This window comes from Flavobacterium tegetincola DSM 22377, from assembly GCF_000425485.1.
Classification (GTDB): Bacteria; Bacteroidota; Bacteroidia; order Flavobacteriales; family Flavobacteriaceae; genus Flavobacterium; species Flavobacterium tegetincola.
This window is the reverse complement of record NZ_KE384385.1, coordinates 1-115,343: the sequence shown is the minus strand read 5'-3', so window position 1 is coordinate 115,343 and position 115,343 is coordinate 1. Positions and strand designations below refer to the sequence as shown.

At 35.1% G+C, this 115,343-nt stretch carries 98 protein-coding genes and 2 tRNA genes; 55 read left to right on the top strand and 45 right to left on the bottom strand.

The features are described from left to right. The first annotated feature begins 63 nt into the window (after positions 1-63). Positions 64-579, top strand: coding sequence for a PAS domain-containing protein (locus H602_RS0113750; protein ID WP_026978521.1), 516 nt, complete (start codon positions 64-66; stop codon positions 577-579). A gap of 32 nt (positions 580-611) precedes the next feature. Further along, entirely contained in the window at positions 612-1,649 is a 1,038-nt protein-coding gene (locus H602_RS0113745; RefSeq protein WP_026978520.1) for an NADP(H)-dependent aldo-keto reductase, read from the top strand. Positions 1,650-1,703: 54 nt separating this feature from the next. On the opposite strand, the gene H602_RS0113740 is transcribed toward H602_RS0113745, so the two are convergent. The 7 genes from H602_RS0113740 to panC all read right to left on the bottom strand — a co-directional run bounded on the left by H602_RS0113740 (position 1,704) and on the right by panC (position 10,138). After that, on the bottom strand, positions 1,704-3,314 hold the full coding sequence (locus H602_RS0113740) for a DUF4139 domain-containing protein (RefSeq protein ID WP_026978519.1): 1,611 nt from the start codon (positions 3,312-3,314) through the stop codon (positions 1,704-1,706). Positions 3,315-3,410: 96 nt separating this feature from the next. Next, the gene (locus H602_RS0113730; RefSeq protein ID WP_026978518.1) at positions 3,411-5,378 is read right to left on the bottom strand and encodes a transglycosylase domain-containing protein; all 1,968 of its coding nucleotides are present in this window, start codon (positions 5,376-5,378) and stop codon (positions 3,411-3,413) included. An 11-nt stretch (positions 5,379-5,389) separates the two neighbouring features. After that, a complete protein-coding gene (gene radA, locus H602_RS0113725) occupies positions 5,390-6,751 on the bottom strand; it encodes a DNA repair protein RadA (protein WP_026978517.1) in 1,362 nt (453 codons plus the stop codon). 10 nt (positions 6,752-6,761) lie between these two features. Further along, on the bottom strand, positions 6,762-7,901 hold the full coding sequence (locus H602_RS0113720; protein WP_026978516.1) for an alpha/beta hydrolase: 1,140 nt from the start codon (positions 7,899-7,901) through the stop codon (positions 6,762-6,764). Positions 7,902-7,959: 58 nt separating this feature from the next. Then, positions 7,960-8,922 (bottom strand): lysylphosphatidylglycerol synthase transmembrane domain-containing protein, encoded by a 963-nt coding sequence (locus H602_RS0113715; RefSeq protein ID WP_026978515.1) that lies wholly within the window; start codon positions 8,920-8,922, stop codon positions 7,960-7,962. A 3-nt stretch (positions 8,923-8,925) separates the two neighbouring features. Next, positions 8,926-9,276 (bottom strand): aspartate 1-decarboxylase, encoded by a 351-nt coding sequence (gene panD / locus H602_RS0113710; RefSeq protein WP_026978514.1) that lies wholly within the window; start codon positions 9,274-9,276, stop codon positions 8,926-8,928. Positions 9,277-9,289: 13 nt separating this feature from the next. Continuing rightward, entirely contained in the window at positions 9,290-10,138 is an 849-nt protein-coding gene (gene panC, locus H602_RS0113705) for a pantoate--beta-alanine ligase (RefSeq protein WP_026978513.1), read from the bottom strand. A gap of 107 nt (positions 10,139-10,245) precedes the next feature. Between panC and H602_RS0113700 the strand changes: the two genes are divergently transcribed. The 8 genes from H602_RS0113700 (at position 10,246) to H602_RS0113665 (ending at position 21,998) form a co-directional block, all read left to right on the top strand. After that, positions 10,246-11,052: a glycogen/starch synthase gene (locus H602_RS0113700; RefSeq protein ID WP_026978512.1), complete on the top strand. Its 807-nt coding sequence runs from the start codon at positions 10,246-10,248 to the stop codon at positions 11,050-11,052. A 20-nt stretch (positions 11,053-11,072) separates the two neighbouring features. Then, positions 11,073-12,776 (top strand): BamH family beta-barrel-assembly machinery protein, encoded by a 1,704-nt coding sequence (bamH, locus tag H602_RS0113695; protein ID WP_026978511.1) that lies wholly within the window; start codon positions 11,073-11,075, stop codon positions 12,774-12,776. Positions 12,777-12,782: 6 nt separating this feature from the next. Beyond that, positions 12,783-14,630, top strand: coding sequence for a glutamine--fructose-6-phosphate transaminase (isomerizing) (glmS, locus tag H602_RS0113690; protein ID WP_026978510.1), 1,848 nt, complete (start codon positions 12,783-12,785; stop codon positions 14,628-14,630). A gap of 296 nt (positions 14,631-14,926) precedes the next feature. Then, positions 14,927-17,737: a TonB-dependent receptor gene (locus H602_RS0113685; protein ID WP_026978509.1), complete on the top strand. Its 2,811-nt coding sequence runs from the start codon at positions 14,927-14,929 to the stop codon at positions 17,735-17,737. A 34-nt stretch (positions 17,738-17,771) separates the two neighbouring features. Next, positions 17,772-19,295: an SGNH/GDSL hydrolase family protein gene (locus H602_RS0113680; RefSeq protein ID WP_026978508.1), complete on the top strand. Its 1,524-nt coding sequence runs from the start codon at positions 17,772-17,774 to the stop codon at positions 19,293-19,295. A 219-nt stretch (positions 19,296-19,514) separates the two neighbouring features. After that, positions 19,515-21,026, top strand: coding sequence for a F0F1 ATP synthase subunit beta (atpD, locus tag H602_RS0113675; RefSeq protein WP_026978507.1), 1,512 nt, complete (start codon positions 19,515-19,517; stop codon positions 21,024-21,026). An 87-nt stretch (positions 21,027-21,113) separates the two neighbouring features. Then, positions 21,114-21,395, top strand: coding sequence for a FoF1 ATP synthase subunit delta/epsilon (locus H602_RS0113670; RefSeq protein ID WP_026978506.1), 282 nt, complete (start codon positions 21,114-21,116; stop codon positions 21,393-21,395). Positions 21,396-21,461: 66 nt separating this feature from the next. Continuing rightward, the gene (locus H602_RS0113665; RefSeq protein WP_026978505.1) at positions 21,462-21,998 is read left to right on the top strand and encodes a hypothetical protein; all 537 of its coding nucleotides are present in this window, start codon (positions 21,462-21,464) and stop codon (positions 21,996-21,998) included. Between the two features lie 90 nt (positions 21,999-22,088). Here the strand turns inward: H602_RS0113665 and H602_RS0113660 are convergent, their stop codons facing one another. The 3 genes from H602_RS0113660 to tyrS form a co-directional block, all read right to left on the bottom strand. Next, the gene (locus H602_RS0113660; RefSeq protein ID WP_026978504.1) at positions 22,089-22,295 is read right to left on the bottom strand and encodes a helix-turn-helix domain-containing protein; all 207 of its coding nucleotides are present in this window, start codon (positions 22,293-22,295) and stop codon (positions 22,089-22,091) included. A gap of 2 nt (positions 22,296-22,297) precedes the next feature. Then, on the bottom strand, positions 22,298-22,807 hold the full coding sequence (locus H602_RS0113655) for a DUF2975 domain-containing protein (RefSeq protein WP_026978503.1): 510 nt from the start codon (positions 22,805-22,807) through the stop codon (positions 22,298-22,300). A 195-nt stretch (positions 22,808-23,002) separates the two neighbouring features. Beyond that, a complete protein-coding gene (gene tyrS / locus H602_RS0113650) occupies positions 23,003-24,307 on the bottom strand; it encodes a tyrosine--tRNA ligase (RefSeq protein ID WP_026978502.1) in 1,305 nt (434 codons plus the stop codon). 409 nt (positions 24,308-24,716) lie between these two features. Between tyrS and H602_RS0113645 the strand changes: the two genes are divergently transcribed. The 6 genes from H602_RS0113645 (at position 24,717) to H602_RS0113620 (ending at position 30,462) form a co-directional block, all read left to right on the top strand. Continuing rightward, positions 24,717-25,859, top strand: a complete 1,143-nt coding sequence (locus H602_RS0113645; protein ID WP_157505072.1) for a hypothetical protein — start codon at positions 24,717-24,719, stop codon at positions 25,857-25,859. A gap of 1 nt (position 25,860) precedes the next feature. After that, positions 25,861-27,648 carry a hypothetical protein gene (locus H602_RS0113640; protein WP_026978500.1) on the top strand — a complete coding sequence of 596 codons (1,788 nt, stop codon included), beginning with the start codon at positions 25,861-25,863 and terminating at the stop codon, positions 27,646-27,648. A gap of 436 nt (positions 27,649-28,084) precedes the next feature. Further along, positions 28,085-28,384, top strand: a complete 300-nt coding sequence (locus H602_RS0113635; RefSeq protein WP_026978499.1) for a nucleotidyltransferase family protein — start codon at positions 28,085-28,087, stop codon at positions 28,382-28,384. Beyond that, positions 28,377-28,724 carry a HepT-like ribonuclease domain-containing protein gene (locus H602_RS0113630; RefSeq protein WP_026978498.1) on the top strand — a complete coding sequence of 116 codons (348 nt, stop codon included), beginning with the start codon at positions 28,377-28,379 and terminating at the stop codon, positions 28,722-28,724. The genes H602_RS0113635 and H602_RS0113630 overlap by 8 nt, the downstream gene beginning before the upstream one ends. A gap of 318 nt (positions 28,725-29,042) precedes the next feature. Further along, positions 29,043-29,693 (top strand): hypothetical protein, encoded by a 651-nt coding sequence (locus tag H602_RS0113625; RefSeq protein WP_026978497.1) that lies wholly within the window; start codon positions 29,043-29,045, stop codon positions 29,691-29,693. A 145-nt stretch (positions 29,694-29,838) separates the two neighbouring features. Next, the gene (locus H602_RS0113620; RefSeq protein WP_026978496.1) at positions 29,839-30,462 is read left to right on the top strand and encodes a murein L,D-transpeptidase catalytic domain-containing protein; all 624 of its coding nucleotides are present in this window, start codon (positions 29,839-29,841) and stop codon (positions 30,460-30,462) included. Positions 30,463-30,474: 12 nt separating this feature from the next. Here H602_RS0113620 and H602_RS0113615 read toward each other — a convergent pair whose 3' ends face one another. After that, complete coding sequence (locus tag H602_RS0113615) at positions 30,475-32,895, bottom strand: efflux RND transporter permease subunit (RefSeq protein WP_026978495.1); 2,421 nt, start codon at positions 32,893-32,895, stop codon at positions 30,475-30,477. 308 nt (positions 32,896-33,203) lie between these two features. Here H602_RS0113615 and H602_RS0113610 point away from each other — a divergent pair, with 308 nt between their 5' ends. Then, positions 33,204-33,530, top strand: a complete 327-nt coding sequence (locus H602_RS0113610) for a DMT family transporter (RefSeq protein WP_026978494.1) — start codon at positions 33,204-33,206, stop codon at positions 33,528-33,530. On the opposite strand, the gene H602_RS0113605 is transcribed toward H602_RS0113610, so the two are convergent. The 3 genes from H602_RS0113605 to pyrH all read right to left on the bottom strand — a co-directional run bounded on the left by H602_RS0113605 (position 33,527) and on the right by pyrH (position 37,486). Then, on the bottom strand, positions 33,527-36,019 hold the full coding sequence (locus H602_RS0113605) for a DUF5686 family protein (protein WP_026978493.1): 2,493 nt from the start codon (positions 36,017-36,019) through the stop codon (positions 33,527-33,529). The genes H602_RS0113610 and H602_RS0113605 overlap by 4 nt on opposite strands. A 114-nt stretch (positions 36,020-36,133) precedes the next feature. Next, entirely contained in the window at positions 36,134-36,697 is a 564-nt protein-coding gene (frr, locus tag H602_RS0113600) for a ribosome recycling factor (protein WP_026978492.1), read from the bottom strand. A gap of 81 nt (positions 36,698-36,778) precedes the next feature. Further along, positions 36,779-37,486 (bottom strand): UMP kinase, encoded by a 708-nt coding sequence (gene pyrH, locus H602_RS0113595; RefSeq protein WP_026978491.1) that lies wholly within the window; start codon positions 37,484-37,486, stop codon positions 36,779-36,781. A 209-nt stretch (positions 37,487-37,695) separates the two neighbouring features. Between pyrH and H602_RS0113590 the strand changes: the two genes are divergently transcribed. Beyond that, complete coding sequence (locus tag H602_RS0113590; RefSeq protein ID WP_026978490.1) at positions 37,696-38,289, top strand: thioredoxin family protein; 594 nt, start codon at positions 37,696-37,698, stop codon at positions 38,287-38,289. Here the strand turns inward: H602_RS0113590 and H602_RS0113585 are convergent. From H602_RS0113585 to H602_RS0113560, 6 genes are all read right to left on the bottom strand, one after another. Continuing rightward, complete coding sequence (locus tag H602_RS0113585) at positions 38,282-38,617, bottom strand: type II toxin-antitoxin system RelE/ParE family toxin (protein ID WP_026978489.1); 336 nt, start codon at positions 38,615-38,617, stop codon at positions 38,282-38,284. The genes H602_RS0113590 and H602_RS0113585 overlap by 8 nt on opposite strands. Then, positions 38,593-38,757 carry a hypothetical protein gene (locus H602_RS19955; protein ID WP_157505070.1) on the bottom strand — a complete coding sequence of 55 codons (165 nt, stop codon included), beginning with the start codon at positions 38,755-38,757 and terminating at the stop codon, positions 38,593-38,595. Before H602_RS19955 ends, H602_RS0113585 begins: the two co-directional genes overlap by 25 nt. 76 nt (positions 38,758-38,833) lie before the next feature. Further along, positions 38,834-39,526 carry a tRNA pseudouridine(55) synthase TruB gene (gene truB / locus H602_RS0113575; RefSeq protein ID WP_035759660.1) on the bottom strand — a complete coding sequence of 231 codons (693 nt, stop codon included), beginning with the start codon at positions 39,524-39,526 and terminating at the stop codon, positions 38,834-38,836. Beyond that, positions 39,526-40,341 (bottom strand): undecaprenyl-diphosphate phosphatase, encoded by an 816-nt coding sequence (locus tag H602_RS0113570; RefSeq protein ID WP_026978487.1) that lies wholly within the window; start codon positions 40,339-40,341, stop codon positions 39,526-39,528. The genes truB and H602_RS0113570 overlap by 1 nt, the downstream gene beginning before the upstream one ends. Positions 40,342-40,469: 128 nt before the next feature. Continuing rightward, positions 40,470-40,703 carry a DUF3098 domain-containing protein gene (locus H602_RS0113565; RefSeq protein WP_026978486.1) on the bottom strand — a complete coding sequence of 78 codons (234 nt, stop codon included), beginning with the start codon at positions 40,701-40,703 and terminating at the stop codon, positions 40,470-40,472. A gap of 71 nt (positions 40,704-40,774) precedes the next feature. Further along, entirely contained in the window at positions 40,775-41,650 is an 876-nt protein-coding gene (locus tag H602_RS0113560; protein ID WP_026978485.1) for a cell division protein FtsX, read from the bottom strand. Positions 41,651-41,958: 308 nt separating this feature from the next. On the opposite strand from H602_RS0113560, the gene leuS reads away from it, so the two are divergent. Next, positions 41,959-44,835, top strand: a complete 2,877-nt coding sequence (gene leuS / locus H602_RS0113550) for a leucine--tRNA ligase (RefSeq protein WP_026978484.1) — start codon at positions 41,959-41,961, stop codon at positions 44,833-44,835. Positions 44,836-45,103: 268 nt separating this feature from the next. Then, complete coding sequence (locus H602_RS0113545) at positions 45,104-45,802, top strand: zinc metallopeptidase (protein WP_026978483.1); 699 nt, start codon at positions 45,104-45,106, stop codon at positions 45,800-45,802. Positions 45,803-46,117: 315 nt separating this feature from the next. Here the strand turns inward: H602_RS0113545 and H602_RS0113535 are convergent, their stop codons facing one another. Then, positions 46,118-47,488 (bottom strand): saccharopine dehydrogenase family protein, encoded by a 1,371-nt coding sequence (locus tag H602_RS0113535; RefSeq protein WP_026978481.1) that lies wholly within the window; start codon positions 47,486-47,488, stop codon positions 46,118-46,120. Positions 47,489-47,597: 109 nt separating this feature from the next. On the opposite strand from H602_RS0113535, the gene H602_RS0113530 reads away from it, so the two are divergent. Together H602_RS0113530 and pckA are read left to right on the top strand one after the other, a co-directional pair. Further along, the gene (locus H602_RS0113530; protein ID WP_342663503.1) at positions 47,598-47,996 is read left to right on the top strand and encodes a DUF423 domain-containing protein; all 399 of its coding nucleotides are present in this window, start codon (positions 47,598-47,600) and stop codon (positions 47,994-47,996) included. Positions 47,997-48,066: 70 nt separating this feature from the next. After that, positions 48,067-49,671, top strand: a complete 1,605-nt coding sequence (pckA, locus tag H602_RS0113525; protein ID WP_026978479.1) for a phosphoenolpyruvate carboxykinase (ATP) — start codon at positions 48,067-48,069, stop codon at positions 49,669-49,671. Positions 49,672-49,819: 148 nt separating this feature from the next. On the opposite strand, the gene H602_RS0113520 is transcribed toward pckA, so the two are convergent. From H602_RS0113520 to H602_RS0113505, 4 genes are all read right to left on the bottom strand, one after another. Further along, positions 49,820-50,998 carry an acyl-CoA dehydrogenase family protein gene (locus tag H602_RS0113520; protein ID WP_026978478.1) on the bottom strand — a complete coding sequence of 393 codons (1,179 nt, stop codon included), beginning with the start codon at positions 50,996-50,998 and terminating at the stop codon, positions 49,820-49,822. Between the two features lie 229 nt (positions 50,999-51,227). Further along, complete coding sequence (locus tag H602_RS0113515) at positions 51,228-51,941, bottom strand: tRNA1(Val) (adenine(37)-N6)-methyltransferase (protein ID WP_026978477.1); 714 nt, start codon at positions 51,939-51,941, stop codon at positions 51,228-51,230. Between the two features lie 90 nt (positions 51,942-52,031). Next, positions 52,032-52,556 (bottom strand): ribosome maturation factor RimM, encoded by a 525-nt coding sequence (gene rimM / locus H602_RS0113510; protein ID WP_026978476.1) that lies wholly within the window; start codon positions 52,554-52,556, stop codon positions 52,032-52,034. 14 nt (positions 52,557-52,570) lie between these two features. Beyond that, the gene (locus tag H602_RS0113505) at positions 52,571-53,113 is read right to left on the bottom strand and encodes a 30S ribosomal protein S16 (RefSeq protein ID WP_026978475.1); all 543 of its coding nucleotides are present in this window, start codon (positions 53,111-53,113) and stop codon (positions 52,571-52,573) included. Positions 53,114-53,364: 251 nt separating this feature from the next. Between H602_RS0113505 and H602_RS19430 the strand changes: the two genes are divergently transcribed. The 7 genes from H602_RS19430 (at position 53,365) to H602_RS0113465 (ending at position 62,199) form a co-directional block, all read left to right on the top strand. Beyond that, positions 53,365-53,889, top strand: coding sequence for a DUF6252 domain-containing protein (locus tag H602_RS19430; protein WP_051224530.1), 525 nt, complete (start codon positions 53,365-53,367; stop codon positions 53,887-53,889). 59 nt (positions 53,890-53,948) lie between these two features. Further along, positions 53,949-55,175: a sensor histidine kinase gene (locus tag H602_RS0113495; protein ID WP_035759656.1), complete on the top strand. Its 1,227-nt coding sequence runs from the start codon at positions 53,949-53,951 to the stop codon at positions 55,173-55,175. Positions 55,176-55,254: 79 nt separating this feature from the next. Continuing rightward, positions 55,255-55,650, top strand: a complete 396-nt coding sequence (locus H602_RS0113490) for an RNA recognition motif domain-containing protein (RefSeq protein WP_026978473.1) — start codon at positions 55,255-55,257, stop codon at positions 55,648-55,650. Between the two features lie 222 nt (positions 55,651-55,872). Continuing rightward, positions 55,873-60,420, top strand: coding sequence for a DNA polymerase III subunit alpha (gene dnaE / locus H602_RS0113480; protein WP_026978472.1), 4,548 nt, complete (start codon positions 55,873-55,875; stop codon positions 60,418-60,420). A gap of 106 nt (positions 60,421-60,526) precedes the next feature. Then, a complete protein-coding gene (gene trxA / locus H602_RS0113475; RefSeq protein ID WP_026978471.1) occupies positions 60,527-60,844 on the top strand; it encodes a thioredoxin in 318 nt (105 codons plus the stop codon). A 269-nt stretch (positions 60,845-61,113) separates the two neighbouring features. Next, positions 61,114-62,040 (top strand): DUF58 domain-containing protein, encoded by a 927-nt coding sequence (locus H602_RS0113470; RefSeq protein WP_026978470.1) that lies wholly within the window; start codon positions 61,114-61,116, stop codon positions 62,038-62,040. Positions 62,041-62,125: 85 nt separating this feature from the next. After that, positions 62,126-62,199, top strand: a tRNA-Asp gene (locus tag H602_RS0113465). A gap of 284 nt (positions 62,200-62,483) precedes the next feature. On the opposite strand, the gene H602_RS19705 is transcribed toward H602_RS0113465, so the two are convergent. Further along, complete coding sequence (locus tag H602_RS19705) at positions 62,484-62,729, bottom strand: transposase (protein WP_084404263.1); 246 nt, start codon at positions 62,727-62,729, stop codon at positions 62,484-62,486. Positions 62,730-63,293: 564 nt separating this feature from the next. Here H602_RS19705 and H602_RS0113460 point away from each other — a divergent pair. From H602_RS0113460 to H602_RS0113445, 3 genes are all read left to right on the top strand, one after another. Further along, positions 63,294-63,530 (top strand): hypothetical protein, encoded by a 237-nt coding sequence (locus H602_RS0113460; protein ID WP_026978469.1) that lies wholly within the window; start codon positions 63,294-63,296, stop codon positions 63,528-63,530. Between the two features lie 71 nt (positions 63,531-63,601). Next, positions 63,602-70,597 (top strand): T9SS sorting signal type C domain-containing protein, encoded by a 6,996-nt coding sequence (locus H602_RS0113455; protein WP_026978468.1) that lies wholly within the window; start codon positions 63,602-63,604, stop codon positions 70,595-70,597. A 188-nt stretch (positions 70,598-70,785) separates the two neighbouring features. After that, positions 70,786-71,346: a DUF4494 domain-containing protein gene (locus tag H602_RS0113445; protein WP_026978467.1), complete on the top strand. Its 561-nt coding sequence runs from the start codon at positions 70,786-70,788 to the stop codon at positions 71,344-71,346. Between the two features lie 81 nt (positions 71,347-71,427). Here the strand turns inward: H602_RS0113445 and H602_RS0113440 are convergent, their stop codons facing one another. Beyond that, positions 71,428-71,925, bottom strand: coding sequence for a DUF456 domain-containing protein (locus H602_RS0113440; RefSeq protein ID WP_026978466.1), 498 nt, complete (start codon positions 71,923-71,925; stop codon positions 71,428-71,430). A gap of 48 nt (positions 71,926-71,973) precedes the next feature. On the opposite strand from H602_RS0113440, the gene H602_RS0113435 reads away from it, so the two are divergent. The 3 genes from H602_RS0113435 to H602_RS0113425 all read left to right on the top strand — a co-directional run bounded on the left by H602_RS0113435 (position 71,974) and on the right by H602_RS0113425 (position 80,553). After that, a complete protein-coding gene (locus tag H602_RS0113435; protein ID WP_035759652.1) occupies positions 71,974-72,459 on the top strand; it encodes a hypothetical protein in 486 nt (161 codons plus the stop codon). 423 nt (positions 72,460-72,882) lie between these two features. Beyond that, positions 72,883-73,083, top strand: coding sequence for a hypothetical protein (locus H602_RS0113430; RefSeq protein ID WP_157505068.1), 201 nt, complete (start codon positions 72,883-72,885; stop codon positions 73,081-73,083). A gap of 219 nt (positions 73,084-73,302) precedes the next feature. Beyond that, positions 73,303-80,553, top strand: coding sequence for a T9SS sorting signal type C domain-containing protein (locus tag H602_RS0113425; RefSeq protein WP_026978463.1), 7,251 nt, complete (start codon positions 73,303-73,305; stop codon positions 80,551-80,553). Between the two features lie 109 nt (positions 80,554-80,662). Here H602_RS0113425 and H602_RS0113420 read toward each other — a convergent pair whose 3' ends face one another. Next, complete coding sequence (locus H602_RS0113420; protein ID WP_035759650.1) at positions 80,663-81,775, bottom strand: glycosyltransferase family 2 protein; 1,113 nt, start codon at positions 81,773-81,775, stop codon at positions 80,663-80,665. 11 nt (positions 81,776-81,786) lie between these two features. After that, positions 81,787-82,725 carry a lysylphosphatidylglycerol synthase transmembrane domain-containing protein gene (locus H602_RS0113415; protein ID WP_026978461.1) on the bottom strand — a complete coding sequence of 313 codons (939 nt, stop codon included), beginning with the start codon at positions 82,723-82,725 and terminating at the stop codon, positions 81,787-81,789. Positions 82,726-82,840: 115 nt separating this feature from the next. Here H602_RS0113415 and ruvC point away from each other — a divergent pair, with 115 nt between their 5' ends. From ruvC to H602_RS0113380, 7 genes are all read left to right on the top strand, one after another. Next, positions 82,841-83,395: a crossover junction endodeoxyribonuclease RuvC gene (gene ruvC / locus H602_RS0113410; protein WP_026978460.1), complete on the top strand. Its 555-nt coding sequence runs from the start codon at positions 82,841-82,843 to the stop codon at positions 83,393-83,395. A 63-nt stretch (positions 83,396-83,458) separates the two neighbouring features. Continuing rightward, positions 83,459-84,589, top strand: a complete 1,131-nt coding sequence (hemW, locus tag H602_RS0113405) for a radical SAM family heme chaperone HemW (RefSeq protein ID WP_026978459.1) — start codon at positions 83,459-83,461, stop codon at positions 84,587-84,589. Between the two features lie 499 nt (positions 84,590-85,088). Beyond that, positions 85,089-85,466, top strand: coding sequence for a GxxExxY protein (locus H602_RS0113400; protein WP_026978458.1), 378 nt, complete (start codon positions 85,089-85,091; stop codon positions 85,464-85,466). Positions 85,467-85,697: 231 nt separating this feature from the next. Next, on the top strand, positions 85,698-86,468 hold the full coding sequence (locus H602_RS0113395; protein WP_026978457.1) for a cyclase family protein: 771 nt from the start codon (positions 85,698-85,700) through the stop codon (positions 86,466-86,468). Positions 86,469-86,470: 2 nt separating this feature from the next. Next, the gene (locus H602_RS0113390; RefSeq protein ID WP_026978456.1) at positions 86,471-86,977 is read left to right on the top strand and encodes a GNAT family N-acetyltransferase; all 507 of its coding nucleotides are present in this window, start codon (positions 86,471-86,473) and stop codon (positions 86,975-86,977) included. A gap of 1 nt (position 86,978) precedes the next feature. Then, on the top strand, positions 86,979-87,350 hold the full coding sequence (locus H602_RS0113385) for an MmcQ/YjbR family DNA-binding protein (RefSeq protein ID WP_026978455.1): 372 nt from the start codon (positions 86,979-86,981) through the stop codon (positions 87,348-87,350). A gap of 62 nt (positions 87,351-87,412) precedes the next feature. Then, a complete protein-coding gene (locus tag H602_RS0113380) occupies positions 87,413-88,138 on the top strand; it encodes a PH domain-containing protein (protein WP_026978454.1) in 726 nt (241 codons plus the stop codon). Between the two features lie 47 nt (positions 88,139-88,185). On the opposite strand, the gene H602_RS0113375 is transcribed toward H602_RS0113380, so the two are convergent. From H602_RS0113375 to H602_RS0113340, 8 genes are all read right to left on the bottom strand, one after another. After that, positions 88,186-89,286 (bottom strand): DUF4407 domain-containing protein, encoded by a 1,101-nt coding sequence (locus tag H602_RS0113375; protein ID WP_026978453.1) that lies wholly within the window; start codon positions 89,284-89,286, stop codon positions 88,186-88,188. 213 nt (positions 89,287-89,499) lie between these two features. Beyond that, positions 89,500-89,949 (bottom strand): energy transducer TonB, encoded by a 450-nt coding sequence (locus H602_RS18900; protein WP_026978452.1) that lies wholly within the window; start codon positions 89,947-89,949, stop codon positions 89,500-89,502. 34 nt (positions 89,950-89,983) lie between these two features. Further along, the gene (locus H602_RS19700; protein ID WP_026978451.1) at positions 89,984-91,180 is read right to left on the bottom strand and encodes a M56 family metallopeptidase; all 1,197 of its coding nucleotides are present in this window, start codon (positions 91,178-91,180) and stop codon (positions 89,984-89,986) included. Further along, on the bottom strand, positions 91,177-91,548 hold the full coding sequence (locus tag H602_RS0113360; protein ID WP_026978450.1) for a BlaI/MecI/CopY family transcriptional regulator: 372 nt from the start codon (positions 91,546-91,548) through the stop codon (positions 91,177-91,179). The genes H602_RS19700 and H602_RS0113360 overlap by 4 nt, the downstream gene beginning before the upstream one ends. 13 nt (positions 91,549-91,561) lie before the next feature. After that, a complete protein-coding gene (locus H602_RS0113355; RefSeq protein WP_026978449.1) occupies positions 91,562-91,990 on the bottom strand; it encodes a toxin-antitoxin system YwqK family antitoxin in 429 nt (142 codons plus the stop codon). A gap of 145 nt (positions 91,991-92,135) precedes the next feature. Then, positions 92,136-92,585, bottom strand: a complete 450-nt coding sequence (locus H602_RS18895; protein WP_026978448.1) for an energy transducer TonB — start codon at positions 92,583-92,585, stop codon at positions 92,136-92,138. A gap of 343 nt (positions 92,586-92,928) precedes the next feature. After that, positions 92,929-93,450: an energy transducer TonB gene (locus tag H602_RS18890; protein WP_084404258.1), complete on the bottom strand. Its 522-nt coding sequence runs from the start codon at positions 93,448-93,450 to the stop codon at positions 92,929-92,931. A gap of 328 nt (positions 93,451-93,778) precedes the next feature. Continuing rightward, on the bottom strand, positions 93,779-95,167 hold the full coding sequence (locus tag H602_RS0113340) for a dipeptidase (protein ID WP_026978447.1): 1,389 nt from the start codon (positions 95,165-95,167) through the stop codon (positions 93,779-93,781). Positions 95,168-95,380: 213 nt separating this feature from the next. On the opposite strand from H602_RS0113340, the gene H602_RS0113335 reads away from it, so the two are divergent. Further along, positions 95,381-95,462 (top strand) — tRNA-Leu (locus H602_RS0113335). A gap of 376 nt (positions 95,463-95,838) precedes the next feature. Here H602_RS0113335 and H602_RS0113330 read toward each other — a convergent pair. Continuing rightward, positions 95,839-96,060 carry a helix-turn-helix domain-containing protein gene (locus H602_RS0113330; protein WP_026978446.1) on the bottom strand — a complete coding sequence of 74 codons (222 nt, stop codon included), beginning with the start codon at positions 96,058-96,060 and terminating at the stop codon, positions 95,839-95,841. A 154-nt stretch (positions 96,061-96,214) separates the two neighbouring features. Here H602_RS0113330 and H602_RS0113325 point away from each other — a divergent pair, with 154 nt between their 5' ends. The 4 genes from H602_RS0113325 to H602_RS0113310 are packed head-to-tail and all read left to right on the top strand — an operon-like array spanning position 96,215 to position 98,595. Continuing rightward, positions 96,215-96,619 (top strand): tetratricopeptide repeat protein, encoded by a 405-nt coding sequence (locus tag H602_RS0113325; RefSeq protein WP_026978445.1) that lies wholly within the window; start codon positions 96,215-96,217, stop codon positions 96,617-96,619. A gap of 59 nt (positions 96,620-96,678) precedes the next feature. After that, on the top strand, positions 96,679-97,104 hold the full coding sequence (locus H602_RS0113320; protein ID WP_026978444.1) for a hypothetical protein: 426 nt from the start codon (positions 96,679-96,681) through the stop codon (positions 97,102-97,104). A gap of 47 nt (positions 97,105-97,151) precedes the next feature. Next, complete coding sequence (locus H602_RS0113315) at positions 97,152-98,063, top strand: hypothetical protein (RefSeq protein WP_026978443.1); 912 nt, start codon at positions 97,152-97,154, stop codon at positions 98,061-98,063. A 58-nt stretch (positions 98,064-98,121) separates the two neighbouring features. Further along, positions 98,122-98,595: a hypothetical protein gene (locus H602_RS0113310; RefSeq protein ID WP_157505066.1), complete on the top strand. Its 474-nt coding sequence runs from the start codon at positions 98,122-98,124 to the stop codon at positions 98,593-98,595. Positions 98,596-98,660: 65 nt separating this feature from the next. On the opposite strand, the gene H602_RS0113305 is transcribed toward H602_RS0113310, so the two are convergent. The 4 genes from H602_RS0113305 to H602_RS0113290 form a co-directional block, all read right to left on the bottom strand. Further along, positions 98,661-99,596 (bottom strand): hypothetical protein, encoded by a 936-nt coding sequence (locus H602_RS0113305; RefSeq protein ID WP_026978441.1) that lies wholly within the window; start codon positions 99,594-99,596, stop codon positions 98,661-98,663. A 102-nt stretch (positions 99,597-99,698) separates the two neighbouring features. Then, positions 99,699-99,998: a helix-turn-helix domain-containing protein gene (locus H602_RS18885; protein WP_051224523.1), complete on the bottom strand. Its 300-nt coding sequence runs from the start codon at positions 99,996-99,998 to the stop codon at positions 99,699-99,701. Positions 99,999-100,108: 110 nt separating this feature from the next. Continuing rightward, the gene (locus tag H602_RS0113295) at positions 100,109-101,080 is read right to left on the bottom strand and encodes a hypothetical protein (protein ID WP_157505063.1); all 972 of its coding nucleotides are present in this window, start codon (positions 101,078-101,080) and stop codon (positions 100,109-100,111) included. Positions 101,081-101,084: 4 nt separating this feature from the next. Continuing rightward, positions 101,085-102,401: a tyrosine-type recombinase/integrase gene (locus H602_RS0113290; RefSeq protein ID WP_026978439.1), complete on the bottom strand. Its 1,317-nt coding sequence runs from the start codon at positions 102,399-102,401 to the stop codon at positions 101,085-101,087. Between the two features lie 373 nt (positions 102,402-102,774). On the opposite strand from H602_RS0113290, the gene H602_RS0113285 reads away from it, so the two are divergent. Continuing rightward, positions 102,775-104,916: a M3 family metallopeptidase gene (locus tag H602_RS0113285; RefSeq protein ID WP_035759647.1), complete on the top strand. Its 2,142-nt coding sequence runs from the start codon at positions 102,775-102,777 to the stop codon at positions 104,914-104,916. Between the two features lie 160 nt (positions 104,917-105,076). Here H602_RS0113285 and H602_RS18880 read toward each other — a convergent pair whose 3' ends face one another. Continuing rightward, the gene (locus H602_RS18880) at positions 105,077-105,934 is read right to left on the bottom strand and encodes a mechanosensitive ion channel family protein (RefSeq protein WP_051224520.1); all 858 of its coding nucleotides are present in this window, start codon (positions 105,932-105,934) and stop codon (positions 105,077-105,079) included. Positions 105,935-106,015: 81 nt separating this feature from the next. Next, entirely contained in the window at positions 106,016-108,025 is a 2,010-nt protein-coding gene (locus H602_RS0113275; RefSeq protein WP_026978437.1) for a thioredoxin domain-containing protein, read from the bottom strand. 248 nt (positions 108,026-108,273) lie between these two features. Between H602_RS0113275 and H602_RS0113265 the strand changes: the two genes are divergently transcribed. From H602_RS0113265 to H602_RS0113245, 5 genes are all read left to right on the top strand, one after another. Continuing rightward, on the top strand, positions 108,274-108,492 hold the full coding sequence (locus H602_RS0113265) for a DUF2683 family protein (RefSeq protein ID WP_026978435.1): 219 nt from the start codon (positions 108,274-108,276) through the stop codon (positions 108,490-108,492). Next, the gene (locus H602_RS0113260; protein ID WP_026978434.1) at positions 108,468-108,743 is read left to right on the top strand and encodes a Txe/YoeB family addiction module toxin; all 276 of its coding nucleotides are present in this window, start codon (positions 108,468-108,470) and stop codon (positions 108,741-108,743) included. The genes H602_RS0113265 and H602_RS0113260 overlap by 25 nt, the downstream gene beginning before the upstream one ends. A 404-nt stretch (positions 108,744-109,147) precedes the next feature. Beyond that, complete coding sequence (gene asnS, locus H602_RS0113255; protein ID WP_026978433.1) at positions 109,148-110,584, top strand: asparagine--tRNA ligase; 1,437 nt, start codon at positions 109,148-109,150, stop codon at positions 110,582-110,584. A 237-nt stretch (positions 110,585-110,821) separates the two neighbouring features. Continuing rightward, on the top strand, positions 110,822-112,282 hold the full coding sequence (rpoN, locus tag H602_RS0113250) for an RNA polymerase factor sigma-54 (RefSeq protein WP_026978432.1): 1,461 nt from the start codon (positions 110,822-110,824) through the stop codon (positions 112,280-112,282). A gap of 10 nt (positions 112,283-112,292) precedes the next feature. Next, the gene (locus H602_RS0113245; protein ID WP_051224517.1) at positions 112,293-112,901 is read left to right on the top strand and encodes a hypothetical protein; all 609 of its coding nucleotides are present in this window, start codon (positions 112,293-112,295) and stop codon (positions 112,899-112,901) included. On the opposite strand, the gene H602_RS0113240 is transcribed toward H602_RS0113245, so the two are convergent. Then, positions 112,896-113,603, bottom strand: a complete 708-nt coding sequence (locus H602_RS0113240) for a porin family protein (RefSeq protein WP_026978430.1) — start codon at positions 113,601-113,603, stop codon at positions 112,896-112,898. The genes H602_RS0113245 and H602_RS0113240 overlap by 6 nt on opposite strands. 197 nt (positions 113,604-113,800) lie before the next feature. Here H602_RS0113240 and H602_RS0113235 point away from each other — a divergent pair, with 197 nt between their 5' ends. Further along, positions 113,801-114,115 (top strand): HPF/RaiA family ribosome-associated protein, encoded by a 315-nt coding sequence (locus tag H602_RS0113235; protein ID WP_026978429.1) that lies wholly within the window; start codon positions 113,801-113,803, stop codon positions 114,113-114,115. A 124-nt stretch (positions 114,116-114,239) separates the two neighbouring features. Then, positions 114,240-114,962, top strand: coding sequence for an AAA family ATPase (locus H602_RS0113230; RefSeq protein WP_026978428.1), 723 nt, complete (start codon positions 114,240-114,242; stop codon positions 114,960-114,962). Positions 114,963-115,343 lie beyond the last annotated feature (381 nt).

The following is a 115,343-nucleotide window of genomic DNA, read 5'->3' as shown; positions in this document are numbered from 1 at the left end:
CTTAATTGATTTTGTGTTTAAGACAAAAATAAATTTTAATTTTGACCTCTAAATGTAGAAGTCATGATGGATTTAAAAACATACGAAAAAAGCGTTGCCGCAAGTAATGAAGGCAAGCCAATGGCGAAGATGCCTTTACTTTCTTGGGATTTATACAGCGTTTTCTTACGAACACTTATGGGTGCTCAGAAAGATTTGTCGTTACTAAACCAACTTTCCAAAGTGTATAAGTGGAATGTTGCCTTTGATTTTGACGATGAATTAAAAGAAAATGATGCTATCTTAGTGACGGACACTAATCTTCAAATTGTTTTTGCTTCACATGGAATTGCTGAAATGAGTGGGTATAAGCCGGATGAGGTAATAGGGAATTCTCCTAAAATGTTTCAAGGCGTTGCTACTTCGTCAGAGAAACGTGCCGAAATCAATAAAGCCATTTCAGATAAAACGTCTTTTGAAACTACACTTACTAATTATAGAAAAAATGGTGAACCGTACGAATGTCACATTCGTAGTTTTCCAATTTTTAATAAAAAAGGAGAATTGACACACTTTATAGCACTTGAAAGAGCAGCCTAAAGTTTACCTTTGTCGTTCTTCAAATTAGTGATATGAAATACAATTTTTTACCGCATACAGAAACCCAAGTGAGTGAAATTGCTTTGGGAACGATGACTTTTGGGCAACAAAATACTGAATCTGAAGGTCACGACCAGTTGGACTTTGCTTTAGATTCTGGAATAAATTTTATCGATACTGCCGAAATGTATTCGGTTCCTTCAATGAAAGAAACTTCTGGAAGTACCGAAAAGATTATTGGTTCTTGGTTGAAAAAATCAGGAAAAAGAGATCAAATTGTTTTGGCTACAAAAATTGCAGGACCTAATCGTGGCTTAGAATTTATTAGAGACGACTTAAGATTTAACGCTGAAACAATACGACTTTCAATTGAAAAAAGTTTACAACGACTTCAAACAGATTATATTGATTTGTACCAATTGCATTGGCCTGAACGTAAAACAAATTATTTCGGACAACGAAGTTTTGTACAAGAAGAAGATGTTTGGGAAGACAATATTCAACATGTTTTAGAGGTCTTGCAGCAATTAATCAAAGAAGGCAAAATCAAACATATTGGTTTGTCTAACGAGACGCCTTGGGGAATCATGCGCTTTTTAGAGGAAAGTAAAAAGCATAATTTGCCCCGCGTTTCTACCATTCAAAATCCGTATTCACTTTTAAATCGTTCTTTTGAACAAAGTTTAGCAGAAATATCGCATTATGAAAACGTGGGACTTTTGGCTTATTCTCCATTGGCTTTTGGTGTTTTGACAGGGAAATTTTTAACCGGGGAAAGTCTGCCAAATGCTCGAATTAATTTGTTTCCTAGATTTTCACGTTATAATTCTGAAAATGCAACTAAAGCAACCATTTTATATGCTCAAATTGCAAAAGATAACGGATTGACTTTGACACAAATGGCTTTGGCTTTTATCCGTCAGCAGTTTTTTACCACAAGTACAATCATTGGTGCAACAAATTTAAAACAATTACAGGAAAATATTCAGACGAGCCAAATGGTACTTACTCAAAGTGCAATTGACGCAATCAATCAAGTGCAAGATGTGTTTCCAAATCCATCGCCTTAATTAAATTTTTTTCAAAGAAAAACCCCATCGTTGAAAATGGGGTTTTGAATTTTTCTATAAATTATCGATGATTTTATCTTTCGGATATCTCACTTTATAACTGATTCTGATTTTCTTGGTTTCGTTGGGTTTCAAATTCAAATCCCAAGTTAGAATTCCTATTTCAGTATTGATTTTTGCTCCATCATTTTCTTTCAATTCGATTTCAACTTCTTTGTCAGTGCTCAATGGATATTGGTCTTTCAGCATTAAAGTAACGGCTTCTTTTTTATTATTTCGAATGGTAATATCAAAAGTAAACGTCTGTTCTTTTTTGGAAGACAAAAACTTTGTTCCTGATTTATCTACTACTTTTTCCCGTTTGATGGAGATTTTTTTATCTCTTCCCATACTTAAATTCAACGTATCTGAAGTTTGATTTGGATTGATAAACGTTTTACCAACATACATTCCTTCAAAAATAATATTTGCTTCTCCTGGTAATAAATTGTACTTCGAATAATCGCTGATTTCAGCCAGCAAAAACGCTTCTTTTTCCACTCGTGGAGCTGCATAATATTTGTATGTTGCAGGTAGATTGATTTCTTTCAATGCTACAGAATGTGCTTTTCCATTCGATAAAATATCATAAGGAATGTCAATGTCAAAGGAAATATTGAGTTGGTTTTCCTGAATTGTTGTGTTTTTTGATATGGATTTATCTTTCTTCACCATTTCTGATTCTTCTACCTGAATTCCTGCAACTCTACCTTGCAGTACATTGCTTCTAGCATCACCATCCCTGTACATATAATTTTGTTGATATCCATATCTTAAAAACCAAGCATTCAAAAGTGGAGCCTGATTATTCTGATTTGGATTTCCACTTGAAAGAGTCAATTTTACTTGTTTCCAATCAATTCCTGTGTTTTGAACGACTTGTGCTTTATACATCATTTCAATTGGTTCTGACACGTTATGAGCTCGTAAATCGTAAAAAGGCTTCCAGTTGGCGTTGTTGGTCAAATAATTGATTTCAATGTCTACGTTTCCAGCTTTTTCATTCATTACCTGAATCACTAATTTTCCTTTAGAAGTCTTTTCTTCTTTTTGTGTGTTAATTACAAGTTTGTTATTCAAATCAGATAATAGGTCTCTAAATTTTTTAGATTTTTCTTCCAAAGTATCTACATTGTTGCTAATTTCGTTTCTTTTGGATTTATAATAATCAACCATTTTAGCTAATTCAGCAACGCTTAAACCCGAATTTAAACCTGAAACTTGCTGGTTTTTATCTAACAATTCAATGGTTTTTGTCTCTGCTAATTTTGCATTATTGATTTTCTTAATTTCTTTTTCTATCAAATTAATACTGTCTCGCACTTTTTTAATTGCAGGAGAATTTTCATCAATTTCATATTCAGAAATATAATTGTTTGTAAACTGAACCGAAAGTACCGTCACATTTGAAGGTGCTCCAATTTGAACCGTGTTTTCGTTCAAATAATCGGCGACGTTTTTAATCACAATTTCGCTAGTTCCTTTTGGCAAAGTAGCCGAAGTGATTTGCGAAATTTCAGCTGAATTAAAATAAACCGTTACGTTTTTTACTTTTGCAGTTGTGAAAACTGGTTTCTGTGCAAAAATAATTGCTGGAAATAATAAGAAAAGAATGAAATTTTTCATAGTGTTTTGTTTAATGCAAATTGCCTTTTATTATATAGAGTATAAAAAAGGCAATAAGGTTGGGAAGGAAGTTATTTATTTTAGAAATTTCTTCTCTTAAAAAGTAAATTCTTCTAAATCCAGTGAATCTACAGCCGTGGAATCAATTTCTGTAATTCTCAAAAATGAACGTGCTCTTCCTGAAACATGAACGGGAAATGATTTAAAAATGGTATCAACGGATGTTAAAACACCGCGACGTAACATTAAATTAGTCAAGTACTTTTGTTGAACAACGCCTTGGTTTCGTAAATTTCCTGTGTTGTCAAATTTCCACATAAATCTTTTTGGACTAGGAACAATACTAGCTAAAAACAAACATTCATTCAAACTCAATTGTGATGGATGTTTCTGGAAATAAAATTGCGAAGCTTCACCAATTCCGTAAATATTTGGTCCCCATTCGATGACATTAAAATAGACTTCAAGCATTCGTTCTTTGCTTACGATTCTATTATTTTCGAGAATATAAACCAATAAAATTTCTTCTAATTTTCTAGAAAGTGTTTTTTCACGAGTTAGAAAAACGTTTTTTACCAATTGCATACTAATCGTACTTCCGCCACGACTGAATTGCTTGGTTTTAATATTTTTTATAATCGATTGCTTGAATGCTTCATTTATAAAACCTCTGTGGGAAAAGAACGACGGGTCTTCGGTAGTTAAAACAGATTTTCTTAAATAAGGTGAAATCTCACTTAATGGTGTGTAATTTGGGTTGCTTTCGCCTACAAAAACAGCGCGTTGGGGTGTATCGTTTTCAATAGCACGATAGGTAAAAGGTCCATTTATTTTGTTCAAATCGGCATCACCATATGTCGTTATTTTGAAATCTTTTTTGTTTATTTTACTTTCAAAAACTAAAGCATTTGGGTTGTTTTTATTGAATTCAAAATCCAGATGATAATCAAATTCACCTTCTGTTTGCATTCCTTCAAAATGTGTAAACAAACCCGTTGGTAAAGATTCAATGAAATCTTGCGTTTTCATTTTTGGAATTGCCACTTTTAGCGAATAAATTGTATCTGTTTCAGTATCCAAATTAACATAAGGATGAAATTTAATTTTATTTAATTCTGCCGTCGAACTACTGTCAATTCCAATATTATTTTCATCAATTACGAAATGAAAATCAAAACCTGCTTTTTTGAAAAGTACATCTTTTGAGGCAATTTTTGGATGGTTGACAATTAAATTTGCAATAGAAGAAGTCCCGTCAATATTCAAGGTTCCTCCACTTTTTGAAATATTGTCAATTTTAACTCTAATAGAATCGAAACTTGATTTTAAGTTAAAACGTTCATCAAAATATGGCACTTTTATGGCTCCAGTATCCCGATTTGTAAAGGCAATATCCGCTTTTTGATTTCTTGGGTCTGCAAAACCAGCAATTTTCCAGCGTTGTGAAAAGGTATTGGTTTGTACAGTAATGGAAGTTGCAAGTTGTTTATCTGCCAAACGAAGTTGTTGTAAATTTATACTAGCTTTTTTGCCGTTATCGTCCAATTTGAAAACCAAATTTTTAATATCCATGTCGGTTGGAACCAAATTTAGCGCTGTTGAAATGATTTTATAAGCTAAATCAGCATAATTCCGTTTTGACTTTTCTTCAGATGTTCCAGCCGAAATCGTGTCTTTCTTAAGAAATGCACCAAAGTTCTTCTGTTCCCCTCTTTTAATCAATTGGACTAAACCATTTTCCACAAATAATGTTCCCAATTGCATTTCTCCCGTAAATAAGGGTAGAAACCGAACCGAAGCACTTAATTTTTGAATCGAAAAAAGGGTATCTGCGTTTTTTGGAACCAAAGCTATTTCGGTAAGTAGCACTCCAGTTAATCCATCAAATTCGGCCGTTTTAATGGTGAGTTTCGCATCGTATTCCCGTTCTAATTTTGACGTCACCTTTGCAATAGCTTCTTGCAATAACGATTCTCGAAAACTAAAAAACAAAATCATTCCAAGTCCTAATAAAATTAGAAAACCTAAAAAGATGCGAACTATGATTTTTTTTCTTTTACTCATAAAGATGTATTCTAACCAAAAAGTTCTTCTACAATATCTTCAATTTTTGAAACCAAACGCACTTTAATCACTGTTTTTTTAAGTGAGACTTTATTGTACTTTGATACAAATATAGCTGAAAAACCTAACTTTTCAGCTTCTTGAATCCGTTGGTCGACACGATTTACAGGACGAATTTCGCCAGAAAGCCCGACTTCTCCAGCAAAACAAAAATCTTTATCAACAGGAATATCTTCATTAGAAGAAAGAATTGCAGCAACAACGGCTAAATCAATTGCCGGATCATCTACGGATATTCCGCCGGTTACGTTTAGGAAAACATCTTTGGCACCAAGTCTGAAACCTGCTCTTTTTTCTAAAACGGCAAGAATCATGTTGAGTCTTTTGGCGTTGTAACCAGTCGTACTTCGTTGAGGCGTTCCATAAACCGCTGTACTCACTAGTGCTTGAATTTCAATCATCAGCGGTCGCATTCCTTCGAGTGTTGACGCAATTGCCGTACCTGAAAGTTGTTCTTCTTTATGTGAAATTAATATCTCTGATGGATTAGAAACTTCTCTTAATCCGGAACCTAACATTTCATAAATTCCCAATTCAGCAGTTGAACCGAAGCGATTTTTAAGGGAACGTAAAATTCTGTAAATGTGATTTCTATCGCCTTCAAATTGCAAAACGGTATCGACCATGTGTTCAAGAATTTTTGGTCCAGCAATTGTTCCGTCTTTTGTAATATGACCAATTAATATTACAGGAATATTAGTTTCTTTGGCAAATTTTATCAGTTCAGCAGTCGTTTCTCGAATTTGAGAAATACTTCCCGGAGAAGATTCTATATAGTCTGTATGTAAAGTTTGAATGGAGTCAATAATGACAATTTCCGGTTCAATTGCTTCAATTTGTTTGAAGATATTTTGCGTTTTTGTTTCCGTCAAAATGTAACAATTATCGCTCAACGGATTGATTCTGTCGGCACGCATTTTTATTTGTTTCTGACTTTCTTCGCCGGAAACATATAAAGTTCGGTACGGTAATTTGAGGGAAATTTGCAACAGCAACGTACTTTTTCCAATACCGGGTTCGCCACCAAGAAGAATTAAGGAACCGGGAACAATTCCGCCACCCAAAACACGATTTAGTTCGCCATCACGAGTATCCATCCGAACTTCCTCAGTGCTGTCAATTTCGTGAATTTTCAGTGGTTTTACAGTCCGTTTTGATTCTGTTTGTGTGGGATTCCAACTCTTTTTCTCTTCTTTCTGAATGATTTCTTCGGCAATGGTGTTCCATTCTTTACAAGCATTGCATTGCCCTTGCCATTTGGCATAAGACGTGCCACAATTCTGACAGAAAAAAGAGGTTTTTATTTTTGACATATGTATTTTTCTACTTCATTTGTTCTGCTTTTTCAAGCATAAAATCTCTGGTTAAACTTCCAATTTCTTCCATGTTATATGCATTTAAATATGCTTTCAAGGCTTTTTTAGTTTCACCTGTCTTTTCATAAAACATGCCCATGTGGTATTGACTCAACATACTTTTGGGATAGCTTTTTTTAGAAAGTGCCGCTAATTGTTCAAATTCAGAAAACGCATTGTTTTTTAAGATTGCTGCTTCGATGGCCCTAAAATCATTAATTCTAATGGGGATTTTGATGCCAAAGGAAGTTTGGATAAGATCATACTTTTTGGTAAGGTAGCCCACGTAGTCGCTAGGAAGTTTCACTATTTTTTCTTGAAATTCGGTACTTGATATGGGTTGATACGCACCAAACAAATGATACAATGCGCTTGGAATGGAATGCAAAACCAACGAATAATGAGAGGCATTTTTAAAATCGTCAAATTGATAATACAAGTTTGGATTTTGAATGGTTTTAATATTTCCATCTAATTTTTTAATCAATTCTTGCATTTTTTTTACATCACCATCGGCTGTAGATTGGTAGTAAAACAAAGGCTTTTTGGTCAAACCCAAGCGAGAAGGTAGTCTCGTCTCCATATTCATGGGAAGTTCTGGGCTCATTGATATGTAAGCGTCAAAAAGCGGATTTTCCTTGTAAAGAAATAAATTTAAAAACCCAGCAGTTACATCATGACCTGCAATAATTTTAAAAGGAGCTATTGCGTATTTTTTTTGTAATGCTGGAAGTAATTCCATTGAAAGGAAGTCAAAAAATTGAGCGCCTTTTTCAAAAGGAAGTCCATTATCAGCATCCACGTCGGTTTCTGCATTTCGGTCAAAAGGAGCGCTTTGGTTGATTCCTACTACAATCAGTTCAGGCAGATCGTCCCAATAGTTGCCGTACTGAAGTGCACCCGTAAAGGGTTCAAATAAGTAATCGCCATCAAGTACTAAAAGTAGGGGATACGTTTTATTTTTTTCCTTTCCATAAGACGCGGGGAGTGATATAGAGATGACGCGGTCTTGCTTTAATTTCTCGGAGTGAATGGTATCTGTTGATTTCTGAGCAAATAATGGAATGGTCAGCAAGCTTAACGCAATAATGCAAAAATAATTTTTCATCGAAAATAGTGGTTTGGTTGGACGCCTTGTTTTCACAAAACGCAAGCAAGGTACTAAATTATTTGTTTTTATTTAAAATGGGAAGAAGTAAAAAAGAAAGCCCTCCTAAAACTACGGTTAGAAAGGTCTGCGAGGTCCAAACCAACCAACCAAAAGCGGTTCCGACAGTTTCAGGAATTGCATAAAGTAGAAAAATTTGAGCAATCATTAACGGAAAAGCACCAAAACCACTGTTGGTGAATCCAATAGCAAGACTTCCGATGACAAATGCGGTAATTACGGCACCTAAACTGATGGTACTGGTTTCTTCTAAAGCAAATATGGCAACGTAAAACATTAAAATGTAAGTAAACCAAATAAATAACGAATGGAATAAAAACGGCCACTTGTTTTTCATCTTTACAATACTCAAAATACCCTCCATCAATCCGGCTAATTTTTCTTTGAAAAATAAGATAAATTTCCACTTAGAATAAAGCCAAAGTAGTACAAATACAATAAATCCTACTAGTCCAATAAGCATTAACATCACTAGCTTTTCAAGTGGAATTGTATCAAGAATAAAGTTTTTCAAGATTTTGAATTGCAGAATAAAGGCGGTGAGAACAAATAGGAAAAATAGTAATAAGTCCACAATTCGTTCTGCAACAATGGTACCGAATGCTTTATCAAAAGGAATGTCTTCGTACTTTTTTACAATAACGGCACGGGTAATTTCTCCAGATCTTGGAATGGTCAAGTTCATAAAATAACCAATACAAACTGCCATGAAATTATTTCTAAATCTAGAAGTATACCCCATGTGTTCGATAGAAAATTTCCAACGATAGGCACGCGAGGCAAAACCAAAACAAGCGATAATTAGTGAAAGGAAAATGTAAAAATAATTGGCATTCTTGAAATAGCCCTTCATTTCCAACAGTTGTTCAGGAGTAAATTGATTGTATTGGTATACAATCAAGAAGGCGCCCAAAATAAGCGGAAGTAGAATGGAAAGCCATTTGCTGATTTTCTTTTTCACAAATTACGTCAAAGAATTGTCCTTCTCATTGGGGAAAACCAAACAAGGTTTAAATGATTTTGCTTCTTCAAAATCTAAAATTCCGTAAGAAATGATGATAACAATATCACCTTTTTGAACTTTTCGGGCGGCAGGTCCGTTGAGCGTAATTTCACCGCTATTTCGGTTTCCTTTAATCGCATACGTTTCCAAACGTTCGCCATTGTTGATGTTAACTATGGCTACTTTTTCACCTTCAATAATATTAGACGCTTCCATTAAAGCTTCGTCAATTGTGATGCTTCCAATATAATTTAAATCTGCTCCAGTAACCGTCACGCGGTGAATCTTGGATTTTACTACTTCAATTTGCATGCGGCAAAGATAATTAATTTAATGAAATGGTATCTATCAATCGTATTTCGTTCATAAATACGGCAATAAATGCCCGGTATTTTTTGTTAGGCTCTTTCTCTGTAATTGATTTTAATGTGCTTTCATCTGCTATTTCAAAATATTCAAGCTTAAAATGGACATTGTTATGAAATTCATTTTCCACCCATTTTGTTACTTCTGTAGCATTTTTTGTGCCAAATTGTATTCTTGCTTCTTGCAAAGTTTGATATATAAAAGCAGCTATAACTCTATCTTCGGCAGAAAGTCGTTCATTGCGCGAGCTCATTGCTAAGCCGCTTGGTTCTCTGAAAATGGGTTGGCCAATAACGGTAACATTCATTTGACTTTTTTCGACCATTTTTTTAACGATCTGTAATTGCTGAAAATCTTTTTCACCAAAATAAGCGTTATTAGGTTGGACAATTTCAAACAATCTTTTTACAATTGTACCTACGCCGTTAAAATGACCCGGACGGTGTTTGCCTTCCATTTCAAATTCCAAACCATCATAATCAAAGGATTGTGAAATGGTATTTCCTTGATAAATGTTTTCAACGGAAGGAGCAAATACAATAATGTCCTCGCTAATTCGTTTCATTTTATCCACATCAGATTCAAGTGTTCGGGGATAGTTATTTAAATCGGCACTGTTATTGAATTGTGTTGGATTGATAAAAATACTCATCACTGTAGCATCGTTTTCACTCATTGATTTCTGAATTAATGAGAGATGACCATCATGTAAAGCGCCCATTGTAGGCACAAAGCCGATCGTTTTATGATTTGAAATTAGAGTTTGTAAATGTGATTTTAAATCCTCTTGTGTTTTGAAAATGAGCATGGTTATTTTGTTAGAGAGGTGCAAAATTAATATAATAGTTAATAACTCCGTTATTTTTTGTAATTTTGCGTGTTATTTATTGCCAATAAAAAAATTAAAAGATTAATATGGAGGATAAGAGGATCTTATATGTGTCATCTGAAGTGGTGCCTTATTTAGCAGAAAACGAAGTTTCGTCAATGTCGTATGATGTACCAAAAATGATTAACGATCAAGGAGGACAGATCAGAATATTTATGCCACGTTATGGTAATATCAATGAAAGAAGACATCAACTTCATGAGGTTATTCGATTATCGGGAATGAATTTGGTTGTAAATGATTTGGATATGCCGCTGATTATCAAAGTAGCATCAATTCCAAAAGAGCGCATTCAAGTTTATTTTATTGATAATGATGAATACTTTAAACGTAAAGCAACCTTTACTGATGAGGAAGGTGTCATGTATGCAGACAATGATGAGCGGGCTATTTTCTTTGCGAAAGGTGTTGTAGAAACAGTAAAGAAATTGAACTGGGTTCCAGATATTATTCACGTTCATGGATGGATGGCAGGAATGCTACCGATATATATGAAGCATTACTATAAGGATGAAGCTTTATTTGAAAACACCAAAATTGTAACCTCAGTATATGGAACTTCCTTTGAAGGAGAACTAAATCCAGAAATGATTAATAAGGTGAAATTTGACGGAATTCCGCATGATGCGATTGCTGATCTGGAAAGTCCTACTTATGAAAATCTATTGAAAGCGAGTATCTTACACTCGGATGCAATAATAGTGGGTTCAGAAAGTATTTCGCCAAGTTTAACAAAATTTATTGAATCGTCAGGTAAACCTTTTTTACCTTTCGTCCAAAAAGATAAGTTTGCAGAAGTGTATACAGACTTTTACAAAACAAAGGTACTTTAAGTTAATAATTAAATTTTTATATGAATAAATTATCGTTCTACGGGATTGTTACCACATTAGTGTTGTCGGCACTTGTTCTAACATCTTGTGACCAAGATTTTGATGAGATTGGCTCTGGAATTGTAGATGACGACCATTTTGCGTTTCTACCTGATTATTCTTCAACTGTTAAAGCATATACGCTTGGTGCAGGAGTAGTTCAATCCAACAACTTACCTATAAATTCACTTGGGTATTATGAGAATGCTATTTTTGGCAAAGTAACAGCTAATTTTGTTACACAAGTTGAATTGGCAAGTGTAAATCCTACTATAGAAGCAGAACGTAATCCTGTGCTTGATAGCGTAGTACTTACAATTCCTTATTTTAGTACTAAAACATCGGGAACTTCAACTGATGTGGTGTATAGAATTGATTCCTTAAAGGGTGCTGGCGCTATTAATTTAAAAGTTTATGAGTCTGGATATGTGTTGAATAGCTTAGATCCTGATTCAAATTTTTCTTCACAGCAACGTTATTTTACAGATAATACTAGTATAGAGCTGAGTAAGAAAGGTACGCCGTTAAACAATGCGTTAGATCCAAAACAAAATACAGCATTTGATCCTAGTTCAGCCGAAAGCGCAAAAGAGTTCATAACATTTAAAGTGGATAGAGGCCTTAAAACGATTGTTCCCAAAGAGGTAGAGTCGCGAGTGGCGCCAAGAATTCGTTTAACATTAGACAAGGCTTTCTTTCAAGATAAAATCATGAATGCGCCATCTGGTAAATTGCTTAATAATAGCGTTTTTAAAGAGTACTTTAGAGGTATCTTCTTTCAGGCAGACAAGATTACGCAAGGTACTCTAATGCAGTTGGATTTTTCGAAAGGAGATATTACATTACACTACCACGAATATGCAACTTTGGTGGACGGAGTTCCAGAAAAGTATGATGCGTCGGAAAATGATACTTATGGAGGTCAACCTAAATTGACAGCTAAAAAATTGGTATTAAATTTTACAGGAAATTCGGTTAGTTTATTAAAAACTGAGAATTCTACATTATATGGTGCAGGAATTTTAAATCCTAATAAGGCAGAAGGTGATACTAATTTGTACTTAAAAGGTGGAGAAGGTTCTATAGCTGTAATTGATTTATTTGGCCCTGATAATTTTGGCGATGATGGATTGACCGGCGAGCCAGACGGCGTTGCTGATGAACTTAATATTATTAGAAATAAAGGTTGGTTAATCAATGAAGCCAATTTGACTTTCTACGTTGATCGCAATAAAATGGGTGATGATGTTCCTGAGCCAAAGCGTCTTTATTTATTTGACTTAAATAATAAAAGAGCTTTGGTAGATTATAGTCTAGATGGATCAGGGTCTTCCGCAAATCCTAAGGAAGCAAAATCCATTCACGATGGGATTCTTCAGGAAGAAGGAGGATTAGGTGTGAAATACAGAATTAGGATAACGAATCACGTTCGGAATTTAATTCGAAAAGATTCTACCAATGTTCGATTGGGATTAAGTATTACAGAAGCAATTTCAATTACGGCAAACGTAAGGTTGAAAACGCCAGTGGTTGAGACTTCTCCTGAATTTAAGATTGATCGAATTCCTGCAACATCACTTTTTAATCCGTTAGGAACTATTTTGTATGGAAGTAATATTGCACCCGATAATGCAAATTACGCGAAGCGATTAAAATTAGAGATTTATTATACTAAAGCAAATTAAGAGAGTATGTGTGGAATAGTTGGATACATCGGTTATAGAGAAGCCTTTCCTATTGTAATAAAAGGTTTAAGAAGATTGGAATATCGTGGTTACGATAGTGCTGGAGTAATGCTTTACGACGGTAATGAATTGGTGGTTTGTAAAACCAAAGGAAAAGTTGCTGATTTAGAAGAACGTTGTAAAGACACAACTACAGCTGGTGCTACTATTGGAATGGGTCATACAAGATGGGCTACGCATGGTGTGCCAAATGATGTAAATTCACACCCTCACTTATCAAATTCAGGCGAATTAGCAATTATTCACAATGGAATTATTGAAAATTACGAGCCTTTAAAAAAAGAATTAATCAACAGAGGTTATACTTTTAAATCCGACACTGACACGGAAGTTTTAGTAAATCTGATTGAAGATGTTCAAAAAACGCAAAATTTAAAGTTAGGAAAAGCGGTTCAAGTTGCGTTAAGGCAAGTGATTGGTGCTTATGCAATTTGTGTTTTTGACATCAAGAAACCCAATGAAATAATTGTTGCACGTTTGGGAAGTCCATTAGCAATTGGAGTAGGCGAAAATGAATACTTCATTGCTTCAGATGCATCACCTTTTATTGAGTACACTACAAATGCAATTTATTTGGAGGACGAAGAAATTGCGGTGATTCGTTTGGGTAAAAAATTAAAAGTGCGCAAAATTAAAGATGATTCGTTAGTAGATCCTTACGTTCAAAAACTTCAAATGAATTTGGAGCAAATTGAAAAAGGTGGTTACGATCACTTCATGTTGAAAGAAATTTACGAGCAACCAAGCGTTATTAAAGATACTTATAGAGGTCGTCTACTTGCAGATCAAGGTATTATAAGAATGGCCGGGATTGAAGACAATTTAGAGCGTTTTGTAAATGCAGAACGAATTTTAATTGTGGCTTGTGGGACTTCTTGGCATGCCGGTTTAGTTGCCGAATATGTTATTGAAGAGTTTACAAGAATACCGGTTGAAGTAGAGTATGCTTCAGAATTTAGATACAGAAATCCAATTATCAACAAAGGAGATGTAGTTATTGCTATCTCTCAATCGGGTGAAACAGCGGATACTTTAGCGGCAATTAAGTTGGCTAAAGAAAACGGTGCATTTGTATTTGGTGTTTGTAATGTAGTAGGTTCGTCAATATCTAGAGAAACGCATGCAGGAGCTTACACTCATGCAGGCCCTGAAATTGGAGTAGCATCAACCAAAGCATTTACTACGCAAATAACTGTGTTGACGATGATTGCACTTCGAATTGCTCAAGCTAAAGGAACGTTGAATCATACTGATTACCGTCGCTATTTGCAAGAGCTGGAGCGAATTCCAGAGCAAGTAAAGGAAGCATTAGAAAGCAATGATGTTGCAAAAGAAATTGCAGCGGTTTTTAAAGATGCTCCAAATTGCCTTTACTTAGGTAGAGGATACAACTTTCCGGTAGCATTAGAAGGTGCATTGAAATTAAAGGAAATTTCATACATCCACGCTGAAGGATATCCTGCAGCAGAAATGAAGCACGGTCCAATAGCATTAATTGACGAAATGATGCCTGTTGTAGTAATTGCCCCAAAACAAGGACATTATGATAAGGTGGTAAGTAATATTCAAGAGATAAAATCTCGAAGTGGTAAGATCATCGCAGTGGTTACTAAAGGGGATACGCAAGTGCGTGATCTGGCAGATTACGTGATTGAAATTCCTGAAACTTCAGATGCACTTTCTCCGTTAATTACAACCATACCTTTGCAATTACTTTCATACCACATTGCGGTATTTAGAGGTTGTAATGTAGATCAGCCACGAAACTTAGCAAAATCGGTGACGGTGGAATAATTGACAATAAATACAAATTTTTTAGAAAAGCGGGATTCATTCCCGCTTTTTTTATGCAATTTATTATTTATTTTCATTTTTATGTAATCTTTAATAAATCGTCAATTTTGTATGTATGCATAGTATATTTTTTGGCTTTTAAGCAAAATTGTTAATTAAATCACAATAATATTTCATTATCATATCTTAATTAATTCTTGTTTTAGTTGCGTTTTATTGAAAAAAAGTGGGGCTTTTTTAATAATGTCAAAATTAATTGTACTTTGGCTATAACTAACCAACAAAATTTAAAACAAATGAAGGTGTATCTTTTTATTTTGTCCCTATTTTTCTGCGGAATTTCATTTGCCCAGATAACCACCACCGGAACTATTAAAGATAAAGACGGAATGTCATTACCTGCAACGAGCATTACAGTAGTAGGCGAGAATATTGGTGCTGTTTCAGATGCAAGTGGTAAATTTACGTTGATTGCCAATAAGCAGTTGCCATTTGATATCGAAATTTCGAGCATAGGTTTTCTTGCGCAGAAAGTTAAAATCACAAAAAACAATCAAGTAGTAAACATCACATTAATAGAGGAAGAGAACCTATTGGATGAAATTGTAGTATCTGCTTCAAGAACGCCTGAGCGTTTACGAGAGTCTGCAGTTACGATTGAACGTTTTACCGCTGCCGATGTTAAAAGAACTGCTTCTCCAACATTTTATGACGGATTAGAAAACATGAAGGAAGTGCAAATGAATACCAGTAGTTTGTCCTTCAAGTCCATTAATACGCGTGGTTTTGCTACGGTTGCAAATACTCGATTTATGCAATTAGTGGACGGAATGGATAATTCCTCTCCTTTATTGAATTTTGTCTTGGGAAATCTAATTGGAATTTCTGATATTGATGTAGCTAGTGTAGAGTTGCTTCCAGGAGCTTCTTCCGCTTTGTATGGTGCAAACGCATTTAATGGAATTCTGTTTATGAAAAGTAAAAGTCCTTTTACGGATGAGGGAATTTCAGCTTACGCAAAATATGGTGTAACCAATCAAGAAGCGGCGGGTTCAAATGAGTTCTATGACTATGGAGTGCGAGTAGCGAAAAAATTTAGCGAAAGCTTTGCTGCAAAGGCAAATTTCACTTTCATGAATGGTACGGATTGGTATGCAACTGACTACAGTGATTTAGAAGTAGCTGGTAGAGATCGCACGGATCCAAGTTATAATGGAATAAATGTATATGGTGATGAAGCTGTGGCAAATTTAAAGTCACGTCAACCTTTTGGAAGCACGGGATACAATTTATTGCCAAATATTGATATTACTAGAACAGGTTACAATGAAACTGATTTGACTGAGAGTAAAGTTCAAAATGCAAAGGCAGACATTTCTCTTCACTTCAAGCCATTTAAGAGTGACTTTGAAGTTATTCTACAAAGTAAGTATGGATTTGGAAATTCAATTTATCAAGGTGCAAGTCGCTATAATTTGAATGGATTTAAAATGCAACAGCATAAAGTGGAATTGGTTGGTAAGAATTTCTTTGTTCGTGCCTACATGACCAGTGAAGAAGGAGGCGAATCATATGATATGACATTTACTGCATTAAATATAAACAGAAAATGGAAGTCGGATACAGATTGGTTTACTCAATATGGAGGCGCTTATAGTGTTGCAACTCTAGGATTAGTGCCTAACGTAGGTTCTACACCAAAAGAAGCACATGCTTACGCAAGATCGGTGGCTGATACAGGAAGATTTTTACCAGGTTCGCCAGAATTTATTAAAGCATTTAATGAAGTAATTGCTGATCCAGATATTTTAACGGGTTCTCGATTAGTAGATAATTCTAAAATTTACCATTCAGATGTAAATTATAACTTCAAAGATTTAATTGATTTTGCCGAAATTCAAGCAGGAGGTTCATACAGAAGATACGATTTAAATTCTTTCGGAAGAATTTATACCGATACACCAGATTTAGGAGGTATTAAGTACGACGAATATGGCGTTTACACTCAAGTGCAGAAGAAATTAATGGAAGATAAATTAAAGTTAGCTGCATCCGTTCGTTATGACAAAGCAGATAATTTTGATGGTAACGTATCACCTAGAATTTCAGCTGTGTATTCTGCAGGCGAGTATAAAAACCACACTTTTAGAGGTTCATTTCAAACAGGATTTCGTAATCCAACAACACAAGATCAGTATATTGGTTTTAATATAGGAAACAGAGTGCTTATAGGTTCTGCACCAGACAACTTAACGCGATTTTCTGAAACTTTGCCAATTTCAAGTGCAGGTGGAAATGGATCGGTTACTTTAAACGGAGAAAGTGCTTACTATAATTCTTTCACAAAAGACTCTTTCTTGGAATTTGATAGTGCCTACAGATCAGGACCGCCAAGTGGACTTGCAGATGCAGCACTTTTACTTGAAAGAGCAAATACACGTTTAGTGAAATCAGAAACAGTTAAGTCTTTTGATTTGGGATATAGAGGTAATGTTGAAGGGTTTTTAGTAGATATCAATGGATATTACAATCTTTACAATGACTTTATTGGTAACGTAAATGTAATTACACCTTACTACGGAACAGCAACAACGAGTCCAGATATTAATATAAATACGTCTGCAAACGCTTTGGCAAATAGAGATTACAGAGAATATCAACTTTACACGAATACAGATCTAGAAATTAGCTCTTTTGGAGTTGGAGTTGGTGTGACTAGAAAAGTTTTCAAGAATTATGAAGTAACTGCGAGTTACAATTATGCTCAATTTAATTTTGATCAAGCCGAAGACCCTAATTTTGAAGCAGGTTTCAATACACCAAAACATAGAGTGAAAGGTTCTATTGGAAACGATAACTTGTTTAAGAATTTTGGAGTCAATGTAAGCGCAAGATGGAGTGATGAGTATTTATGGGAATCTACATTCGCAAACGGTATGATTGCAGCGGCAACTGTTGTTGATGCTCAAATCAGTTACGGTATTAAAGCTATTAAATCAATTTTAAAAGTAGGTGCAACAAACATCGGCGGAAAAGAATACAGACAAGTTGTGGGACCTGGATTAATTGGACAGCAGTATTTTGTTTCATTAACGGTGAATCCTTAAAAGTTTAATTAGTCAAAATATAAAAATTTAAGTTATGATAAAAAATTTCAAATGGCTACTGCTGGTTTCACTGACCTTTGTAGCTTGTACGTCAGATATTGAGGACGAAGTAGCACAAGAAGTACCTGTAGTTGCTGGTTCCGCAGATTTTTCAACATATGTTGCTTTAGGAAATTCGTTAACAGCGGGATACAGTGACGGAGCGCTTTTTAAAGCAGGTCAAGAGAATGCCTTTTCAAATCTACTTTCTAAACAATTTGCTTTAGCGGGTGGCGGAACATTTACGACTCCGTTTACCAATGATAATTTTGGAGGATTACTTTTGGGTGGTAACTTAATCGCTGCTCCTCGCCTCGTTTTTAATGGTGTGGGTCCGGTGTCATTACCTGGTGCAGTTCCATCAACTGAAATTGCAGTTCCTTTAGCAGGGCCATTTAATAACATGGGTGTTCCAGGTGCAAAGAGCTATCATTTATTAGCTCCTGGTTATGGAAACTTAGCGGGACTTGCAACCGGTACTGCAAATCCTTACTTTGTACGATTTAGATCAAGTGCAACAACTTCAGTGATTGCAGACGCAATGGCTCAAAATCCAACATTCTTTTCGTTATGGATTGGTAATAATGATGTGTTAGGATACGCTACAAGTGGTGGAGATGGAACAGATCCAATTACGTCTGAAGCGCTTTTTTCACAAGCGTATAACGGGTTAATTACAACTTTAACGTCAGCGGGAGCGAAAGGCGTTGTAGCAAATATTCCGGACGTAAAAACAATTCCGCATTTCAAAGTGGTTCCATTTGATGCTTTGGATTCTGCTAATCCAGCATTTGGGCCGCAAATTCCAACATTGAACGCAACTTTAGCTCCATTGAATCAGGCGTTCGCTTTTCTTGGTGTTCCTGAACGTTCAATTGTCTTTAATGCAAATGGTAAAAGTCCAATTGTAATTCATGACGAGACATTGCCAAATCTTTCTGCTCAATTAGTAGCGGTTCTGCAAGGTGGAGGAGTTCCGGCTGCGACAGCTGCATTATTAGCAAATCAATTTGGTCAATCGCGTCAAGCTACAGCAAATGACTTGTTTGTTTTGCCAGCCTCTTCGATCATTGGTCAATTGAATTCTCAATATTTTGCAGCATTAGTTGCGCAAGGTGTTCCTCAAGCTACAGCAGGTCAATTGGCTGTTAATGGTGTTACGTATCCTATGCAAGATAAATGGGTCTTACTGCCTAGCGAACAAGCAGAACTTGCAACAGCAACCGCATTATTTAATGGTATTATTAAAGCTGCTGCAGATGCTAAAGGGTTAGCGTTTGTTGATGCAAATGCCATTCTAATTAATGTGGCAAATGGGGTGAGTTTTGATAATTACAGTTTGAATGCTTCCTTTGTGAGTGGAGGAGCTTTTAGTTTAGACGGTGTGCATCTTACTGCAAGAGGAAATGCATACATCGCTAATCAATTTTTGAAAGCCATCAATGCAACATATGGATCTACTTTCAGAATGTATAAAGCAGTAGATTATCAAATTAGCTATCCGGCTACGTTACAATAAAAAACAAGAAATTAATTTAAAGCCATCTAAAGGATGGCTTTTTTAATGGTTATAAAGGGATTTGCAGTGTTAAATAGAGCGTCAATAATTTGGAATCTGAATTTTAAATAAAAAACACAACATTTTTATTGATTATATATTTTAAAAAATTATCTTTGCACTCTGAAAAAACACGTATTTTTCATAAACCTAAATAGCTATTTAATAAATACATAAGTAATGTCAAAAGTAATAGGAAAAGTTGCTCAAATCATTGGTCCAGTAGTTGACGTAGTTTTCAACGGAAAGGATGTTGAACTTCCAAAAATTTATGATTCATTGGAAATCACTAAAAAAGATGGTACTATATTAGTATTAGAAGTTCAATCTCACATTGGTGAAAACACAGTTCGTACCATTTCTATGGACTCGACAGATGGTTTAAGTAGAGGATACGATGTATTAGCTACAGGAAATCCAATCAAGATGCCAATCGGTCCAGATGTTTACGGTCGTTTATTCAACGTAATTGGAGATGCTATCGATGGACTTGGAGATTTGCCTAAAACAGGTGATAACGGAATGTCAATTCACCGTCAAGCACCAAGATTCGAAGATTTATCTACTTCTTCTGAAGTTTTATTCACAGGTATTAAAGTAATTGATTTAATTGAGCCTTACTCAAAAGGGGGTAAAATTGGATTGTTCGGTGGTGCTGGTGTTGGTAAAACAGTATTGATTCAGGAGTTGATTAACAATATCGCAAAAGGTCACGGTGGACTTTCAGTATTCGCAGGAGTAGGAGAAAGAACACGTGAAGGAAATGACTTACTTCGTGAGATGTTAGAGTCAGGAATTATAAAATACGGTGATGAATTCATGCACTCTATGGAAAATGGAGGATGGGATTTATCTAAAGTAGATATGCCAGGAATGAGAGAGTCAAAAGCTACTTTCGTTTTCGGTCAAATGAATGAGCCTCCTGGAGCTCGTGCTCGTGTAGCACTTTCAGGACTTTCTATCGCAGAATATTTCCGTGATGGAGCAGGAACTGATCAAGGAAAAGACGTTCTTTTCTTTGTAGATAATATTTTCCGTTTTACTCAAGCGGGTTCTGAAGTATCTGCACTTTTAGGTCGTATGCCATCTGCAGTAGGGTACCAACCAACGTTGGCTACTGAAATGGGAGCGATGCAAGAAAGAATTACTTCTACAAACAAAGGTTCGATTACTTCTGTACAAGCGGTTTACGTTCCTGCGGATGATTTAACGGATCCAGCACCAGCGACAACATTTGCTCACTTAGATGCTACAACAGTATTGTCTCGTAAAATTGCTGAGTTAGGTATTTATCCTGCAGTAGATCCTTTGGATTCTACTTCAAGAATCTTAACGCCACAAATTCTTGGTGATGAGCACTATGATTGTGCACAAAGAGTAAAAGAAATTCTTCAAAAATACAAGCAATTGCAAGATATTATTGCGATTCTAGGTATGGAAGAACTTTCTGAAGAAGATAAATTATCTGTTTCTAGAGCACGTCGTGTACAACGTTTCTTGTCTCAGCCGTTCCACGTTGCAGAGCAATTTACAGGATTGAAAGGAGTTTTAGTAGACATTAAAGATACCATCAAAGGATTTAACATGATCATTGATGGAGAATTAGATCACCTTCCAGAAGCAGCTTTCAACTTGAAAGGTACTATCGAAGAAGCAATCGAAGCTGGAGAGAAAATGTTGGCAGAAGCTTAATGATTTGAGAAATTTGATTTTAGATTTTGGATTTGCAGTGCAAAACTTAATCCTAATTCAAAAATCCTAAATCCTAAATTTTAAAAAATGACTTTAGAAATAGTATCGCCGGAGGCAAAATTATATTCGGGAGAAGTAACTTCGGTTACCGTTCCTGGAATTGATGGAGAATTTCAGATGTTAAATCACCACGCTGCAATTGTGTCGATATTAGCAAAAGGAACCATTAAGGTAGAAGCAAAAGCATTTGCAGCTACTAAAGAAGGAACCGCTCTTTTCGTATTAGGAGCCGACAGAAAGCAGCACCTTGCAATCGAGTCTGGTACTTTAGAAATGAACGACAATAAAATTATTATTTTAGTAGATTAAGTTCTATATACTTCATAAAGAAAGCCTAACATTTATTTGTTAGGCTTTTTTATTTATATTTAGCGCATGAAACAAGACGAAGAATTTGAACTGATTGTGCATGAAGCAAACCGACCAATTTGGCAAACCATTATTGCAGGATTGATCTTTACATTTATGTTTTATCTCATGTATCATGTTGTAATGCTGTTTTACAATTTTGGATATAGCGACGATACGATGAGGATATTTGCCTCGTTTTTTTATCTCATTGTATGTTGTATCGTAGCAGGTTTTGCTTTTTCAGTGGTCAAATCGGTGCTGATTGATGTTGATAAAGACAATCTTATTTTGCGGTACTATTTAGGTCGCTTTTCTTATGATAGTGTATCACCAGCGCCAAGCTTAGAATACGTTTCCGTTTTTAGAGACGGTTATTACAGTTATCAAGTCAATTTGTGGTACATCGGAAACAAACACTTTGTAATGTGCGACTTTAATGATAGCGCCTCCGCTTTTATTTTCGCGCAAGAAGTTGCCAGAAAGCTAAAACTAGATTTACTAGATGCCACCGTTCGAGGCGATTTTAAATGGGTAGAAGTGGAACAAACCGAAATTCATTGACACAAAAAAAACCAATACAATACTAAGCTTCAAAAGCATCACGCTTCATTGTCTTCATACCTTAATGGTTTAAATTATTTAGATTTCTACTTATTCCGGAACATATTCTAATATATCTCCCGGTTGACATTCCAACACCTCACAAATTGCTTCTAATGTTGAAAAACGGATTGCCTTCGCTTTCCCTGTTTTCAATATAGAAAGGTTTGCAGTTGTCATTCCAATTCGTTCGGCGAGTTCATTAGAACGCATTTTACGCGTCGCAAGCATTACATCTACATTTACTATAATTGGCATGTTTAAAGTGTTAAGTCGTTTTCTTCTTTTAAATTCTTTGCAATTTTAAATACTTCACTCAAAACCATGAAGAACAATCCCAAACTGATTACTAGTAAAGGAGAATCGAAACCAACTTCAAGTTTAAAACCCATTGCGGTTCTATGAAAAGCTGTGTATAGGAAAGAAGGAAGAACCATTAACAGGGTTGAGGTAATAACACAAATCCCGATGACATTGAAGTTTCGGATTACTTCGCTATTAAATACATCTTTTTTAAGGAAGAAACCAATGGTTTTTCGAAGTAAATAAATACCATAAACAAAGAACAGTGCACTTACTAATGCAAAAACCAAAACCACTTTGGCTTGCCAATTGTCAACTATTAATTCGCGTCCTTGCATCTTAATGGGAATTCCATCCATTTGTCCTAAAACAGCAAAAGGAATAAATACAACGAATGCTAAAACAGTTAAACATGAAAGATAAAAAGCAAGATCAATACATGCTTTTAAAACGTTTAGTTTTCTCATATGGATTTAAATTAGATTGTATACAAATATAATATAATTATTGAATAACAATAATAAAATATCTAAAAACAATTAATACTTATCTAATTACGCTACTGTACTAACTAAAAAAAAACCATCAAAGTACCAAGCTCCAAAGCATCACGCTTTATCATCTTAATACCTTAATGGTTTGAAATTTTAAAAAATTTCTATCTACACCGCGCGAACCACAAAGTAATTCTTCTTACCGCGTTGCAATAAAACAAACTTGTCTCCAATTAAATCCTCTGCTTTTAAAACAAAATCTTCTGTTACTTTCTCTTTATTTACCGAGATAGAATTTTCTTTTAAAGCGCGTCTTGCTTCTCCGTTAGAGGCTAGGAAGCCTGTCTTTTCGTTTAGCAAACTCACGATGTCTAAGCCTGCTTGTAGGTCGGTTAGGGCAACGTCTGCTTGTGGGATTCCTTCAAAAATCTCCGAAAGTTGGTTTTCCTTTAGTGTTTTCATGTCGCTCATATCTTTGCTAAAGAAAGCACCCGATGCAAATATAGCGCTATCCAAATCTGCTTGGGAATGTACAAGCAAGGTAAGTTCTTCTGCCAATCGTTTCTGTAAAACTCTTAAATGTGGCGCTTCAAGATGTTCGGCAATGATGGCTTCGATGGTTGCTTTATCTAAGAAAGTGAAGATCTTGATGTAGTTCTCGGCATCTACATCTGAGGTGTTCAACCAAAATTGGTAAAATTTGTAAGGCGAAGTCTTATCGGCGGTAAGCCATATGTTTCCACCTTCGGATTTACCAAATTTAGTACCATCTGCTTTGGTAATAAGTGGGCAAGTCATGGCAAATACTTTACCTCTTTCTTCGTTATCCACGTTCATGCGTCGTACAAGTTCGGTACCCGTGGTGATATTTCCCCATTGGTCGCTTCCACCCATTTGTAGTTTGCAATTGTATTCCCTGTTCAGGTGGTAAAAGTCGTATCCTTGAATCAATTGGTAAGTAAATTCGGTAAAACTCATACCTTCTCCACCATCGCCAGAGAAGCGTTTTTTAACCGAGTCCTTGGACATCATGTAATTGACTGTGATTCGTTTACCCACGTCACGAGCGAAGTTGATAAAGGAGAAATCCTTCATCCAATCGTAGTTGTTTACTAGTATTGGGGCGTTTTCGTCGGTAGCATTAAAGTCTAGGAAGTTAGAAAGTAGTGCTTTAATCCCGGCAACGTTCTTGTTTAGCGTAGCTTCGTCTAATAGGTTTCTCTCGTCCGATTTTCCAGAAGGATCCCCGATATAACCCGTTGCACCACCTACAAGAGCCATAGGACGGTGGCCAAAATTGCGTAAATGTTTTAGGATAATAATGGGCACGAGACTCCCAATGTGAAGCGAGTCGGCGGTTGGGTCAAATCCTATATATACGGTAGTAGCTTCCTTTAAAAGTTGTTCTTCTGTTCCAGGGATCATGTCTTGGACAAGTCCTCTCCACTGTAATTCTTCTACTAGATTCTTCATGTTTTAGTGTAATTTGGGGCAAATATAAGGATTATAGCCGAAAAATGGTGGCTTGGCTCAGCGTGTTTTTTGGTGTTTTGGGGTTGCAAATGGGTTAGGAACAAGGCGTTCTGCATCTTTTGCAATAAATGGCACCTGAAATTAAATAAACCCTAGGTAAAAAGAGAAAAACCCCACCAGAAATGCAAAAGACCCCACCTAACTAGCAAAAGACCCTAGCAGAGTAGACGAAAACCCCACCCAAGTTAAAAAAGACCCTTACAGAGTGGACAGAAACCCCACCGAGGTAAGCAAAAACCCCAGCAGAGTAGACCAAAACCCTTGGCTAGTGGACATAAACCCTATTGCAGTAAGTTTTGTTAATAAGTTGGTTTTATGGGAGGTGGTTGTTGTGTAGAATGGGGTATATTTGAAAAAAATTATATATACTTGTGTGTATTTAATAGTTCAGCGAAATGATAAAACAATCGTCATTAGAGATAAGAAACATTATATGATATTAGCGGAAACAATAAAAGAAATAAAAAGGGATTTTCCCAAATTGCATAGCAGCTATTACAACATTTATTCTATCATTCTGAATAGGGTTACAACCTCCTCATTCTTTAAAATTGCAATAATATTCTTCCTTTTAATTTGCATAGTTGTACTTTATACTTACTCCAATCTAACATTTTTAAATTTTCTTGAAGTAGACTTTCATGATACTATCAAAGTATTAACGACAAGTGTGATTACTTTAGTATCCATGAATTTATTTGTAACAAATCTTCTTCTTACCCATTTAAAGGACGAGCGCGATGACCTTGAAAAAATTATTAGTAAAAAAGTTCAGTTTAAATTTGTTACCTATTTTGGATTTTCAATTATAATTTATCTGCTTATCCTCAATGTAATTTTTAAGAATATTGAAGATTATAAGACAAACATTCTTATTTTCTTATTTTATTGCTTCTTGTTTTTTATCCTACTTTTAATAAATTTATATAAAATAGTATTCGAATTTATTAATAAATCCAGTAGAAAGAAAATTTTACATTACGAGCTAAATCATGAGTTTGACAAAATTTTATATGTAAATAAAATCAAAAAAGAATTCGTGGTTAAATATGATTCTTTTTTCAATTCACATACTTTTAAAAAAACATCACCGTTATTTTTTTCCTTCAGTAATAAGCTATCGACCAAAACAAATGTAACAGTAAAATTTAGCAAGATTAGCTTCTTTAGGGATTTAGACACGAAACGGTTGAAAAAAATTCTTTTGAAATTAAATCATACTGATAATTATTTTGCTTCGTTACAGTTAGATGATAAATTTCAAATTGCTAACGATTTTCTTCTTGTATCGATAAATGAAGATTCATATAAAATTAAAAATTGTTTTGTATTTAAGGAGACGGCTTTATTCTCGGATGAATTAGAACCCGAAGTTCTCAATATTCTTTTAAAAAAATTGGAAAATAACGTAAAGAATGATCGACTTGAAGAACTAAAAGAAGATTTATCAAATATAAATTCTGTTCTTGGAAAATTTTTAAACACCTACTAATATGCTATTTCAAAAAAAATATAGTAATGATTTTGAATCCGAAAATATTGAGTATATAAATCTGATAATTAACAAAGTTCACGACAGTATTATTCTAGCTTCGAAAAAAGATAGTGATGAGATTTTTTTTGAATTATTATTATTTCTCAGAGATGAATTATTGTATCAATCTTTGAATAAATCTTTTTCAATATATTCAAAAGTTATCCAATACCCCGCTAGTATTTATCTTAAGATTCCATTGGAAAATAAAAAAAAGTTAATTGAAGTTATTACAATTCGATTTTCTGAAAGTATTAAATTTCACAACTACACGGAGAATATCGATAAACGCTATTTAGAATTGACATATTTTGGACTCATTTCATTAGTAAAAGCGACAATCGATGAAAGAAATTCTCAAAGTTTCAATTTGGTATTTAAAAAGCTAAAAGAAACATACCTAACTTTTGATGATAAAAATGATTATTATAATTTTGCCTTTCCATTCGCTATTCTATCGTGGCTTTTTTATTTACATCAGTATGAAAAAATAAAATTGGGAGATTTTGATATTAATGTTTTAGAAAGCATCTTTATAAACTCATATTATAATAGAGAAGAATTAATTAATTCTTATTACAAATTTAAATACGATGTAGATGAGGGTTTATGGGAAATTGGAAACTGGCAAATTGAAAAACCTCCAGTAGGTGAAGCGTATTTCATGCTTATGGCTTCGACTTGGTTAAACTTTGGGTTTACAGTTATGCTGTTAAAGTATAAAATATTAAACTATGGTTTTGAAATCCAAAAAATAACAATAAGGGATAGTTTCAGATTTGAATTTGATAATGTAAAAGAAAATCTAGAAATTATAGAGAAAGATAAAGTAAAGTGGTTTCCTTTTTTATATAATCAAACTCCTGACAATCTAAACATTGATGATTTTAATTATAGCAAAGCAAAAATCATTGAATTCTTTTCTGTAATTCAAAAAGAACAAGAAATATTAAAATATAAAGAAATATCCAATATTCCTCTATCAGTAAATAGAATTGCAGAGTTTAAAAAAGACGTAGGTGCAATTTGGGATAGTAATTCTGTTGTTCCTAAACTTCTTAAACATTTCGAGAGAGTTACATATGCCAAAAACATAATTGAAAAATTAGGAATAGGCATATTTACAAAAATGTTGAAGTCTAGATTTGCATTTATTGATGGAGATAAATATCAAAATATCATTGGTTTAACTGATTTTGGTAATAAAACTGCGAGAAACGTAAATAGAGAATTTTTTAAGTCTTTAATGAACAAGAAATATTCGGTTGCAGTAAAAGGAAGTCAATTATCGCAAGCGGTCGATAGATACTTGAATAGCGTCAATGACAAAACGAAAATAGTAATATTTTGCAATTATAAGAATTTAGATCTACTAAACGATTCACAAAACAAAGTTGAATATGTAACTCAATCGGAAATTCCTTTCTCGAGATCTCAATATCGAGAAATCCCTATAATTAACAATTATGAATCTGAAGATTTTCTTTTTATTGTAGACTTAAATTCAATTAATTACATAATTTACCAACAAGATGAATGGTATAATAAAGAGCTACTCGTCGAGATAACAGAACCAATAAAAGATGGTGAAACATCAACTACAGATTATGAAAATGATGAAGTTGAATATTCTTCAGAAGAAGTTGATGTTTTAGAGGGAAATGCAGTAAATGTCAAAATCCTATTTAAACATGATATGGTCATCCTAGACCCTACTAAATATATAATCTACAAAATTATTACATAAGCACTTCTCATATCAACCAAAGTCTCCCTACGTTCAAACAACGAAAAATAAAACCATTGTTGAGCGAAACCAATTAAAAGAATAAAAAGAGAACTTAACAGTTCTCTTTTTTTGTGTTTACAATCGAAACAATCACATAAGTGCAAAGGGAAATGCTTACTGTATTGGGATAATGAATAGTAATAGTACTGGAGAAAACAACGAATTGAAAATAACTGAATTTATAAAGTAATTTGAAAAATAAAAACTACTAGCAATACCGTATAAAAATAATTGCTTGTTCTAGCCTATTTACCAAAATCCTCCCGGATTTTCTATTCGGTTCTATTTGCTAAATTAGGTGCCAAACCATGCCACTAATCATACACAAACACGTTGGCAGTAAGTATCTCGCAGAATCGGTAACTTATAGAGACTTTTTTCCTAAATTTGAATTATGATTTTAATTGAAAAAAATAGTGACCGTCTAAAGGCAATTTGTTCCACACACAATGTGGACAAAATGTATCTATTTGGCTCTGCTTTAAATTCAAACTTCAACGATAAAAGTGATATTGATTTTTTAGTTAAATTCAAATCTTTTGAATTATCACAATATTTCGATAACTATATAAATCTGAAAGAAAATTTAAAAGATCTATTTGGAAGAGAGGTCGATTTACTTGAAGAGCAAACGCTTAAAAATCCAATTTTAATAAATTCCATAAACAAATCTAAAGAACTTATTTATGGATGAGAGAATCCTAAAATGGTTGTTTGATATTAAAATGGCTATAGACGAAATTGACAGTTATTTCATAAATGAATCAAAAGATTTTATGAAGTATCGAGGCAACTTGATGTTAAAAAGAGCAGTTGAAAGAGATTTAGAAATTATTGGAGAAGCAACTAACCGAATTATCACACGAGATAAAACATTCGAAATTAAAATAACTAATGCAAAAGCAATTATCAGTTTGAGAAATCAAGTAATTCACGCTTATGATAATATTTCTGACGAAAACATCTGGTCTATATTGATAAATCATCTTCCAAAACTTAAGATAAAAATTGAAAATCTAATCAACGAAAAATAACTACCACGAACAACCAAAATTCCCCTACGTTCAAACAACGAAAAATAAAACCATTGTTGAACGGAACCAATTACAGCAATAAAAAGAGAACCTAACAGTTCTCTTTTTTTGTATTTACAATCGAAACAATCACATTAGTGCAAAGGGGAAATACTTACTGTATTGGGATAATGAATAGTAATAGTTTCGGTGTATTTATTAAATAACAGAAGAGTTCTAAATTTTATTGATAATGCATTGCAATTTTAAGTAGCTTTACCATAGGCCAACTTGTAGAGGTGCAGGTTGCATGGAGTTTTAATTATTAAATTTTTAAGTATGAACACGAATGTTAAAAATGAGGAGTATGTACCGCTAGGGAAATTTATTATGGTAAGTTATGAGCGGGACCAGGCGGAGATTCAGGGGAAATTTCCCAAGTTGGATGTGCCATTTATGGAGGCGTTTAAAAGTAAGTTGGCCTTGGTTAAGGATTTAGAAAATAGCTTGGTGCTGACCACCACACAGCGTAAGGTTACGGCAGAGTTGTACAAGGAGGCAGCGGCTTTTAATAAGGAGGTGAACTATTTGAGTTCGTATTTTAAAGGTGCTGGGTTGCCTACCAAAGTGGTTACAAAGATGAAGGAGATGCTATCTTCGGATAATATTGAGGGCGCTTTGCAGGAGTTAGTGGGTGTGAGGCAACTGCTTCTTGCCAATGAAACCGCACTTGTGGCAGAAGGAATGCCGGCGGATTATAGCGCTAAAATGGATGCTACTTACACGAGTATGTCTGACAAGAATGTGATGCAGAATGAAATTATGAACGATAGAAAAGCGCTGGTACGGAATAACAAGGCGGAGTATGAAGCTTTGTACACCTATATTTCGACTGTTGCAGAGAAGGGGAAACTGGTATTTGACGGTACAGGGTTTGAGGATGAGTACACGATTACCAAAATTATTAAAAGAATGCGTGCTGCAAAATAACGGGTGGTTGCTGTGGTGTTATAGCGTAGAAAAATCCCAATGGTTGTGGCTGTTGGGATTTTTTTTGTGGATGGAATAGAGGGGAGTCTGGCAATATGTGTGGTGTTTTGGAGTTGTTACATACAAAGAACGGAAAGATATAAGGATGAAAAAACTAATGGTTTTGGTACTTGGTTTAGGGATGTGCTATTTGGGTTATCGTATGTATGCGAGTGATAAGGTGGGTCTTAAAGATTCGATTTCGTTGGTGGAGGAAACCCGAATGGACGTGCTTGATGCTAAAGTTATGGAGGTGGAACAAGTGATTGCCTCTACTGCAAAGTACCGTTCGGACCTTGGGTTTTTCATCGACATGCGGATTCCATCGATGCAGAATCGGTTTTTTATATACGACCTTAAGCAGCATAAAATAATCGACCGAGGCTTGGTGGCTCACGGGGTGGGTTCGGAAACGGGTATTGGCGGTAAGCTGCAGTTTAGCAACATCGAGAACTCGCTTTCTAGTTCCTTGGGAAATTATGCCGTTGGGATTTCCTACTATGGTCAATTTGGCAAGGCTTACAAACTTCATGGCCTAGACGCGACCAACAGCAATGCTTTTGCAAGGCATATTGTGTTGCATAAATATGCAGCAGTTCCGTATGAGGAACAGTCCAGCTACATCTGCAACAGCTATGGTTGCCCGATGGTAAACGAGCGATTTTACAGCAGGATAGAGCAACTACTAGATGCTTCGGAAAAGCACGTTATTATGTGTATATACTACTAGGAATAGTGTGGATTAGAGTTTGGTTTTTGGCAAATTGTCAATCTCTTCATCGGACCTTTCGATGATGTCAATTCGTGGCTCCATCAATTCCTGCTTGTTGGCCAACGTTTTATTTAATGTCAAAACCAAAGCGGGAAGCAACATCAAGTTGGACAACATTCCGAAGAAAAGTGTGATGGAAACCAAACCGCCTAACGCGATGGTACCTCCAAAACTCGACACTAAGAACACCGAAAACCCAAAGAATAGAACAATAGAGGTATAGAACATACTCAAACCTGCATCTGCAAAAGTAGCAAGAACCGACTTCCTGATTTTCCAATTGTTTTTCTTGAGTTCTTCACGGTATTGTGCTAAAAACCGAATGGTATCATCGACAGACAGTCCAAAGGCAATTCCGAAAACTAGAATGGTTGACGGTTTTAACGGAACATCTAAAAAGCCCATAATTCCGGCAGTAATCAGTAAAGGAAGTATATTGGGAATAAGCGAAACAATCACCATCTTAAACGATCGAAACATAAAACCTACTAATAGACCTGTTAGTAAAATTGCAAAGATCAATGACGTCATTAAGTTGTGCAGTAAATAACTGGTTCCCTTCTGAAAAACGTATGCTTTTCCGGTAATTGAAACCGTGTATTTTTCTTTTGGAAAGATTTTGGTAATTTCTTTCCTCAATTCATCCTCAATTTTCTGAATATTTTGTCCACTTTCGTCACGCATAAAGGTTGTAATTCGAGCGTACTGTCCTGTGGAATCCACATAACTTTTCATCAAATTATCTTTCCCTTTCTGGACCGTATTTTTGGCATACGACAAAATAAAACTTTGCTCTTGGTTGGTTGGCAATTCATAATATTCTGGATTGCCGTTGTAATAGGCTTGCTTGGAATACTTAACTAGATTGACAATGGAAATTGGCTTGGAGAGTTCGGGAATTTCATTGATGACCGTTTGCAATTCGTCCATTCTACGAAGCGTGGCCAGTTTCATAACGCCCTTTTTACGTTTGGTGTCAATCATGATTTCCAATGGCATCACACCGTCAAACTCTTTTTCGAAAAATAAAATATCTTCAAAAAAGGCTTCTTTCTTTGGCATGTCTTCAATTAAACTTCCGGAAACACGAATTTTATAGATACCAATAATACTGATGACCAAAAGTAAGATTGAAATCATGTAAATGGACAAACGACTTTCTCGGATGTGGCGCAAAATCCAGTCCATGAAGGAACCAACCGATTGCGAATCCAGGTGTTTCAGATGGCGTGCATTTGGTGGCGCAACATAACTGTGAAATACTGGAATGATGATCAAACAAAGTAAAAACAGTCCCATAATGTTTAACGATGTTACAACGCCAAACTCAATCAACAAATCATTATTGGAAACAATAAACGTAGCAAAACCAATGGCTGTGGTTAAATTGGTCATCAAAGTTGCCATTCCAATTTTAGTGGTAACGCGTTGTAAAGCCTTGACTTTATTGTGGTGAATCTTATATTCCTGATGGTATTTATTGGTGAGAAAGATACAGTTGGGAATTCCAATGACGATGATTAAAGTAGGAACTAGCGCGGTTAAAACTGTAATTTCGTAGCCCAACAATCCCAAGGTTCCAAATGACCAAGCGACTCCAATAAGCACGATTATGAGTGAAATTAAAGTGGCTTTAAAACTTCGGAAAAAGAAATAAAAGAGCAAGCACGTAACTAAAAGCGACATTCCGATAAAAAGTCCAATTTCACCTTTGATGGTTTCTGTATTCATCGTTCGGATGTAGGGCATTCCTGAAACGCGAAGGTCGATTCCTGTTTTTTGCTTGAACAACTCCACCTGCGGAATCAATTTGTTTAAAACAAAATCTTTCCGAATGGGTGTGTTTACAATTGCTTTATCCAAATAAATTGCAGCGCGAATACTTCCTGATTTTTTATTGAATAAAAGACCTTCGTAAAAAGGAAGGTCATTAAATAATTCCTTTTGGATCGTCTTCAAATACGCTGGATCTGTAGTTTTTGAAACATCAACAAAATTGGTCAGTTCAAAAGTTTGTAAGGAATCGTTTTTAACCAGTTTTTTTAAATTTGCAACAGAAAGCACTACATCCGTTTCTTCTTCACTCTGCAAGTTCTGCATCATTTGGTCCCAAGCTTGGTACGCTTTTGGAGTAAATAAAACATCATCGTGCAAGCCGATAAGAATTAGATTTCCTTCTTCGCCAAATTTATCTAGAAAAGCGTTGTACTCAATATTTACATTGTCATCATCGGGTAGTAGATTGGCTTCAGTGTAAGTAAAGCTGATGTTTTTCCATTGTAAGCCAAGGAATATAGTAATTATAGTTACTATAGCCAACATCAGAATTCTATTTCGAAGTACGATTCGGGCCACTAATTCCCAAAATCCCAAACTAAACCATTTAATCATTTCCATATATTTTCGAATGCAAAGGTACAGAAAACGGTGGTTTATCTGTTTTTTATGTGAAATGAATTGCAGAAAGCAGCACTTTTTAAATTTGATTTTTGGTTAGAAAAGAAGTTAACTTGAAGTTAGTTTTTGAAAGCAATTTGCACCATTAGTAAGAATTGTAGTTTAGGAATTAGTGAAAACGTGCGTAATCTATGTCAAATTCTTAAGCACACTCTTAGAGGTTAGCTTTAAATAGTACGGCAGGATATTGTAATTCATATCTCGGCAATTCTTTAGTATCTTTGCTCGTTAAACACACCTTTATGAATTGGATTTTATTGATTATCGCAGGACTTTTTGAAGTTGGATTTGCCACATGTTTAGGAAAAGCAAAAGAAGCGACTGGAAATAGTGCGCTATTTTGGATGATTGGATTTTTTGTCTGTCTTTCGATCAGCATGTTTCTTCTGTATCGCGCTACATTGACGTTACCTATTGGAACTGCTTACGCGGTTTGGACCGGAATTGGAGCTGTAGGAACGGTTTTAGTAGGTGTTTTTATATTTAAAGAACCCGCAACGTTCTGGAGAATCTTCTTTTTAACTACACTAATTGGTTCTATTGCAGGTCTTAAATTTGTTTCCAATTAAAAACCAAGATTAAGTATAAAAGTGGCTTTGATTGAAATATTATCTTCAAACTGACTCAACTGATTTGGACCATAACGGTAGAAGCCCGATAGTCCGAATCCCTTGTAAATTTGATTGAGCTCAATGCCGCTTTCAAAATAACCTTCGTCAAGCGTTTTGTAGTCAATTCCCAGATGCTGTTCCGGTTTTTGCATCGTTCCCCAACCCAATCGCGATACTATAACGAGCGATGGTTTTACTTTTTTAAATAAAGTGATGCGTTTAAAACCGTGTTTGATTTGGAAAAAAGCATATTGACTGCTGAAAAATTCATTAAAGAACATGGTTTCAAAACTGTTTTTTCCGGCAAGAGTAATACGTTGTAAAAGCTTGTCGTTATTCAAGTTGTTAGGAGAAGTGTTGTATAAATGCGTCAGTGGAATGTCGCCAACTCCGTAGCCAAATTCAGAATAAAAAGTCGTCTTTTGGCCGTTGATAAACTTTTTTTGGATATCCATGCGAAGGTCGAATTTTGTGTATTCAAAATCATTTCCAACCACTCCAGGTAAGGATTTTGTAATCTGGAAAGTGAATTTCGGGTAATTCTTTTCAATTTCTAGACGTCCAGAAGGCGTGAGCATGTAATCGCTAAACGGATTCCATTGCAGAGAAACCATGAACGTGGTTAAAGTGAATTTGTCGTAAATTTTATCTTTATATTTAAAAGCATATTCAAAACTGGGATCCACTTGCGACTGACTCAATTCCCAAATACTTTCGGTTTTCGGAATGATTTTAGTTTCAATATAACCGCGGGTTTGTTTGTAATTATAAAAAGTACTCACGTTAATCGGACGCGGATCATAAATTTTAAAAATCCTTTTGTCAATGGCAAATGATGTGCTTGCAATTTCGCGTAGATCATCGGTGTAGGAGCCACCAATCCACGTATTAGAAGCTTTGCCAAGCCGAATTGCACCACCATATTTATATTTTAAGTTGTCGTCTTTTAGGCCATAAGCTACGTAGCCGTCCAACTTGAATATATCGGATAACTTTTCATTGGTTACACCTCCATACCCAAAGCGAAAACCTTCAAAATTATTGTACTTGATCAAATACCTTAAATCAACATCTAGAATACTAACGGGCACATAACCGTCTAAAATCCGGCGGCCAATGATCAATTTCTGCTCAATATTTTTAGAAATAACCAGACTGTCTAATGATTTATAGGTTTCGATCCCTCGAAAATCCAAAGTGTCTTTGCGATTTTGTTGCCAAAATAAATCGCTTTTTTTGATGGCGTTTTCATTCACTTGAATGGCAAGCGTTTTTTTAGAAATAACAAGAGGTTTATTAAATTCATGTTCAAAATAGACCGATTTTGAAATCAGTTGTACAAAATCCGAGGTCACTTTCTCCCGTGAATTTTGAAAATCAGTGTAATTGTCTCCTTCAAACTGAATTTGTCCGCCTAAAATTTTAAGGTTTTCATCGTTTTTGCCTTTGATAATTTTAAACGTTCGGCCGTTTGGAAACCAAATATTTTCAGCTGGAAAGTAGGTGTATTCATGATTCGCGCTGATGTCAATGATGCTTTTTACACGCAAAACGGCTTTTGCAACAGCATAATTTTCGGCATCAATATATAGCACACCGTGCAATCCGTTTTCCTTCTTTCGTTTTTTATTGGCGAAGAAAATCAAATATACTTTACGCTTCTGGATGGAAAGTGTATCGAGTAATTTATAGGAATAATCGTCCAAAGCTGTTGGTCCCAATGGGCCATTGAACTTGGTTTCTAATAAGTCGTATTGGTCCTCATAAATGGAAAATGACATTAATTTAAGTCCAATCAATTCGTAGATTGGTTTTTTAAAACCCGCCATCTTAGTTGCTTCAACCGTCTCTTTAAAATGGGTGCCGTCAAACTGTACTTTTGATATTTTTTCAGTTTGATAAATATGCTGTTTGCTAATGATTTTTTTGAAAGTATAATCGGTGGAATCAAGTGCTACAAATTTGCGAACGCCGCGATTTGTTACAAATATTGAGTCCAAAGTTCCGTTAATGGAGTCTGGATTTGCTGTAATTACCAACTTATTGTAAACTTTAAAATTAAAGAATTTTAATTTTTTCTGTGGATCATTAAGGATTTTATTGGTCAACACCCGCTCCATTATTTTGGTGGCAGGATGATTTCCAATGGCCACTTCTTGCAAGTTTTGGGTAATTGGATTCAGTCTGATTAAAAGAGGACCTTGCTTATCTGCAATTAAGTTTTGAGATTCATAACCGACGTAAGAAGCAGAAATTGAATCGTTTACATAAACTGGTTTCAGTACAAATTTTCCATCTAAATCTGCAATAGCAAAAGAATTATGCGTAAATATAGTGGCATACGGTAAAGGTTTTTTGGTACTGTCATCAATGATCCGGCCCGTTATCTCAAATTGAGCTTGAACGGAACAGGTAAATAATAAGACCAAATAAATAAGATGCTTCATACTGTTTGGAGCCAATAGTGACAAAGCACTATCTGTGACAAAAGTAGGTTACTAACATAAAAAAATCCACTCTTTTAAGTGGATTTTAATAATATTTCAATAAGAAAGAGAATATTATACTTTCATGATTTCAGCTTCTTTAACAACTAAAAGTTCGTCAATATGCTTGATGTAAGTATCGGTTAATTTCTGCACTTCTGCTTCAGCACTTTTACAAATATCTTCAGAAGTTCCGTCTTTTTCCTGCTTTTTAATATCAGAATTCGCGTCTTTACGAGCGTTTCTAATACCAATTTTTGCATCTTCCGCTTCCACTTTTGCTTGTTTAGCTAAATCCCGACGACGTTCTTCGGTTAAAGGTGGAACAGAAATAATGATTAAATCGCCATTGTTCATTGGGTTGAAACCAATATTAGCAAGCATAATTGCTTTCTCAATCGGCTGAATCATGTTTTTTTCAAACGGTTGTAAAGTTATTGTTCTTGCATCCGGAACACTGATTTTAGAAACCTGTGACAAAGCCGTTGCCGAGCCGTAATAATCTACAAAAACACTTCCTAACATTGCAGGAGAGGCTTTTCCAGCACGGATGTTTGTAAATTCTTTTTCTAAATGCGCAATAGAACCAATCATCGATTCCTTTGTACTGTCTAATATAAAATCAATTTCTTCAGTCATAATTTTTAGTTTAAGGGTTTTAAAGTTTACAAGTTTAAAGGGTTAGACTTATAGCCATTTAACCTCATAATCTTTTAAACTTTATTTATTTACTAATGTTCCAATATTTTCTCCTTGACAAATTTTAAGTAAATTACCTGGTTTATTCATGTCAAAAACCACAATAGGCAATTCGTTTTCTTGACTTAATGTAAATGCAGTAGTATCCATAACATTCAATCCTTTTGCAAGTACATCTTCAAAAGAAATACGTTCAAATTTAGTTGCCGAAGCATCTTTTTCAGGATCAGAAGTATAAATTCCATCTACACGCGTTCCTTTTAAAATTACATCCGCATCGATTTCAACACCTCTCAAAACCGCTGCAGTATCCGTTGTAAAATAAGGATTTCCAGTTCCTGCACCAAAAATTACAATTCTCCCTTTTTCTAAATGTCGAACTGCTCTTCGTTTGATATAAGGTTCCGCAATCGCTTCAATTTTTAACGCTGTTTGCAAACGTGTCAACATTCCTTTGTCTTCCAAAGCACCTTGAAGCGCCATTCCGTTAATGATTGTTGCCAACATTCCCATGTAATCGCCTTGAACTCGGTCCATACCGTTACTTGCACCGGCAACTCCTCTAAAAATATTTCCACCACCAATAACGATGGCTATTTCTACTCCTTGTTCGTGGATGGTTTTGATATCATCAGCATATTCGGCTAAACGAATAGGGTCAATACCGTACTGACGGTCACCCATTAAAGCTTCACCACTTAATTTTAGAAGAATTCTTTTGTATTTCATTGGAGTGTTGTTTTTTTGGAATTTGGATCATGCAAAATAAAATCTTCTGAAGTAAAAACTAGATTTAAAACAGTGTCTTTTGCTTTGCAGGTGCAAATATAGACAATTCCTTTTTTTCTTTGGAAAAAATTACCTTTAACTAACTTTTATCATTTGCTTGAAGTAGCATAAACGTATCTTTGTATAACAATGATTTAAAAAACAAATAAATGAAAGATATAATTTTAAATAGTTTAGCAAAAGCGTATTCGTACGAAGATTATAGAACACGCTTACAAAACTTATTAACAGTAGGGAAAACTTCAGGTGACGAACAATCCGCGGATTTAGTACATTACAGCGAATTGAACGAAACAAGAATGAATCGTTTAGATAAAACCATTAAAATTACTTCTGAAACCAGTCAAGCTTTGGAGGCATTAAATACAGAATACATTTGGCTAGTGCTATCAGAAGGATGGTGTGGTGATGCGGCTCAAATTTTGCCCATCATAAATAAAATGGCTCAAATTTCTGATAAGGTAGAATTGAAAATTGCTTTCCGTGATGAAAATCCTGAACTGATGAATTTGTATTTAACAAACGGTGGAAAGGCCATTCCGAAGATGATTATTTTAGAAAAAAATGCGCTAGAAGTTGTTGCAGATTGGGGTCCAAGACCAACCGACGCACGTAATTTAATCTTAGATTACAAGGCAAAACATGGCGTTGTAGATGAAACGGCTAAGACAGATTTGCAAATGTGGTATTTACATGATAAAGGAGTTTCGACTCAAAAAGAGATTGTAGCTTTGCTTAAATAAGAATCTTCTTTGAAGATTTAATTGTTTTTGGTGAGCGACTTCCGTGAAAGGCTCTTAATACTTCTATCCGATTTTCAGTAATGCGGTAAATGATTAGATAGGAGCCTATTATTATGTTTCGGTAGATTTTGTCTTTAGTTTTTAAATGACGGCATTCGGGATGAAGAAGATATTGCGTTTCTAACAATCCGACCCGATAATATATTTCTTCAATAAAAGTATCAGCAATTCGGATTCCAAAAGTTTCCATTCCATAATAAAATATCGATGGAATATCCCGATGGTCGAATAGCGCGGAAGTTACTACGGTTTTACTTTGGCTCTCCATTCTTTAAATAGCTTTTTTGATTCTTCTAAAGTGTGAAACTCTCCTTCTTCAGCTTCTTTAATTAGATTTTCAAAACTTTCTTGAGACATAGGTTCGCCTGGAGTGGCCAAGTTTTCTGCTTTTCGTTCTGATGGTTTCATAATAAGGAATTTTAAATAGTAAGTAAATTTACTAAATTTTCAGATACGTAGTTGCTTTGCTTTGAAAACTTTACAATTATAAATGCTCCAAGTTTTCAGGAGAGAAAGCATTTTCAACCGAATAATCTCCAATTTTAGTTCGACGTAAAGCAGTCAAATGCGAACCGGATTGCATCGCTTTTCCGAAGTCAAAAGCCAGAGAGCGAATGTAAGTTCCTTTAGAACATTTTACTCTAAAATCAATTTCAGGTAACGCAATTCTAGTAATTTCAAATTCGTAAATGGTAGTTTTTCTAAAAGCGATTTCCACTTCTTCACCAGCACGAGCGTGTTCATAAAGTCGTTTTCCGTCTTTTTTTATTGCTGAAAATATCGGTGGTTTCTGGTCAATTTCACCCAGAAATTGTTTTACCGTTTCATGAATTAACGCTTCGTCGATATGTACAGTGGGAAATGTTTCGTCAATTTCTGTCTCCAAATCGTACGATGGAGTAGTAGCACCAATATAAAATGTGCCAGTATATTCTTTGGCTTGACCTTGAATTTCAGAAATTGTTTTGGTAAATTTTCCCGTGCAAACAATCAGAAGTCCCGTGGCCAAAGGATCTAAAGTTCCCGCATGACCAATTTTAAACTTTTTGGGAAGTCCAACTTTGTTGATCAAATGGTATTTTAATTTATTAACCGCTTGAAAGGAACTCCAAGTCAATGGTTTGTCTACCAATAAAACTTGGCCTTCTTGGTAATTTTCGATAGTTAATTTCTCCATTATTTAGTGTAGAAATAAATCAATAATGCAATTCCGATAATAATTCTGTACCAACCCCAAAATTTAAAACCGTACTTTGTCAATACCGTTATAAACGTTTTTACAGCAAGTAACGCCACGACAAAAGCCACTATATTCCCGATAATAAACAAGTTGATGTGATTCTGGTCTTGCAAAATCATTTCAAAACCTTTCATTTCAGTTGCTGTTCCTTTGCCCCAAGTTTTCACAAAAATAGAATAAACCGTAACCGCTAACATCGTAGGAACCGCTAAAAAGAACGAAAATTCAGCCGAAGCTTTTCTACTCAAACCTTGCGTCATACCACCAATTATGGAAGCTGCAGAACGTGAAGTTCCCGGCATCATTGCCAAACATTGCCAGAAACCAATAATGATTGCAGTCTTGATGGAAATGTCTTTTTCATCTAGCACTTTCGGGTTCTTAAACCAATTGTCTACAAATAAAAGGACTACTCCACCCAGAACCAAAACTGATGAGATTGCAATTTGATTTCCCAACACTTCTTCAATCATTTCGTCAAATAAAAAGCCCAAGACCAACGCTGGAATTACGGCATAAATCAATTTGAGATAGAAATTAAAATTTGAAAAGTCAAAAAACTTTCTCCAATACAATACTACAATCGCCAAAATGGCACCAAATTGTATCGAAACCTGAAACATTTTCAGAAATTCGCTTTCGCCCATTCCTAAAAGTGTTGCAAGAAATCCCATGTGGGCGGTTGAAGAAATCGGTAAAAATTCGGTAAGACCTTCAATAATGGCAATCAGAATGGCTTGTAACGTATCCATTTTTTAAATTATGAGTTATGAATTATGATTTATGATGTACTAGTTGAGAGTTTGATGTTCTCAATAAAATAAAAATTGACAACTGTAGACATTGCCTACCGCGACTGAAGGTTGTGACTGAAGGCTAATTATTTACTCTTTTTCAAGATGGCATAAATTGTAATCCCAAAACCAATTAAAACGGTTGTGGGTGCCAATCGAATGCGTTGCCAGTTGAAAATTTTGTCACTAAAAACAGCAGGATCATCTGTGCCACCGCCTGACATTAGGATAAACCCTAAAGCGATTACGGCAAGTCCAATTAATAAGAATTTGTAATTTACGCGGTCAAAAAGAAACTCGTGTTGTGGTTTATTTTCCATTTGTATATTTTTTTACTTTTAGATTTTAGCGCTAACCTTCAAATTCCGGCTTCGTAACTCATAATTTATAATTAATATAAATCGTCTGTTCTTAAGTTCAAGAAACGTTGCGTTGCAAAGAACGTACTCAACCAAGTTATGATAATTCCAACTACTAAAACGCCAACTAAAACCGCTGCCGTCAAAGCCTCTTCTGCTAAAATATTCAGATTTGGATACGTAAGATTCACATAATATAAGGTTGCGATTAATGCTAAAATAGCCAATCCAGCGCCAATCATTCCCAGTTTTACACTTCTCCAAATAAAAGGTTTTCTGATAAAAGATTTTGTCGCACCCACCATTTGCATCGTTTTAATGATAAAACGATTGGAATAAATTGAAAGCCGCATGGAACTGTTGATCAACAAAACCGCTATAAAAGCAAGAAAACCGCTGATGATTAAGATCCAAAAACTTACTTTCTTGATGTTGTCGTTTACTAAATTCACCAACTGTTTGTCGTACACAATGTCTGAAATCGCTTCGTTTTTACGCAAGCGCGTTTCGATTTTTGCAATACTATCGTTCACAATATAATCCGCTTTTAAGTGAATATCAAACGAGTTTTGCAACGGATTGGTACCTAAAAAGGTCATGAAATCTTCGCCAATAATATCGGTATGTTGTTTCGCAGCTTCATCTTTCGTTACATAAACAAAGGATTTTACAAACGGAGCAGTTTGTAATTCACTGTCAAAAGCTTTTATAATCGTGTCGTTTGTATCATTGTCAAAAAATACCGTCATGGCGATTTCTTCTTTGAAGTCATCGGCAAGATTCTTCGAATTGATTACAAATAAACCCAATATACCCAACAGAAAAAGCACCAAAAAGACGCTCAATACAACCGAGAAATAAGAGGATATTAACCTGCGTTTTTGAAATTTATCGTAAGAAGAACTCATAGTTTTTTAATTATGGCGTAAAAATAATAAACAATTTGTTTAATCATACTTTATAACGTTCAAAGTTTTGACTTTCGTACAATATATGTAAATTTGCTCACTCGAATTGATTTTTTTTGTATAGAAGCGAATCATTCGGGCCGTCATTGCGAGGAACGAAGCAATCTCATAATAGGGTGGTCTCATCAGTGGCAATGACAAAATTTCCATTTTAGTCTATGGCTAATTGAAAAGCTATTTTAATTTTTGAATCCTTTAGAAAAACAAACTTTGCATCTTCGTGCCTTCGCGGCAAAAAAAAAATAAACATGAAATACAATCCCAACGAAATTGAAGCCAAGTGGCAAAAACATTGGAGTGAAAACGGTACATTTCAAGCCGAAAACAATTCCGATAGACCTAAATATTATGTTTTAGACATGTTTCCTTATCCTTCAGGAGCCGGATTACACGTAGGACATCCATTAGGGTACATTGCTTCGGATATTTATGCCCGATTCAAACGTCATAAAGGATTTAATGTTTTGCACCCGCAAGGTTACGACAGTTTTGGACTTCCAGCCGAGCAATATGCAATCCAAACGGGTCAACATCCCGATAAAACAACCAAGGAAAACATTGCACGGTACCGTCAACAGTTGGACCGCATTGGTTTTTCATTTGATTGGAGTCGGGAAGTGCGTACGTCAAGTCCTGATTATTACAAATGGACCCAATGGATTTTCATCCAATTATTCGAATCTTGGTACGACAAAGATTCGGATGAAGCCCGTGACATCAAAACCCTAATCATGGAGTTTGAAGCCAACGGAAATTCAAAAGTAAACGCCGTTTGTGATGATAGCATCGCTGCATTTTCGGCCGACGATTGGAAATCCTACACAAAAGAAGCACAAGAAAGAATCTTACTACAATACCGAATGACGTTTCTTGCCGAAACGGAAGTCAATTGGTGTCCCGGTTTAAAAACCGTTTTGGCAAACGACGAAATCGTTGGTGGCGTTTCAGAACGTGGTGGACATCCTGTAGTTCGTAAAAAAATGACGCAGTGGAGCATGCGAATTTCTGCCTATGCAGAACGTCTGCTTCAAGGTTTAGATACGATTGATTGGACGGAATCATTGAAAGAAAGTCAACGAAATTGGATCGGAAAGTCGGTCGGTGCGTTGGTGTCTTTTAAAGTAAAAGATTCAGAAATCGAGCAAGACAATGTAGATTACATCTTATCTGGAGACGAAACGAATGCGTATAAAATTGAAGTTTTTACCACCCGTCCCGACACCATCTTCGGAGTGACCTTTATGACTTTGGCACCCGAACACGATTTGGTTGCAAAAATTACAACTCCAGCACAAAAACAAGCGGTTGAAGCCTATATTGAAGCAACTGCAAAACGTAGTGAACGCGAACGAATGGCAGATGTTAAAACCATTTCAGGTGTGTTTACCGGAGCTTATGCTGAACATCCTTTTACTAAAGAACCAGTTCCCGTTTGGATTGGCGATTATGTACTTGCCGGCTACGGAACAGGTGCAGTTATGGCGGTTCCTTGTGGTGACGAACGCGATTATGCCTTCGCTAATTTCTATAAGGGAACAGAAGGGATGCCGGAAATTAAGAATATTTTCGACCAAGACATTTCTGAAAATGCTTTTGGAGCAAAAGAAGGTTTCAAGTTAGTGGACTCCGATTTTTTAAACGGAATGACCTACAAAGAAGCTTCGGCAAAAGCCATCGAAGCTTTGGAGGAAATAGAGCAAGGGAAAGGCAAAATAAATTACCGTATGCGAGATGCTGTTTTCTCCCGTCAAAGGTATTGGGGCGAACCGTTTCCAGTGTATTACGTAAATGGATTGCCGCAAATGATTGCCAAACAACACTTGCCCATCAGATTACCGGAAGTAGAAAAATATTTGCCAACCGATGACGGCCAACCGCCTTTAGGAAATGCAAATGTTTGGGCATGGGACACGTTACAACATGCAGTGGTAAGTAATGATTTGATCGATCATAAAACAATTTTTCCTTTAGAATTAAATACCATGCCAGGTTGGGCAGGAAGTTCTTGGTATTGGTTGCGTTACATGGACGCTCATAATGAGGACGAAATGGTGTCGAAAGATGCACAAAACTATTGGCAAAACGTCGATTTATATATAGGAGGAAGCGAACACGCAACGGGTCACTTGCTATATTCTCGTTTCTGGAATAAATTCTTGAAAGATCGAGGCTACGTAAATCAAGACGAACCGTTCAAGAAATTGATCAATCAGGGAATGATTTTGGGAATGAGTGCTTTAGTATATAGAATTTCAGGAACTAATAAATATGTTTCTAAAAATCTTAAAAATGAGTATGATACAGAAGGTCTTCACATTGATGTAAGTCTTGTAAATTCGTCTGATGAAATTGACACAGAAAAATTAAGAGAGTGGCAACCACAATTTAATAATGCTGAATTTATTTCTGAAAATGGCAAATTTTACGTTGGTCGTGAAGTTGAGAAAATGTCTAAACGTTGGTATAATGTAGTTAATCCAGACGACATCTGCAACGAATACGGAGCAGATACCTTACGTTTATACGAAATGTTTTTAGGTCCATTAGAACAAGCAAAGCCTTGGAATACCGGCGGAATTTCGGGAGTTTTCGGATTCTTGCGAAAACTATGGAGGTTGTACTTTGACGAAAATGGATTGATAGTAACGTCTAATCCAGCTTCGGCGGAGGCCTTAAAAACTTTGCACAAAACGATCAAGAAAGTCAACGATGATATTGAAGGATTTTCATTCAATACCTCGGTTAGTCAATTTATGATTGCCGTGAATGAATTAACTGCCATGAAATGCCACGAACGTAGTATTTTAGAGCCGTTGGCAATCTTAATTTCGCCGTATGCACCCCACATCGCCGAAGAATTGTGGGAAAAGTTAGGACACCAAATGAGTATTTCAACAGCCGCTTTTCCAATATTCAACCCAGAATATTTAGTGGAAAGCAATAAGGAATATCCAGTTTCTTTTAATGGTAAAATGCGTTTCACCCTGAACTTGCCTTTGGATTTAACCAAAGAACAAATTCAAGAAATAGTAATGAACGACGAAAGAACCATCAAACAACTAGAAGGTAGAACGCCAAATAAAGTAATTATCGTTCCAGGAAAAATCATCAACCTAGTGGGATAATGCATTGTTTTTTTAAAAAGGACCTCCAATATCATAAAGATGTTGGAGGTTTTTTAGTTCAAGCAATCAGTGTACAAAACTGCAATAACTTGGGAGTTAGAAGCTCATTTGTGCATCTCCGAAGCTCAATATAGAGTCTTATTTGTTAAAAAAAGGTCTACTTATAAACGACTACCGTTAACTTTTATAAAATCTTTAACTACCGCCAAACTGACATTAGTTTGCAAGTGGAATACAATTTGTTATATTCGTACCAAAATCAAAAACTATGTGGGGATATTATATTTTAATTGGAATAATTGCTTTAGTAAGTTGGGCGGTAAGCAACAAATTAAAAAGCAAGTTTGAATTCTATTCAAAAGTGCAATTGCGCAACGGGATGAGCGGTGCCGAAATTGCCGAAAAAATGTTAGCAGATCACGGTATTCGCGACGTGCAAGTAATTTCTACACCAGGACGATTGACCGATCATTACAATCCATCAGATAAAACAGTAAATTTAAGTGAAGCCGTGTATAACCAGCGAAATGCAGCCGCAGCCGCCGTTGCCGCTCACGAGGTAGGTCACGCAGTGCAACACGCACAAGCATACGATATGTTAAAATTCCGTTCGGCAATGGTCCCAATGGTAAATGTTTCGTCAAGTGTCTCACAATGGCTCATCATCGGAGGACTGATTATGGGTGCAGCTGCAGGTCTTGGAATGGCTTATTATGTAGCCGTTGCCGGAGTAATCTTAATGGGTATTACCACCATCTTTACCTTTATAACATTGCCAGTAGAATACGATGCAAGTAACCGCGCTTTAGCATGGCTAAAAAATAAAAACATGTTGAGTCAAGAAGAATATGCAGGTGCCGAAGACTCCTTAAAATGGGCGGCAAGAACCTATCTTGTAGCTGCAATTGGAGCCGTTGCCACTTTACTTTATTGGGCTTTACAAGTATTTGGCGGTTCAAGAGACTAACCCAAATTGATATAAATACCAAAATCCGCTTTCATTCATTTGAAAGCGGATTTTTTTAGTTTTGAAACCCATCAAGTTCGAGTAAATGCAGCTTTCTGCATACTTCCAGTTGATTATTTTGGAGCGAATCGCTTGGGCTTTTTCAGCAATCCATTTTCCCGCTATCCTTCCATCCCGATAAAAAAATCGGGATTCCATCCTATCGGGGCTACCGAGGTTGCTACAAGAACGCTTGCAATGGTATCAAGAAAAAGTAAATTCAAAAAAAATTCGCTCTGAAATCAAAGCGAATTTATATATTGTATTGTGCGATCATTAAACCGTCAATCGATCGGGATTGTATCCAAAGTAAGGCATTTCTTTCTCATGAAAAACCACACCAAATTCCTCCAATTCTTTTAATATCGGCAAGTACACTTCCTTACGAATTGGCAATTGCACACCGGGCGTTTTAATATTTCCGTTTAAAATCTGAAGCGTCGCCATTGCCACAGGAAGTCCAACGGTTTTTGCCATTGCAGTATAAGTTTGGTCGTCGCCAAGACAAACCATTGTGGCGTCAATTTGTTTGTGTTCGCCATTTAATTCGTACCCAAATTTATGATACATCACAATCATATCTTTATCTTCCGGAGCAAGAGTCCAACTGTCGTTCAGGATGCGTTCTAAAATTTGAGCAGGTGTTCCATTCTTTACACCGACAATTTTTGTTGCACTAAATAAATCAAGTTCTAAAAGTTTGTCCCAAATAATATCATCTTGTTCAATTCCCGTGCTCATTCTGAATTTAGATTCCACAGAATCCGATGGGTGATACGGTAAAAACAAGTTGGTAAAATCACGGAAACTAATTGTGTCTGAATTATCAATAACATACGTGTCGTCTGTCATTCCCAACTGGACAAAAACATTCCATGCTTTTGAAAAGCCAACTCTTCGAATTGTTCCTCTATATAAGGTCAATGCATCCTCCAAGCCATAAACATTTTGGTACTTCAAAGAATCACGATTGGCATAGCCTTCAAATTTCCCGTAACCTTCTACATGAAAATATTCCGTTCTACGAAACAGCTTTTGATACGGAATGTATTTGTATTTTCCTTCTTGAATAAATTTCGCAGTTCCACCTTGACCGGCTAAAACTACGTTTCTAGGAGCCCAAGTAAATTTGTAATTCCACAAATTATTATCTGATTCAGGAGCGACTAAACCACCACAAAACGATTCAAACAAAATGATTTTTCCACCTTGTTCTTTTATTTCGTCAATGACTTTCATGGCGCTCATGTGATCAATTCCCGGGTCAAGACCTACTTCATTCATCAATACAAGTCCTTTTGCCACAGCTTCGTCATTTAAAGCTTGCATTTCGGTACTGATGTAAGAAGCGGTAACCATGTTTTTGCCAAAAGCCACACAATCTTTAGCCACTTCAATATGCAAGTGAGCCGGCAACATTGAAATAACGATATCTGCTTTTTGAATTTCAGCTTGGCGCTGTTCTGTATTGAAAATGTCTAGCGCCAATGCAGCAGCATTAGCATGATTTTGAGTTTTCTTTTGTGCCAATTCTACTGATAAATCGGCAATTGTAATGTGTAATTTTTCTACTTCAGATTTGCTCAACAAGTAGCGAATAAGCGAAGATGCGGAACGTCCAGCACCAATAATAAGTATTTTTCTCATAGTTAGGTTGTCTCTCACAAAGGTATCAAATTGATCTATTTTGTGCCAACGAAAACGTTATAATCTTTCTCGCGTTAAAAGTTTGAGTATCTTTGTGCAAATTTTCAAAATGATGAATAGAAAGATTATTCTTACAGCTGTTTTTCTAGGAGCAGTTTCTATTGTTCTAGGAGCTTTTGGAGCACACGCTTTAAAAAAGGTAATTGATGTTAATGCATTGGTTACTTTTGAAACCGGTGTTCGTTACCAAATGTATCATGCATTATTCTTGTTGTTTCTGGCAACAAACAACATGGTTCAAGAAAAAACTAAAAAAATCATACATATAATGGTCATCTTTGGTGTTGTATTTTTTTCAGGTTCTATTTATTTATTGGCAACAAATGCAATCACTTCGTTTGACTTTAAAGTAATCGGATTCATAACACCAATCGGAGGATTGTTATTTATTATCGCTTGGGCGATGGTATTTATTGACATTTTTAAGAATAAGTCACAATTTCAATAGAATAGTACTTCATCTAAAATATAATTTTTACTTTTGCAATCTGTATTAAACACACACAACAATTAAATTTATGGATAATAACGCTTCAATTACGAAATCGATTTCGTTAGACGAATTAGGAATTAAAAATTCAAATGTTCATTACCAATTGACGCCAGATCAACTACATGATATCACTATCAAGTCTGGCGAAGGAGTAGAAAGCTCAACTGGAGCTCTATCAATTAACACCGGCGAGTTTACAGGAAGGTCGCCTCAAGACCGTTTCATTGTTAAAGATGCTATTACAGAAGATAAAGTATGGTGGGGAAAAGTTAACATTCCCTTTTCATCAGAAAACTTTGACAAGCTTTATAAAAAAGTAACCAACTATCTTTCAGAGCAAAAAGAAGTTTTTGTTCGTGACAGTTATGTTTGTGCAGATCCTAACTATCGTTTAAACGTTCGCGTGGTAACTGAATTAGCATCATCAAACTTATTTTGCTATAATATGTTTCTTCGTCCAGAAGAGTCTGAATTAGCAAACTTTGCGCCAGATTGGAAATTAATTTGCGCACCAGGTTTTATGGCAGATCCTGCTGTTGATGGAACGCGTCAGCATAATTTTGCTATATTAGACTTTACACGTAAAATTGCTTTAATCGGTGGAACGGGTTATACTGGAGAGATGAAAAAAGGAATTTTCTCTGCATTAAACTTTATTTTACCAGTAGATAAAAATACGTTACCAATGCACTGTAGTGCAAACGTAGGAAATGATGGCGACACAGCAATTTTCTTCGGTCTTTCAGGAACAGGAAAAACAACATTATCGGCAGATCCAAAACGTAAGTTAATTGGAGACGATGAGCACGGTTGGACTGCTGAAAATACGGTATTCAACTTTGAAGGCGGTTGTTATGCTAAAGTGATCACATTAACGGAAGAGCAGGAGCCGGATATTTTTAGAGCTATTAAAAAAGGAGCAATTCTTGAAAATGTTGTATTCAAAAAAGGAACTAACGAAGTGGATTTTGACGATGTTTCAATCACGCCAAATACACGTGTAAGTTACCCAATTTACCATATTGATAATATTCAACCGGGATCAATTGGAAAAAATCCAAAAAACATTTTCTTCTTAACAGCAGATTCATTTGGAATTTTACCTCCAATCTCAAAATTGACTCCAGGTCAAGCGGCTTACCACTTTATTTCAGGATATACTGCAAAAGTAGCTGGAACTGAAGCAGGTGTTACAGAGCCACAACCTAACTTTTCTGCTTGTTTTGGAGCGCCATTTATGCCGTTACATCCAACAAAATATGCTGAAATGTTAAGTCAGAAATTGAAAGATACTGGTGTTCAAGTTTGGTTGATCAACACGGGTTGGACTGGTGGACCTTATGGAATTGGAAGTCGTATGAAATTGAAATATACGCGTGCTATGATTACCGCTGCTTTAGAAGGTGATTTAGATAATGTGACTTTTGAAAAGCACGAAGTTTTTGGAATTGAAAAACCACAATCGTGTCCAAACGTTCCAAGTGAAATCTTGAACCCAAGAAATACATGGGAAGACAAAGATCTTTACGACAAGAAAGCGATTGAATTAGGTAAAAAGTTCCAAGAAAATTTTGCTAAATTCGAAGAGTTTGCTAACGAAGAAATTTTAGCAGGTGGACCTATAGTTTAGTTCCTAATCGAACACTTTAAATATCAAAAAGCCCGATTATTTCGATAATCGGGTTTTTTTTCGTCCTGCAATTTAGATAAAAAAAAGTCCTGATTACTTTTCAGCAATCAGGACTTTTTACTTTAATAGTATCTTGTAACCTTTAAAATTATTTAAAAGCTGGAATTCCTGTAATGTCCATTCCAGTAATCAATAAATGAATATCATGGGTTCCTTCGTAAGTAATTACAGATTCCAAGTTCATCATGTGACGCATGATTGAATATTCGCCAGTAATTCCCATTCCGCCAAGAATTTGACGCGCTTCTCTAGCAATGTTAATTGCCATGTCTACGTTATTTCTTTTTGCCATAGAAATTTGAGCGGTAGTCGCTTTTCCTTCATTTCTCAAAACACCTAAACGCCAAGTCAACAATTGTGCTTTTGTGATTTCAGTAATCATTTCAGCTAATTTCTTTTGTTGTAATTGCGTTCCAGCGATAGGTTTGTCAAACTGAATTCTTTCTTTTGCATAACGCAAAGCTGTATCATAACAATCCATTGCGGCACCAATAGCGCCCCAAGCGATTCCGTATCGTGCTGAATCCAAACATTGCATTGGTGCTCCTAAACCAGATTTTCCTGGCATTAAGTTTTCCTTTGGTACTTTCACATTGTCAAAAATCAATTCACCAGTGGCACTTGCACGAAGCGACCATTTATTGTGTGTTTCAGGAGTAGTAAAACCTTCCATTCCACGTTCTACGATAAGTCCGTGAATTCTTCCTTCTTCATTTTTAGCCCAAACTACAGCAATATCTGCAAAGGGAGCATTTGAAATCCACATTTTTGCACCATTTAATAAATAATGGTCACCCATGTCTTTAAAATTGGTAGTCAATCCGCTTGGATTTGAACCATGATCCGGTTCAGTTAATCCAAAACAGCCCATAAATTCGCCAGTAGCTAATTTTGGTAGATATTTTACACGTTGCTCTTCTGTTCCAAATTTCCAAATGGGGTACATTACCAAAGAAGATTGAACAGATGAAGTAGAACGAACGCCTGAATCACCTCTTTCGATTTCTTGCATAATCAATCCGTAAGAAATTTGATCTAAACCTGCACCGCCATATTCTTCTGGGATGTAAGGTCCAAATCCACCAATTTCGCCCAAACCTTTTATAATTTGTTTTGGAAATTCTGCACGTTGTGCAAAGTCTTCAATAATTGGAGAAACTTCACGTTTTACCCAAGCGCGAGCTGAATCGCGAACGAGCTTGTGTTCATCTGTAAGTAAATCGTCTAATAAATAATAATCTGGAGCTTGAAAAAGATCGGGTCTCATTGTTGTGAAATTTTAAGTCTTCGCAAAAATAAAGAAAGATAGTTAACAAATCAACAAACAGAAGTTATAATTTACCCCAAATTCGGTATTTTTAAAGATAAGGGCAGTCCGTTAAAATATTATGCTAATCGTTGTCCTCTTTTTGTTTTTAATGAATGTATTAAATCAATATTCATTGCGCAAGAATCCGGTAAACTGGCGAAGTAATCCATATTGCGGTTTAAGGGAATTACATCTTCAAATAAAAATCCTTCGTCAAAGAAATATATTCTTCTGTGTAAACATGTCTTTCGGTTTCAATAACTAACTCGTTAATTTCGATTTCATTACTTTCAAGTCGTTTAAAAGCCAATAAACTTCGCTTGATTTCGGAGGTTGATGTTCCTTTTACACGGGTGATTTTCATCGGGAATAATTCAAAATCTCTTGCTAAAGCAAGGAAACTTTCTTCTTCTTTAAAAGGGATAATTACTGAAAATATTCCGTTTTCAGAAAGCAATAAATCCGCAGCTTCAACCAACATTTCAAAAGGCATGGCAACTTCAAATCGTGCTAAATCTCTTTGAGAATCTTCTGTTTTGTAGTTTTCGGTGTAAAAAGGAGGATTGGAAATAATCAAATCATATTCGTCTTCCGGTTCTTCAATCAATTCGTCTAAACCGGCATGAAAACAAAATAAACGATCACCCCAAGGAGAGTTTTCAAAATTTTCGGTAGCTTGTTCATACGCCTCTTCATCGATTTCTACGGCGTCAATTTGTTCCGCAGTACTTCTTTGAGCAAGCATTAAAGCAATGATTCCGGTTCCAGCACCAATATCTAAAACGCTAATCGCAATTTCAGGAATGGGACTCCAAGCGCCAAGTAAAACGCCATCGGTGCCAATTTTCATTGCACAGCGGTCTTGTTCTACAGAAAATTGTTTGAATTTAAATGTTGACATTTATCTAAAAAATTAAAACCATTAAGAAATTGAGTTTCATTAAGTTTTACCTTAAATTTCTTAATTTCTTAATGGTTCAAAATTATAATTTTACAAATACATTTCAATAAGTCCTTCTGGTAAATCCATAATAACCTTTTTATTTTCTCGGTCAATTTTGACAAGAAAATGGTCAATCATCGGGATTAAGATTTCAACGCCATCATTCAAAACTTCAAATAGAGGTTGTGCTGAACTGTCGTTGATGGATTGGATTTCCCCAACGATTCCAAGTCTTTTGTCTTCTACTTCAAATCCAATTACTTCGTGAAAATAGAATTTGTTACCCGTAAGTTTTGGTAACATTTTTAAAGGAAGATAAACATGATTGCCTAGTAAAGCATCCGCTTCTTCCTCATTTTTTACATCTTCAAAGCGAACACGTAGAAAATCATTTTTGTGTAACGAACAGTTTTCAATAAAAAAAGGAACCAAATGTTTGCCGCATTCGACAAACATTGATTCCAAGTTTTCGTATAACTCGGGTTCGTCTGTGTCAAGATAGACCAAAACTTCCCCTTTAAAACTAAATTTTTTTGCGATCTTACCTAAATAGAAACAATCTTCTTTACGCATAACCGCTACTTAAATTAGGCTTGAGTTTCTTCGTTGTTTTCTTCTGTTGCTTCTTCAGTAGCAACTTCAGCATTTGCAGCCTCAGATGCAGCAATTAAATCAGCTTCCGCTTTTTTAACAGCAGCAACACGGTTTTCATTTACTTTTTTCTCTGCTTCAAGAGCTTTCGTTCTTGCATCAGCTTTAGAAGTAGACAATCCGTCTTTTTTAGCCTCAACTTTACCGTCTTTAGCTTCTAACCAAGTAGCTAATTTTGCATCAGCTTGTTCTTGTGTTAAAGCTCCTTTACGAATACCTCCATCAAGGTGGTGTTTCAATAAAGCACCTTTGTAAGAAAGAATTGCTTTTGCAGTATCAGTTGGCTGAGCACCATTGTGCAACCATCTAACAGCGCTATCTACATCTAATTCAATAGTTGCAGGGTTAGTGTTTGGATTGTAAGTACCAATTTTTTCTAGGTATTTACCATCTCTTTTTGAACGAGCATCAGCTGCTACAACCCAGTAAAAAGGTTTTCCTTTTTTACCGTGTCTTTGTAATCTAATTTTTACAGACATAATCTAAGATTAAATTTTGAGGTACACGACCTCGATTAATTAAGGGTGCAAAGATACATTTTTTTTTACGCATGCAACCTTTGTGTTGATTTTTAATTTGTTAATCTCTAATTGTGTCACTTGTTTATCTAATTTTGTTAATAATGGTACGGGAAATGCATTTTATTTAAAATTATTTAGCATGTTTCGTTTTAAAAACTATTTTTGTAAACTATAAATTGAACCACAAATCTTTAAACTGAATACTCAATATGAAAAAAATTTTCGCGTTATTAATGATAGTTAGTGTTTTGGCTTCTTGTGAAGAGGAAGTGTCGTTTAACACTCCCGCTTTTCAAGCAAGAAAGGATAATTTTATGTGGAGGGCTAGGGATTATACGGCAGTGTATGATGTTACAACTAGCACATTGCAGTTATCAGCCTTTGTTGGTTTTGAAAAATTAGTGGTAACTGTTGCTCCGGTAACTATTGTTGGAGATGGAACCACGGCTTTTTTCCAAGATACGACTTTTAATTTAAGTAACAATCCAGATGCTCTGGCAACTTATTCGTTTGTAAATAACGGACAAACTTATTTTTATGCTACAGATGTTGAAGATGTGGCTACTGGTGAAGTAATTATTAAAAATGATGCAATTCAAAAACCAGGTACTATTAGCGGTTCATTCCGTTTAGATGCTCCTTATATAGGAGATGTGCCAAATGCGCCTGAACGAATTAATTTTCAAAATGGCGTTTTCTATGAAATTCCAATTACTTTTGGTCCAATATTGTAATAGTTCTAAAAACCCATTCTGCAACGGATGGTTTTTTTTTGCTTAACCTATAAATTTATATGATAGCCCCAATTATCCCAATAAATGAAAAATCTAGACTCAAAGCACTTCGTGAATACTCCATTTTGGATAGCCTTCCGGAAAAAGAGTATGACGCTATTACGCTGTTGGCTTCTCAAATCTGCGGAACTTCCATCGCTACAATTAGCTTAATTGACGAAAAACGCCAGTGGTTTAAGTCGAAAATAAATCTTGACGGAGATAGTGCGGACAAAGAAAATTCTTTTTGTGGTCACGCAATTGTTGATCCCGACACAATATTTACGATAAAGGATTCGAGATTAGATGAACGTTTTCGAGACAATCCGTTAGTTACAGGTTATCCTAATGTTGTGTTTTATACCGGTGTTCCTTTGGTAAATCCTGAAGGACTTGCATTAGGTACGCTTTGTGTTATCGATAGTAAACCAAAGGAGTTGAATGAGGCTCAGTTAGCTGCTTTGAAGGCGTTATCTAGCCAAGTGGTAAGTTTGTTGGAGCTTCGCAAAAGTAAATTAATGCTCGAGCGTCTCACGGCTGATCTGGAAACTAGAAATAAAGAAGTTGAAAAATTTGCCAGTGTTGCCGCGCATGACATTAAATCGCCCTTAAATAATATTTTGAGTCTTACCGAGATTCTATCGCAAGAGTACGATTCGATTTTAAATGATGATGCTAAAATGATGTTGGAAATGCTAAATACTTCTTCGCAAACTTTACGCGATTTGGTGGACGGAATTTTAGAACACAGTAGAAGTGATTATTTACTAAAAGGAAATAAAAGTATTTTTAACATTGATACTTTGGTTAGTCAATGCATTCAGCTTCTGGATCATAATAGTGAGTTTCAGTTTGAAAAAGAATTATTTGCATCTGAAATTTCTGGAAACAAAGTGGCATTGCAACAGATTCTGTTAAATTTAATGAGTAATGCTGTAAAATACAATAGCAGTACGTGTGTTAAAATTAAAATTGTATTGACCGAAGATGATCAATATTACAGATTTGTAGTGGAAGATAATGGAATTGGGATTGATCCAAAATTCCAAAATCAAGTATTTGAAGTATTTGAAGTGATCAGTACCGAAGATCGTTTTGGAAAGAGGGGAACCGGTATTGGATTGTCAACCGTAAAAAAATTGGTATATGGACTCGGTGGAACGATTTCATTAAAATCGGCTTTGGGAAAAGGATCCGTTTTTGAATTCACCATCGAAAAAGATGATTTTACTACTAAAATCTCCTAATGTATTCACAAATATTGAAATAGATATCAAAATCCAAATTTAATTGATTACATTTGTTTGAATTATAATAATTGTACATATGAATATTTTCGTAGGAAGTCTTCCTTTCAGCATTGAGGAAGCAGATTTAAGAGAGTCTTTCGAGGCTTATGGTACTGTAGATTCTGTAAAAATCATTACAGATAAATTTACAGGTAGAAGTAAAGGATTTGGTTTTGTTGAGATGCCAAATGATGACGATGCACAAAAAGCGATTGACGAATTGAACGGAGCTACTGTTCAAGGACGTGCAATTGTAGTAAATAAATCAGAACCGAAACCAGAAGGAGAAAGAAGAAGCTTCAATGGTGGTGGAAACCGTGGTGGTGGTCAAGGTGGTTACAGAGGTGGAAACGATCGCAATAGCGGTGGTGGATACGGAGGTAACAGCCGTGGCGGAGACAACCGTGGTGGTGGAGACAGAGGTGGTTACTAAACCAATCTTTCTTCAACATATCGGACGAAAATAGAATAATGTACTTTTAGTAGATGTAACTGTTTTTATCAAATATATAAAGAACCATTTTAAGATTGATTTATCAATTTTGAAATGGTTTTTTGTTGCGTCTAATTTTGTGATTAATTTTGAAAAAAAAGCTGTAATTTTGAATCCTTCGCTTTTTTTTAAAGGCGATTTTTAATACATTAAAAATCAGCTATGTACTTAATTTTTGATACGGAAACTACCGGATTACCTAAACGTTGGGATGCTCCAATTACCGATTCAGACAACTGGCCTCGGTGTATTCAAATTGCGTGGCAATTGCATGATGATTTGGGACAACTTATCGAACATCAAGATTATTTAGTTAAACCGGAAGGTTTTAATATTCCTTATGATGCCGAGCGAATTCACGGAATTTCCACAGAATTAGCCGAAGCGCAAGGTGCTACATTAGCAGAGGTTTTAGCGAAATTCAATATTGCTTTATCTAAAACGAAGTTTATTGTCGGTCAAAATTTAGGTTTTGATATCAATATTATGGGAGCGGAATTTCATCGAGCTGAGGTTGATTCCCAAATGAGTTCCATGAAAATTTTAGATACTTGTACCGAAGTTACCGCGTCTTTACTTAAATTGCCAGGAGGTCGTGGCGGAAGATTCAAATTACCAACCTTAACCGAATTACACCAATATTTATTCAATAAACCTTTTTCTGAAGCACACAATGCAACTGCCGATGTGGAAGCTACGACACGTTGTTTTTTCGAATTAATTCGACGTGAAATTTTCACAAAAGAAGAATTGGATGTGCCACTTTCTTATTTCAAGGAGTTTCAAGAGCGAAACAATCACGAAATTCAGTTAATTGGTTTAAAGCACATCAATTTAAAACTTGCTTCGGAGAAAATTCGCCAGCAAATCCAAGCGATTCAAGGCGGTGGAACTAAAAATACAGTTTCTGAATCGGCTAAAAAAGATTTAAAAGAAGCTCGATTTGCTCATTTGCATAATCATACGCAATTTTCGGTTTTGCAATCTACTATTGGAATCCCTAATATGGTTTCGGCTTCAGCCAAATTTAAAATGCCTGCCGTTGCAATGACGGATACGGGTAACATGATGGGTGCTTTTCACTTTGTGAGTGCCGTTATGAATCACAATAAAGGAGCAAAATCTAAAATTGAAGCTTCCATTGCAGCAGGTGAAGAACCAACGGATGTTGAAATTAAACCTATTGTAGGTTGTGAATTTAATGTGTGTGAAAATCACGAAGACAAGTCCAAAAAAGACAATGGATACCAGATTGTTTTGATGGCAAAAAATAAAAAAGGGTATCATAATTTGGTTAAAATGGCTTCGTTGGCATTTACCAAAGGATTTTATTATGTGCCTAGAATTGACCGAAAAATCATCGAGCAATACAAGGAAGACATTATGGTTTTGTCGGGGAATTTGTACGGTGAAATTTCAAGTAAAATTTTAAATGTTGGTGAGAATCAAGCAGAAGATGCATTAATTTGGTGGAAACAGCAATTTGGCGAAGATTTCTATCTAGAAATCATGCGTCACAACCAAGAAGATGAAAATCGTGTAAATAAAACGCTGATTGAGTTTTCAAAAAAGCATGAAGTCAAACTTATTGCGACAAATAATACATTTTATTTAAATAAAGAAGATGCAAATGCCCATGATATTTTATTGTGTGTAAAAGATGGTGAAAAACAAGCCACGCCAATTGGTCGTGGAAGAGGCTATCGGTACGGTTTGCCAAATTCAGAATACTATTTCAAGTCGGAAGATGAGATGAAAAAATTGTTTTCTGATTTACCAGAAGCGATTATTAACATTCAAGAAATTGTAGATAAAGTCGAAATTTACTCATTGTACCGAGATGTTTTACTTCCTAAATATGATATTCCACAAGAATTTGTCGTTGCAGAAGATGAAGCGGACGGTGGAGTTCGAGGTGAAAACTCATATTTGCGTCACTTAACAATGGTTGGTGCTCAAAAAAGATACGGTACTATTACGCCAGAAATTCAGGAGCGATTGGATTTTGAATTACTAACTATTTCCAATTCGGGTTATCCGGGTTATTTCTTGATTGTTCAGGATTTCATTGCTGAAGCAAGAAGAATGGATGTTTCTGTTGGTCCTGGTCGTGGTTCAGCAGCAGGTTCGGCGGTTGCATATTGCTTATGGATTACAAATATTGACCCGATTAAGTACGATTTGCTTTTTGAGCGTTTCTTAAATCCCGACCGTGTATCCATGCCCGATATTGACATCGATTTTGATGATGAAGGTCGAGGTCGTGTTATGGATTATGTAATCAATAAATACGGACAAAAGCAAGTTGCGCAAATTATCACTTATGGTAAGATGGCAACAAAGTCTGCGATTAGAGATACGGCTCGAGTATTAGATTTGCCACTTTTTGAAGCAGATCGAATTGCCAAGTTAATTCCGGCAATGATGCCGTCTAAATGGAATTTGGCGCGTTTTATTTCAGAAAAAGAAGAAGATGTTAAGAAAGCATTACGTTCGGATGAATTTGACGCGGTTAAGGAATTAATAGCAATTGCAAACGAAGGTGAATTAGCGGGAGAAACCATTCAGCAAGCTAAAATTCTGGAAGGTTCAATGAGAAACACTGGGATTCACGCCTGTGGAGTTATCATCACACCATCGGATATTACTAATTACGTTCCCGTTACGCTTGCAAAGGATTCGGAATTATTTGTAACGCAATTTGACAACTCCGTTGCTGAAAGTGCTGGTTTGTTAAAGATGGACTTCTTGGGTTTGAAAACCCTAACTTTGATTAAAGATACAGTCAAATTAGTCAAGTATAGAAATAATATCGACCTGAATCCGGATGAATTTCCTATTGATGATAAAGAAACCTATGAGCTCTTTCAACGTGGAGAAACGGTAGGTATTTTTCAATACGAGTCGCCCGGAATGCAGAAATATATGAAGGATTTGAAACCAACGGTTTTTGGCGATTTAATTGCCATGAATGCGTTGTATCGTCCGGGTCCAATTGAATATATACCTTCTTTTGTTCGCAGAAAAAATGGTGAAGAAGAAATCAAATACGATTTAGATGCTTGTGAAGAGTATCTCGGAGAAACCTACGGAATTACGGTTTACCAAGAGCAAGTAATGCTTTTGTCGCAATCTTTGGCTGGCTTTTCAAAAGGTGATGCCGACGTTTTGCGTAAAGCAATGGGTAAAAAGCAGAAAGATGTTTTGGATAAAATGAAGCCTAAATTCGTTGAGCAAGCTTCTGCGAAAGGACATGATGCGAAGGTTTTGGAGAAAATTTGGAAAGACTGGGAAGCCTTTGCGAGTTATGCATTTAATAAGTCACACTCCACGTGTTATGCTTGGATTGCTTATCAAACTGCTTATTTAAAAGCGCATTTTCCAGCGGAATATATGGCGGCAGTTTTGTCCAATAATATGAATGATATCAAGCAGGTTTCCTTCTTTATGGAGGAATGTAAGCGAATGGGCTTGAATGTTCTAGGTCCTTGTGTAAATGAATCGTATTATAAATTCACTGTAAATAATGATTATGCCGTTCGTTTCGGAATGGGTGCGATCAAAGGAGTTGGTTCTGGTGCGGTGCAAACTATTGTCGACAGTAGAAAAGACGGAAAATACAAATCGATTTTTGATTTAGCCAAACGAATCGATCTTCGAGCTGCGAATAAAAAAGCAATCGAAAATTTAGCTTTGGCTGGAGGTTTTGATACGTTTGAAGGTACGACGAGAGCTCAATATTTTCACCATGATGAGGGCGATAATGTGACATTTTACGAAAAAGCCATTCGCTACGGAGCTAAATTTCAAGAGAATGAAAATTCGTCTCAAGTGAGTTTATTTGGCGAAGCTAGCGATGTTCAAATTGCCGAACCAATTGTTCCTCCATGTGAAGATTGGAGTACGATGGAGAAATTAGCTAAAGAAAAAGAAGTGGTAGGAATCTATATTTCGGGACATCCATTAGATGATTTTAGATTTGAAATGAAATATTTCTGTAATTCCAATCTGGATGCCTTGCGGAATTTAGACCAACATGTAGGTAAGAGTTTGACATTTGCGGGAATTGTAAATAACGTGCAACACCGTGTGGCGAAAAACGGAAAAGGTTGGGCTATCTTTAATTTGGAAGGTTATGATGAAAGTTTCGAATTCAAAATTTTCGGAGAAGAATATTTGAAATTCCGACATTTTTTAATTCAGAATAATTTCACTTATTTGAAGGTTTTGGTCAAAGAAGGTTGGGTAAATAAGGAAACGGGTAAAAAATCAGATCCGCGAATTCAATTTACAGAAGCTAAACAATTGCAAGATGTGTTGACCAATTTTTCAAAGAAAATCATCATCGATTTAGATATTAAAAAGTTAAAACCGGAACTGATTGAAAATTTAACCACAGTTTTTAGTGAACATCAAGGCGATCACCAAGTGAGTTTTGAAATCCTAGAAACCGAAACAGCTTTAGTCAAAAAGAGTGTTTCAGTCGATCCAATTGCAACAGCTGACGACCAAGTTGAAATGGATGAACAATTAGAACTAGATAGTGATGAAGATATTGAAGTTGAAATCCCTGTTGATATAGCTACAGAAATTGAGGAAACTCGAATATTGACTAAGCTTTCCATGAACAGTAGAAAGTTGAAAATCAACATTTGTTATGAACTTTTGCAAGAGCTTGAAAAGTGTGATTTAACATTCAGATTGAATTAGTCAAATCAATTTTAGCAATTCATAAATAGCCAAAACTAATTTAAAATGGTTTTAAAAATCAAATAAATGATGTAAATTTGTGTATTAATAAACTAAATAAAAGATTATGGCATTAACAATAACAGATGCTACTTTCGAAGAAGTAGTATTGAAATCAGACAAACCAGTAGTAGTAGATTTTTGGGCAGCTTGGTGTGGACCATGTCGTATGGTTGGACCAGTTATCGAAGAAGTAGCTGCTGATTACGAAGGAAAAGCAGTAGTAGGAAAAATTGACGTTGACGCAAATCAAGAGTTTGCTGCAAAATACGGAGTAAGAAATATTCCAACTGTTTTGGTGTTTCAAAACGGTGAAGTAGTAGGACGTCAAGTTGGTGTTTCTCCTAAAAAGGCATACACAGATGCAATCGATGCACTTTTGTAAATCGAGCATTTCATTATAAATTAAGGTTTGGCAATTGTCAAACCTTTTTTTTTGGTGCGAATCGTTTGGGTCTGTTATTGCGAGTTTAGAAGCAATCTCTCCTATTATTGCGTCTTTCTTCCATTACGATTAAAACAAGCATTTCCTCCAGCCGGTCCCTAAGCTTCGGAATGTTTAGGTTTTTAAAGCACTTTTGGTTTCTGCTTTACAATCTCCCATCTTTTCAATATCTTTGGTTCTGGCCAATCTGGTAAATATAAATACTCAAGATGAATATTGAATCACAATTTGAAAATATAGCACGATTTCAGCACTTGGAACTTTTAGCAAACCAAGTAGTCGAAGGATTTATATCCGGAATGCATAAAAGTCCATTTCATGGATTTTCAGCAGAATTTGCCGAACATAAAACGTATAATGCGGGTGAAAGTACCAAACACATCGATTGGAAATTATTTGCAAAAACGGATCGTTTATACACCAAACGTTACGAAGAAGAAACCAATTTGCGTTGCCATCTCATTATAGACCACTCTTCTTCGATGCAATATCCTATTTTAAAGTCAGGAGAACTCTTTTATAAAAGTAAAATTGGTTTTTCAGTTTTGGCATCAGCCGTATTGATGAATTTGCTCAAAAAACAGCGTGACGCCGTTGGATTGAGTATTTATTCCGACACTTATGAATATTATGCTCCTGAAAAGGGGAGTGAAAGACACCATCGTATGCTGTTAAATCAACTTGAGAACTTGATACAACATAAGAAAGAAACAAAACCAACAGATACGGTTACTTTTTTACATCATATAGCCGAGAAGATGCACCGTCGTTCGATGATTGTGCTGTTTACAGATATGTTTCAGAATGGAGACGAGGAGGCGTTGTTTAATGCTTTGCAGCATTTGAAGCACAACAAGCATAAAGTTATTTTGTTTCACGTGATTGATCAGCAAACAGAGGTTAACTTTGACTTTGACAGTGGTCCGAGAAAGTTCATTGACGTAGAAACTAATGAGGAGGTCAATATTTTTGCAGACAACATTAAGGATTTATATGAAAAAGAAGTACAATCGTACTTTAAAAAAATAGAAATGATTTGCATGCAGAACAAAATTAGGTACGTTCCGGTGAATGTTGGAGAAAATTTTGAAAAAATTTTAACCACCTATTTAGTTGAAAAACAATCTTTTGGTTAGAAAATGAAAAAAAAGTTGAATTTATTTTAAAAAAGTGCTTGCAGAACTCGAAATGAGTTGTATATTTGCACCGCAGTAGCGCAACGGTTTGGTAGTTCAGTTGGTTAGAATACATGCCTGTCACGCATGGGGTCGCGGGTTCGAGTCCCGTCCAGACCGCTATAAAAGGGGAAAGCACTTCAGAGATGAGGTGCTTTTTTGCCCCCTAAAAGCATCGAAAATAGTTGTGTTGTTTTTACCCGAAAGGGTAGGTTTAGTAGTTAGACCGATGAAAAGCTTTCCACGTTGTGGATGGCTTTTTTGTTTTTAGGGTGGTTTGTGTTTTGGGAAATTCGTTAATTTTGAAATGCACGCTTTCTAATAGCAAAATCAGATTTTATCTAAAATCTGTAGAAGATGAAGATTTAATGGGATCAATCCCAAAACCTGTGGAGTAGCAAAAATTAGGCATATATATTAGTTAGTCTAAAAAGGAAAAACTCAATGTTCCTCACGCCTCTAAATTGAGATCTAAAAGCTTTTATTTTTGCGTTAAAAGATTCCGCTGAAGCATTGGTACTTCTGTTGTCAAAATAGTTTACGATTGTTTGATAATGATTCTGTATTGATCTAGATATGGTATTAAATGATTTAAATTCCGCTTGGGCTACTTTTTCATGCCATCTAGCTAATTTGCTTAGACCATAAATTTTATCGGTAGTATTGGATCAATCCCATCCTCGATTAATTCCTATAATTTCTCAATAAGGATTTCTCTCTCACTTTAATTCCAGTGAAAAACCGAATGCTTCTTCTGTATTTGCTCTTGGATACTTAAAATGTAAAACTTTAGACTGCATTAAAAACTATTTTACAGGTAATTACGTAAATCACTTAAATATTCATTCACTTGAAATGACATTGAGGTTTTGCGGATTAAATTTCCAGATCATTAAATGTTAAATTTTAATAATTGTTGTTTTATGTGTTTTAATTGATGATAATGTAGGTCAATTCAACACTATTTTATGTTTTAGCGTTGCTAATTTATCGGTTTTGTTGTACGTATGCTAATGTTCAAGGTAATTATTTGGTTAAAACTTTGAAAAAAAATCAGTATAATCTGGATTTAAAATAGTAAGAGAATAATAAATTTTGAATTTATTTCCACTTTTCATTAAAGTTAGTACTATCAATATTTATTGTATTGAATTAGTGTTAATTACTGAAAACACGTTGTAGCTTTGCAGTCCCTAATCGAATATAATTACTTTATGAAAAACACTTTTCTCAGAACACTTTTTCTACTTTCATTCTTACTAATAGATTTAGTTCTTTTTGCCCAACCTTATGGTTCTGGTCCGGGTACTGATGATGAGAATGGTACTTTAGAAGGTGATGACTTGCCTGCAGCATCAATCAACGCAAAATTGATTTGGCTAGCTGTAGTAGGAATCATCTTCGCATACTACACTTTTCAGAAGTCGCGCTTAGCAAAATTATCTAAGTAAAATCCTCTACTTTATAGGTGTTTATTTTTCGTACTTCTGTGTACGACAATTATTTAAAAATTATTTATTATATGTATAAAACTTTATTTTCCAAAGTAATGCTTATTGTAGGCTTATTGATTATTTTGCCTACGTCTTCATTATATGCACAGCAAACTGTTTTTTCCGAGGATTTTAACGCACCGGGAACGCCGCAAAATGCTACTTTTACTTCTGCAGGTCAAATAGGCTCGTCAAATTGGTCTGTCACTCAAGGTGGTACGGGCGATTTCGGCGCCAAGATTGACGACGGGATCTTAACATTATCCAATGACATTTCAGCAGCAGCTAATGATGTGGGTTGGGTTTTAGCAAGTGTTTCTACTTCAAACTATGGTGCTTTTTATAAATCTATTTTAAGTCAAAATGTGGGCGTGGTTTCTTGGACGTTCAATATGCGACAAAAAAGAGCAAATCCAAGTGGATTATCTGCCAATAGATATGGCTCGGCTTTCATTTTGGCTGGAACTCCAAATACTTCCCTTAGCGCAGGTAAAGGATATGCAATTGTTTTAGGGCAAACTACTACTACAGATCCAATTCGACTCATTACTTATAGCAGTGGGTTGTCATCAGGTACAGTTACTAAGATTACATCTTCAACAACGGGTTTAAATGATTTTGGTGCGGAATATACAAGTATTCGGGTGGAGTACAATCCAGCAGGAAATAAATGGTCCTTATATTTAAGAAAAGACAATGCAACTTCTTTTCAAGATCCGAATAGCACGGCTTTGGTTTTCCAGGAGGAAGTAGTAGTTACTGATTTTGTAAATGAAGCATTGACTATATCAGGTGGTTATTGGAATGCAAACAAAGCAAAAGCGCAAACGGCATTTTTTGATAATTTTTCGGTAAAAGTTGAAACACCTCAGTTGATTTCGCTTGATCCGGATTCTAAAGTTGCAAACAGTGGGGCTTTTTCTTTAGCTGTCAATGGAGTAGGATTTTTGCCTACAAGTAAAGTCTATTGGAATGGATCAATAAAAACTACAGCTTATGTTTCTCCAACACAATTATCAGCTTCAATTTTTGCAACAGATCTTTCAGCTGCAGGTACAGCACAAATAACTGTCCAAAATGGAACATTTATATCTAATGCCTTGCCATTTACTATTGAGTCTGCTGGAGTTCCGGTTTTAACCTTATCCGCCACCTCATTAACCGCTCTTACTACATCAGCAGGAACGGCATCAACTGCTTCATCTATATATACAATTAGTGGAGTCAATCTAACAGCTGGTGCCACAGTTACAGCACCAGAAAACTTTGAAGTTTCACTTGATGGTCTTACTTATGCGGACGTGTTGACTTTGCCAATTACTTCGGGAACGGGTAATTTAACAGGGCAACCTTTATCATTGAGAGTTCGGATTAAAGCTACGGCATTACCTGGAACTTATTCTGGAAATGTAATACACACAACACTTGGAGCAATATCCAAATCAGTAGCAGTTTCTGGTCGTGTTTTTGCTACTGAACCTACTGCAAATGCAACTGCAGTTTCGTTTACCAACATAACATCAACCGGATTTAAAGTGAATTGGGTAAATGGAAATGGTGCACAACGCTTAGTTTTAATTAAAACTTTAACAGCGGTTTCATCGCTTCCTACAGATGGAATTACTTATAATGCGAATGCTTCTTTTGCGGGTGGTTCGCAAATTGGATCAGAAAATTTTGTAGTGTACAAAGGGACAGGAAATTCTGTTCAGATTACAGGACTTGAATTTAGCAAAGCCTATCATATTTCGGTAGTTGAATTCAATGGTTCAAATAGTACTGAAAATTATGCAACTACTGGTGCAATTGGAAATACTACTACTTTAAATAGCCCTGTAGGTTTGCAAGTTTTAGCCGCAAATACTTCTTATAAAATTGATTTTGATGCAACGGTAGACGGTGTTAATTTGGGCACTTATCAAGGTGTTGGAATTTCACAAATTGCCGAAGTAGGGCAATTGGACTCTGATTCTTGGGCTTTTTCAGGATTTTCAGGAGGGGCTATTGCTTTTGCAGGAAACAGTGTGGAGGACAGTAATAATGAAAATGGCGCTTCAGATGGCAATGTAGATGATAACGGTTTATACGCATTTAATGTAGGAACAGCTCAAAATGAAAACTATACGCTAGGAATTCAGCCGGGTGGAACTGATTTTAATCCAGGAACAATTACGTTAAGAATGCAAAACCAAATGGGTGCGGCTATGACTAGTGTAAATGTTGGATACAAAATTTATGTATATAACGATCAGCCTTCTTCAACCAAGATTGCGTTTTACTATTCTGCAGCACCAACATCTGGATTTGTGGAACAATCTGTTGTGGAATTAAATTCGCCTACTACCGCAGATTTAGCGCCAGGATGGAAAGCATATTATAGAGTGGTAACAATTTCTGGACTGAATATCGCAAGTAATGATTACTATTATTTTAGATGGTCAGGATCTTCAGTTCCTACAACAGGACTGAAAGATGAGTTTGCCATTGATGATATCGAAGTTATTGCAAATCCAACTTCGAATACAGTTGCCTTTGAAGGCATAGTTGAAGATTTTGTTTTGCAAGGTAATGCGACTTTATCAGCTAACTTAACAGTTCAGAATAGGCTATTATTTAATGGTGGTAAATTAGCAATTAAAGACAAGACATTAACTATTGCGGGATCACTTATCAATACCACAGCAAATGGTTTGACAGGTAGCGCGAATAGTAATTTAGTAGTAACAGGAATCGCAAATCCAACGTTACGATTGGATCAAACTACTTCAGGAACTACGAATAGCTTGAACTCATTAAGTTTGATTGGTGCAAATGCAAATATTGTAACCGTTCAAGATAACGTTTTTGTAAATCAACTTCTTAAAGTAGATGCAATGCATACTTTGAATCTTGGCACCACTACATTGTCTGGGACATTAAATACGATTCAGAATAATGGAACAATTAGAACACAAAACACAACTATTACACCATTTCCAGCTGGAAAAACATGGGCTGGTACAGGTACTTTGAATTTGAATGCAACTTCTACAACTCAAACATTAGTTGCAGGAACCTATTCTAATTTAACGTTGTCATCCACTGGTGGAACCAATGCAGTGGCTAACGTTTCCGTGAATGGTATTTTGAGTTTGCCAAATGGAAATCCTACAGCATCAAAAGGTAGTTTATCTATGGGTACTTTCACTTTAACTATGGGTGAAAACGGTACAAATACAGGTTTAGGTGATGTTACGGGAATTATCAAGAGAGATTCTTTTGTCAACAATAAATTATACACTTTTGGTCATCCAAATACGTCAATTACGTTTACTCCAGCAGGAACGCTTCCTACTACTATGAGTGCTAAATTGGCAATTGGAGCTGTGCCAACTTGGCGAACAGGAGCTACTCAGCGCTTCTTTGATATTATCCAAACGGGCGGTGCTTCCACTAAAGCAATTATTCGTCAGCATTACCTTGATAGCGAACTTAATGGTAATATTGAATCAAAATTAGTAAACTGGGGCTATAAATCCGCGGGTGCACTATCTTTTGAACAAGGAAGATCAAACATCAATACGGTTGATAACTGGGTTGAAATTTCAAATGCAAATGTCGCAGAGATTTTTGTAGATACATTTAATAATGTATTTATAACGCTTGATGAGACTGAAGCAACTGTATTAACGTGGAATGGATCATCAAGTGATTCTTGGACTACATCTGCAAACTGGAGTCCTATTGGAACTCCTTCATCTATTACGAAAGTTATTATTCCAAACGTTGCAGGTTTACCAAATCAACCATTATTAAACCCAATAGTAGATTTAGAATCTATAGTTATTGAAACGGGTGGAATTTTAAATGCACCAGCTGATGCTCAATTCACGATTTTTGGTGGAGCAGGAGCTTGGCAAAATAATGGAACGTTTAATCCAGGAACTGGAACTAGTGCAGTACTATTTAATAACCTTGATGCTACTATTGCTGGGTCTACAACCTTTAATAACGTATCTATTTTGGCTAATGCAGGACTTCGTGCATTGGATGGAAATTTTATGAGTATTACTGGAACATTTACCAATAACGGAACAATGTTTACAACGCTAACTCCAAATACAATTGAATTTAAAGGAACCAACCAAATCATACCTGCACCAGGCGGATTAGATTTTGGCGGATATCACAACTTGATTGTAACTGGAAGTGGAACAACTATTGCTTCTACAACATTAAATGTTAGAGGTAATTTAACACTAAACCAATCTGTACCATTTACTGGAAAAACAATAAATCTAGCAGGCCTTTCGGACCAAACTATTGCTGGAACTGCGGCAATTAATTTTGATAATTTGATTGTAAATAAGGAATCGGGCAAAGTGCTTCTTGCGAAAGATGTTGCTGTTGACGGTATCTTAACGCTTACAGCGGGTAACTTAGTTTTAGGTACTAGTAATCTAACTTTAGGACAAAATCCAGTAGCCGGAACATTCAATGCAAATAATATGATTGTTGCAGAAGGAACAGGTTTACTTAAAAGAACTTTTACTGCCACAGGAAGTTATTTATTTCCAATTGGAGATTTGACAGGATCTGCAAATTATTCACCAATCACGGTAAACGTAACTGCGGGTTCATTCGCAGGTGCTAACGTTGGAGTGAGTGTTGTAGATGCAAAGCACCCTAACAATTTCAGTTCTCAAAATTACATCAGCCGTTACTGGAATGTGGTACAAACAGGTATTACTGGAGCAGTAGCAACCATCACGGGAACTTATGATCCAATAGATCTTGTAGGTGCTGAGTCAGAAATTACTTCTGCACAATTAAAAGGGACTTATGATGCAATCACAAACTCTTGGCTTAAATTTAGCGCATTATCAAGTAATACGCTTGTGGCAACAAATGCAACATTAGCAGCTGGACAAAACTCTTCATTTACAGGATTAAAAGCGGGAGTATTTTCCGTGGAAGTATTTGGTTACGGTTCATTCTGTCAAAATGCAACTGCAGAACTTCAGGCGGTAACTTCAGGTGGAGACGGACCTTTTACATACATGTGGTCCAACAGTTTGCCAAATACGGCTTCGGTTACTATTCCTACGGCTACGGTTGGAAGTACAAATTATACACTAACAGTTCGGGATGCTAACGGTTTTGTGGCAATGGATAATACCAGTCCTGTAGTAATTAATCCACTTTCAGTAGGAGGAACTATAGCAAACGCTTCGCAGCAAATTTGTGCAGGAACTTTAGCTAGTACATTACAATTAAACGGCAGTGTGGGTTCAGTAGTATACTGGCAGAAATCCACAGATTTAAATTTTGCAACTTTTGAAAACCTGTCTAACTTTTCAACTACGCTTACCGGTTTGGAAATTGGAGCAATAAATCAAACTACTTATATCCGAGCAGCTATCAAAAGCGGTTCATGCGAGGAAGTATTCTCAAGCGTTGCAACTATTTTAATTAAAAGTACAACTTGGAATGGGAATGCTTGGAATAATGGAGCGCCAGATGCCGCTACATCAGCAATTTTTACTGGGAATTATACTGCAACAGGAAATGTGTTGGCATGTTCAATAACAGTATCTAATGATGCAGAAGTTTTAATACCTGCTACATTTGATGTAACCATTAATGGTGCTGTTACAGTGGAAAGTGGAACATTTACTTTATCAAGCGACTCTAATTTAATTCAACTTACAGACGCTGTAAATTCAGGTCAAGTAATCGTGAATAGAAAAAGTGCTTCTTTATTTAGATTGGATTACACCATGTGGGGATCGCCAGTTTTTGGAACTCAAACGTTGAAGAATTTTTCTCCATTAACGGTTTCAAATCGTTTCTATACGTATAATTCTTTATCAGATCAATTTGCAGTAATCGACCCGTTAACCAATGGATTTACGCCAGGAAAGGGATATTTAATAAGAATGCCAGACAATCATTCGGCAACGGTAGCTTCATCGTACAATGGAACTTTTACAGGAACACCGAATAACGGACCTATTACTTTACCATTAGCAGAAACAGGACTAGGATTTAATATGATTGCTAATCCTTATGCTTCGATGATCAATGCTGATACGTTTATAGCAGATAACGCAACTGAAATTTCAGGGACATTGTATTTCTGGAGAAGACGAAATGCGGTTCAAGATGCAAGCGCGTACTATGCAACTTACACAAGTGCTGGTGGTACTGGTACTGCAGGATCGGATTCTGCTCCAACACAAATTCCAAACGGATTTATTCAAGTTGGACAAGGATTTATAGTAAAGAAAATTGACGGCGGAACGGGCAACATTGCGTTCAATAACCCAATGCGAACTGCTGCAAATAATGCAAATCAATTTTTCAAAAATGCGACTACTCAAGATAAAAGCAGAATTTGGTTAAATGTGACCAATGCAGCTGGAATTTTTGGTCAAACCCTTATTGCATATATGCCTTCTGCAGCAAATGGAGTCGAATCTTCTGATGGAAAATACCTGGGAGATGGAGCTACTGCACTTACTTCTTGGTTAAACAATGAGGAATACATCATTCAAGGACGTGCACCTTTTACAGCTTCAGACGTAGTACCGCTGCATTTTAAGAATACTACAGCTGGAAATTATACAATAGCTATTGACCATGTAGACGGACTTTTTGAAGGAAATCAAGACATTTATTTACGTGATAACTTTACGGGTATTTTACACGACTTAAAAGCTACTCCATATACTTTTGTATCGGAAGTGGGAAGTTACAATGCGCGTTTTGAAATAGTTTACTTTAATGTTTTATCTGTAGATAACCCTGTTTTTGATGCAAACGCTGTGGTGCTTTACAAGAAAGAAAATAATATCGTTGTAAATGCAGGAAACACAACGCTCGATCAAGTGGAAGTGTACGACATCAGCGGTAGAGTTTTGGCAGTTGCTAAAAAAATCAATGCTAATGAAGTTTCTATTCATGTGGGACAAACCAATCAAGTGTTGATTGTTAAAATTACTTCAACAGATGGAAGAGTAGTTAATAAGAAAACAATTAATTAAATTTCAATTCACAAAATTAGAAATCGCCGTAATTGGCGATTTTTTTTTGCTTTAAACGGAATGGCTGTCATAGAAATACAAATTACATTTTACAGTACAACTTTTCAAATTGTGAATATCTATTTCAAGAAACACCGTCTTTTTTTTGCTTTTAAATCTATCTTTGACTTCCTAAAAAAATTAAAATTATGAGTGCAACTTGGTACGAATGCAAAGTAAAATATAGAAAAACAGACGATACAGGAATTCAAAAAGTAGTAACCGAAGCTTATTTGGTTGATGCTGTTTCCTATACCGAAGCGGAAAGTAGAATCAACGAGGAAATGGCGGCGTACATCAGTGAGGAATTTAAAATCACGAATATTAAAGTAGCAAATTACGCAGAAATTCACCCTTTTGAAAATTCAGACCGTTGGTTTAAGTCAAAAATCGCTTTGGTAGCCTACGATGAAGAAAGTGGTAGGGAACGGAAAACTAATATTCATATTCTACTTCAGGCCAATGACGTGAAGGAAGCGTATGACAATACCATTAAAGTAATGGACGGAACAATGGGCGATTATACCATTCCAATGATTATCGAATCGGCTATCATGGATGTTTTTCCTTATTTTAGTGGTGAAGAAGGAGATTTGGCACGGATTGAAAGATTTAACGCTGCTAAAGCGTCTAAACCTTCTGTAGTAGCTGTGGGCGAAACCAATGAAGCAATTGAAGTGGAAGAAGAAGAATTGACTGAAAGCGTTTAATAAAAAGCGTTTTCAGAGTAGTATAAAAAAGTATCTCATTAAATTATTTGTAAAAAATAGTTTAATGAGATTTTTTTATGCTTAAAAGTTCGGGTAATTTTCCCAAACTAGATATATAAATAATCCCAAATAGATGACACATACAAAAAACTTCATGAATGTAGAAGCTAGAAAACCAATGAAAGAGCCAGTTGCCGCTTTTAGAGCCCGTTTTTTATCTTTAGAATTGTAAATCAATTCGCCCACAAAGGCACCAATAAATGGACCAATGATAAAGCCCAACGGAATTGGAGCGATAAGACCCAAAACCAGTCCGATATTTGTGCCCCAAACGCCGTAGGAACTTCCTCCAAACCGTTTAGTGCCTTTTGCCGGAATTACATAATCCAGAACAGCAACTATAATAGCAATGAAAAGTGTAATGCCAAGCGTCCAATAATTCATCGGTACGGCGTCGGTTAGAAATAAGAATAATAATCCTAGCCAACTGATGGGAGGACCGGGCAAAACAGGTAGAAAGCTACCCAAAATTCCAACAATCATACAGAGTAAACCAATTGACAATAAGATGTAATCCATAAAAATTAATTTTAGTACATTTGGAGATTATAAAATGCCTCGGCACTCATGCAATTTAAAACAATTTTTGCTCTATTTTTGATTTTAATCAGCGTTTCCTCTTGCGACTATTTTCACAAGCCGGTTCCGTCAAAGGAAGTCCTGCTTGAAACTGAATTGAAAGCAATAGATTGGAACAAAGTCGATCAATATCCATCCATTACAGAATGCGAAAATATTGAAGATAAAGACCAACGCCAACAATGTTTTTTTGAATATTTAACTTCGGTAATTCAGCAAAAATTAAGTCAAGATACGTTGCCTTTTATCGGTGTAAATATAGATACGATTATTGTAAAAGTCACCGTTTTTCCTGATGCAACTATTGACTTTGAACCGCAATTCCCCAAAGATTCTGTTGCCTACGATACCATTAAAATTGAAAGTCTATTAACCGAGAAACTCAAAGATTTTCCTAGAATTAATCCTGCTTTGAAAAGAGGAATTCCTGTAAAAACGCAGTTTATACTTCCTGTGATTTTGAAGCAAGAGTAGTTTAACGCTTCCTGTCTTTCCATTCGTAGGTCCCGCCAAAAGAACGAAAAGCAATTACCACGCTGAAAAACGGATAAAGAAACACGTTAAATAATTGATTAGGGATTAATTTTAGAGACTTTATTTGCAAATCTTATTAGCAGAAAAGGGTGTATTTAATTACATGCGAACTTAATATGGCGATTTTTTTTAGGTAAAAAATTGTTAAACACATTTTAGATAAATGTCTGTTAGCTTTTTATTATAGATAATTTTTAAGTACTTATTGTGAAACTTGATTAATCAAGTTACAAAATTGTATTAAATAACGAGTTATTTATAAAAATGAGTAGTTGTGTCGTATTCATTTGATTATTAGTTATCTTTGCAGTCCCTATAATCTAATTTTTTAACTTCATGAAAAATAACCTACAAAACTATTTTATGATAGTTGCATTTCTATGTTTAGATTTTACAGCTTTTGCGCAAGGAAGTTCTCCTGGAACTGGTAACGGAACCGGAGACTTAGAAGGCGATGATGTAGCCGTACCCATTAACGGTAAGTTGATTTGGCTCGCAATCTGTGGGATTGTCTTTGCTTACTACACTTATATTAAGCGTAGTGAGATTAATGTCACTCCATAAAAGTATTATATTAGAAAACGCATTCGAAATTACAATATCAAACTAAAATGTAATTTTCTTATTACTCACCTAAAATGATACACGTAACAAAATGAGAGTTTCTAATTAAAGGTTGTATTACCGAATTTAAAATTAAATAAATTCAATACTGATGTTCAAAAACTATAACTTTTAAAATAGAAGCTACACACTTTTATTTTCCTTTTTAAAATTTTTATTATGAGAAAACTTTTACTTATTTGTGCTATTCTCGTCCCATTTTTAGGGATTTCACAAGCTTTATCGGGTACTTATGTAGTAGGAAATGGACAGCCAATTCCTTTTAATACTTTAACAAATGCAGTTGCAAGAATCAATTCTTCTGGAGTTTCAGGTCCCGTGGTTTTTTTGCTAAATGATGCCGCTTACACGAACGCTAGTGGTGAAGTCTTCCCGCTTAAGATTAATCAATTCGCCGGAACGAGTCTTACAAATACATTAACCATTAAGCCAAATGTAGGTAAAACAGTTGCAATAACTGGAAGTAACTTGAATACTTACAGCGGTGTTGCCAGTATTTTTCAATTTGATGGTGGAGACAATATTATTGTGGATGGTTCCAATACCGCAAATGGAAGTACACGTGATCTTACAATTGTTAATAACGATAATATTAATTATGTCTCAAAAACTGCAATTTGGATTTCGTCAAATGGTACTAATGGCGCTAATAATATCAGTATTTTAAATACAAAATTGCAGATGATAACCGTCAACGCTAATAGTAGGCAACTGTCAGGAGTATTCTCCGGAAGTAATAGTCTTGGAGACGGGAATGGTATAAGTGGAACAAATGCAACTGCTGCAAATTCAAATTTAACTGTAAGTAACAATGAATTTATCAATGTACGTCAAGGAATTATTGTAAAAAGTAGTGAAACGAGCAGCCTTAGAAGTAGTGATATCCAATTTACTTTCAATGTTTTAGGGCGTACTTTGGATTCTGAGAAACCTTCGACCCCAATTAACTTTATAAACGTTAATACGGTAAATATTTTGGACAATACCATTATAGGTGTTTTAAATACTGGTTCTAGCGACCTTACTTTAGGTGTTGTAATTGAAAATTCCTCAAACTGTACTATTAAGAGAAATATTTTACAAGATATAAAAACAATAGGCGTGTATATTGGCCGCGCCATTTGGATAAAGGGCACAACTACGGACCTTGTAATTTCAGAAAATAAGATTTCTAATGTCAAAAATACTGCCAATGGACCGATGTACGGAATCCATCTTGACGTAAGTTCTGGGTCAACAGGAACACTGCTTGCTAACAATTTTATTTCTGACATCTCCTCTACGGGCGGTTTTGATAGTACCGGAAGCGGTATTTTAATAGCTAATGGTTTAGGTACTCGTATATATCATAATACAGTGGCACTGAACGCTCTTCAAAGCGGAACCTCGTCGGCACTTTATTTAAATGCCGGAACAGCCTTTGATATTCGGAATAATATATTTACAAATACCAGCAAGATAGCTTCTGCAGAAACGTGGCTAGGTCCATACGCAATCTATGCAAAGACAGGAGTGACATTTGATACGGTAGACCATAATGATTACTATTCAAGTTTAATGGGTCGTCTAGGAAGTGTTGTCTATACGACTTTAGCAGAGTGGCAAATCGCAACAGGAAAAGATCAGAACTCAAAAAACATTAACCCTGCTTTTGTCTCAATAGCAGACTTACATTTACAATCTATAGCAGCAAATTCAGGATTAGATAATGCTGGAACTTCGCTTGCACTTATAACTACAGATATCGACGGTCAAGCTCGTACTGCAACACCAGATATTGGTGCAGATGAGTTTTCGGTAGTAGCGACGTTAGCTGCAGAACCAATAGCGCAATCATCTGCATTAAATTTTACAGATATTACTGCAAATAGTTTCAAAATCGATTGGACGAAAGGAAGTGGTACAGGTGCAAATAGCATCCTTGTAGTCCGTGAAGGAACCGCTGTCAATTCGGCTCCATTAGATGCAACCACATACAATCCCAGTACTGTTTTTGGTTCAGGGTCTCAAATAGGAACAGGCAACTATGTAGTTTATGCGGGAAATGGAAATACAGTTACAGTTACCGGGTTATCTAGCACTACTACTTATTATGTTGCTATATATGAGTATAACGGAGCTGGATCGACGGCAAATTATTTAACAACTGCACCCTTAAATGGAAATCGATTGACTTTGAATGCTGCTTTAGGTTGGCAAATTGTAAATACCAATTTACTAAATACAATTACTTTTGACAACACAGTGAGTGGTGTTACTAATGGTGCATATGTAGGAAGTGGTTTTACAACATCGCCGACATCTGGTCAATTGAACTCTAATTCATGGGCTGTTGATGGTTTTGAAGATGGTACAATTACTTTTGGTGGAACCAATACCAATCCAGATTTTGGAAAAGGAATAGCAACGGGCGGAATTTCTGAAAGTGGAATTTATGCTTTTCAAACATCACCTAATAACGTAGCACTCGGAATTCAACCGGGAACAGAGGATTTTACTCCTGGAACTATAACGTTGCGCTTCCAAAACCAAACTTCATCAGCCATAACGTCAATCAGTCTGGGCTATAAAGTGTATGTCTATAATGATGAACCGGCTTCTAATAGTTTTAATTTTAGTCATTCTGCGGATAATACAAACTATACAGGAATTTCAGAATTAGATGTTGTTTCTCCTACAACCGCAGATGTGTCTCCCTCATGGAAAGCAAGTTACCGAGTGGTTACTATTACCGGACTTAATATTCCTTCAAATGGATTCTATTATTTAAAATGGAGCGGTGCCGAAGTCATAGCCGGTAGTGCTTACGACCAATTTGCAATCGATGATATTGTTCTATCGGCTAATCCAACTAGTGTTTTTCCAACTTTCGAAGGAATTGCCGAAAATTTCTCGGTACATGGCGCTACAAGCCTCTCAGGAGATTTAACGGTGAATGGAGATTTAAAATTTACTGCAGGAAAACTTTCTATAAAGGCCAGTACTTTAACAGTGGGTGGCCCAATCATCAATACAATTTCTGGTGGGATTGAAGGAAGTGCATCTTCTAATATTTCGATAATCGGATCAGGAAATAAAACGTTGAGTTTTGATCAAACTACAATTGGAACAACTAATTTATTAAATAATTTCTTGATTCCCTTTTCTGCCGGTGCAAATAACATGGTAACCATTGCGAACGCAGTAACAATTAATGGCTTGTTGAGTGTGGCTCTGGATCAGACGCTTGACTTCGGAACAAATCAATTGACAGGAAATCTTTCGACCATCACCATAAATGGAACTGTTTTAACACAGAACGCGGGTACAACGCCATTTCCAGCGGGTAAAACTTGGAGCGGTACAGGGAAATTAAATTTGAATGCATCTTCTGCCCCTCAGACTTTAGTTGCGGGAACATATACTAATCTTACTTTGTCCTCGACCGGTGGTACAACAGCAAGTACGAATTTAACGGTTAATGGAGTTTTAAATTTACCTTCAGCAAATCCAAGTGCAACGGTTGGTGGTTTATCGATGGCAAATCCATCAGAGTTAATTATGGGGCCATTAGGTACAAATACAGGCACAGGTGATGTAAGTGGAATTATAAGTAGAAGTACAATTTTGCCTAACGTTCAGTATACTTTTGGTCATAGAAATTCAACTATCTTGTTTACTAACGTAGGAACACTCCCTGATTGGATGAAGGTAAAAGTAACGATTGGTCAAAATAATTGGCGTACCGGAGCTATAAAAAGATATTATGATATTATACAATCTGGTGCTGCAAATACAAAGGCAATTATTCGTGAACATTATTTGGATAGTGAACTCAACGGTAATACTGAATCGAAATTAGTGAATTGGGGACAATTTACAACCAGCGGTAATTACTTCGAGCAAGGTCGATCTAATATCAGTACAACTGAAAATTGGGTAGAAATTACAAATGCAAATTTGGGTTTATATTTTGAAAATACATTTGGCAAAGTGTTCTTAACTTTAGATGAAACAGAAGCGGAAGTACTAACATGGAATGGCTCATTAAGTAATTCTTGGACGACCGTCGGAAACTGGACTGCAAATAACGGAACAACAACTGCGATACCTTCATCAGGTACTAAAGTAATTATTCCGAATCTATCTAATACATTTCCTCAACCAACATTAAATCCTAATACGCAAGTTTTATCAATTGAAATAGAATCAGGTGCAGTTGTGAATTCTACACCAAACGATGTGTTGGAAGTTTTTGGAACTTCCGGCGCGTGGATTAATAATGGTGGTATTTTTAATGCACCAACTGGTACAGGTAAAGTGATTTTTAAAACGCTTGATGCATCTATAAGCGGTAGCACAACATTTAATAATATAGAAATTGCTAATGGCGCTTCACTACGTACATTAGAAGGTAGTAAAACTACCATAAGCGGAGCTTTCACTAATAATGGAATTCTGCTTGCTGGATTAAATCCTAATACTATCGAATATTCAGGTAATGGACAGACGGTAATTTATGCGAATGGAACATCTTTTGAATCGTACTACAATCTAATTATTTCGGGTGCTAATGCAACATTTCCAACAAGCGTTAATATAAGAGGAGATCTTACTTTAAATGCACCGGTTGATTTTACTGATAAAACAATTAATTTGATAGGTGTGGTGAACCAAAAACTGGAAGGATCTGCAATTATCGATTTTAATAATTTAGTTGTCAATAAAGCATCAGGAACCGTTTTATTAGAAAAAGCGGTTGCAGTAAACGGAACTTTAACTTTAACTAAAGGTAGAGTTATTCTAGGTTCAAATAATTTAACACTTGGAGCCAATGCAGTCGTCGGAACATTTGACGTAAACACGATGATTGTGGCCGACGGCAGTGGTTTTTTGAAAAGATCATTTTCGTCGACAGGATTTTATTTTTTCCCAGTTGGCGAGGTAACAAGTAATCCAGCCTACAGTCCAATATCAGTAAACGTAACTGCTGGAAGTTTTTCGAATGGTTTTGTTTCGGTATCGGTCGTGGATGCTATCCATCCAAACAATAATAGTGGGCAAAATTACATCAGTCGTTATTGGAATGTAAAACAAACAGGAATCTCTGGTGCTGTAGCGACAATTGCAGCAAACTATGTAACGCCTGAACTTTTAACTCCTGCAGAAACAATGATTGCAGCACAGCTTACAGGAACTTTTAATGTAGAAACCAATCCATGGGTACGCTTTTCTCCGTTGAGCGGATTGACTTTGACTGCCACTGGAGCAATTCTAACGGAAGAAATATCTGCTTTCACAGGAATTAAAGGAGGAGAGTTTTCAGTAGAAATTACAGGTGGAGGAAATGTTTGTCAAAATGAGATAGTTACCTTAACTGCTGCTGTAGCAGGTGGAGATTTACCGCTAACTTACGAATGGTCAGATGGATTAGGAACTAATTCTACTGCAGGTCCGGCAGAATATATTGGAACCAAGGATTACTCCGTGACCGTAATTGATGCAAATGGAAGAAAAGCAACAAAAACAATTTCTGTAACTACTAATGCAGCTGTTGCCGCAGGTACTCTTTCTGGAAATCAAACGGTTTGTTTTTCTACTGAACCAAACGATATCATTGTTTCAGGAAATGCAGCGGGTGTAAAGTACTGGCAACGTTCTGAAGAACCATTGTTTCTAAATCCTATTAGTATTGCCAACACAACTGCTACTTTGAGCGGTGCTGAGGCAGGTCAAATTACAGGAGTTACGTATTATAGAGCAGCAATCGATAACGGTTCATGTCCCGATGTTTTTACTCCGGCAATTACAATTGATACAAAAACTACCACCTGGAATGGAACCATCTGGAGCAATGGTATACCAGACAGCAGCACTGCGATAATTATTTCTGGTGATTACAACTTGGCAGCAACGATTACAGGTTGTAGTATAACAGTGATAAATGGTGCTGTAGTTACTATTCCGGCAGGTTATGATGTTATCATTAATGGTGCATTGATTGTAGATAATGCAACTTTCAATTTAGAAAGCGATACAAATTTGATTCAAAATACGGATGTTGATAATTTTGGAACTATTACAGTTGAACGAGAAAGTGCTAAGCTATTTAGGTTAGATTATACGATGTGGGGATCACCTGTATCAGGAGACCAGACGTTAAAGGAGTTTTCTCCACTAACATTTTCAAACCGCTTTTATACGTACAATTCAAATACAAATCTATTTAATGTTATTGCCCCCGAAACAAATACTTTTACTCCAGGTAACGGTTACTTGATCAGAATGGCGGATAATCATATCGCATACGGTACCTCAGTTCTACCAGTATCGTGGAAAGGGATATTTACAGGTGTTCCTACAAATGGTCCTGTTAGGATGCCTTTATCAACTGTAAGTAGCGGATTCAATTTGACCGCAAATCCTTATGCTTCTATGATTGATGCTGATGAATTTTTGAACGATAATGCTGCTGAAATTGGAGGAACACTCTATTTCTGGCGACGTAGAAACGCAGTGCCTATGGGAACTGAAGGTACTAGTGCCTATTATGCCACTTATACGCTTGCAGGTGGTGCAGGCGTTAGCATTAGCGCAATTGAAGATCAAACTTTTACTAGCGAAACTCCAAATGGACTAATTCAAGTGGGACAAGGATTTCTAGTGCAGAAAAATGCTACCAGCAATCCAGGAGATGTTGTATTCAATAATACAATGAGAACTGCTTCGAATAACGATGATCAGTTTTTCAGGACTTCAAATACTGAAGAAAGAAGTCGAATCTGGTTAAATGTTACTAATCCAGCTGGAGAATTTGGTCAAACCCTTATAGCCTACATGTCTCAAGCGCTAAATGGCGTTGATCGCACTGATGGAATATACCTTAACGATGGTACAACTGCACTTACTTCTTGGTTGGACAATTCTGAATATATTATTCAAGGACGTGCTCCTTTTGTAGTTTCAGATATTGTTCCGTTAAATTTCAAAACGATAACTGCAGGAAGCTATACCATCGCAATAGATCATCTAGACGGACTATTTGCAGGAAATCAGGATGTTTTCTTACGAGATAATATGACTGGGATTCTCCATAATTTGAAAACAGGAGCGTATACGTTTGCAACGCAGGTGGGAAGTTTTAATGCACGTTTTGAAGTGGTGTATTTAGATGTATTATCAGTAGATAATCCTAGTTTTAATTCAAACAGTATTGTGCTTTACAATGAACAAAATAATTTAATTATTAATTCAGGAGTAGTGCTCATAGATCATGTTGAAATTTATGATACCAGCGGAAGATTATTAATTGCGACTAAGAAAATTAATTCTAGCGAAGTATCAATTAATGTCGGACAAACCAATCAAGTTTTAATTGTGAAAATTACATCTGTAGATGGAACAACAGTTAACAAGAAAACAATTAATTAACTCTTTATAAAACTATAGAAATCGCCTTAACGGGCGATTTTTTTGTTTTAATAGGGATTTATTAGATGAGTTTTTTTTTGAGTAGACGTAAATTTTGCACTTGCATATTCTAGTGCTTCCTATCTTTCCATTGATAGTTCCCACCAAAAGAACGTAAAGCAACTCCAACGCTAAAAAACGGATAAAGAAAAGTGCTTAATAAATAGAATCGTATTTGTCGCGGTTGAATAAATTTCCCCGTTTGGAATTGCAAAATAAAATCGACCAGTATTTTTAATCCAAATAATAAATACCAATCCCAAAACGGAATTATGCCAAAAAGGCAAAATACCAATCCTACAACAATCGAAAGATTTCCCAAGAAAACAGATAGCGCTAAAATTTTTGCGAAAGCACTTTTGTAAGCCGTCGCCTTTGAAGCCCATCGAATCCGTTGCTGGATTAATTCTTTGAATGTGAAACAAGGATAGGTCAAAACTAAGAAATCGTGACTTTTTAAATAACCAATTTTAGAACTTCCAAATTGACTTGAATTTAATGCTTTTTGCAATAAAAAAACATCGTCGCCACTGGCAATATGATTGGAATCGGCAAAGCCATTCAAAGTCTGAAATAGATTTTTACTATAAGCGAAATTGGCTCCATTACACATAAATGGTTTTTTTATTCCAAAACTACCAATCGTCGCTCCTTGCAAACTCATCAATTCTAATAGTTGAAAATGCTGCAAAAAATGAGCAGTAGTGAGGTAACTAACGGCACCGGCAACCATTTCATAATCATGTTCTCTTATAAAAGCATCCAATGTTTTGAGCCAGTTTTCAGGAACCAAACAATCCGCGTCTGTCGTTATAATCCATGAATGTTTGGATTGCTGAACAGCGGTTTCAATCGCATCTTTCTTAGGAGAACTCGATTTTCGGATGTTTTGTAAAACGCAAACGTCAAAATTATAAGTATCGATTTTGAACCCATCGTCAGAAGCATCATCAACTAAAATTACTTCAAACAAATCTTTGGGATAATTCAATTGAGAAATGGTTGACAACAATTCAGGAAGTAATTTAGCTTCATTTCGAAAAGGAATAATAATCGTAAATGTAGTGGTTGGACTTTGGTATTGACTACTGAAATAAGGCACTTTTTTTATTCCAAAAGAAAGTCTAAGGATGAAAAATCCATAAATGATTATGACGAAAAATAAAATAAGACTAACAATCATGGCATTTTATTTTAAAGCGATTCGGATTTCAGTAGTTGAGGTTTGAATCGAAAAACGTAAACACTTCCAATCATAACAGGCAGAACGATATTCAAAAACCACATTAGCATACTGATGAAAACTACAATCCATTCGTTAATTCCTAAAAGTCCGAAGAAGTAAACAGCAACGCCACCTTTAACGGCAAAATCAAAAAATTGAAAAGTGGGTAATGATGAGGCAATGAAATAAACCGCCGCGATCGTTCCCATCAAAGTGACGTAAGGCAAACTTACATCAAAAGCTAAAAACAAAAAATAATATTGATGTGAAAAAGTCAAATACCTCATAATAGCCAAATAGATATTTTTTCGATGCAGCTTCTTTGGTATAGCATTGATTTTATTGAAAAATTGCGATAACGAATAACCTTTAATCGTAATTTTTTTTAGCAAAAATAAAATAACGCTTACTGTGAGAACAACTGCAATTAAAATTCCCACTTCCAGCCAATAGCCTAAAATCAATAAACCTACAATTCCAAAAAGGACGCTCAAAATCATCTGAATTCCGTTACAAATCAAATTCAAAAATATAACTTCTCCAGTATTTTTTTTAGGAAAATAAAGTGCTTTTCCAGCATATTCACCAATGCCATTTGGCGTAAAAAGTCCAGCGGTTAATGCTGCTAAAACTTGTTCTGTTGCTTTTGATAAAGAAAGAGGATGAAGTATTTGAGCCAAATTTTGCCACTTCAAAATCTCTAAAAATCGATTTAAAAAACTTAAGAATAGAATAAATACGATGCCGATAAAAGATTTTTTATGTTCCAATAATTCCAAAAACTGATGCCAATCCAATTTTTCGTTGTGTACGAGTTGGCTGTAAATAAAATATAAAGCACCACCAACAATCAAAAGTTTAGCAAGAAACACGAGGAATTGTTTAGCTTTGTAAGGAATTGAAATCATTGCCGCAAAAGTACTGCAAACCGATTAGATTCCTGCAAGGTTTTTAAAACCTTGTAGGTATAGTTACTAAAGAAAATAAGCCTGTAAGGTTTTGAAAATTGTTCAGTAGAAAAAAATGACAACAGAAAGAATTATATTAGGCATTGATCCAGGAACGACCATCATGGGTTTCGGACTCATAAAAATCGTCAATAAAAAGATGGAATTTCTCCAATTGAACGAATTGATTCTGAACAAATACGACGATCATTACATGAAATTGAAAGTCATATTTGAACGAACGATTGAATTGATTGACACTCATCATCCCGATGAAATTGCGATTGAAGCACCTTTTTTTGGTAAAAACGTGCAATCCATGTTGAAGTTGGGACGAGCTCAAGGTGTGGCAATGGCTGCTGGACTTTCACGTCAAATTCCAATTACAGAATACGAACCCAAGAAAATAAAAATGGCAATCACGGGAAACGGAAATGCCTCAAAGGAACAAGTGGCCAAAATGCTGCAACAACTTCTAGGATTAAAAACGTTGCCCAAAAATCTTGATTCAACAGACGGTTTAGCCGCGGCAGTTTGTCATTTTTTTAATAGTGGGAAAGTAGTGGGAACCAAGAGTTATTCAGGCTGGGATGCTTTTGTGAAAGACAATGATTCTCGTGTAAAAAAATAATTTTCAGTCCCGGTTTTCAGTGTAAAAATTGAAAACTGCGACTGCGATAGAATACTTAAAAATATGGCCGGCATCTACATCCACATCCCTTTTTGCAAACAAGCATGTCACTATTGCGACTTTCATTTTTCGACTTCCATGAAGAAAAAAGACGACATGGTTTTGGCTTTAGCCAAAGAAATTCAACTGCGAAAGCATGAGATTTCTGAAAAAGTTGAAACAATTTACTTTGGAGGAGGAACGCCATCTGTTTTGACAAATATGGAAATTGAATTTTTAATTGATGAAGTTTACAAGAACTTTGAAGTAATCCAAAATCCTGAAATTACTTTAGAAGCCAACCCGGATGATTTGTCGGAAGAACGGATTATAGCACTTTCTAAAACACCAATCAATCGACTTTCCATTGGAATTCAGTCGTTTTTTGAAGCGGATTTGAAAATGATGAATCGAGCTCATAATTCCGCAGAAGCTCGAAATTCATTAGAAATTGCGACACAATATTTTGATAATATTTCAGTGGACTTGATCTATGGAATTCCAGGTTTAACCAATGAAATGTGGATACAAAACATTAAAACTGCTTTGAGTTTTGGCATTCCGCATATTTCAAGTTATGCATTAACAGTGGAACCCAAAACGGCGTTGCACAAATTAATTCAGACTGGAAAAATTGCCGAACCTAAAGACGAAGTGGCACAAGAGCACTTTACTATTTTAGTACAAACACTTACCAACAAAGGATTTGTTCACTATGAATTATCCAACTTTGGAAAACTAAATTATTTCTCTCAAAATAATTCGAGTTATTGGTTGGGCAAAAAATATTTGGGAATTGGACCTTCGGCTCACAGTTTTGATGGGAAATCACGCAGTTGGAATATTGCGAATAACAGCTTGTATTTAAAAAACATTTCGGAAGATAAATTGCCTTCTGAAGTCGAAATTTTAAGTATTCAAGACCGATATAATGAATATATAATGACTGGTTTGAGAACAATTTGGGGTGTTTCTTTGGATCGCATTGAAAATGAATTTGGACTTGAATATTTAAATTACTTGCTAAGGCAAGCGGATAAATTTCTCGTTGATCAATTACTTTCTGTGAAAGACGGAATATTGACAGCAACTTCAAAAGGGAAGTTTTTGGTGGATGGAATTGCAAGTGATTTGTTTTTAGTAAATTTGGAGTAGTTTAAATAAAAAGGTTAAGGTTTTAACCGCAAGGTTCGCAAAGTTTTACGCAAAGCTCGCAAGGAAAACGAGTATTTAATTTGAAGAATCTTAACCGCAAGGTTCACAAAGTTTTACGCAAAGTTCGCAAGGAAAATGAGTATTTAATTTGAAGAATCTTAACCGCAAGGTTCTCAAAGCTTTACGCAAAGTTCGCAAGGAAAATGAGTATTTAATTTGAAGAATCTTAACCGCAAGGTTCACAAAGTTTTACGCAAAGTTCGCAAGGAAAATGAGTATTTAATTTGAAGAATCTTAACCGCAAGGTTCGCAAAGCTTTACGCAAAGTTTGTAAGGAAATTGAGTATTTAATTTGAAGAATCTTAACCGCAAGGTTTACAAAGCTTTACGCAAAGTTCGCAAAGCAAAGTTAATGTGAAGAAGTTCATTTTTAAATTACGGAAGGTTAGTTGTGAGAGCTTGAAATTTAGTTTTAATTTAATCGCCAAATAAATTTGTTATGACAGAAAATGAGTTGTCAAAAATTGTTTTTGATTGTGCTTTGAAAGTGCATCAAGCATTAGGACCTGGGCTTCTAGAAAGGGCGTATGAAGAATGTTTGTTTTACGAGTTGAAGAAGAGAAATTTATCCGTACAAAAACAAAAATCTTTGCCATTGATTTATGAAGATGTCAAATTGGAAATAGGTTATCGGATTGATATTATTATTGAAGATAAATTGATTCTAGAAATTAAATCAGTTGAGGCTTTAAACGATATTCACTTTGCGCAACTTTTGACTTACTTAAAATTGACTGAATGTAAATTAGGTATGCTGATTAATTTCAATGTAATTTTAATTAAAAACGGAATTCGACGTGTTGCTAATAATTTATAAAAAACAGTACTTTCGAATTTTTTATTTATCCAGCCTTGCGACCTTTGCGAAATAATCAAAAAACACATTAAATCAAAAAACATTGCGACCCTTGCGGTTAAATATCAATTTCAAATTAAAAATATATTAATTGACCCTTGCGGTTAAATAAAAATTTTAAACTGATAACTTATTAATTAACCATTGTGTCCTTCGTGTAAAACTTTGCGACCTTCGCGGTTAAAGAAAATTATGAAAGCAACAATCCAACACAACCACCAATCATTTCAAGTCGATTTCTCAAGACCCATCGATATTTCATTGCCATTATCCAATACTACCGAAAATCCAATTGCGTGGTATCAGGAAATTCCAGAAATTGAACCTGTAAAAGTGGGCGACTGGATCGGTAAAGTTTCGGAAGGAACATCGTCAACCAATTTTAATAATATTTTCTTCAATCCGCATGCTCATGGAACGCACACGGAATGTTTGGGACATATTACAACTGATTTTTACAATGTAAATGAAGCGTTGACAACGTTTTTCTTTACCGCGGAATTGATTTCAATAACACCAGAATCTGTTGGAGAAGATTTAGTTATTTCAAGACTTCAAGTTGAAGTGGCTTTGCAAAATAAATCTCCCGAGGCAATCGTCATTCGAACTTTTCCAAATAGTGAAACTAAAAAACATTTGAATTATTCCAATACTAATCCGCCTTATTTATCGGAAGAAGCTGCCATTTTTCTTCGAGAATTGGGTATTAAGCATTTACTGATTGACTTACCAAGTGTGGATAAAGAACACGATGAGGGAAAATTAGTTTCGCATAAAGCCTTTTGGAATGTCAAAGATATCAAGAATTTAAATCCAGATGCACGAATGGATTGCACGATTACCGAATTGATTTTCGTGAAAAATTATATTGCTGATGGAAGCTATCTATTGAACTTACAAATTGCTTCCTTTGTGAACGATGCTTCACCAAGTAAACCTGTTTTGTATAAAATTGAAAATTAATCATGGAAATAGTTAAAACTGAAATTGCAACTATTCCTGCAGTTTTTGAATTGTATAATTTTGCAACCGCTTATCAGCAAAAAGTGGGAACCAACAATTGGAAAGGATTTGAGGTTTCAATGGTTGAAAATGAAATTGCAGAAGAACGGCATTTTAGTATTAGAGATGAAGGTATAATTTCTGCCACATTTGTAATCACTTTTAACGACGCTGCAATCTGGAAAGAAGCCGACTTAGAACCTTCAGTTTACATTCATAGGATTGCTACACATCCTGATTTCAGAGGCAGAAATTATGTGCAAAAAATTGTAGATTGGACGATTGACTTTGCCAAAGCAAAAAATTTAAAATATGTACGTTTGGACACCACAAGCGGAAACAATCGATTGAATCAATATTACATCAAATGCGGATTTAGTTATAAAGGAATTAGCGAAATTGAGTGGAATGAAAGTTTACCTGAACATTATAAGGCCGGAAGTTTTGCGTTATTTGAAATAAAAATTTAAGATGAATATCCAACAATTATATGAATTTTGCCTTTCAAAAAATGGTGTAACGGAGCATTTTCCTTTTGACGAAGATACTTTGGTGTTTAAAGTCGGTGGAAAAATGTTTGCCTTAACCTCATTAGAAGGTTGGGAAAGGGGAACGCCTTCCATCAATTTAAAATGTGATCCCGATCGCGCTCTAGAACTTCGGGCGGAATTTGAAAGTATCAAGCCAGGTTATCATATGAGTAAAATCCATTGGAACACCGTTACTTTTGAAGGCGATGTTTCTGATAAAATGATTTGTAATTTTATCACCGATTCCTACCATTTAATTTTGAAAAGCTTAACAAAGAAAATGCAACTTGAAATTGCTGAATTAGAAAATTAGGCAGTATTTTTGTAAGGCAATTGCAACAAAGAAGCCAAATTACCGCTTAACACCTTAATGCTATGAACGACCATATAAGAAAATTTTTAAACGAAGAGCAAGATCCAAAAGCGATTGAAAAAATCACTTCTAAATTGGTAGATTTACTAATGAAAAATGAAGAAGTAGGTTATATTGGCGTGCAAAAAAAGCCGGTAACCGTTTTTCCCGACAGCATCGTTTTAACTGATAGAAGAATTATCATTTGCAAACCAAAAAATCTTGGCTTTTCGATGGATTTTGTGGATTACAATTGGGATACGATTTCGCATACTACTGTAAACGAAAGTATTTTAGGCTCCGAATTTTCATTTACAACAAAAACTAATATTAGTACTTCCATCGACTATCTGCCAAAAATTCAAGCAAGGAAAATTTATACGTTTGCCAAAGAGCAATTGGAAACTTTAAAAAATAATAGCTCACACGTTGAGGAAGCAGTTGTGGAACCTGAAATGATTCAGGTGTCAGAACCCGTTCAAGCAGCAGAAATTGCAGAAGTAATCGAAGAAATTGAGGCGGAAGAAGTAATTAATTTTGCTGAAATTATTCCGGTTGCGCAATCGGGTTACCGTGCAGAAAAGCAATTTCCGGATGTGGAAGCAAACCCAACTGAAAATGCAGTGAGCGAACTTTCGCAAGACGAATTATTCGAGAAACTGCAGAAGTATAAAAAATTATTAGACAATGGACTGATTTTGCAAGGCGAATACGATGCTTTGAAAAAAGAGGTCTTGAGTAAAATGTAATTTAAAAAAACCCTTTGAAAATAAAATAATTTCAAAGGGTTTTTAAATTAAAAGGTTCGTTTTTGTTTTTCAACAAAATTTAAGGCTTGTAATTCCAGCAATTTTTTTGCCTCTTTTCGCTGTAAATTTAGCAATTCTTGGTCTTTGGCAATTTCATCATATACTTTGTCGTGCATTGCCGCACTGGTTTTAACTAATAATTCCCGCTGGTATTTATCTTGATTGATGGTCGCTTTTAGTGCCGTTTCTAAATCTTCTAGTTTAAAATCATATTCACCTTTTGGAGATAATAACTTTGCAATTATCGGTGAAGTTTCGGTGGCTAAAAATAAAAGCATTATAAAGAACGAAGGCAACCAAGGTAATTTATTCAATGCATTAATTCGCGCCATTAAACCGTCAAATCCATCTATAATCGGTTGAGTTTCTAATACTTTTTTGTCTAAATCCGTTTGCAAAGTGGTGGAGGCTTTTTCTGCAATGCTGATTTTCGCTAAATTGGTTTTCCGCAACGAGTCTAGTTCGGCTTTTGCCAAATCGTGTTTGGCAATCTTCTCTTTAAAAACCGGACCTTTTCCCAATTTTTTAGTTCCTGCAGTGCCTTCCGCTTCGGTAATGTAGGTTTCATATAAGGTGTTGACTTCTTTTTCTTTGTTGGCAATTTCAGATTTTAAACTGTCCACTTGCGTTTTGTTTTTATCCAAATCCGATTTGTAGTAATTGGCAACTTCTTTCTTATTTTCCAAAGCCATCGCATTTTTCTCTTTCAACAAAACGGTGTTGATTTCCTTTTCAAAAATTTTGATTTCCAAAGGTTTTGAAATGACTATGGCAATGATGAGTGCCAAAATAATTCGAGGCGTAGCTTGTAGAAATTCACTCCAAAACGAATCTCTTTTCCGAATGGTAGAAACAATAAATCGGTCGAGATTAAAAATCAATAAACCCCAAACGAGTCCAAAGAAAACGGCGGGATAAACGCTGTCAAACACGGTAAAAAGTGCGTAGGAACTTGCGATGAAAGCCATAACAGCGGTGAAGAAAACAGTAGCTCCAATACCGGCGAATTTAGTATTTTCACCGTCGGAACAGGTACTCAAAAGCGTTCGGTCTGCTCCTGAACACAGAAGGAAGAATTTTTTTAACATAAAGATTGATTGGATTAATTTGATTGATGATTTTGATCTTACAAAAGTAACGCCAAAAAGCTAACTTTGGTATAAATCGCTGATTCGATTTGTGTTAGATGATTTGATTGTCAATTTTAAAAAATGTATGCTATCTTATTAATTTAAACTTCTTTGCCTTCCTCCAAATTTTAACCAAAAAAAATCCACTTTTGAAAGTGGATGATTTAACGATTATGAGGTAATAGAAATGGGTAATGTAAATTTAGAACGTACTGTTTTTCCATTAGTCTCACCCGGAATCCATTTGGGCGACTTTTTTAAAACCCGCAGGGCTTCTTTGCTAGATTTACTTCCAATATCTTTTAAAATGGTTAGGTTACTCAAGCTGCCGTCTTTTTCAATTATGAATTCAACAACTACTTTCCCTTTTAATTTTGAAGATTCCGACACTCTGTAATTCTTTCCCACGAAGTTATAAAACTCCGTCATTCCTCCTGGAAACGTTGGTGGAACATCTAGATCAACACTGTTAAAAACTTTATCATCTTCTTGTAGCTCCACCATTTTAGGAGGGTGTTCTTGCGCAAGCAGTGCTTGAGTTCCGCAAAGTGAAAGTGCTAAAAAGAATATTTTTGTATAATTCGTTATAGATTTAGTACCGCATATTTTAAGTAGCGCCATGATTGACTTTTTTATTCAAATTTATGAATTTAAATTAATTACCGTGAATATTAATTGGTAAGGAATAAAGTACCCGCACTTTTTTGCCGTCTTGTTCACCCGGAACCCATTTAGGAGAAAGTTTCAATACGCGAATCGCCTCTTCGCCTGTGCCATAACCAATGTCCCGAGCTATTTTTATATTCGTTAAAGTCCCGTCGGGTTCTATTACAAATGAAATGTATACTTTTCCTTTTAAATCTTTAACATCGGGCATCTTGTAGTTTAGTCCTACGAAATTGTAAAATGCCTGAATACCGCCCGGAAAATCAGGTTTTTTATCTACGGCTTGGTAAATGGGCGCTTCCGTTCTTTCCTCTTTTAAAGGTGTTTCTTGTGCGAAAGTAATTGAACTTCCCAAAATAAATAGTCCTAAGAAAATGGGAGCTACAATTGTTTTTTTCAACAATTGCGTACGAGTTGAAGTGGTTTTTGTCATCATAATAAAACGTTTTTTAGTTTTTAAAAAAGAATTTAAGTTACTGGTTAAATAGAATGTAGTGTGTGGATTGCCTTGTCTAAGTAATAGCTTCTGATAAAGCGCTGCATTTTCAGATGACGACACCACCTTTTGATCCGCCAAGAATTCGTGATTGAGTTGAATGGCGCGTTTGTACAAAATCAATAAAGGATTGAACCAAAAAGCGGTCTTTAGAAGCTCAACAAAAATGATATCTAAAGTGTGCTTTTCTCTTACATGTGTCAATTCATGTGTGAATATTTCAGCTTCAATGCTACGATTTAAGTACGATTGCTTGTTCACAAAAATCGTAGAACCAAAAGTATGAGGCAATATTGGCGCGTCAACTAAAGCTAGTTTGGCACTTTGGAAATTAGTAATTTCTGCATTTCTTTTTACTTTTTGAATGTTCAACAAGTTCCAAATAAATCTACTAAAAAAAATAAATGTTACTATTCCGTAAATCGAGAGGAGAATGGTATTGGAATAATTTTTTTCTGCATTGATTTCAATTGCTGGCAAAATTATCGTTTGCAAATTTTGACTTACTGCAACAACCGTGTTTTTGGCCTGAAATTCAAAAGCAACAAATGGAATGAGATATGAAAATATCAAACTACCCAATAAGTAAAACCGTTTAAAGACAGGCATGTTTTCGCGTTCGAACAAGAAATAATACACAAGTAAAAACGCGGATAAACACAAAGTGGATTTAATAAGATAGACTATCATTGCTGTTTCTTTTTAAGTTGTACGTCAATAATTTGTTGCAGTTCTTTCAACTCAGATTCGGATAAATCGGTTTGTGTGGTAAAAAACGAGGCAAATTGTGAAGCAGAATCATTGAAAAAGTTTTTAATCAACCCATTCACGTGCTTCGAAAAATAGGCGTCCTTTTTAACTAAAGGGAAATATTCGCGGTTGTTGGCAATTAAAATGTAGTCGACAAACTTTTTGTCAATCATGCGCTTGAGTAAAGTGGCAACCGTTGTGGATGCTGGCTTTGGTTCTGGAAAACATTCTAAAAGATCCTTCATAAAACCTTTTTTTATACTCCATAAATACTGCATTAATTGTTCTTCGGTTGAGGTAAGTTGCATGCTCCTGTTTTTATTAAATTATTGTGTCTAATGTATTGGCAATAGGTGTTCCGCTGTTGTAAAATTTGGAACCTATATACAGTCCTTTTTCATTGTAAAATTTCCATTCTCCGTGCAAAAACCAATGGATTGTGGTGCTGTCAATTTCTAATTTCGAGATTCCTCTTGCTTTTACTCTTCTATTCAAATGAAAATCTGTAGTATAGCAAATGATACCTTTGTACTTTTTTTTGGAAACTATTTTATTAGTGCTGTATTCGCGCCACGTTCCTCTTTCAATACCGTGCTTGAACCTTCCTTTTGAAAGTAATACAGCGTCCAAAATACTGTCTTTATAAATCCAGCGTCCTGTTTTTTCAGCATTCGTTTTCTGATTTGTCTTGCAGCTGGAAATTGAAAGAGCACAAATTAGAATTGAAAAAACAGCTTTATAAAAGTGCATATTAAATTGTTTGTTCTACAAATGTAGAAAACTTTTTCTTATTCTACAAACGTAGAAGTAAAAAATTTATTGTACACACTTTAAGTTGATTACAAAAAAAAATCCACTCTTTGGAGAATGGATTTAATTTTAATGCGATATCGTATTATCTAGTTTTGATTCGAATGGGTAGTGTATATAGTGTTCGAACTGGATTTCCTTCAATAAGTCCCGGTTTCCATTTCGGACTTTTTTTAAGAATTTTTAAAATTTCTTTCCCGATTCTAAAACCAGGATCTCTCGTTATTTTAATATCGGTTAGCGTTCCGTCTTTTTCAACAATAAATGAAGTAAGAACGGATGTATCGATGTCGACTTTAATGTATGCTTTGAAATTATCATAGACAAATTTTGTAAAAGCTTCATGGCCTCCGGGAAATTCTGGACTTGTTTCTACCACGGTAAATATGGCATTTGGATCATCTTGTGAAACAACGGTTGAGATAGTTGTAGTTTCTGCTTCTTTCGTTTCCGTTTTTGATTGACCAAAACTAGCACTTGTAACAAGCGAAGTAAATACCGTCAAAAAGCTTAAAAGTACTGTTTTTGATTCCATTGGATCTCTAATTTAATTTTGGCAAAATGAATTTATAAGTGCTGATAAATATTCCATAAAAGTAAATTCTTTTTTTGTTTTTTAACGTTTATTTTGCAAAAATTTTCGCACTTATACTTATCAATAAAAATCCTTTAAATTGAATTCCAAATTTTTAAACCTCCATTTTCAACATTTTCTGATAAATGATCGAGGACGTTAGGTGGAAGTGAATACGATTTATTCAAATGGCAAAAGTAGCTCTAAGTTAGTTTGTCCACTTAAAAGATACTATTCGGGGCAGTGTTCAAATCTAAAAATTCAGTACCTGCAGGATGGAGGATTTTATAGCAGTTTCAACTGATTAGTTCGTTTGAAATGAAATTGGAAACGTATATTGGGATCGTACTACTTTTCCGTTATTTACAGCAGGTTTCCACTTCGGACTTGTTTTAATTATTTTTATAATTTCTGTTCCTATGCCAAAACCAGGATCTCTCAAGACTTTTATGTCAGAAAGTGTTCCGTCTTTTTCAATAACGAATGAAGCAAAAGCTTTTGCGTTGATTTGTTCCTCTGTTGGCGATTTATACTTTGAGAAAATAAATTTTGTAAAGGCTTGCGAACCGCCCGGATATGCTGCTGGAATTTCGGGTACGGTATAAATATGATTTGGATCTACTTCAAGGTTCACTTTTTGCTCGACGGTCATCACTGGCACATTTTCAGAGTCATAATAAGGTTTGCTTGTAATGACTTGTTTTTCTACTGCTTTTTTTTCTATTGTCTTAGCCTCTTTTTGGGTAGTAGCTTGAGAAAAAGTTGTGCCACTAAATAATAAAAATGAGAGGGTCGGAAATAGCATTAATGGGCTTTTTAAATGCATAATAACGTGGGTTTAGTAGTTGATTGGAAATGGTTTATCTGATAATTTCTCAAATATACTATTTTTTAAAGCACAGTAATTAGATTTTCTTTTATCTGATTTATGCAACGCTATTTTATAAGAAATTGATTTTTATGAAAAAATGGAGGTCGAGGCTTGAAAACAAGTTTGCGTTAGCGGTTGGAGTGGTATCCTTTTGTAATGCGTTAGCTTTACAAACGATAAAGCGTAAGACGCGACCGTAGGGAACGCCCAAAATATTATAGTAAAAAAAATCCGCTTTTTCTATACAGAAGAAGCGGATGATATCAATTCAATTTAGATGTATTTATTTTGAAAGTTCCACAAAATGTTTGTAAAACAACGGAATAGTTTCGATACCTTTTAGGTAATTGAAAATTCCAAAATGCTCATTTGGCGAGTGAATGGCGTCTGAATCTAAACCAAATCCCATTAAAATAGTTTTTGATTTCAATTCTTTTTCAAACAATGCTACAATGGGAATACTTCCTCCTGAACGAACCGGAATTGGCTTGATGCCGAAACTTTCAGTATACGCTTTATCTGCCGCTTGATAGCCAATGCTGTCTATTGGTGTTACGTAACCTTGTCCTCCGTGATGTGGTTTTACCTTAACGGTTACGCCACTTGGAGCGATACTTTCAAAATGTTTGGTAAATAATTCGGTAATTTCATGCCATTCTTGATTGGGTACCAAACGCATAGAAATTTTGGCGAAAGCCTGACTTGCGATAACCGTTTTGGCACCTTCACCTTGATAGCCACCCCAAATTCCATTTACATCTAAAGTAGGACGAATGGAATTTCGCTCGTTTGTAGTGTATCCTTTTTCACCGTAAACATCGTTTAGGTTTAATGATTTTTTGTACGCTTCCAATGAGAAAGGTGCTTTTGCCATTGCTGCACGTTCATCATCTGATAAATCTTCTACTTTATCATAGAAACCAGGAATGGTAATGCGGTTGTTTTCATCGTGAAGTGACGCAATCATTTTAGCTAAAATGTTGATTGGATTGGCTACAGCGCCTCCGTATAATCCGGAATGTAAATCGCGATTGGGACCTGTTACTTCTACTTCCACGTAACTCAAACCACGCAAACCTGTAGTTACAGAAGGTTGTGTGTTGGAAATCATTCCCGTATCGGAAATTAAAATCACATCATTTTTTAATTTTTCTTGATTGCGTTCTACAAACCAACTCAAACTTGTGGAACCAACTTCTTCTTCACCTTCAATCATGAATTTTACGTTGCACGGAAGGTTGTTGGTTTTAACCATAAACTCCATTGCTTTGACGTGCATGTACATTTGGCCTTTATCGTCGCAAGCGCCACGGGCAAAAATGGCACCTTCTGGATGGATATCTGTTTTTTTAATTACAGGTTCAAACGGAGGTGAAGTCCACAATTCAATTGGATCCGGTGGTTGAACGTCATAATGTCCGTAAACCAAAACTGTAGGTAAGTTGGGATCAATCATTTTTTCTGCATAAACGATCGGATAACCGGGCGTTTCGCAAATTTCAACCAAGTCGCAACCAGCTTCTTCAAGTCGCATTTTCACAGCATCTGCAGTATCTACTACATCTTGCGAGTAGGCAGAATCGGCACTTACAGAAGGTATTTTAAGTAATTCAATCAATTCGTCAATGAACCGTTGTTTGTTTTCTTGTACGTATTTTTTAATGTCGTTCATAGGGTGTTGTAATTTTTGTAACGTCAAATATACAAATTGAAATTCCAATTTCCCATTTATTTAGCATTTCTTCGGCAGTGAATTTGACCTAGTACTGCTGATTTTCAACGGTTTTTAGTGTTGAATTAAATTGTGCGTAAAAAAAAATATTTTTTTTTAGTTTTAGGTGTTGCTAATTTAATAGATATGTATATATTTGCACTCACGAATTTCGCGGATATGGTGAAATTGGTAGACATGCCAGACTTAGGATCTGGTGCCGCAAGGCGTGTAGGTTCGAGCCCTATTATCCGCACAATCATTAAGCCTTAAAGTGTTGTAAATAAACATTTTAAGGTTTTTTTATTTTTATTCTACCCCCAATTCTACCCCCTTTTCTATTATGTAAACGTCAATTAATGAAAGTTAACATACTTAAACTTCAATAAGTTTGAAAAATATTTTTAACAAATTAGCGGTGGTAGGGTATAAACTGTTAATTTTTGATTGCTGTTGGGGTATGGTCTAAAGTGTGAGGTCAGTATATTTTGTTTTTAGCAATACTACAATTAAGAAAATTTAAAAATGACCTTATTAGAGTGAAGTTTTTATCTTAATAATAATAACGAGAAAATATTTTAGATAGTAGACAAAATCACATTTAGGGTAGTGGTGGTTGAAAGTCTTACAAATTACAATATCTCTTTAATTTCGATATTTAATGCTTTACAAATTTTATGTAGTGTCAATATGGATGTGTTAATTTCTCCGCGTTCAATTCTACCAATTTGATTGCGAGGTATATTTGCATCAAATGATAAGATTTCTTGAGATAGATTCATTTCTAATCTCCTCGCCTTTATCTTTTCGCCGATTGATTTTATTAATTCTATTTCGTCATTATTGTCTACCACGAAATAAAAGTCTTCATTTACATTAAAATAGACCGACACAAATTTGTGTCTTTCAGTTATTTTTTATAATATTTGGTAAACAAATAATATGGATTACGGTTTACCGTAATTGTTATAGAATTGTATTACATAACTTTACAATAAAAACTGTACAATGAAATCAAAACTAATTATTTTACTGTTATTCTTTTCCTTCAGTCTTTATTCTCAAAAGTCAGAATTCACGAATTTAAAAGATGATGCTATAAAGTTACTGATGAATAATGATGCTAATGGTTCACTAACAAAAATAAATCAGGCGATAAATATTAACTCCCAAAATGCAGATGCATATTATATAAGAGGAAATGTATATGAGAAAAAAGGATTAATTGAGGACGCTAAAAAAGATTATCTTAAAGCAATTCAATTAAATCCTAAACACGGTGATGCTATGTCAAAATGTGCTATTATGTATGGTAAACAGAAGGATATGATTAATTTTTGTTATTACGTCAAAAAGGCATGTGATTTAGGAAGTGCCGATGCATGTGGAATGAAAAACCGATTTTGTAATTAAATCAATATTTTTAATCTTGGAAATCATATACTGTAAATATTAACAATAATTATAAAAGGATGACCGAAACACTTATACTTAAGAGCAAAAACAAACAGTTATCTATCACGGAAACCGAAGCATTCATAAAAGACCATGAAATAGCTTGTAAAACTATGGATGCGTCGAATTTTAGAAGCTTATTCTTGAAATATGATTTGTCTTTCGTTGGGGATTTTCAGGATGTTTTTAATTCTATTATTGAAGCAATGACAGTTTGGAAATCAGTTTTTAAGGGAACGGAACTTCGGGAGATAAATGTTAGGGATTCTAACTGTATTTTCTGTAGTATTGGCAAAAAAGTAAAGGTTTATAATTGGACATATTTACATACGGGAGAAGATGCTCCAATGAATAAATTTGTTTGTTATAGTAGAATTGCTTTTATGTTTGATATACAAGACGATATGCTTAAAAATTATGGTATTTGTAATGCGTATATTTAAAACTATAAAATCAGCTTTAAATCAATAGAAAACCTAAATAAGACAAGATGAAGATTTACTATCTACTTTTTTTACTATTCACTACCAATTCTTTTTCACAATCAGTAACTGAAAAATGGAATAATCTAAATAACAGGTATGAATATTTTGATTCGTACGGTAATATGAAAGGCTATAAGAAGTATAACAGTGTAAAAAAACAGTGGGAATATTATGATTTGAATAATAGCAATAAATATGTTCCACCTGAATTAGGAAATATTGAACTTGCGAGAAGTGTTTTAAAATCTCGCCAAACAAAATATGATGCTAATTACAAGCGGATAAAAGAAACTGCTTCTTCAGCGTATAAATATTTCCAAGATTACATTGCGTCATCTATTAAAGAATATAATGAAGAGAAAAATAGTGACAAATCTTCTAAATTATGGATGAACATGTTCATACGATATCATAGAGATTATGACGATGTAGCGAAAAATAACGGTTACGACTATTCGTCGATGTCCACTACCAATAATGTAATTGATTGGTTAAATAAAGGTGCAGAATATATCGCTAAAGACGAAATACAAAAAGAAATAAAAGAACTGCAAAATCAGAAACAACTTTTAGCTGAAAAGAATTCTGTGCCAGCTTTACAGAAATTTATTGGAAGGCATCATGTTAAAAGTGTTGAAGAGTTTAAATATGTAAGTGGAAAGTGGGTTTTGCATAAGACCGATGTATCAAAAACGGAATTTATATATGGTGGTGATTATTTAGGATTCAAAAGAAGTTACCACAGCGAATTTGTTGGAAGACCAATTCAATTTCTATATTTTGATAGTAATTTAAATAGTTATCAGTTTAATTCTGATATAGGTAAAGTTTTTATTTCGCCTGATTTCAAGAAAATAATTATTTATGACCCAGAAAATTATGGAGAGCCTACGAATAAATTTATTTATAATCTTTAAAATAGTGAATTGAATAAATTTAAAATCAACTAATAATTTAGTTATGTAAACAATTTTTATGAGAAAACGTCCACTTGTTATAATTATGGCTCTGTTGTTTTCGATAATCGGTTATTTGCTTAAGCTTAACAATGATAAAGATAGTTTATTGTCTGAAAGCGATGAATCAATTGAAATGCTAAGTCAAGAGATTGACGAGCTAAAAGAGGAAGTAAAAAATCTAACAGATTTAAATTCAAAAGAATCTACTTTGGAATATCTTACAATTGAACTAAATGAGAAAAGAATTAATTTATGTGAGGAGGAATTAAGGTTAGAGCAAAATAGAATTATTAAACGAGAGGTATTTTATGGAATGATTAAAGATACTGACTTTGAAAAATATATTGAGTCAACTACGTATAGAAATTACCAAAATCCATTATTAAATAAAGTTTCTGTAGAAATTATCGGAACATCCAATATTATTTCATTTTACTCGCAATTGTATTCTGACTACCATTGGCTTTATGTTACGACAAACTATAAATAAACCCGCCTTAAAAAAAGCGGGTAGGTAATTAATGTCATTACTATAATATCTTACATTCTATCCCATTAAGCTGAAATAGGTTCAAACAAATCTAATTCATCTTGATTTATTAATTCCCAAAATTTATGTATTAATTTGAATTCTACATCAGCTTTTAATGTGGTTAAGTTGTACTTTCTTAAAAGTAAATCAAAATCTTTTTTTAACCGTGTTTGAATTTTATAGGACTTGTTTTCTCTTATTCTTTGCCAAAAATTAGGATTTGTGTATTTGTTCAACTTCTCTAAATCTGCGGGAGAAACTGAAATATTTTCTAAATTATCAATCAAAGTTAGCTTTAGGAATTCTTTGTGAAGGAATTCAAAAACTTTATGTAATTTATTTTTGTCTAATAAATCATTTATTGAGTAAATACCTAACGACTGAATTTTTCTTTTAGATTTTAGTTTTAGTTCTATTCTTAAAAGGTTCTTATTCAAGTGAAATTCTTTTCTGTACTGTTTTGATTTATTGTAAATCTTCAAAGAAGAGTCAGTTTTTGAAAATTCTTTAAAGTCTCCATTTCCTTTAAACTTCAAATCTTTATTGTGATTCTTTAAATCATACATTAAAAGATTATTGTCAATTAAAATTTTAGGGTCAAAACCTATATCAATATTTAGTCCTAATTCTAAATAACTTAATGAATTGTTGTCATTTAAGTCAAAAGTTTCTTCCAAAGCTGGAATAAGTGATGATAGTTGATGATATGTAAAATCGTTATAATTTTGATTTTCATCTAAAAAAATCATGTTTTCAAGTTTATGTAAACTTCCTGATAATTTAGAATAGAACGGATTGATTTTAACGTCTAGGTTGAAGTATTTCCCGTACTTTGGATAATCTTGCATTTCTCCTGTGGAAGTGTCTATAAATGTCTTTAAATCTACAATTTGGTTATTTCTAATGTTATTTTCAAATCGTAATGCGTCTGTAATATTTGTCTTGATAAAGTCTATCATTTTTTTTTGTTTTTGAAAATAGCAATGTTGGCAATATGATTAAACACCGCTATTTAATTTTTAATAAATTTTGTTGAAATAGGTTATTTAAACCTTAATAAATTATGCTACTGCATTCAGTTTATCGTAAACTTCACTCTTAAGATAATAAACTCGTCTCCCCAATTTTTTTGGTTTGAGAATGTTTTTATTTGCCCAATGGAAAAGCGAAGTGAAGGAAACTTTTAAAAGTTTTGCTGTTTCTTCCCTAGTCAGTAAATTTGATTCGTTTTCTGAATCTTTTGGATTAATCTGAATTAGATTTTTTAAGTTTTCTAATTCGTTTCTAATTGCATCTTTGATAAGATTTTGTAAGTCGGCTACATCTAAAGTAACTAACATACTGGCTTTGTTTTCAATCATAATAAATTTGCGAAAATGTTTTAAGTTAATTTGTTGTCATTTTCTTTGGCAAACTTATAATTTCAGTTTTGGTACTTTTGAGTAGTACCGTACATAAAAAGTACTACTTATTAAATTCCTTTATTTTTTAATTCTTCTAGTTTTTTAATTAAAAATTTCGAAGGCTCTATATTATTTTCTCGACAGTGAGTAATTAGAAACTCTGCTTTTTTTAGAGAATTGAATATGTTCTTTCTGTTGAGATTCATATTGGCATTTAAAGTATCATTTATATATGATTTTAAGCTCTCTTGTTTGATTTCCCATTCTTCACTTAACTCTCTGGCTAATGCATTGCCACTTTCAAAAAGTATATTTTTGTACTTTATCTCAAATCCAAAATTTTTCTTCTGCTCAAATTCTATTGAACCGATAGCAATTAGAATTCCTAATTTCTGCCATATCGTTTTGTATTCAATTTTTGGATTTTTTTTAATTGTCGGACTGTAATTATTAATATAGTTCGTTATTTCAGGACATATAAATTCGTATTCATTTATAATATCGCTAATACAGTCTTTGTAACTATCGTAAAAGGTTTTTAATACAAATTGCTGAATTTTATTAGCTTCAAAACCTTGGATTTCTTTTTTAAAATTTGAAAATCTTGCAATCTGTCTACTCAAGCTTTCCAAGCCCTCAATGACTTCTTTTAAAAAATATTTTGCTTGTCCTTCAAAGTGTAAAGTATAAAAAGTTTCGTTAACTGCATCAATGAAGTCATACCTGCTGAATATTTCAACTTTCCCGCATATTGTATCTTCAAATTCACTAAACCAAAAAACATCAGCAAACTCGTTGTAATTTAATTCTGTGCGATATTGTATGTCTTCATTTTCAATATTTTTGTCGTAGTCGTCTTTTGTTGTTTGTATTACATTCCAATTTTCATTTCCTTCCCATTCCCAGAAATAATAACTTCTTACTATTTTATAATCTTCATCATTAGGACATGCTCCAAACCTTCTTACGATTTCGTCAACATCGTATAAATCTTTAATCATATATTCCTTGACGTTCGATTTAAGCCAAAACTCTTTCATAATATTATTTGGAATTTCCTATATTAAATTCTTGCTTTTCCCATAATGCTTTCAAATTTTCTGCATACTCCTTTGAAGTAACTTTTATATAAGATAAAAATTGCTTCTCTGTGCTATGACCTGTAATTTTCATAATTGTTAAAGTGTCTAATTTGCCATAAAGATTTGTAGCAAAACTTCTTCTACAAATATGACTACTAACCAATTCATATTTAGGGTATATTCCAGTTTTCTTTCTATGAATTTTCTTCTTTTTTCCATTCTCAATGAATTCTACTTCATCAATTTTAGCACCTTCAACATTCTCTGTAATGCCTGCCTTTTCAGCTATAATTTTTATGTAGTCATTAAACTTCTGGTCGCTAATTTTCCTAGGAAATAAACCGTTTCTTTTTGCTAAAATTTTAGCAACTTGATTATGTATCGGAATAATTACGGGAAAGTCAGTCTTCAGCGTAGTTTTATATATATATCCATCTTCAATATTTTTTTTATCGAGTTTTAAAAAGTCTGAAATTCTAAGCCCTGTTCTTAATCCGATAATAAACCAGTCAGATGCATTCTCTAAATAGTCGGCGTCAAACTTATGGTTAAAAATAGTATTAATTTCTTCTTCTTTTAAGTAAATGTCATTTGTTTTGTTTTTTGGACTGTAGAATTGATTTGTGTTAAGTTCATAAGAAGTGGTTAAACCTTTATTTTTTGCATCATTGCAAATCATTTTAATAACATCTATGTAACCTCCGATTGTATTATTATTTAATCTTTCAACCGTTTCTAAATATTCGATAAATTTTTTATGAAACTCCAAGTCAATCTCATTTAGTTTTAAACTAACATTATAATGATTTTCAAAATTCTTTAATTTATTTAATGTCGTATTATAGTGTTGAATTGTTCTAGGTTTAATTAAATTTCCATCTCTGTTTTTTTTATTTTTAGCTTCCTCAATAAAACTGTCAATAAAATTAGTAAAAAATAGCTTTTGCTTTTCTTCAATTGCAATATCTTGAGGTTTGAAAAATAAATCGACCTTGAATTTTAGCCATTGATTATTGATAACGGCTGTTTTGTTGTTTGTTTTGGTGTTTTCGTATTCTATTTTGAGATATGTCTTAAAGTCAGAAAGCTTTCTATTGACATCTTTGTAGTTTAATTCAATAGTTGACAGTACTTCTTTCTTGGCAATGCTCCATCTGTCTTTTGGGCATTCTAAACCTGTTGATACTTCTAGGTCAAATTTACTTCCTTGTTTGAATCTAACATATATAGATTTCCATTCTGAAACTCCTTTCTTTAACCTGTAGGTAATTGACGCCATAATATCTTTTTATCAAAGATAAGAATTCATTTTTATTATACCCCCAATTATACCCCCAAAATTGGTTAATTAAAGTTAATTTAGTGGAATTTCATTTAATTAATTGCTAGGTTTATATTTTCAAATACTTGTTTATAAGAGTTTAAACAATTAATTTACGATTAATAACATTACAGAGTTGTACTCCTATTATCCGCACAAAACCCTTAATTATTCTGTAATTAAGGGTTTTTTTATGCTTTGTTGCCAAATATTTAATGTAGAAATTCAACATCACGATACAGAAACTTATTTTTTACCTTCACTTTAACTTTTGATAGTGAATTGCCTCTATTATTTCTGCTAAATTTACGGATCCTAAAAACCAACAGAAATGAAAATCAAACCATTCTTAATCTTGCTGACTATTGGAAATCTATTTACCATAGAAGCTCAAGAAAAAAAGCAAACAATGAATCCATTTTATCAAAGTTACAACACACCTTTTAATGTACCTGCTTTTGACAAAATCAAAACCGAACATTTTAAACCAGCTATTTTGGAAGGTATCAAGCGCCATCAAGCGGAAATCAATGCGATTGCCAATAATCCAGCGGCACCTACTTTTGACAACACGATTTTGGCAATGGAAAATGCCGGGGAATTACTTTCTGAAATAAACCGTGTTTTTGGAAATTATAATTCGGCCAATACCAATGAGGAAATTCAGACGATTGCAAAGGAAGTTGCTCCAGAAATGTCCGCTCACGGCGATAATATTTCGTTGAATGAAAAATTATTTGCACGAGTACAAGCGATTTGGAACAAGCGAGAAAGTTTGAACTTGAATTTAGAACAAGCAAAAATACTAGAAAACCGTCACAAATCTTTTGTGCGAAGTGGCGCAAACTTATCAGCAACAGACAAAGATAAATTAAGAAAAATAAATGCCCAACTTTCTTTGACTGCTTTGAAATACGGTCAGAATATTTTGGCTGAAACCAATAAATACGAGTTGGTTATTTCCGACAAAAAAGAATTGGCAGGATTGCCAACTCAGTTGGTAGAGGCGGCTGCTTCTGATGCAAAAGCTAAAGGAAAGACTGGAAAATGGATTTTTACGCTTTCTAATTCAAGTGTAATGCCGTTTTTGCAATACAGTTCAAATAGAAAATTGCGTCAGGAAATTTGGAATGCGTATCAGACGAGAGCCAATCACGACGATGATTTAGACAACAAAAGTAATGCAGTACAACTTGCAAACCTCCGTGGCGAAAAAGCAAGACTTTTGGGTTACGGATCGCATTCGGCTTTTGTTTTAGAAGAATCAATGGCTAAAAATGCTGTTAATGTCAATAAATTATTGAATGACTTGTGGAAACCTGCATTAGAAATTGCAAAAACGGAAGCAGCCGACATTCAATTAATGATGAAGAAAGATGGCATCACCGATAAAGTGCAACCGTACGACTGGAGGTATTATACTGAAAAAATCAGAAAGCAACGTTTTGATTTGGACGAGCAAGAATTGAAACCATATTTTAGTATTGATAACGTGAGAAAAGGTGTATTTCAGGTGACTGAAAATTTATATGGATTGAAATTTAAACAGCTTGATAATGTTCCCGTTTATCACGAAGATGTTACGGCTTGGGAAGTTACAGAAGCAAATGGAACGCATGTTGGTATTTTGTACATGGATTTTCACCCACGAGCTTCAAAACGAGGTGGTGCTTGGATGACATCTTACAGAGCACAAAAAACCGAGAATGGCGTTCGTCAAGCACCAGTTATTTCTATCGTTTGTAATTTTACAAAACCTACGGCAGACGCTCCAGCTCTTTTGACTTTTGATGAGGTTACGACTTATTTCCACGAATTTGGTCACGCTTTGCACGGATTATTATCCAATGTAACGTACCAAAGTCTAGCAGGAACAAGTGTTCCAAGAGATTTTGTGGAGTTGCCTTCGCAAGTAATGGAAAACTGGGCTGCTGAACCTGAAGTATTGAAAATGTATGCCAAGCATTACAAAACAGGAGAAACGATTCCAGACGCTTTGATTGAAAAATTACAAAAAGCGGGTACTTTTGACCAAGGATTTGCTACTGTGGAATATCTAGCTGCATCTTTATTAGATATGGATTATCATTCTCAAACTGCCGCAATTACCACAGATGCTGAAACATTTGAGAAAAATGCAATGCAAAGGATTGGGTTGATTGACGCTATAATCCCACGTTACAGAAGTACGTATTTCCAACATATTTTTTCTGGTGGATATTCGTCTGGATATTACAGTTACATTTGGTCGGGTGTTTTGGATACCGATGCTTTTGAAGCGTTTAAAACTACAACATTGTTCAATCCAGAAATGGCAAAATCGTTTCGCGAAAACATTTTGGAAAAAGGAGGAACTGAAGATCCAATGATTTTATACAAACGTTTTAGAGGTGCAGAACCAAGCATTGCACCATTGTTAAGAAAAAGAGGTTTAGATAAGAAACCGCTAAAAGCAATTAGGTTAAAAGGATAAATTAATTGAAGCATAAAAAAATCCCATTTTGAATTTTCAAAATGGGATTTTTTACATCTATATACTTAAGTCGAATTGCGGAATTAAAATAATTCTCGCCTTATCCTTATTGAAATGCTTTTGCAAACGTTGTGGTTCAATTATAATAAACGCACAGTTTTTACTTCGTTTTTGAAATTTTATTTATACTTGCTTCTTTAACAAATGGTTGAATTTCCAGACCATCATCATCAAGTTGTTTTTTCATATCCTGCAAAACATCTGAATACATATCCCAGTAATCTGCGTTAGTCGCCCATGGTCTAACGGCCATTGTTACACCATTATCCACTAATCCAGTGACAACCACTCCTGGCTTTGGTTCTTTTAAAATGCGAGAATCTTTCTCTAATATCGAATGTAAAATTTCTTTTACGCGTTTTAAATCGGCGTCATAGGAAACGGTAAATGTAATATTGGCACGTCGTGTTCCGGCTTCAGAATAATTGGTAATGTTTCCGTTAGACAAAGCGCCATTTGGAACAAAAATAACTTGGTTGTTGGTTGTGGTTAATTTTGTTATAAAGATTTGAATCTCGGTCACCGTTCCCGAAACGCCTTGTGCTTCAATGAAATCGCCTATTTTGAAAGGTTTAAACATAATAATAAGCATTCCTCCAGCAAAATTGGAAAGCGATCCTTGAAGAGATAATCCAACTGCTAAACCCATTGCTCCTAAAATGGCCACAAAAGAAGAGGTGCCTATTCCCAATTGATCGATGACCGCTACAAACAACATTATTCGCATAATCCAAAGCAATATATCTGCCATAAATTTGCTTAAAGATGGATCATATTCTCTTTTTAACATGATACGTCGAACAAATCGGTTGATTAAACGTACAAGGTAAAGTCCTACAAATAGCAGTAGAAATGCTGAAATTAAACTTGGAATATAATGTACAATAGACGTGATAAACTGTTCGGTATAACGTTGAATGTCTTCGGGTGTGAAATTAACGGCTAAAAATGGAATCATTAAAAAGGCTTATTTTATGTTTTTTGAATAAATTTTCTACAAAACTACTTAAAATCAGTAGCAATTTGCTTTAAAATGAAGTTAAAGTATAGATTTCAAGACTTCTTCAAAATGAGCAGTCGGTGCTTGACACGTTCTGTTTTCACATAAATAAAACAGTGTTTGATGTTCCTGATACCGATTTGTTAGAAACGGTAGATTGCTGTTTTTTGAACTTCCAGAAATAAAGACATTGGGATAATAGTGTGCATTGAATTTTTGTAATTCCTCTCCTGCTTTTGGGCCAACAATTGCCAATTCTTTTGAATTTGAAAAGTCTAATGTAAGGTCAAGCCAGTTAGAAAAGGCTGATGGATAATCTATATTTGGAAGCACTTTGTCTAACATTTCCTGTGCTGTTTTTTCGTAAAATGAATTTGAAAAATGTACGGATAAAATAAGAAGATTCTTTGCCATCATTGAGTTTGAGGCTGGGATAACATTGTCTTCAATATCATAATGTTTCGCAATCAAGTCCGAGTCCAAATCAGACATGTAGTTAAATAATTTTTGCTCTGGTTCAAAGAAATGCTCCAAACTGTAATCCATCAATTGTTTGGCATCGCGTAACCATTTTTCATCGAAGGTGACTTCAAATAAAGCAATAAAACTTTGAATCACACACGCATAGTCTTCTAGGAAACCGTTGATAGTTGCTTTACCATTCTTGTAACTTCTAAATAAATTTCCATCGGCCGACCATAATTTTTCAGCAATAAAATGTCCGTTTTTTAGTGCTAAATCCAAGTATAACGGATTTTGTAAGGCTTTATAACTTTCTACAAATCCGGTTAAAGTCAACGCATTCCATGAAGTCAAGCATTTATCATCCAATCGTGGTGGATTTCTTTTCTGCCTTTCGGCGAATAATAACTGTTCCCATAACTTTTTCTTCTGATGCAATTCAGAAGCCGTAATTTGAAAGGATTTGGCGATTTCGTCCAAAGATTCGCTTTGAATTAAAACGTAATTTCCGTGTTCCCAATGTCCGAATTGATTGATGTTGAAAACTGTAGCAAACAGTTTAAAATCGTCTGTTATTAAGGTTTGCAATTCGCTTTTTTTCCAAACATAAAATGCGCCTTCTTCTAATACGTTATTTTCATTCAAACTATCGGCATCCAAAGCCGAATAAAATCCACCTTCATTGTTGTCCAAATTGGTTTGTAAAAAAGAAACGGTTTTCTCAATTACTTGTTGATACAATGGATTCTTTGTTCTTTTAAAGGCTTTTGCATACAGAGAAAGTAGTTGTCCATTATCGTACAACATCTTTTCAAAATGCGGAACATGCCATTTTATATCTACAGAATACCGTGAAAACCCTCCTTCAATCGTGTCAAATAAACCGCCATAAGCCATTTTTGTAAGCGTCAAATCTACAAAGTTCAATACGTCTTGGTCGTTGTTTTGAAATCCGTAGCGCATTAAAAAATCGTAATTATTTGGCATCATAAATTTTGGTGCACGTGCCATTCCTCCAAACTCAACGTCAAAACTTTTAGTCCATTTGGCAATTAGTTCTTCTAATATAATTGATGTCGGCGTTTCCGTTTTTTCTACAGGCAAATGCTGTAATGACACGATGGCTTCTTGTAATTTATCCGCATACTCCAATAATTTTTCGGGCTTTGTGGTATATAATTTTTGCAATTGTTCCAAAGTATCGATCCACTCCTCAATTTTAAAATACGTTCCGCCCCAAATTGGTCTGCCGTCTGGAAGGCAAACTACGTTGAGTGGCCAACCGCCTCTTTGTGTCATAATTTGCACGGCTTTCATGTAAACGGCGTCAATATCGGGACGTTCCTCACGGTCGACTTTTATTGAGGTGAAATGCGCATTCATGGTTTTTGCGGCATTTTCATTTTCAAAGGTTTCGTGTTCCATCACGTGGCACCAATGGCAAGCAGAATAACCGATACTTACTATTATGAGTTGGTTTTTATGAGAAGCTTTTTTAATTGTATTTTCATTCCAAGCTTTCCAGTGAACAGGATTTTCGGCGTGTTGGAGTAGGTAAGGGCTGGATTCTTTTGAGAGTTCGTTCATGGGAATTTTATTTTATGCCAGTACATCTCGTGGTAAAAACTGGTATTGTCAATGGCGGTATAAAGTTAGGTAAATTGAATTTCAATATCAACGTCAATAGCAATATCAAAAGAAAATTAATTTTAAGTTCCGCTTGCGCAAGAGTTTTGATGCCGACAGTGAAAATGCATTTGACGCAACTCAATTCAAGAAATACTAGTTATTCATTGTTTTGAAAAAAGCCTTATCTTTGTGTAAACACTACAGTTATGGACACTATTATCATTCATGCAGAACCGAAGAAAAAAAAGGCACTAATAGAAATTTTAAAAGCTTTTGATATTCCGTATGAGGTAAAGAAAAAAGCAGAAAAAACCTATGATCCTGAATTTGTGAAAATGGTTTTGGAACGTCGAGCAAGTGCTAAAAATGGAAATACGACGCTTATTAATCCAGAAGACTTATGGGGAAGTTTAGGATTAAAATAGAAAATTCTGCTCAAGAAGATGTATTTAAGATTTATAGATCTGGTGATAAGTCTTGCATTAAGAAATTGCAAAAAATCATGATCGAGCTATCTGATCATCCAACTACCGGAATCGGTAATCCTGAATTATTGAAACACAGTCTTTCTGGATTATGGAGCAGACGCCTTAATAAGAAAGACCGACTGATTTATGAAATCTTTGAAGAGCCTGAAGAGTTGGTCGTGGTGATTTCTGCTTTAGGTCATTATTAGAATAGTTGCTGATGAACTTTTATTAGATAATTTAACTTTTCATTGCTCATAATTAGCGTCCTGCTTGTGCAAATTTACGTTTTAAAAAATTTGAATAGTTATGACCGAAAGCATTGCGGTAGTAATCACACCTGCAGAAATCGTGAATTATATTTTTGCAAAATTTCCATGAAATCCCAAATCCCATAGCCCAGATAGCAGTGAAATCCTTTTATATTTATAGCCCGTGGTTTAAACCATGGGCTATAAATACAAAAGATTGGAGCGTATAGCTGGATGAAGCTCCAAAAACAGAAAGGGAAGATGGGATTAACCACGACTTATAAAAAGAAAACAATTATATTTGTATCGGATTTCGAGACTTTCGGAATCTTTTTTATGTAAACACTTATTTAGACTTAAAAATGAAACATACAAAAGTTAAAGACTTGCTGGAAAGCACGAAGACGCTTCACGAAGTAAATGCAAAAGGATGGGTGAGAACTTTTAGAAATAATCAATTTATTGCGTTAAACGACGGTTCGACGTTACAAAATATTCAGTGTGTGGTGGATTTTGAAAATACACCGGAAGACACGTTGAAACGTATTACGACTGGAGCGGCGGTTTCGGTTACGGGTGAATTGGTGGAGAGTAAAGGTGCTGGACAGAAATTTGAAATTCAGGTTTCGAAGCTTGAAATTTTGGGTGATTGTGATGCGGAGAAATTCCCGATACAGCCGAAGAACAAACCAAGTTTGGATTTCTTGCGTGAAAATGCTCATTTACGGGTGAGAACGAATGCTTTTGGAGCGATTATGCGGGTTCGCTCAGTATTGTCGTTTGCGGTTCATAGTTATTTTCAGGAAAAAGGGTTTGTTTATGTGAACACGCCAATTATTACGGGAAGTGATGCAGAAGGTGCTGGTGAAATGTTTAAAGTAACTGCTTTGCCTTTTGACAACACGCCTAGAACGGAAGAAGGAAAGGTAAATTACAAGGAAGATTTCTTTGAAAAGGAAACAAACTTGACGGTTTCAGGTCAATTGGAGGCGGAAACGTATGCGATGGCTTTGGGTCAGGTGTATACTTTTGGGCCAACTTTTAGAGCAGAAAATTCCAATACCTCTCGTCACTTGGCGGAGTTTTGGATGATTGAGCCGGAGGTTGCGTTTAATAATTTGGACGACAACATGGATTTGGCGGAAGATTTCATTCAATACGTGATCAAGTACACGATGGAGAAATGTGCCGATGATTTGAAGTTTTTAGAAGGTCGATTGCTAGACGAAGAGAAATCAAAACCAGCGGCTGAACGAAGCGAGTTGGCTTTGATGGACAAGTTGAATTTTGTTTTGGAAAACAATTTTAAACGGGTTTCTTATACGGAAGCGATTGATATTTTGAGAAATTCGACACCTAATAAGAAGAAGAAATTCAATTATATCATTAACGAATGGGGTGCTGATTTGCAATCGGAACACGAGCGTTTCTTGGTGGAAAAACACTTTAAATGTCCGGTAATTTTGTTTGATTATCCAGCGAATATCAAAGCTTTTTACATGCGATTGAACGAAGACGGTAAAACGGTTCGTGCGATGGATATTTTGTTTCCTGGAATTGGAGAAATCGTGGGTGGAAGTCAGAGAGAGGAACGTTATGATGTTTTGATTGAGAAAATGAAGGCCTTGGGAATTGACGAAGAAGAATTATCTTGGTACTTGGATACACGAAGATTTGGTAGTGCGGTTCACTCTGGTTTTGGTCTTGGTTTTGAAAGATTGGTGCTGTTTGTAACGGGTATGACTAATATTAGAGACGTGATTCCTTTTCCTAGGACTCCTGGGAATGCCGAGTTCTAGTAAAAATTAAGTTTAAACTTGAAACTATTTTGAACCATTAAGGCACTAAGGAAATTAAGTTAAATCTTAATGAAACTTATTTTTCTTAATGGTTCAAAACTTTAAAATAGAATCTATTCAAGTTAAAATTATTTAATTAAAATTATTTAATTAAAATTATAAGTTATTGAAGTATTTCGTAACTTGAAAACTAAATTAAAATCACAATTCATAAATCCTAATTCATAATTTTCTCAAATGCTTAAGCAGTTTTTAAATTTAAAATTATCTCAGAAATTATCTCCTCAGCAAATTCAGTTGATGAAGCTGATTCAATTGCCTACGCAAGCTTTTGAACAACGTTTGAAAGAAGAAATGAACGAGAATCCTGCCTTGGAAGGTGGTGATGAAGACGAATATGAAAACGATGAACTGGAATTTGAAGACGATGATTATGACGATAATGATGAAAACGAACGCATTGAAGCGGAAGACATCAACATCGATGAATACTTGAGCGATGATGAAACACCAGATTATAAAACGCAGGTAAACAACTACAGCGAAGAAGACGAGAGGGATTCTCCGTTAGCTGCTTCTTGGAGTTTTCACCAAGATTTGATCAATCAACTCAATACTTTCATATTGAATGATAATGAACGTCAGATTGCTGAATTCCTAGTGGGAAGTATTGATGATATGGGTTACATCCGCCGAAGTATTCCTGATATTGTAGACGACATGGCGTTTACGCAAGCGATTTACACTGATGAAGCTGCTGTGGAAAAAATTCTGCACATCATCCATCAATTGGAACCTTCAGGAGTTGGCGCTCGCGATTTACAGGAATGTTTATTGCTGCAATTAAAACATAAAACGCCTACAGAATCTGTTGATTTAGCGACGGATATTATCGAAAATCAGTTTGATGCTTTTACCAAAAAACATTACGATAAACTTTTACAAAAATACGATTGCACGAATGAACTGCTAAAAAAAGCGGTTCATGAAATTGAAAAACTGAATCCAAAACCGGGAGGTTCGTTTGCTGGAAACAGTAAAATTACCGAAAATGTAGTGCCTGATTTTACCATCCGGATTGTAGATGGCGAATTAGAATTGAGTTTGAACGGCAGAAATGCACCTTCTTTGCACGTTTCCAAAGATTATCAGGAAATGATGCAGACGTATAAAGATTCGCGCGATAAATCAAATTCGCAGAAAGATGCGGTACAATTTATTAAGCAAAAATTGGATTCGGCAAAATGGTTTATTGATGCAATCAGACAGCGTCAGGAAACACTTTATGTAACCATGAATGCAATTATGCATTATCAAGAAGATTATTTCTTGGAAGGCGATGAAACCATGTTGCGACCGATGATTCTAAAAGACATTGCCGATTTGGTTGGTTTGGATATTTCCACAGTTTCCCGAGTAGCGAATAGTAAGTATGTGGAAACACCTTACGGAACCAAATTGATCAAAGAATTTTTCTCTGAAGCGATGAAAAACGATCAAGGAGAAGACGTGTCAACTTTGGAAATCAAGAAAATTTTGCAAAACATCATTGAAGCCGAGGATAAGAAAAAACCGTTGCCAGATGATCAACTTGCCGAACTTTTAAAAGAAAAAGGCTACCCAATTGCCCGAAGAACCATTGCCAAATACCGTGAACAACTGGACATTCCTGTAGCGCGAATGCGAAAGAAAATGTAATTCAGAACGTATGTTGAAAAAAATTCTGTTGCCATTTTCCTATATCTTTCACCCGCTATTCATTTCGGTTTATGCAGTATTGCTGTTTTTTTTCTTTGGAAAACATACGTACGATTACCAACAGGTGTACATGGTAATCATCCAGATTGTGATTATTACCATTTTTATTCCTGTAACAATTTACTACCTCTTGCTTTCCATGGGACGTGTGGATTCCATCATGTTGGCGCATAAAAATCAACGCAGGTTGCCGTTGTTGTTTCACGCTATTTTGCTTTTAATTTTGATTCGAAAAAGCATTACTATCGATTATTTTCCCATTTTATACTTCTTCTTTCTGTCCAGTTTGATCAGTACATTTTGGGCCTTTGTGTTTTTGTTTACCAAATTCAAAGTGAGTTTGCATCAACTAGCTATTGCTTCTCTGACCGTCTTTGTCATCGGAATTAGCTTGCATTATAATGTACGAATGTTGTGGGTAATTGTTCCATTACTCGTATGTAACGGTTTGGTGGCTTCTTCTCGATTGGTCATGAAAGCACATACGCCTACAGAACTTATTCTAGGCGGATTGATTGGAAGTATTCCGCAAATTGGACTGCTTTATTTTTGGTTATAAAATGTAAAACATCAAGCCTACTTGAAGCGACTTCATTTTTACTGCTTCACTATTCACATCCACATCTTTAAAAATCGAGTTCGCGCCATAATACGCTTGGAAATTCCATGTATTAAAACCAACTACAATGTAAGGACCGTATTGTAATTTATTGAAGTCACTATTGTTTTTTACGGTTGAGCTCAGGTCATCAGTTTCATACCTGCTTCTGTCGTAAATCGAGTATTGTAATTTAAAACCAGCGTGAATGCGCCAGAATTTGTAGGATGTTGGCGTTGCGTTTCTCCATCTAAATTCAATTGGAACATCCACAAAAAATTGCTCAAATTTTCCCTTTGTCAAGTCTGCACTATTTAAAATTTGGTAATCAGTGCCGCTTGTGCTTTCAGTAATGACTAGATTTTGTTGGTAATTGGCGTATGATAATCCGGCTCCAGCTGCAATGGCAAAAGTCCGTTTTTTATTGATAGGCATATCGCGTAAAAAACCAGCTGACAATCCCGACGAAAATCCTTTCTGCCGAATGCCGGATGGCAAATTGGTAAGCACGTTATACGTTACACCAAAATAAAACTGATCTTCGCGGTACAGTGAATCTGCTTTTGTAAAAAAAGTGCTGTCAATAGTGGTTTCACGAAAATCTTCTTGCGCAAAACAAGGAGTCAAAATAAGGCAAGTGAGCAGTAGGAAAATATATCGCATGTATTCTGAAATGATGATGTTTGAAAAGCACTAGACAAAGATATTAAAGTTATCGCTAATGGCAGAGATTGGTTCAATAGTTTTTAGCGTTGCAGTAAAATAAGGGCGTTTTGATGTCACAAAATTATACTAATTCAATGGCTTTTGTAAATTGAGTTGTTTAAATTTGAGTATCAATAATTAAAAAAAAAGACATTATGCAAATACAGTTCAACACAGACAAAACAATTGAAGGACACGAAAGAATGCAAAATCACTTTTCGGAAGAAATTACCGAAAGCTTCAAAAGATTTGAAGATAAAATCACGAGAGTTGAGGTTCATGTAGGTGATGAAAATAGTGATAAATTCAGTTTAGACGATAAAAGATGCATGATAGAAGTCCGTTTAGCAGGCAAAAATCCAATTGCGGTAACCAACCACGCAGACACTGTTGAAAAAGCAGTAAGTGGTGCAACCGATAAAATGAAGAAATTGCTGACTACGACTTTTGAAAAGTTGAAAGCACATTAATGATAAATGACTTAAACTCCTGATACTTCAGGAGTTTTTTTTTGCTTTCAAGTTAATGCTCGAATCAGAAATATACGTTTAATTATAGCTATTTTTGCATCCAGAAACAACTACCTATTTTCTCATGCAATTATTTGATTTAGTCATCACCGATAAGCAAGACGTTGATTTAAAAGACATCGTTTTAGACGCGCAAAACGAAAAAAGTATTCAGACACTTCTGAAAGAATACAAATATGCAGAAGAACTTTCTAAATACAACTTACCCATCAACAACAAGATTCTACTTTTTGGAAGTTCAGGATGTGGGAAAACAACAACGGCAAAAGCAATTGCAAAAGCGTTGGGAAAGCCTTTGGTAATTCTGAATTTAAGCAATGTAGTTTGCTCTCGAATTGGCGAAACGGCTCAAAATGTCAAACAAGTTTTTGATAAAGCAGCTCGCGAGAAGGCCGTTTTGTTTTTGGATGAATTTGATCAAATTGGTAAAGAACGCGAGACCGACGACAAAGATGTGGGTGAAATGCGACGATTGGTCAATTCAATTATCCAATTGATTGATTATTATCCAAAAAATGCGATAATGATTTGCGCGACGAATCACGTGGAAATGATTGACAAAGCTTTGCTGCGAAGGTTTCAATTGCGCATTAATTTTGAAATGCCAAGTCAAGATGTTTTGGATAAGTATTACGATACTTTATTACATTCATTTCCTGATTCATTGAAAAGCATCAACAGGAAATACGGAATTTCTTTTGCCGAAGCGAAGGACGACGCTTTGACACAAGTTAAGGAACTTTTGATTGCAAGTTTAGAATCCTCTGAAAATGAAAAAAGCTTCTAAATAATTAGAAGCTTTTAATTTTGCAGAGAGGAAGGGATTCGAACTACCCTAATTAAGGAGCGTAAACACTACTTTCTACATTTATAAATCTTATAGGGTCTCGATTTTGCATCGATACAAAATAATTTCAATTCTTATATCGTAAATATAGTAAATCTTTAAAGTTTATATTGCTTTTGAGAGTTAAAATTTGAACATGTTAGATTACTTTACACTTTAATTTTTGAAATTCATCCTAACCAAATTATGTTTTCCTTGAATATTTACATTATTAAATTAAGGAAGTTAATTTAAAATATCATCTAAATTAGATTTGACTTAACGATAAGCCATTTTACTTACTAATTGTAATATTAAAACTTACCATATCATATTTTGAAC

Excerpts from the sequence above, each read along its gene's own strand:
- H602_RS0113290 (WP_026978439.1), bottom strand. The coding sequence starts at position 102,401 with ATGGCGTCAATTACCTACAGGTTAAAGAAAGGAGTTTCAGAATGGAAA.
- H602_RS0113610 (WP_026978494.1), top strand. The coding sequence starts at position 33,204 with ATGAATTGGATTTTATTGATTATCGCAGGACTTTTTGAAGTTGGATTT.
- H602_RS0113420 (WP_035759650.1), bottom strand. The coding sequence starts at position 81,775 with ATGATTGTTAGTCTTATTTTATTTTTCGTCATAATCATTTATGGATTT.
- H602_RS0113320 (WP_026978444.1), top strand. The coding sequence starts at position 96,679 with ATGACCGAAACACTTATACTTAAGAGCAAAAACAAACAGTTATCTATC.
- panC (WP_026978513.1), bottom strand. The coding sequence starts at position 10,138 with ATGCTCATTTTCAAAACACAAGAGGATTTAAAATCACATTTACAAACT.
- H602_RS0113235 (WP_026978429.1), top strand. The coding sequence starts at position 113,801 with ATGCAAATACAGTTCAACACAGACAAAACAATTGAAGGACACGAAAGA.
- H602_RS0113445 (WP_026978467.1), top strand. The coding sequence starts at position 70,786 with ATGAGTGCAACTTGGTACGAATGCAAAGTAAAATATAGAAAAACAGAC.
- H602_RS0113490 (WP_026978473.1), top strand. The coding sequence starts at position 55,255 with ATGAATATTTTCGTAGGAAGTCTTCCTTTCAGCATTGAGGAAGCAGAT.
- H602_RS0113385 (WP_026978455.1), top strand. The coding sequence starts at position 86,979 with ATGAATATCCAACAATTATATGAATTTTGCCTTTCAAAAAATGGTGTA.
- H602_RS0113565 (WP_026978486.1), bottom strand. The coding sequence starts at position 40,703 with ATGGAAAATAAACCACAACACGAGTTTCTTTTTGACCGCGTAAATTAC.
- H602_RS0113240 (WP_026978430.1), bottom strand. The coding sequence starts at position 113,603 with ATGCGATATATTTTCCTACTGCTCACTTGCCTTATTTTGACTCCTTGT.
- H602_RS0113230 (WP_026978428.1), top strand. The coding sequence starts at position 114,240 with ATGCAATTATTTGATTTAGTCATCACCGATAAGCAAGACGTTGATTTA.
- asnS (WP_026978433.1), top strand. The coding sequence starts at position 109,148 with ATGAAACATACAAAAGTTAAAGACTTGCTGGAAAGCACGAAGACGCTT.
- H602_RS19430 (WP_051224530.1), top strand. The coding sequence starts at position 53,365 with ATGAAAAAAATTTTCGCGTTATTAATGATAGTTAGTGTTTTGGCTTCT.
- H602_RS18885 (WP_051224523.1), bottom strand. The coding sequence starts at position 99,998 with ATGATTGAAAACAAAGCCAGTATGTTAGTTACTTTAGATGTAGCCGAC.
- H602_RS19955 (WP_157505070.1), bottom strand. The coding sequence starts at position 38,757 with ATGAAACCATCAGAACGAAAAGCAGAAAACTTGGCCACTCCAGGCGAA.
- H602_RS0113520 (WP_026978478.1), bottom strand. The coding sequence starts at position 50,998 with ATGAGACCCGATCTTTTTCAAGCTCCAGATTATTATTTATTAGACGAT.
- H602_RS0113670 (WP_026978506.1), top strand. The coding sequence starts at position 21,114 with ATGACTTTAGAAATAGTATCGCCGGAGGCAAAATTATATTCGGGAGAA.
- H602_RS0113635 (WP_026978499.1), top strand. The coding sequence starts at position 28,085 with ATGATTTTAATTGAAAAAAATAGTGACCGTCTAAAGGCAATTTGTTCC.
- H602_RS0113455 (WP_026978468.1), top strand. The coding sequence starts at position 63,602 with ATGTATAAAACTTTATTTTCCAAAGTAATGCTTATTGTAGGCTTATTG.
- H602_RS0113470 (WP_026978470.1), top strand. The coding sequence starts at position 61,114 with ATGAATATTGAATCACAATTTGAAAATATAGCACGATTTCAGCACTTG.
- H602_RS0113620 (WP_026978496.1), top strand. The coding sequence starts at position 29,839 with ATGAAAAAACTAATGGTTTTGGTACTTGGTTTAGGGATGTGCTATTTG.
- H602_RS0113435 (WP_035759652.1), top strand. The coding sequence starts at position 71,974 with ATGCAATTTAAAACAATTTTTGCTCTATTTTTGATTTTAATCAGCGTT.
- H602_RS0113720 (WP_026978516.1), bottom strand. The coding sequence starts at position 7,901 with ATGAAAAATTATTTTTGCATTATTGCGTTAAGCTTGCTGACCATTCCA.
- H602_RS0113615 (WP_026978495.1), bottom strand. The coding sequence starts at position 32,895 with ATGATTAAATGGTTTAGTTTGGGATTTTGGGAATTAGTGGCCCGAATC.
- H602_RS0113585 (WP_026978489.1), bottom strand. The coding sequence starts at position 38,617 with ATGGAGAGCCAAAGTAAAACCGTAGTAACTTCCGCGCTATTCGACCAT.
- H602_RS19700 (WP_026978451.1), bottom strand. The coding sequence starts at position 91,180 with ATGATAGTCTATCTTATTAAATCCACTTTGTGTTTATCCGCGTTTTTA.
- H602_RS0113390 (WP_026978456.1), top strand. The coding sequence starts at position 86,471 with ATGGAAATAGTTAAAACTGAAATTGCAACTATTCCTGCAGTTTTTGAA.
- H602_RS0113640 (WP_026978500.1), top strand. The coding sequence starts at position 25,861 with ATGCTATTTCAAAAAAAATATAGTAATGATTTTGAATCCGAAAATATT.
- truB (WP_035759660.1), bottom strand. The coding sequence starts at position 39,526 with ATGGAGAAATTAACTATCGAAAATTACCAAGAAGGCCAAGTTTTATTG.
- dnaE (WP_026978472.1), top strand. The coding sequence starts at position 55,873 with ATGTACTTAATTTTTGATACGGAAACTACCGGATTACCTAAACGTTGG.
- H602_RS0113625 (WP_026978497.1), top strand. The coding sequence starts at position 29,043 with ATGAACACGAATGTTAAAAATGAGGAGTATGTACCGCTAGGGAAATTT.
- H602_RS0113515 (WP_026978477.1), bottom strand. The coding sequence starts at position 51,941 with ATGTCAACATTTAAATTCAAACAATTTTCTGTAGAACAAGACCGCTGT.
- H602_RS0113505 (WP_026978475.1), bottom strand. The coding sequence starts at position 53,113 with ATGTCTGTAAAAATTAGATTACAAAGACACGGTAAAAAAGGAAAACCT.
- H602_RS0113740 (WP_026978519.1), bottom strand. The coding sequence starts at position 3,314 with ATGAAAAATTTCATTCTTTTCTTATTATTTCCAGCAATTATTTTTGCA.
- radA (WP_026978517.1), bottom strand. The coding sequence starts at position 6,751 with ATGTCAAAAATAAAAACCTCTTTTTTCTGTCAGAATTGTGGCACGTCT.
- H602_RS0113560 (WP_026978485.1), bottom strand. The coding sequence starts at position 41,650 with ATGAGTTCTTCTTACGATAAATTTCAAAAACGCAGGTTAATATCCTCT.
- H602_RS0113545 (WP_026978483.1), top strand. The coding sequence starts at position 45,104 with ATGTGGGGATATTATATTTTAATTGGAATAATTGCTTTAGTAAGTTGG.
- H602_RS18895 (WP_026978448.1), bottom strand. The coding sequence starts at position 92,585 with ATGGAATCAAAAACAGTACTTTTAAGCTTTTTGACGGTATTTACTTCG.
- trxA (WP_026978471.1), top strand. The coding sequence starts at position 60,527 with ATGGCATTAACAATAACAGATGCTACTTTCGAAGAAGTAGTATTGAAA.
- H602_RS0113665 (WP_026978505.1), top strand. The coding sequence starts at position 21,462 with ATGAAACAAGACGAAGAATTTGAACTGATTGTGCATGAAGCAAACCGA.
- tyrS (WP_026978502.1), bottom strand. The coding sequence starts at position 24,307 with ATGAAGAATCTAGTAGAAGAATTACAGTGGAGAGGACTTGTCCAAGAC.
- H602_RS0113260 (WP_026978434.1), top strand. The coding sequence starts at position 108,468 with ATGGGGAAGTTTAGGATTAAAATAGAAAATTCTGCTCAAGAAGATGTA.
- H602_RS0113700 (WP_026978512.1), top strand. The coding sequence starts at position 10,246 with ATGGAGGATAAGAGGATCTTATATGTGTCATCTGAAGTGGTGCCTTAT.
- H602_RS0113660 (WP_026978504.1), bottom strand. The coding sequence starts at position 22,295 with ATGCCAATTATAGTAAATGTAGATGTAATGCTTGCGACGCGTAAAATG.
- H602_RS0113400 (WP_026978458.1), top strand. The coding sequence starts at position 85,089 with ATGACAGAAAATGAGTTGTCAAAAATTGTTTTTGATTGTGCTTTGAAA.
- H602_RS0113750 (WP_026978521.1), top strand. The coding sequence starts at position 64 with ATGATGGATTTAAAAACATACGAAAAAAGCGTTGCCGCAAGTAATGAA.
- H602_RS0113730 (WP_026978518.1), bottom strand. The coding sequence starts at position 5,378 with ATGAGTAAAAGAAAAAAAATCATAGTTCGCATCTTTTTAGGTTTTCTA.
- H602_RS0113295 (WP_157505063.1), bottom strand. The coding sequence starts at position 101,080 with ATGAAAGAGTTTTGGCTTAAATCGAACGTCAAGGAATATATGATTAAA.
- H602_RS0113355 (WP_026978449.1), bottom strand. The coding sequence starts at position 91,990 with ATGCACTTTTATAAAGCTGTTTTTTCAATTCTAATTTGTGCTCTTTCA.
- H602_RS0113415 (WP_026978461.1), bottom strand. The coding sequence starts at position 82,725 with ATGATTTCAATTCCTTACAAAGCTAAACAATTCCTCGTGTTTCTTGCT.
- H602_RS0113305 (WP_026978441.1), bottom strand. The coding sequence starts at position 99,596 with ATGATAGACTTTATCAAGACAAATATTACAGACGCATTACGATTTGAA.
- H602_RS0113655 (WP_026978503.1), bottom strand. The coding sequence starts at position 22,807 with ATGAGAAAACTAAACGTTTTAAAAGCATGTATTGATCTTGCTTTTTAT.
- rimM (WP_026978476.1), bottom strand. The coding sequence starts at position 52,556 with ATGCGTAAAGAAGATTGTTTCTATTTAGGTAAGATCGCAAAAAAATTT.
- frr (WP_026978492.1), bottom strand. The coding sequence starts at position 36,697 with ATGACTGAAGAAATTGATTTTATATTAGACAGTACAAAGGAATCGATG.
- H602_RS18880 (WP_051224520.1), bottom strand. The coding sequence starts at position 105,934 with ATGATTCCATTTTTAGCCGTTAATTTCACACCCGAAGACATTCAACGT.
- hemW (WP_026978459.1), top strand. The coding sequence starts at position 83,459 with ATGGCCGGCATCTACATCCACATCCCTTTTTGCAAACAAGCATGTCAC.
- H602_RS0113265 (WP_026978435.1), top strand. The coding sequence starts at position 108,274 with ATGGACACTATTATCATTCATGCAGAACCGAAGAAAAAAAAGGCACTA.
- H602_RS0113245 (WP_051224517.1), top strand. The coding sequence starts at position 112,293 with ATGTTGAAAAAAATTCTGTTGCCATTTTCCTATATCTTTCACCCGCTA.
- H602_RS0113495 (WP_035759656.1), top strand. The coding sequence starts at position 53,949 with ATGATAGCCCCAATTATCCCAATAAATGAAAAATCTAGACTCAAAGCA.
- H602_RS0113570 (WP_026978487.1), bottom strand. The coding sequence starts at position 40,341 with ATGGATACGTTACAAGCCATTCTGATTGCCATTATTGAAGGTCTTACC.
- H602_RS0113590 (WP_026978490.1), top strand. The coding sequence starts at position 37,696 with ATGAAAGATATAATTTTAAATAGTTTAGCAAAAGCGTATTCGTACGAA.
- H602_RS0113325 (WP_026978445.1), top strand. The coding sequence starts at position 96,215 with ATGAAATCAAAACTAATTATTTTACTGTTATTCTTTTCCTTCAGTCTT.
- atpD (WP_026978507.1), top strand. The coding sequence starts at position 19,515 with ATGTCAAAAGTAATAGGAAAAGTTGCTCAAATCATTGGTCCAGTAGTT.
- H602_RS0113685 (WP_026978509.1), top strand. The coding sequence starts at position 14,927 with ATGAAGGTGTATCTTTTTATTTTGTCCCTATTTTTCTGCGGAATTTCA.
- H602_RS0113395 (WP_026978457.1), top strand. The coding sequence starts at position 85,698 with ATGAAAGCAACAATCCAACACAACCACCAATCATTTCAAGTCGATTTC.
- glmS (WP_026978510.1), top strand. The coding sequence starts at position 12,783 with ATGTGTGGAATAGTTGGATACATCGGTTATAGAGAAGCCTTTCCTATT.
- H602_RS0113630 (WP_026978498.1), top strand. The coding sequence starts at position 28,377 with ATGGATGAGAGAATCCTAAAATGGTTGTTTGATATTAAAATGGCTATA.
- pyrH (WP_026978491.1), bottom strand. The coding sequence starts at position 37,486 with ATGAAATACAAAAGAATTCTTCTAAAATTAAGTGGTGAAGCTTTAATG.
- H602_RS18900 (WP_026978452.1), bottom strand. The coding sequence starts at position 89,949 with ATGGCGCTACTTAAAATATGCGGTACTAAATCTATAACGAATTATACA.
- leuS (WP_026978484.1), top strand. The coding sequence starts at position 41,959 with ATGAAATACAATCCCAACGAAATTGAAGCCAAGTGGCAAAAACATTGG.
- H602_RS0113275 (WP_026978437.1), bottom strand. The coding sequence starts at position 108,025 with ATGAACGAACTCTCAAAAGAATCCAGCCCTTACCTACTCCAACACGCC.
- H602_RS0113460 (WP_026978469.1), top strand. The coding sequence starts at position 63,294 with ATGAAAAACACTTTTCTCAGAACACTTTTTCTACTTTCATTCTTACTA.
- rpoN (WP_026978432.1), top strand. The coding sequence starts at position 110,822 with ATGCTTAAGCAGTTTTTAAATTTAAAATTATCTCAGAAATTATCTCCT.
- H602_RS0113440 (WP_026978466.1), bottom strand. The coding sequence starts at position 71,925 with ATGGATTACATCTTATTGTCAATTGGTTTACTCTGTATGATTGTTGGA.
- H602_RS0113310 (WP_157505066.1), top strand. The coding sequence starts at position 98,122 with ATGAGAAAACGTCCACTTGTTATAATTATGGCTCTGTTGTTTTCGATA.
- pckA (WP_026978479.1), top strand. The coding sequence starts at position 48,067 with ATGGATAATAACGCTTCAATTACGAAATCGATTTCGTTAGACGAATTA.
- H602_RS0113680 (WP_026978508.1), top strand. The coding sequence starts at position 17,772 with ATGATAAAAAATTTCAAATGGCTACTGCTGGTTTCACTGACCTTTGTA.
- H602_RS0113285 (WP_035759647.1), top strand. The coding sequence starts at position 102,775 with ATGAAAATCAAACCATTCTTAATCTTGCTGACTATTGGAAATCTATTT.
- H602_RS0113605 (WP_026978493.1), bottom strand. The coding sequence starts at position 36,019 with ATGAAGCATCTTATTTATTTGGTCTTATTATTTACCTGTTCCGTTCAA.
- bamH (WP_026978511.1), top strand. The coding sequence starts at position 11,073 with ATGAATAAATTATCGTTCTACGGGATTGTTACCACATTAGTGTTGTCG.
- H602_RS0113530 (WP_342663503.1), top strand. The coding sequence starts at position 47,598 with ATGATGAATAGAAAGATTATTCTTACAGCTGTTTTTCTAGGAGCAGTT.
- H602_RS0113360 (WP_026978450.1), bottom strand. The coding sequence starts at position 91,548 with ATGCAACTTACCTCAACCGAAGAACAATTAATGCAGTATTTATGGAGT.
- H602_RS0113380 (WP_026978454.1), top strand. The coding sequence starts at position 87,413 with ATGAACGACCATATAAGAAAATTTTTAAACGAAGAGCAAGATCCAAAA.
- H602_RS0113745 (WP_026978520.1), top strand. The coding sequence starts at position 612 with ATGAAATACAATTTTTTACCGCATACAGAAACCCAAGTGAGTGAAATT.
- H602_RS0113315 (WP_026978443.1), top strand. The coding sequence starts at position 97,152 with ATGAAGATTTACTATCTACTTTTTTTACTATTCACTACCAATTCTTTT.
- panD (WP_026978514.1), bottom strand. The coding sequence starts at position 9,276 with ATGCAAATTGAAGTAGTAAAATCCAAGATTCACCGCGTGACGGTTACT.
- H602_RS0113535 (WP_026978481.1), bottom strand. The coding sequence starts at position 47,488 with ATGAGAAAAATACTTATTATTGGTGCTGGACGTTCCGCATCTTCGCTT.
- H602_RS0113375 (WP_026978453.1), bottom strand. The coding sequence starts at position 89,286 with ATGTTAAAAAAATTCTTCCTTCTGTGTTCAGGAGCAGACCGAACGCTT.
- H602_RS0113425 (WP_026978463.1), top strand. The coding sequence starts at position 73,303 with ATGAGAAAACTTTTACTTATTTGTGCTATTCTCGTCCCATTTTTAGGG.
- H602_RS0113430 (WP_157505068.1), top strand. The coding sequence starts at position 72,883 with ATGATAGTTGCATTTCTATGTTTAGATTTTACAGCTTTTGCGCAAGGA.
- H602_RS18890 (WP_084404258.1), bottom strand. The coding sequence starts at position 93,450 with ATGCATTTAAAAAGCCCATTAATGCTATTTCCGACCCTCTCATTTTTA.
- ruvC (WP_026978460.1), top strand. The coding sequence starts at position 82,841 with ATGACAACAGAAAGAATTATATTAGGCATTGATCCAGGAACGACCATC.
- H602_RS0113340 (WP_026978447.1), bottom strand. The coding sequence starts at position 95,167 with ATGAACGACATTAAAAAATACGTACAAGAAAACAAACAACGGTTCATT.